Raw genomic sequence first — 115,343 nt, 5'->3', positions numbered from 1 at the left:
TGTAGCACGTGTGACCGAAGAAAAACAGTTAGAGCTGTTGTCAAACTATAAAGGCAAGCCTGATTTAACCATTACTTTCAAGCATCTGACCCATGCCTTTCTGGTGTTTTCTTTTCAGGAAAGTACGGCACAGGCCTTTGCCAACGACCGTATGATTGCTGATGGTGATGTCTCCAGCGCCATCCGTCTGGTTCGCTGCCTGAATAAAATGGAAGCCTTGATCCTACCAAAACTGATTGCTTCACTGGCAGTCAAACGCTACCCTGCTGAATTGACATTAAAACAAAAATTCACAGGTGCAAAAAATATCTATCTTAAAGTCGCAAAATCATATCTGAAACGGAGCGCATAACATGGCTAAGCCTTATTACGAGTTTTTCTGTCCTGTAAAAGTCATTGCTGGTAACGCTGCGTTAGAGCACATTCCTTTTGAACTTGCGACTTTAGGTGCAAAACGTCCAATGATCATTACCGACAAAGGCGTACGTGCCAATGGTTTACTCAGCCCAATCGAGGCTGCTTTTAGCACCACAGATGCGGTGATTGGTGCAATCTTTGATGATGTACCACCCGATTCAAGCTTAGAAGTGGTTCGCTTAGCAGCAGAACTGTATCGCAAGCAAAAATGTGATGCGATCATTGCGATTGGAGGTGGCTCAGTTATCGATACCTCTAAGGCAACCAACATCCTGGTCTCTGAAGGTGGCGATGACCTGCTGCAATATTCAGGTGCACACAACCTGCCTAAACCATTAAAACCTTTCTTCGTGATTCCAACCACCTCAGGTACCGGTTCAGAAGCGACCATGGTGGCAGTAGTTTCGGATACGCAACGCAATGTAAAACTGGCTTTTGCTTCTTATTATCTGATGCCACATGCAGCGATTCTCGATCCACGCATGACCCAGACCTTGCCACCACATTTAACCGCCATGACGGGTATGGATGCATTGACGCACTGTGTTGAAGCATATACCTGTCTGGCAGCCAATCCATTGAGTGATGCCTATGCCAGTGCCGGCATTAAAAAGATCAGTGAAAATCTGTTCAAAGTTTTGGATAACCCAAGCGATGCTCAAGGTCGTCTCGAGCTTGCTCAGGCATCTACCATGGCCGGGATCGCTTTCTCGAATTCAATGGTTGGTCTGGTTCATTCACTCGGTCATGCGCTGGGCGCAGTCGCTCACCTGCCCCACGGCCTATGCATGAACCTGTTCTTGCCATATGTGCTTGAATATAACAAAGAAATTAATGGCGACAAGATTGGTGAACTATTACTGCCACTTGCAGGCGCCGATATTTATGCGCAAACGCCAGCAAGTTTACGTGCCGACAAAGCCATTGCCACTGTGCTTGCAATGCGCGACCGCCTATTTAGCCTGACCAAGCTTCCACGTACCTTGCGCGAAACAGGTAAAATCACTGAAGCGCAACTGGATGAAGTGGCCGAAAAGGCGTTAAATGATGGTTCTATCATCTACAATCCTAAAGAAGCTAACCTGCAAGATATCCGTGCAATCTTGCAAAAAGCATGGTAATTCATTGAATTAATTAATTTTAAACAAAATAAGGCCTCATCATTGAGGCTTTATTTTATTTTGGTGAATCTATATTCATCTTTTTGTTTACCCTTTTGGCAAAAAAGTTGCTAAAAAAATTGTAAAAGTACTGCCAATTTATAGCGTTTTACGATAGATTGGCGCACTTCGTTTTTTCTGTAGGGGGGATCATTTCGTCTCAAATGATCCTTAAACCATAGCTGATCCTTGATCAACGATTATGAGGATAACGCCGTTGACAAATATCTCTGGGACTCCATCGGTAGCTAAGCTGCAAAAGACACTTGGTCTTTGGCATATTATTATTATTGGTTTAGCTTACATCCAACCCATGACGTTGTTTGACACTTTCGGACTGGTTTCCGAAGAAAGTCATCACCATGTTCCAACCTCTTATATTGTTGCCCTGATTGCAATCTTATTTACTTCAATCAGTTATGGTCACATGATCCGTCGATACCCTTCATCAGGATCGGCTTATACCTATGCACAAAAATCAATTCATCCCAATGTAGGTTTCATGGTGGGTTGGTCATCCTGGCTGGATTATTTACTCTCGCCGATGGTCAATATTATCTTGGCGGTGATTTATCTGGAAGCCTTGTTCCCAACAGTAAATCACTGGGTCTGGGTGGTTGTCCTCACAGCATTCATGACAGGGATCAACTTGCGTGGTGCCCGTTTTGTTGCCAACTTCAATAGCTGGATTGTACTGGTGCAGCTGATTGTGATTGGTACCTTTACCCATCTGGTTTATGACAAATTACAGATGGGGATTAATGCAGACGGCGCGATTACGGCTGAAACCCGCTATCAGTTGTGGAGTCTGGAACCGTTCTGGAATGAACTCACCTCAGTGGGTGCATTAATCACAGGTGCGACCCTGCTCTGCTTCTCATTTACAGGTTTTGACTCACTCAGCTCTTTGGCAGAAGAAACCAAAGATACAGAAAAGACCTTACCGAAAGCGATTTTCCTGACGGCATTATTTGCTGGTGTTATTTTCATTATTAGCACCTACTTTATGCAGATTTACTTCCCGAATGATCCTAAGTCGTATTTCACCAATATTGCTGAAACTCAACCCGAGATTCTGCTTTTGGTCGGCGGTTCATTATTCCAGTCTTACGTACTTGCTTTTGCCATTGTAACGGTTATGGCTTCCGGGATTTCTGCACATGCAGGCGTTTCTCGCCTGATGTACGTGATGGGTCGTGATGGCGTAATCAATAAGAAGATTTTCGGTCATATCAGTCCAAAAACCTTTACCCCGTCGTATAACATTATCATTGTCGGTTTAGTCGCATTGACTGCGGGCTTTATGGATCTGGATATTGTTATTTCGATGATTAGCTTTGGTGCACTGACAGCATTTACCTTTGTAAACCTGTCTGTGATTTCTCGATATGCCTTACGAGATGGCCGAACTAAAAACCTGAAAGACATAATCAGCTTTGTGATTATTCCTTTGCTCGGCTTTATCAGCATCTTTGCGATGTGGCTTGAAATTGAAGAATCGGCATTGAAGTTCGGTTTATGGTGGGCCATGTTTGGTATTTTATACTTGGGTTATAAAACCAAGGGCTTTAAATACAACGCACCACAACATAATGAATTTGATGATAAACATTAATTCTCATCACATTTAAATAAAAAAGGCGCTTAATGCGTCTTTTTTATTATCGCTATATTCCTATACATTTATTGACCATCAATTTAAGCCTGCCCAACTGGCTTTACTTATTCCATTCTCTACATTTAAAACCTATTTAATTATCTAATTAGGCATTTTGTTTATTTCCCTTTGATAGCTGGATTATGATTAAAAAAATTTAATAACAGTGAAAAATTAAAAGCAGATGTTTTTTTACACGCCACAAAAACAAAGGATGCAAAACAATGAAAAATATCATCAAAGGCAGTGGAATTGCAGTTCTTTCAGTCGCACTCAGCGCCTGTTGGTTTGACTCTGGTAGCGGCGGAGGCTCGAACTCGTCTGAACCAACACCTACTCCTACACCAACACCTCCCCCGACTCCAACGCCTACTCCGACACCAACGCCTACTCCAACACCGACACCTACGCCGACTCCAACACCTACGCCGACTCCAACACCTACTCCAACACCTACTCCAACGCCAACGCCTACGCCTACGCCTACGCCTACGCCTACGCCAGTATCGCAAACCTTTGCAGGAACTTGGGAATCTCCATACTGCTATCCTGCACCCAATAATTTCCGCTTACTGATCGAAAACCATGTAGACTCAAATAATTCATTTGATCTTATTGCTGATGGAGAACGCTATCAGGAAGCAAAATGCTCAGGAGAGATTTTCGGTGATTTTGAACATGATGGAGTTCAAAGGGGGCTAGTGTATTACAATATTGGCAACGCGCAACGCAGTAACAAAACCACTTATTATTTTGCTCGAGTAAAGCGTTATGGCGATGATGATAAGGATTCTGAGGCAGCCGTGTTGGCCTTTAAGGATGCCAATACCCTTTGTATGCTGGGTGGTAACGAAACTGATGGAGCCAAGATAGATCAGACTGTTCAAACAATGGATCCAACCTTTGCATGTTGGAAAAAATCTTCACTGAAACGTTTCCAAAGCCTGAAAGCCAATCCATTTGTCACCACCAGTAGCTATGCATTTAAAGATCTGGAACCGACACAAGTACGACTCAAAAATCAACTGGATGCTCAGGCCAATGCTGGATTTAGATTGGTAGATGTCCGTATTGATACCAATGTCACCTCTGACACGGCCTCATCTTTACTCAGCACAGACGAAATGAGAATGCGTAATCTGTATATCAAAGATAACGCAGCAAAAGCAGCCAAATGGCAGTATCAACTCACCACGGCCAATACGACAGGCACTTCAACTGAAAGATATAGACTGTTCAAAGCTGAATTCACGGCTCAAGCCAGTCAAGGCTTCCATTACCGCACACAATATAAGCTTGATAAGGATAAGGGCACATTTAATATTTACGAAAAACGTGTGGGCGATACCAGTGTCTATACAGTTAACGAAAAGGTGGTTAACCGAGATATTGTGACTGCTGCAACATGGGCAACACATGCTAATGAACTTGGTAAAACAGGTTGTCGTATAGAAATGGCCACCTCTTTTAATCTTCAGCAATATTCTTTCCTGTGTACCAATAGCAATCTACACAATGGGACTTATGACTACCGTTGGATTCCAATCACTAACACCACCAAGGCAGCGGAGATTCAAAAGATTCTGGATCAACAATTTGCAGCAGGTTATGTCTACCGTTTTACTTCTAGAGAGGGCGACGATCGGGTTGGCTTAGTTCTGGAAAAAGACAGCAGCAATGCCAATCCAGCTAAAGTGGTCTACAAGGTATTTGATGGCAGTATAGTAGATGACCGTGAACCAGGTGCAAGCGTTTATCTGTATGCACAGCGCCTGATTGGTCAGTCTTCGCTAGGCTGGAATTTATGGGGTACTGGAACTACCAGTAATTTAACTATTTATGCCAATCGTGCTAAGGAATAATTCATCCATTAGCAATAATCAGTAACACAGTAAAAGACCGCCTTACGTTGGCGGTCTTTTTTATTAACTTAAAATCTTAACCATGCAATTTTTCAACGATTGCTTTTACACGTTGAGCGTAAAACTTCGCAGTCTCTAAATCGCCTGTTGGAATCTCATCTACACTGGCATCTGACGGTGACTGAACCAGCAGACCAACTGAACCACCCAGATTATTAATATCTTCACGTTTGGCCGCTTTGGTATTGGCAGGTAATAAACCCAAGCTCACCCAAATACCACCATGTTGTGACGCTAAGGTTTGCAATTGAATCAAGGTCACTTGCTTGTCACCATTTAGACTCGCACTATTGGTAAAGCCCGCAAACACCTTATCCTGCCAGCCGCGGGTAAACCAGATTTTAGAAGAAGCATCGGCAAATTTCTTAAACTGCCACGGTGTTGCTGCCATATAGGTGGGCGCACCAAACACTATACCTTGCGCATTATTGAGGGTTTGCCAGTCTTGTTCAGTAATCTCGCCATTCTGATCAATTTCAATCAAAGCCGCATCAATTGCACCCGCAAAAGTTTCAGCAACTACTTTGGTATGACCATAGCCAGAGAAGTATACAACCGCAATTTGTGTCATGAGAGTATCCAAAATTTTTCAAAAGTTCGATTTAATGATATATTTTAGAAACTAGGTGTCAATTAGTTACCAATTGGTAACTACTGACATTCAATCGAGAAAATGAGGGTTATCGCTATGAATCAGGCATTAAAATACGATATTTATCAACAACATTGCCCTGCCCGTTTATTTTTCGAAAAAATTGCAGACAAATGGGTACTGATGATCATCAATGTGCTGGCACGAGACACCCAACATTTCAATCTATTGAAAAAAAGCATTCAGGGTATTTCACCCAAGGTCTTGTCACAAAAGCTAAAAATGCTGGAACGAGATGGCTTTATTCAGCGTCAGGTGCAGAATACCGCCCCGATTCGAGTGGATTATTCACTTACCCCACTCGGTCTGGAAGTGGCAGAAATGGCGTATCAACTCAAAGACTGGGCTGAGAGTAATATCGAAAACGTTATTTTTGCTCAACAGCGTTTTGATGCGATACAGCAACAAGAAATCCAATAAAAATGAGGGACAGGCGATGATTGCACAACCTTTAATTGCAGTGAGCGATGTCGAGAAAACCAGCCAGTGGTATCAGGCAATGCTTGGCCTGGAAAGCGGCCATGGCGGTAAAGAATATGAGCAGTTGTTATTTGAGAAAAGAATGGTGCTGCAACTGCACCAATGGCAAGCGCATGAACATCCACATATCGGAGATCCGAAACGAGTGATTGGTAACGGCGTGTTATTGTGGTTTGAAAGCAGTCGATTTGATGAGATTGTGCAAAAATTACAAACCCATCAAGTCGAAATTCTGGAAGGCCCTAAATACAATCCCAATGCGCATCATCGGGAGATCTGGTTTAGAGACCTCAATGGATATACGCTGGTTGTGGCAAGCCCATATGGCGATCTTTGATTAGAGTTGTTTAAAGCCTTGTTGTCGCCATGCTTCATAGACAATGACAGCGGTCGCATTGGAAAGATTCAAGCTTCTTGAGTTTTCCGCCATTGGCAAACGAATCCACTGCTCTTGTGGAAACATCATACGTACCTGCTCAGGCAGGCCACGGGTTTCAGGCCCCATCAACAAGGCCACAGGACGATTCAGGTCCACCGTATGCGGTGTTGCTGTACCTTTAGTTGTGAGTGGAAAAACGTGCTCAACCCCTTTGACTTTTAAGTCAGCGAGGCACAGCTCAATATTGTCCCAAATTTGCATTCTTGCCCACTCGTGGTAGTCCAATCCTGCACGTTTTAACTTTTTATCATCCAGCTCAAAACCCAAAGGTTTTACCAAATGTAGCTGCGCACCGGTATTGGCACATAGACGAATGATATTACCTGTATTCGCTGGAATCTCAGGCTCGTATAGGACGACATGAATCACTTAATTACTCACTTATAGATATATTGGCTAGCTTGGTACAGAACCTAATTTACTAAAAAAATATAGCCACTAGCTTCACTCAGGCATAGCCTTCGCCTTGCGTTCGGGCAGCGATAATCAATCGCTGCTTATCCTCACTCATGCCATTTTAACTGTTCACGTAAACTGACCACTTCACCAATAATGGTTAAAGTCGGTGCTACGATCTGATTGTCAGATACTTTGGTTGCGATATCCGCCAAAGTACCCACCACCACTTTTTGCTCCGGCGTGGTGCCTTTGGAAATCAAGGCCACTGGCATGCTTGGACGCTGACCATGTGCAATTAATTGCTCGCAAATACGTTCCAGACCGACCAGGCCCATATATAGCACCAAGGTCTGGTTTTCATAGACCAGTTCATTCCACGGCAGCTCAGGTGAGCCTTCTTTTAAATGTCCTGTCAGGAAACGTACACTTTGCGCATAATCACGATGGGTCAGTGGAATACCGGCATAAGCGGAACAGCCGGAAGCTGCGGTAATGCCCGGCACGACCTGAAAAGTGACATTGGCTTCGACCAGTTCCTGAATTTCTTCACCACCACGACCAAAGATAAACGGATCGCCACCTTTTAAGCGACAAACACGTTTACCTTGTTGCGCATATTCCACCAGTAAGGCATTGATGCCATCTTGTGGAACCGAATGGTTAGAACGCGCTTTACCGACATAAATCTTTTCAGCGTCACGGCGGCACAAGTCCAGAATCGGCGCAGAGACCAGACGGTCGTAAATCACCACATCTGCTTGTTGCATCAGGCGTAATGCCTTTAAGGTCAGCAGTTCTGGATCGCCTGGTCCTGCCCCAACCAGATAAACCTCACCTTTCGGTGCGGTCCATTCTGTTAAAGCCTGCTCAATCAGATCATTGGCTACAGCAATATTGTCATTGAAAACCTGTTCTTTCAACGGACTGGCATACAGGTTTTCCCAGAAGATACGACGCTCATCTGGATTGGCAATTTTGGCTTTGACTTGCTTGCGCCATTGCCCCGAAAACTCAGCCAGTTTGCCCATGCCATGCGGCACAATGGTTTCGATCTGCGTGCGTAACTGTCTGGATAAAACCGGGGATGCACCATTGGAAGCGACCGAAATCACCAAGGGTGAACGATCAATAATCGCAGGTACCATAAAACGGCAATGCGGAATATCATCGACACTATTCACCAGCAGATTACGCTGTTCACACTGTTCAAATACTGCTTTATTGACATCAGGCTGATCTGTCGCTGCAATCACCAAGCGATACGGCGTAGCCAGAACAGTTTCAGAAAAAGATGCCTGATGATACTGTCCGCTTGATTGTTCAACCAGCTGGCGTAATTCAGGCAGGATATCAGGTGCAATCACATCGACAATTGCACCTGCCTTGACCAGTAAATTTGCTTTGCGGTAGGCAATATGCCCACCACCCACAATCAGACAACGTTGCTGTTGCAACTTTAAAGAGATTGGGAAAATTTCCACGTCACGCCTCTATATTTTCAATCTGATTGAGCTCAAGCAAAAACTATGCACAAATTCGATGCAATGTTTAGTCGATGTAGCTAACACCGCCCATATATGGACGTAATACTTCTGGAATCTCGATTGAACCGTCTGCGCGTTGATAGTTTTCCATCACTGCAAGCAAGGTACGACCAACTGCCAGACCTGAACCGTTCAAGGTATGCACCAATTCAATCTTCTTCTGATCCACACGGTAGCGCGCTTTCATACGGCGTGCCTGGAAATCGCCCATATTTGAGCAGCTTGAAATTTCACGATAGGTATTCTGACTCGGCACCCAGACTTCTAGGTCATAAGTTTTAACCGCACCAAAGCCCATATCACCACCACAGAGCAGAATCTTGCGATATGGCAGACCAAGAGCCTGCAAAATGCCTTCTGCATGTGCAGTCAACTCTTCAAGCGCCTGCATAGAGTGCTCTGGTTTAACGATTTGCACCATTTCAACCTTGTCGAACTGGTGTTGACGAATCAAACCACGGGTATCACGACCATAAGAACCTGCTTCACTACGGAAGCATGGGGTATGGGCAGAATATTTCAGCGGTAAACGATCCGCATCAATAATTTCGTCACGCACGAAGTTGGTCACTGGCACTTCAGCGGTTGGGATCAGGTAATACTCTTTTTCACCTTGTAGCTTGAACAGGTCTTCTTCAAACTTAGGAAGTTGGCCTGTACCACGCAAGCTGTCTGCATTGACCAAATATGGTACATAAGCTTCGGTATAACCATTTTTAAGGGTATGGGTATCCAGCATGAACTGGGTTAACGCACGTTGTAAACGCGCCAAAGGCCCTTTCAAGACGCTGAAACGTGAACCTGTCAGTTTGGTCGCTGTTTCAAACTCCAGACCACCCATCATTTCACCCAAGTCAGTATGATCTTTGATTTCAAAATCAAACTGGCGTGGTGTGCCCCATTTCAGGATTTCAAGGTTATCGCTTTCATCTTTACCAAAGGGAACCGACTCATCTGGCAAGTTTGGAATGGCGAGAGATTTTTGCTCTAGCTCAGCTTGTAACTCAGCCAAAGCCACTTCAGCGGCTTTGATTTCATCCCCGATAGCTGCCATACGCGCCATGATTTCGGAAGCATCCCCACCCGATTTTTTAATTTGACCGACTTGTTTAGCACCAGCATTACGCTCTGCTTGTAAGTTTTCAGCTTTGGATTGCAAATCTTTACGGCGAGCTTCTAAATCAGCCCACTCTTGTACATTTAACTGAATACCACGTTTTGCCAAAGCAGCATTCACTGCTTCAATATTATTTCTGAGTAACTTTGGGTCGATCATAATCAATCATGAATAGAGGAAAAAACTGGCTATAGTGTAAGGCTTAAACCTAAAAAAATACAGCGCTTGTACAGCCTCTACACACGATATGTAGAGGCTGTACTCAAACTAGCCTGCATCTTTTGGCAAGCTCGGTAAGTATTCGGCTTTGACAAACTCCTTCGCCGCATAATATGGCAAGGTCAGTTCGCTCATTCCTTCTGCATAAGAAGCCAGCTCATACAATGGATAAACAAAGACAATGCCGTTCACACCATAGTAATAATTATCACTGACCTGTAACTGGTCTTTCTTGATGTTATGTTGTTCTAACCAGTTCTGATTTGCAGCATACAGTTCATCACGAAGTTTATTATTCATCTCCGGTTTAAGCAGTTCGCTCACGGTAATGTGCTTCTTGTTCTTCAAGTCGAAGTTGACAAACTCCTGATGTGACATGCCATGTGCCGCACCTGTTGAGTATGAATAGCTCTGAATGGCAAAGGTGGCAAGGTTATAATTCTGCCCCACAAAACGGACAGAGGTACTGCTCTCATTTTGCACCATTCCATCAGCGGGAGCTTTAACCTCTTGGTCAGCCAGATTTGCAAACGCATTCGGCTCAGCCTTTTTCATCCGGTTCATGAAATAGTCATCTATCCAGGTCTGGTTGGTGTGTACCGTTTGCAAGTCATAGGTGGTACAGCCATCTTCCAGACACACTTTTTGTTTTGGAATTTTAACGGCAGTAACGGTGGCATGAATAAGCGGAATATCGCTGGTTTTTTCTGTCGGGGGAGCCGCTTCTTTTTTCGGCTGACACCCGGCTAATGCGACAACCGTCAGGATAGGAAGAATGGGAAGAAATTTTGATAATTGTGAAGTATTCATCGTCCTACACGTCTCTGATGTTTTTCTTCACTATACAAAGCCTTGCCCGTAGATGAAATTAAGAAATGTATCTATAAACGGTTCAATAAAAAAAGCCGCATCATCTGCGGCTTTTTTATCTAATCAGGATTTACTGATCAATAATATCTGTGCCCTTTGGCGGTGTAAAATTAAACACCGATGCTGGAATCGACGGATTCACTTTAAGATTATTGAAACGTACATAGGTGGTTTGACCCAAAGAGTCCTGCAAGATCATTAAGTTCGGTGCTTTATTGGCACCAAAACTAATGGTGAGACTTTGGAATGCACCATCTTGCTGTTTCGGATACAAAGTGTAATACAGTTTGCTACGATCCGGCTGGGTCACGCGATAAGACTGCATGATCTGGTTGGTATTGCCCGATAATAATAATGCAGGGGTATTGGCAATTTGATCATCCAGACTTTGACGCACGGCTTGCTGTAAATCAGGATCATAGATCCATACCACCTTACCTGTGGTCACGATCGTTTGTTTGGCCGGACTGGTCGTTTCCCAATAAAATTTTCCTGGACGTTCAACTTTCATCGTTCCCTTAAAGGTCTGATTCATATGTTGAGCGGTCAAACTTTTTTTCTGTGCGGTTTTATTGCTGTTGCTACTTGCAACTTTTGTGGTTTGTTCAAAATCTGCGGTGAATCGTTGCAAGCCAGATAACTGCTGAACCAGACTGTTTGTTGCTTGCTGAGCCGATGCAGCGACAGGTGCAGCAAAGACCTGACTACTCACAACCGGAGCAAGTGTGATTGCACTTAATGTTGCAGCATAAGCCATTTTTTTTACGAAATTCATAAAAACAACCTTCTATCAGATTTCTACTGTTATGCCGACATCTTACTGTTTTTGATCATTAAAAAAATGAAGAAAAGCACAGGTTTTGTGTAGTTCGTGTCGCAAAGTTCTGCATTATGTATGAAGTTGCGACCTTTATGTAGAGATTGTAAGAGTAAAAAATCAACTTTTTGCTGATTCACTCATTCTCAAGTCAATGTCTGGTGAAAGAAAATTATTGATCCGTTTTTATCTAGACGAATCAGTAGCGTTTGCTAAGCTAAAGCCAAGCATATTGAACAGAATCCACCATGAAAAGCCTGGCCTTTATCCACCGTAATGACACGCGTTTTGCCATTGGTGACTTTTATCCGGCATTGTCGGTATTTTCTTATCAGGAACTAGGCAACACCACCTCACCCTTTTTATTACTGGATCATCTGGGGCCTGGACGACTGGCACCGAAAAGCCCAAAAAAAGGCGTGAATGAACATCCGCATCGCGGCTTTGAAACGGTGACCTTTGTGTTTGCAGGTGAATTACAACATCAGGATTCTGCCGGCCATGGCGGCATTATGACATCAGGCGATGTGCAATGGATGACCGCAGCTGCCGGTATTCAACATACTGAACATTTTAGCCCCGCCTTTCGTGAGCGCGGTGGGTATTTTGAAATGCTGCAACTGTGGGTCAATCTTCCCGCAAAAGACAAGATGGCAGCTCCGCGCTATCAAAGCTTGCAGAGTCATAGCATCCCTACAGTGCCACTGGAACATGAGGCAGGTTATGTGCGTATCGTGGCTGGTCAGTTCCGCAATATTCAGGGCATTGCCCACACTTATAGCCCAATGAATGTTTTAGATGTCCATCTAAATAAACAACAGCAACTTATCCTGCCTGCCCATCATGGCGACACGACTTTAATTTATTTACGCAAAGGCAGACTGCAGTTCGCTGCTGATGAAGAGCTTCTGGAAGAGCAAGCCTTGGCGGTAATGTCCAGTTTTGATACCGATGTTGCGATCACCGCCTTAGAAAACTGTGATCTGTTATTTTTATCGGCGCCTCCCTTGCAGGAACCAATCAATGGACATGGCTTTTTTGTGATGAACAGTTATGAGGAGATTTTACAGGCCTATGAAGACTTAAAAACCGGAAACTTTGGAAAAGCTTCGGACTAAACCACAATTTAAAACTTATCCGCATAAAAAAACCCGCTCAACGCGGGTTTTCTCGAACTATTAAAACTTAAGCTTCAACAGTTACATAGCGACGGCCAAACTGACCTTTCACTTCAAATTTTACTACGCCGTCAGCAGTAGCAAATAAAGTATGGTCACGGCCCATACCAACATTTGCACCAGCGTGGAACTCAGTACCACGTTGACGAACGATGATGTTACCAGCAGTTACAGTTTGACCACCGTAAACTTTAACACCCAACATCTTAGGATTCGAATCACGACCGTTCTTCGTCGATCCACCGGCTTTTTTAGTTGCCATGTCTATTTACTCCTCGTGTTAGCCTGCGATACCAGTAATTTTCAACTCGGTAAACCATTGACGGTGACCTTGTTGCTTACGGTAGTGTTTACGACGACGCATTTTGATGATGCGGATTTTGTCGTGACGACCATGGCCAACTACTTCTGCAGTTACTTTTGCGCCAGCTACAACTGGAGCACCGATTTGAATGTTGTCACCGTTAACAACCATTAATACGTCATCAAACGTAATAGTCGCGCCAGTTTCAGCTTTCAATAATTCTACTTTAAGGGTTTCACCCTCAACAACACGGTGCTGTTTACCACCGCTTTGGATTACTGCGTACATAATGTACTCCAACTTGCCCGTGTCGTCGTGCCGATAAAGGGACATATCGATCTTAAGACGAACGCCACTGGGGTTATACAAGGGGACAAATTTTAAGTGAAAATTGCTCAAACAACAAGTAATTTTGCATAAATGCCCGTATATCGATAACTTGCTTGGAATTTTTAGTAAAATCAATTAGATTGTGGGCGCACTTTTTTGATTGATTCGCGTCAAGATTTGCAATACATTTTCAAAAACAAATTGTGACAATAACAAACTGTATTTTGTACTGTGGTGAGTAAAGTAATAACGCTTGGTGGGAACAGCCCTTTTTCTGTCTAATTTAAGAGCAAAGAGTTCATGATCGCGTTTTAAATAGCGGATTACACCGTCTGCATAACAGTTTAGTCACAGATTAATTGCTACACTTGGCAACATTACCCACCTATACGAGGTTTTTCTTCATATGGTTATCGATTTTAAGCAAGACATTCTCTCCCCTGTTGCGACAGATTTTGCTGCGATGGATCGCCTCATCAATGAAGGAATTAGCTCAAAAGTCGGTTTGGTGATGAGTGTCAGCAAGCATGTGGTCGAAGCCGGTGGCAAACGCATGCGTCCGATTATGTGCCTACTTGCAGCCCGTGCCTGCGGTTTGGCCGATATGCAACAGGCCCAGCATCTGGCGGCCGTGATTGAAATGCTGCACACCGCTACACTGGTCCATGATGATGTGGTCGATGAATCGAGCTTGCGCCGTGGTCGTCCAACCGCAAATGCAACCTGGAACAACCAGACTGCAGTTCTGGTCGGTGATTTCCTGATCTCACGTGCGTTTGATCTGTTGGTTGACCTGAATAACATGACCTTATTGAAAGATTTTTCAACCGGAACTTGTGAAATCGCGGAAGGTGAAGTTCTGCAACTGCAATCACAGCATCAGCCGGATACCACCGAAGAAACCTATCTCAGCATTATTCACGGCAAAACATCACGTTTATTCGAACTTGCGACTGAAGGTGCGGCAATTTTAGCGGGGGCGGAAGAATATCGGGAACCGTTACGTCGCTTCGCCGGCCATTTTGGCAATGCCTTTCAGATCATCGATGATATTCTGGATTACACCTCCGATGCAGAAACATTAGGTAAAAATATCGGTGATGATTTAATGGAAGGTAAACCAACTTTACCGTTAATTTCAGCATTAGCTCATTCAACTGGTGATGATCATGCGATTATTCGTCGCAGTATTGCAACAGGTGGTGTTGAGCAACTGGACAAAGTGATTGAAATTGTTCATCACTCTGGTGGCCTGGAATATTGTCAAAAACGTGCTCAGCAGGAAACAGATGCGGCTTTGGAAGCATTAAAAGCGCTGCCTGATAATGAATATCGCCAAGCACTGATCAATTTGACGCTCATGGCTTTACATCGACTACAATAATTTTTCTGACTGCTTATGCATTTAACTTTATCTGATCTTTTTTTAAAAATGCAGGAACAGCTTGACCAACCTCAAGCTGTTCTTGATGAAAATCTCCTGATTGAACTGGTCAATCGTATCCGCCCTAAAAATCCAAACGATGCGGATGAAGTCAAACAACGTATTCACGCCCTGATCAGAATCTTATTACTCACCCCAACCTCTGCCATTCTGCTACAAAACTTTTTACTCAAACTGATCAGCCAATATAAACAGATTAGTTTATATGCCGATAGCGGCATTCTTTCGCTGGATGGTTTCTGGAATCAGTTAGGACAGCGTTTAGGGGCACATTTCCTGCCGCTGGTCGAGGATGGTCAACAACTGAAAACCCTGATTGGAAAAGTCTTTCATCAGGAAAATGATTATGAATGGCTGGATCTGATCGATAATCAGGACTGGACGACCTTATTTAACCTATTGGCTGAAAGTCAAAGCAATACCATCGAAAAACAGGTTTCCAAAAACGAACTGATCAAGGCAATTACGGTTTTATCTTACCGGATTAGCGGAATTGGCCTGTATCCTGAGTTTATTAATGCTCAGCCGGATATTATCGAATACGAATCGCCTTTTCTGGTTCAGAACCGCGATATCATTGAGTTCATTGAGAAATATAAAAAACAGATTGAAGATCAGGATGCGGTTGTAGTTTTACCCCCACCTGATGCCTCACAAGCCTTTGTGATGCTGGACCAGTGTCGTGATGTGGTACTTAAAATACGTCGTGCCACCAAACGGATCGGGGTCAGTATCAGTCTGACCTATCTGCTATCGTTACTGGAGCAGTCTCTGGACCGGATTGAACTGTTGCTGACACTCTTGGCCAGTAAAACTGAAGCGCGTTATACCGCACTGGGCGAATTGATCATCGATTTGACCAAAGCGCATTATGATAGTAAAAGTGTTCGTCATTTACTTAACTCGACCAGTGAACTGATCGCCCTTCAGGTGACTGAAAACGCCAGTAGAACGGGTGAGCATTATGTAAGTACCGACAAGGCTGGCTTCTTTGGTATGTACAAGGCAGCGGCTGGCGCAGGTGTGATTATTGCCATCATGGCAAGCCTCAAAATTTTAACTGCACGTTTAGTGCTTGCACCATTAATGCAAGCCTTTTTGTTCAGTATGAATTACTCGCTGGGCTTTTTACTGATTCACGTATTGCACTTTACAGTGGCGACCAAACAGCCAGCCATGACAGCGGCTGCACTTGCAACCACGGTACAGCAACAGAAAGGCAGTAAAACCGCTCAGATTGCTGAGCTGGCCGCTTTGATTATTAATATTATCCGGACCCAGTTTATTGCGATTCTGGGGAATATTTCGATTGCGATTCCGACGGCGGCGCTGATTACCTTTTTGTGGCAATACAATCTGGGAGAACCGCTGCTTAACCACGCCAAATCGGCAAAAATTCTGCATAGTCTCAACCCCTTCACTTCTTTAGCGGTGCCTCATGCCGCAATTGCCGGCGTCTGTCTGTTTTTATCCGGGCTGATTGCCGGCTATTTTGATAATCTGGCCGTCTATCGTAAGGTAGGGCCGCGTCTAAGACAGCATCCACGTCTCAAGCGCTGGATGGGACAAAAACGTCTGGATAAATTTGCAAGCTATATTGAGACCAATCTCGGTGCCTTGGCTGGTAATTTCCTGTTCGGGATTATGCTGGGAAGTATGGGTACGATTGGATTCATTCTGGGGTTACCTTTGGATATCCGTCATATTGCCTTTGCCTCGGCGAACTTTATCCAGGGTCTAATGACCATTGGTAATCCGGATATCGGTCTGATTATCGTGTCATTCCTCGGCGTCCTGCTCATTGGTCTCACCAACTTATTTGTCAGCTTTACCTTGACCATTATTGTGGCTTTGCGTGCTCGCCGGGTTCGTTTTGCACAATGGAAACCTTTGGCCAAATTAGTGATGACCCACTTCCTGACCCGACCAAGCGATTTTTTCTGGCCGCCAAAGCAACCGGTTGAAGTGGAAGAGCAGCCTAAAAACGCCTCATCATCTCATTAACTTTGTACAGAAAAGTCAGCAAACTACAAGTCTAACATTTGAACTATTTTTGGATATAATCAACCCGCCAGAAATAGTTTCAATAGATCGGTTGCCCCTTTCTATGCTGCGCTTGGTGCAACAAGTGATCGCTGATCTGAACTGGATTTTTTAGTTAAACTTAAAAAAACGGGCACAGCGGATGCGGTGAATTTATGACTTTATTTTTACAGATGTTCTGTCAGAAACTTGATGGATTGATGTATTCTCAACAGCTGAAAAAATGATTAAAGCGCATGAATGCCACATTAAACACTTAAAAGCCAAAATGAGATATGCATCAAATTTTGTTATGTTTTTTTACTGAACCTTAAAAAAACTTCAAAATGAAATTATCATAAAATTTCAAGACTTGACCTAAAGTGTACTCGCGAGTACACTTTCAAACACTCAACAACCCTGAACAACGGTTAAGCAAATAATGAGTAGCGCATGCCGTACCTATTGCTTTGTATTGGTTGCTTTTTTTTAGGACTCGGTGCGATTGGATTCATGAATGCCAACGCATCAACTTTAGACCTTTTTAGTGTTCAAGCTTTTTTTGAGCACCGTTCATTTACGCTTAACCATGTGACAGTTCTGCTCTCCCGTCTGGGTGGCATGCCTTTTTTATTATTTTTAACCTTTATTTTGTGTGTGTACCAAAGCTGGATTAAAAATTATAGGAATGTGACCTTTATCGCTTTAAGCGTGAGTGGCAGTATTGTGATTGGTTGGCTTCTGAAATGGAGCATTGATCGGCCAAGACCAATGGAGTTTTATCACTTGGTTCAAAGTTATGGCGCATCCTTCCCAAGTGCCCATAGCCTTTATGCTGCAACCCTGGCGAGTATCATCATGTTGTTATGCCAACAACATAAATATCGCACCAGTGTCATTTTAGTATCTACTTTATGGTTTATTTTCATGGGGATATCTAGAGTTTATGCGGGGGTTCACTACCCGACCGACGTTCTTGCCGGTTGGGGAATTGGGTTGATTTGGACTGCGTTGCTTTGGTTTGGGCTGTATCAAAGCACTTTCAGCAACAATTTGTTTTTAGATAAAAAATCTAAATTGAGGTGGAATAATGATGTCGGCTAAGCTTTGGGCTCCTGCCCTCACTGCTTGCGCATTAGCAACAAGCATTGCGCTTGTTGGTTGTAGCAAAGATCCTAAAGATGCACAGCAAGCTGCTGCTGCTCAAAAAATGCCACCTGCTGAAGTAGGTGTCATTGTTGCTCAACCACAAAGCGTTGAACAGAACGTCGAACTGTCAGGCCGAACCTCTGCGTATCAAGTTTCAGAAGTTCGTCCGCAAACAGGCGGCGTAATTTTAAAACGATTATTTGCTGAAGGTAGCTACGTTCAGGCGGGTCAAGCACTCTATCAAATTGATGCAAATACCAACCGTGCGACTGCAGACAATGCACGTGCGGCGTTATTACGTCAACAAGCGAACCTGAATGCTTTACGCGTAAAAGAAGGCCGTTATCGTCAACTTGTGGGAACCAATGCGGTTTCTAAACAAGAATATGACGATATCAATGCTCAGGTCAAACTGGCTGAAGCAGATGTTGCAGCGTCTCAAGCCGCATTGAAAAATGCTGAAATTACCTTGGGCTACTCAACTGTGCGTGCGCCAATTTCTGGTCAGTCTAGCCGTTCTTCGGTGACACCAGGTGCATTGGTGACTGCAAACCAGGCCGATCCATTGGTGACCATTCAACAACTTGATCCGATCTATGTGGATATCAACCAATCAAGTGCCGAGTTATTGCGTCTGCGTCAACAACTGAGCAAAGGCAGCTTGAATAACAGTAACAATACCCGTGTCAAAATCACGCTTGAAGATGGGTCGGAATACCCTGTCGAAGGCCAGCTGGCATTCTCTGATGCAAGTGTCAATCCAGATACAGGTACCGTGACTTTACGTGCGGTGTTCTCGAATCCAAACCATTTGTTATTACCAGGCATGTATGCAACTGCCAAGATTTCGCAAGGGATTTTGCCTAATGCTTACCTGATTCCACAAGCAGCGGTATCTCGTTTACCGACAGGACAAGCCATTGCAATGGTTGTCAATGCCAAAGGTGTGATTGAAACCCGTCCGGTCACCACTGCTGGTGTCAAAGGTCAGGACTGGATTATAACGAATGGCCTACAGGCTGGTGATAAAGTTGTTGTTGACGGTGTGGCTAAGGTCAAAGAAGGACAGGAAGTGTCTGTAAAACCTTATCAACCAAAAGCAGCTGAAGGTCAGAATGCAGCGCCAAAAGCAGCAGAACAACAAAAGCAAGCCAACTCACCAAAAGCTGAACAAAAAGCAACTTCAGAAGCTTAAGGGGTAGATTGCATGGCTCAATTTTTTATCCATCGCCCAATTTTCGCTTGGGTGATTGCACTGGTCATTATGTTGGCGGGGATTATCACGCTGACAAAAATGCCAGTTGCACAATATCCGACAATTGCCCCCCCCACGGTCACGATTTCTGCGACTTATCCTGGGGCTTCTGCTCAAACTGTTGAAAATACCGTTACCCAGATCATTGAACAACAAATGAATGGTCTGGATGGGTTACGTTACATTTCATCGAACAGTGCGGGTAATGGTCAAGCATCCATTAACTTGAACTTCGAACAAGGTATCGATCCGGATATCGCACAGGTTCAGGTTCAAAACAAATTGCAATCGGCAACAGCGCTGTTACCTGCTGACGTACAACGTCAGGGTGTAAAAGTCACCAAGTCTGGCGCCAGCTTCTTGCAGGTTATCGCGTTCTATTCGCCAGATAACAGTCTGTCTGCATCGGACATTAAAGACTATGTAAACTCAAACATTTCTGAACCGCTAAGTCGTGTTGCAGGTGTGGGTGAACTACAGGTGTTTGGTGGTTCGTATGCGATGCGTGTCTGGTTAGATCCGGCAAAACTGACCAGCTTTAACCTGACACCAAACGATGTGGCAACCGCAATTCGTGCACAAAACTCGCAAGTTGCAGTCGGTCAGCTCGGTGGTGCGCCATCAACAGCAGGCCAAGTCCTGAATGCGACGGTAAATGCACAAAGCATGTTGCAAACACCTGAGCAATTTAAAAACATCTTCCTGAAAAACTCGTCAGATGGTGCACAGGTACGTTTGGGTGATGTCGCTCGTGTAGAATTGGGTTCTGATAACTATCAGTTCGACTCGAAATTTAATGGTAACCCTGCGGGTGGTGTTGCAATCAAACTTGCAACCGGCGCCAACGCACTTGATACAGCAGCAGCGGTTGAAAAACGTTTATCCGAGTTACGTCATAACTATCCAAGCGGTTTAAAAGACAAGCTTGCTTATGACACCACTCCGTTTATTCGTCTATCAATTGAAAGTGTTGTCCACACGCTGATTGAAGCAGTGGTCTTGGTATTTATCGTGATGTTCCTGTTCTTGCAGAACTGGCGCGCAACGATTATTCCAACTCTGGCGGTACCTGTGGTTGTACTGGGTACATTTGCCGTAATTAATATCTTCGGTTTCTCGATTAACACCTTGACCATGTTCGCCATGGTACTGGCCATCGGTCTTCTGGTCGATGATGCCATCGTTGTGGTCGAGAACGTTGAACGGGTGATGCAAGAAGAACATCTGGAACCTGTGCCTGCGACCGAAAAGTCGATGAGTCAGATTTCTGGTGCGCTGGTGGGTATTACCAGTGTATTAACCGCGGTATTCGTACCGATGGCATTCTTTAGTGGAACCACCGGGGTAATTTACCGTCAGTTCTCCATCACCTTGGTTACGGCGATGATCCTTTCTTTGATCGTGGCATTAACCTTTACCCCTGCCCTGTGTGCGACCCTGTTAAAGCAACATGATCCAAACAAAGAACAAAGCAATAACATTTTTGCGCGCTTCTTCCGCTGGTTTAACCGTAGCTTCGAAAAAGTTGCAGTGAAATACCAAGGTGGTGTCAATCGCATGACTCACCACAAGTTATTCTCTGGTGTGCTTTATATTGCGGTGATCGCAGCTTTGGTCGGCATCTACAAAATGTTGCCATCTTCATTCTTGCCAGAAGAAGACCAGGGTGTGGTCATGACCTTAGTGCAGTTACCACCGAGCGCAAGCTTGGAGCGTACCGATAAAGTCATTGATACCATGACAGGCTATTTCCTGAACAAGGAAAAAGAAAACGTCGATTCGATCTTTACTGTGGCTGGTTTCTCATTCACAGGGGTCGGTCAAAACGCGGGTCTGGCCTTCATCAAGTTAAAAGACTGGAGCGAGCGTACAACGCCTGAATCACAGATCGGTGCCATTATTCAACGTGGTATGGCATTGAACATGATTGTGAAAGATGCATCGTACATCATGCCATTACAGTTACCTGCAATGCCTGAATTGGGTGTCGCGTCTGGTTTCGATATCCAGTTGAAAGATGTAAGCGGTCAAGGTCATGAGAAACTGATTGCGGCACGTAATGCGGTATTAGGCATGGCATCACAAGACAAACGTCTTGCCGGTGTGCGTCCGAATGGTCAGGAAGATACACCACAGTACCAGATCACCATTGATCAGGCGCAAGCAGGTGCAATGGGTGTTAGCCTTGCAGATATTAACAGCACCATGAGCATGGCTTGGGGTGGTTCATATATCAATGACTTCGTTGACCGTGGTCGTGTGAAGAAAGTTTATGTTCAGGGTGAAGCGAATACACGCATGATGCCTGAAGACCTAAACAAGTGGTATGTACGTAATAACAAGGGTGAAATGGTTCCATTCTCTGGCTTTGCCAAAGGTGAATGGACTTACGGTTCTCCTCGTCTAGAGCGTTATAACGGCGTATCATCGGTGAACATCCAGGGTACTCCTGCACCGGGCGTCAGCTCTGGTGATGCAATGATCGCCATGGAGGAAATCATTGGTAAGTTACCATCAATGGGCTTAACCGGTTTCGACTATGAGTGGAGCGGTTTATCTCTGGAAGAACGTGATTCTGGTAGCCAGACAGCACCATTACTGGTTCTTTCATTATTGATCGTGTTCCTGTGTCTTGCTGCATTATATGAAAGCTGGTCAGTCCCTGTGTCGGTATTACTGGTTGTACCATTAGGTATCGTCGGTGCATTTACACTGACCTGGTTAGGTATGATCATTAAAGGAGATCCAAACTTATCCTTTAACATCTACTTCCAGGTGGCGATTGTTGCGGTAATCGGTCTTTCAGCGAAGAACGCCATTCTGATTGTCGAATTCGCCAAAGAATTGCAAGAACAAGGTGAAGACCTGTTTGAAGCAACCTTACATGCAGCAAAAATGCGTTTACGCCCAATCGTCATGACTACACTGGCTTTCGGTTTCGGTGTACTGCCACTTGCCCTTGCAAGCGGTGCCGGTGCGGGTAGCCAACACTCGGTCGGTTATGGTGTACTGGGTGGTGTAATTTCTTCAACACTTTTAGGTATCTTCTTCATCCCTGTATTCTTCGTGTGGATTCGTAGTATCTTTAAGTACAAACCTAAAACTTTAAATACTCAGGAGCATTGATCGTGATGCAAACTGTATGGTCTATTTCCAGTCGTGGCATTGCAATCTCTGCACTCGCGCTGTCTTTGGCTGCCTGCCAAAGCATGCGCGGGCCAGAGCCTGTGGTAAGCTCAGATATTCCTGAAAGCTACGCGTCTTATGGCAATGCTTCTGGAACATCAATCGCGGAACAAGGTTACAAAGATTTCTTTGCTGACCAGCGCTTACTGCAAGTGATTGATATGGCGCTTGCCAATAACCGTGATTTACGTACCGCTACTTTGAATATTCAAAAAGCTCAGCAGCAATACCAGATCTCGGAAAACAACCAGTTGCCAACCATTGGCGCAAGTGGTAGTGCCGTTCGTCAGGTCACCCCTAGCCGTGATCCGGGCAACCCCTATTCAACCTATCAGGTGGGCTTGGGTCTGACCTCTTATGAGCTGGATTTCTGGGGTCGTGTACGCAGCCTGAAAGATGCAGCCCTAGATAGCTATCTCGCGACGCAAAGTTCACGTGATGCCACGCAAATCAGCTTAATTGGTCAGGTCACTCAGGCTTGGTTAAATTACTCGTTTGCAAGTGCACAACTTAAACTTGCAGATCAGACGCTAAAAGCGCAACAAGACTCGTTCAACCTGAACAAAAAACGTTTTGATGTCGGTATTGATAGTGAAATTCCTGTACGTCAGGCACAGATTTCAGTTGAAACAGCACGTAATGATGTGGCCAACTACAAAACCCAGATTGCTCAGGCACAAAACCTGTTGAACTTACTGGTGGGCCAGCAGGTTCCTCAGAATCTGTTGCCACAACAGCAAGTTGCGCGTATCACCCGACAAGGTGTATTAAGTGCCGGTTTACCAAGTGACTTATTGAACAACCGTCCGGATGTCAAAGCCTCTGAATACCAGTTAAGTGCTGCGGGTGCGAATATTGGTGCTGCCAAAGCACAACTGTTCCCAACCATTAGCCTGACCGGTTCTGCGGGTTATGCATCGACTGACTTGAGTGATTTATTCAAATCAGCCAATGGATTATGGTCAATTGGTCCAAGCCTGAATATCCCGATCTTTGACTGGGGTACACGTAAGGCCAACATCAAAATCTCTGAAACAGATCAGAAAATTGCATTGGCTAACTATGAGAAGTCTGTCCAGTCAGCTTTCCGTGAAGTGAATGATGCCTTGGCAACACGTGCCAACATTGGCGATCGTTTAACTGCGCAACGCCGTTTGGTTGATGCGACCAATACGACCTATAAACTTTCAAATGCCCGCTTCCGTGCTGGTATTGATAGTTACCTGACCGTGTTGGATGCTCAGCGTTCTGCTTACTCAGCGGAACAAGGCTTGTTGTTATTGCAACAGGCTGACCTGAACAATCAGGTTGAGCTCTATAAAACACTGGGTGGCGGCTTAAAAGCCTCAACCAGCGAGACGGTTACGCACCAGCCTTCAAGCTCACAACAGCACTACGCAAAATAATTTGATTTTGCAGACAAAAAAGCTCACTTCGGTGAGCTTTTTTATTGCAACAATTGCGAATATTTCTTATCTTCAAACACTGAAATATTGATGATTTAGAAGAAAACAATGTTACTGAGCAGTTTAGAATCTGTACCCGGCCATGAAATTTTACGTCAGCTTGATGTGGTTTATGGCAGCACCGTCCGCAGTAAGCATGTCGGACGTGACCTGATGGCGGGTTTAAAGAATATTGTCGGCGGTGAACTGACAGGCTATACCGAACTACTCGAAGAGTCACGCCAAGAAGCCACACAACGGATGATTGATAAGGCAAAAGCTTTAGGTGCCAATGCCATTGTGGGCATCCGTTTCTCGACCTCAAATATTGCCCAAGGTGCATCTGAGCTGTTTGTTTATGGTACAGCGGTGGTGGTGCAGCCTGTTGCACCTAAACTTCCTGATCCATTCGGCGCATAGGCAAGCATATGGAAGGATTAATTTTTCAGATTGTCCTGTTTCTGATCCTGTTTACTGTGGGTTGGGGCTTTGGTCGCCATATCGAGCAAAAACACTTACGTGAACTGGATCAGAAAGAACAACAGTTCGCCCATATCCGGATTGATACCAATCGCTTTGTACACACCACAGCATCAGGGCAAATGATCAGCAGTAATGTGGTGATCTCTCACGATTATTTTAAATATGTACTGGCCTCCATTCGCAACTTCTTTGGGGGGCGTCTGGTCAGCTATGAAAGTGTGGTGGAACGTGCGCGTCGTGAAGCTGTGGTTCGCCTGAAGCAAGAAGCGCATGCTATGGGCGCTAAACAGATTATGGGCGTTCGCCTCAGTACGACAGAACTGGGGATGCAAGGTGGCATGGTTGAAGTGTTTGCTTATGGAACGGCAATCATCGAATAAGCTGTTCTAGTCGCATATTCTCAAGCCGCACCAGACAGATCGAACACAATAAAAAAAATGCCTCATGACTCGAGGCATTTTTTATGACTAGGATTTTCAGGTTAATGAAATAAAACGATCGCCTTTTGTAAGGTAAAACAAATGCCTGCCAGCAAAGGCAGACCCACCACCAGCCAGGCCAGTACCACAGTAATTGTCTTGGAAGGTGCATGTACTACATCATGATTCAGGCTTAAATCTTGCGGTAATTTCTCATGAGCCAAGGCCTTCTCGGCAGCCAATTCAGCCTCGGTCATGTATTGATCTTCATCAACTGGCTTGACCATTAAATTGAGGACAAATCCAATGGCTAGCATAGCCGCCAGAATATACATGGTCGTATCATAAGATTGCGCTTGAGCCACGCCATGCGCCAGTTGATAATCTCGAATATTGGTAATCAGCAAGGTGCCCAATACACCAGCCACAGACCATGCAGTCAGCAAACGACCATGAATTGCCCCGACCATTTGGGTACCAAAAATATCCGCCAGATAAGCAGGTACTGTAGCGAAGCCCCCGCCATACATGGACAGAATGACGCAGAAAGCTAAAACGAATAAAGGCAGGTTTTCGGCATGAGCCAGTTGCGGGATCGAAACGTATAATAAGAAGCCTAAGGCCAGAAAAATAAAATAGGTATTTTTACGGCCAATAAAATCCGATGCAGATGCCCAGAAGAAGCGCCCACCAATATTAAATAATGACAGTAAACCGGTAAATCCTGCGGCAAAGGTCGCAATCTGCATTTTTTGTTCTGTATTTAATTCATTGATCCCGATCTCTAAACCTATCAGACGTCCACCAAACACTTCCTGCAACAACGGAGACGCCATCGCTAAAATACCAATACCTGCCGAAACATTTAAGCACAGTACGCCCCAAATCAGCCAAAACTGCTTGGTTTTCCATGCCTTATTTAAATGTACATGACGACTGGTGACCAGCGCATTCGCTTGGCTTGCTGCGGGTTGCCAGCCACTTGGTTTCCAGTTTGAAGGCGGAATCCGATAACCGAATGCACCTCCCATCATAAAAACAAAGTAAACGGCGGCTAAGACCAGAAAGGTTTGCCATACACCTACAGAAATATCGGTCGCGAAAAACTTCATCAACTGATCCGCGAGCGGCGCGCCAATCATGGCACCGCCACCAAAGCCCATGATGGCAAGACCTGTGGCGAGACCTCGACGGTCCGGGAACCACTTAATCAGGGTAGATACAGGCGAAATATAACCCAGTCCCAGCCCGATGCCTCCGATTCCCCCTCCTAGCCACAACAGCCACAATTGATGCGTATATACACCTAGCGCCGCCAGGATCAAACCACCAGCCCAGCAAAATGCCGCAACCACACCCGCCTTCCGTGGTCCTGCATGCTCAAGCCACCCCCCAAATAAAAAGGCAGATGAGCCCAGGAATACAAAAAACAAGGTGTACATGATGCTTAGGGTAGACACTGTCCAATCACAGGTCGTGGTGAACAGTTGTTCAAGCAAACCGATATCTTTACATTCAATCGGCACATCAATTCCCAGAGCTTTGGACAAGGGCAACCAAAATACGGAAAAGCCATAGGCCATACCAATACTGAGATGAATTGCCAGTGCGGCAGGTGGCAGTAGCCAACGGTTATAGCCCGCGTGGGCAATCGTACGTTCCTTGGCCAAAAGTGAAAGTCGTCGTTCCATCTACAATCTCCATGCCTTCACGGTTAAAGTGAGGCAAGCTTTTTTCATTTTTGTGCAACCCGAAGCAGCGCTCAGACCTGCTTGCTACGGTGTGGTTCTATTGGGGTAAAACACAATCGATCTAGCGATTGTGCATAAGCTCCATAATGTTGATCAAACCGCTTTAACCCATTAAAAATAAAGAAATAATTTAATAAATTTCAACCGTCCTGTGTCATATACAGGACCTGGGTGCTACTCTGCAAAAATCGCCTGCCAGTAGTGATAGGTTTTTTCTTCGCCATTGTCCAGCTTAAATTCATATGACAGCTGACGTGTTTCCGCGATTTCAAACTCAACAGGATGCTTGAATAAAGCACCTGCATAAGCAAAGCTATGATATTCGCCATTTTCACCACAAACATCCACCTCCGCTGGCATACGCTCAAGCAAAGCGGCATCAATATCCTGCCCGATAAAGGATTCATCAAGTTTGCTGGCATCGGTCACGATGATTTTGGTTTTGATTCCTGAATCCAGAAAATCCTGCATTACCTCAGCCGAGTTCAGGTTCCAGATCGGCTCCACCACTTCAATGCCTAAAGGGTGCAAACGCTCTTCACGATATTGCCGTACATCGCTCAGGTAAATATCGCCAAAGATAAAATGCTCCACCCCTTGCGCTTTAAAGTGATTGGCGGCTTCCAGCATAAGTTGTTCATATACGGGAAGGTTTTTGGGCAGAAATACCGGATAAAGCGGAATGCCAATACTCTCAGCCTGTTTTTCTAGCAGTCTATGTGGTATCGCATGCATCGAAGACAGTTCAGTCTCTTCATTGACCGTGGTCAATAGTGCGATAACCTGAAACTCTTTTTCTTGTAAGACTTTATACAAGGCCAAAGCAGAGTCTTTGCCCCCGCTCCAGTTAAAAACGGCTTTCTTGCGGCTATCTACTGTCATTTCATTCTACCTTTGGCATCTATCAGTCAGACCAGATTCTTCATTATTTCAGGCAACTACATGATACTTGTGACATATAAAAGCAATAGTAAAGTTAAGCCCGCAAAAACCCATATAACAGTAGGCACAATTGTTGGTTTCTTTTTAATCATAATCGGCAAGGCAATCAGAGTGGCTAACAAGCTGATCGGTGCTGTCAACATAAAAACGAAGATCGCAGCATAGCCGCTGCCACCTTCAAAGTCTGCCATATTAAAGGTGAATAGCCAGCTCAATCCGCCACCCACAACAATGCTGGCGGGTAATGCAAGCACCACATAGCCGACAATAGAGGCAATCGATACGCGATGACCAGAGACAGAGTCAGGCAAACGCGGGCTATCGGCCATGGCTACACACTTTTAAATACCTCATTGTGATACTTACTTCACTTTCATTTTGCGGATCATTTTATACAGCAAACCCGGCGATAAACGCGACACCAGTACGCCGAGATGCTCTTTTTTACCCCCCACCACAATGTACTCATCCCCTGCCATCAAGGATTCCACCATCCGTTCGGCAAATACATCGGCATCCAGACCATTTTCAATCGCTTCATCCTGATGGCCTTGCGGTTTACCTTCGCCATTTAATGCATTGAAAGACACATTGGTTTTGACAAAACCGGGGAAAACTACTGACACTTCAACACCGTCATTGGCAACTTCGGCACGTAAGCTATTGGCCCACATATGAATGGCGGCTTTGGCAGCCGAATAGGTCGCGCGATATTGCGTACCGAGTAGCCCTGCAACACTGGAGACAAATACCACACGGCCTGATTGCTGTTTCAGGAAAGTCGGCAATACGGTCTTTGTAAAGAACACTTGCGAGAAGTAATCGACTTCCATAATGGCACGTTCAGTATGCATGGTGGTGTCCTGAATCAAGGCACGCTGGCTCAGACCGGCATTATTGATCAGCCAGTCAATCCGTCCCTTTGCTGCCAGCACCTGTTCATGCGCATGACGTACCTGCGCTTCGTCGGTAATATCGGCAGCAATCGAGAGATGCTGTTCAGGCTTGAGTAACCCGACCCGTACCGCTTCCAGCTCATCATAACGGCGTGAGGTCAAAACCACCTGCGCGCCTTGCAATGCACATTCACGTGCCAGCGCTTTGCCTAAACCCGATGAAGCACCGGTAATCCAGACCACTTTATTTTCAAGACTTTTAAGTTTTGCCATTTTTTATATCCTGCCTATGCTGAATGCCGCATGAATTTGAGGAAGTAATCCACATAGGTTGCAGCCAGTTGCTGATCAATCTGGGTACTTAATTTTTCCAGACGTTTATAGCCCAGATGCGTGGTCATGTTAATCACGCCATTTAAGGTTTTATCCACCACAAAATTGAATTTTAAACATTTTTTTGGTTCACGAATCAGGTGATCAACCCCTGCATCAATGACTTCGGTGAGTAATTTAAGTGACTTTGAAATTTCGTTGTGATCGCCATTGGCCAGTTTCTGGCTAGACGCCTTGACCTGCTCGGCCAACGGCTGCTTGACCGGATAGGTCATATAAACCGTTTCATCTTCGATCTGTAAGGTTTTGGAAAGATATTCAACCAGCGGAATTAAACGGTCATTACCAAAAAATGAAATCGACCAAGGCATATATTTACGAATGGCGTCCAGAATCTGCTGAATCACTTTTTCAGATTCGCCTGTTTGCGAATATTGCTGATTTTCTTGTAATAAAACGATAAAAACCTGTTCCATGACTTCACAGGCCATCTCGGACAAGACACTGCCTAAAGCACTGGCCTGGCTTTCTTTGCTCCCTTGCAATAATTGTGTCCGAATATGTGCAAAACGTGCATAAGTATCCGCATGAATATTTAAAAAAACGGCGGTGTTCATTCTAATAACCCTAATTGTTAGATTGAAAAAAAAGAGCTTGTTGAACAAGCCCTTTTATCCAATCTATTTTTCTATCATTTTTGGCGTTGTATGCGCCGAATTTATCACACTCTATTCGCTATCGACATGCATAAATGCTAAAAAATGGTTCACACAATCAGTTGCAGCATTGCTATCGACCTGATCGCTCATTTTTTCCAAACGTTTATAACTGAGATGAGCCGTCATATTAATCACCCCGTTCAGGGTTTTATCCACCACGGTATTAAAGTGAAGACATTTTTTCGGTTCACGGATCAGGTTGGTTACGCCCAGATCCACAATCTGGATCAGGGTCTGGAACACATCGACCATATCACTGATCTCATTATTCTTGAGTCGGGTCACCAAGGCGCGTGCCTGTTGTACCAAATGTCGGTCAATCGGATAAGACACATAGACCTGCTCATCGTGATACTTGATCATATCGGAAAAATAGTTGGCAAAGGGACATAGCCGTTCATTGCCAAAAAATGAAATCGACCAAGGCATATATTTACGTACCGCGCCAATAATTTGCTGGATGATTTTTTCAGATTCAGCCGTATATTTTTGCGTTAACTGGGTCGGCTGGCGATTCTGGATCAATAACACGGAAAAGACCTGCTCAACAATATCACAGGCGATTTCCGACAAGACCTCTCCCAGCAGACGAGCCTGACTTTCAGACGCCCCCGCATTCAATTGCTGGCGAATTGTTTCAAACTGTCCATGCGTAACTTCATTAATCTTCAACAGAATTGAATAACTCATGAGCATCATCCCTTTTTAGTTTTCGCATTTTTATATTGTTGTTTTACGCATCAATATTTTTGAGTTATGTGATGCATTACACACAAATCTAATCTTATTTGCTTAAAAATCCAACGCCTTTCATCGGTTTTATGAGAAAAAATCAAAGTTTATAAGTGCCTTATCAGGATTCAGCCCGTCTTGCCTGCAATCAGGTCATCTGTGCTCAAGAAACTGGATGTGCTCTCATGTCACTGCAACAAACCGGAATGCAGACATTATTTGAGCGGCTCTATTGAATCGGCGATGGCATGCTGAAAGACCTACAGAAGCGAGGATTTTTTGCTACAATAGATGCAATTTTTTATTCAATTTTAATCTTCTGTACTATGACTGACGCTCAATCTGCTCAAAATATTGCAACCACTTACGATCCAACCGAGATCGAAAAGAAGTGGTATCAAATCTGGGAACAACAGGGTTACTTCAAACCTTCAGGTCAAGGTGAATCATTCTGTATCATGATTCCACCACCGAACGTCACCGGTAGCTTGCACATGGGGCATGGCTTTAACAATGCCATCATGGATGCCCTCACCCGTTATAACCGTATGATGGGTAAAAATACCTTATGGCAACCGGGGACTGACCACGCAGGTATTGCAACGCAGATGGTGGTCGAGCGTCAATTGGGTGCGCAAAACATTAGCCGTCATGACCTGGGCCGTGAAAAGTTCATCGAAAAAATCTGGGAATGGAAAGAACAGTCAGGCGGTACCATTACCCGTCAGATCCGTCGTCTCGGCTCATCTGTAGACTGGTCACGCGAACGTTTCACCATGGACGAAGGTCTATCCAATGCAGTGAAAGAAGTGTTCGTCAAACTGCATGAAGATGGCTTGATCTATCGTGGCAAGCGTCTGGTTAACTGGGACCCGAAACTACAAACTGCGCTGTCTGATCTCGAAGTTGAGTCAGATAAAGAAGAAGCAGGTTCATTGTGGCACTTCAAATATTTCTTTGAAGACAAATCACTGCGTACCCACGATGGTAAAGATCACATTGTAGTCGCAACCACACGTCCTGAAACCCTACTGGGTGATACCGCTGTTGCGGTGGCACTGGATGATGAACGCTATGCACATCTTGTGGGTCAGAACATTATCCTGCCAATTACCGGTCGTGCCGTTCCAATCGTTAAAGACGAATATGTCGATAAAGAATTTGGTACCGGCTGTGTAAAAATCACCCCTGCGCACGACTTCAATGACTATGAAGTAGGTAAGCGTTGTGAATTGCCAATCATCAATATCTTCAATAAAAATGCAGAAGTTCTGGCCGAGTTTGAATACATTGCCAAAGCGGGCGAGCAGATTTCTAAAACCATTGCTGCGCCAGCAGACTATATCGGTTTAGAACGTTTTGAAGCGCGTAAGAAACTGGTTGAACAGGCTGAAGCTGAAGGCTGGTTAGAACAGATTCAACCGTATACCTTGAAACCACCTCGCGGTGACCGTTCTGGCGTGATCATTGAGCCACTATTGACTGACCAATGGTATGTGAAAATTGCGCCATTGGCAGAGCCTGCAATCGAAGCGGTAAAAGATGGTCGTATCAAGTTTGTTCCAGAGCAATACAGCAACATGTATATGGCGTGGATGAACAACATTCAGGACTGGTGTATTTCACGTCAGTTGTGGTGGGGTCACCGTATTCCAGCCTGGTACGATGCTGAAGGCAATGTATATGTGGGTCGTGACGAAGCTGAAGTTCGTGCCAAAAATAACATCCCTGCGGATACTGCTCTGAACCAGGATGAAGATGTACTGGATACATGGTTCTCCTCTGCCCTGTGGACCTTCTCGACCTTAGGTTGGACCGGTGATGCAGAGAAAGATGCGGCCAATGATTTCCTTAAAACTTTCCACCCGACTGATGTATTGGTAACAGGTTTTGACATCATCTTCTTCTGGGTTGCACGTATGATCATGATGACCCTGCACTTCATGAAAAATGAAGACGGGACATCACAGATTCCATTCAAGACCGTTTACGTTCACGGCCTAGTGCGTGATGGCGAAGGCCAGAAGATGTCGAAGTCTAAGGGTAACGTGCTTGACCCACTCGACCTGATTGACGGTATCGATCTTGAAAGCCTTGTTGCAAAACGTACCACAGGTTTGATGAATCCGAAACAGGCAGCGAAGATTGAGAAATCGACACGCAAAGAATTCCCGGAAGGCATTCAGGCTTACGGTACAGATGCGGTTCGTTTCACTTTCTGTGCGCTTGCCAATACCGGTCGTGACATCAAGTTCGACATGAAGCGTGTTGAAGGTTACCGTAACTTCTGTAACAAGATCTGGAACGCGACCCGTTTCGTATTGATGAATGTGGAAGGTCAAACTGTTGGCCAAGAAGCACGTCCTAATCTTTGGGAACTGCCTGAACAATGGATCATGAGCCGTCTGCAAAAAGCAGAAGCTGCGGTACATCAGGCATTCGCGACCTATCGTTTAGACCTTGCTGCGCAAGCGATCTATGACTTTATCTGGAATGAATACTGTGACTGGTACGTTGAGTTAACCAAACCGGTTCTGAACGATGCCAATGTATCAGAAGAGCGTAAAGCCGAAGTTCGCCGTGTATTACTTGCAGTAATGGAAGCCTCTTTACGTTTGGCACATCCATTAATGCCGTATTTGACTGAAGAAATCTGGCAAACGCTTGCGCCGATGTTAGGCAAAGGCGGTGCTACGATTATGACTGCGCAATACCCTGTACCTGATCAAGCGAAGGTGAATGATCAAGCTGAAGCTGATATGCAGTGGTTACAAGGCCTGATTGGTGCGGTACGTAACATCCGTGGTGAAATGGGCTTGGGTAATGCGCGTTTATTGCCAGTATTGCTGCAAAACATTTCTGATGCTGAACGTGAGCAAATCACGCGTATCGAAGCGTTATTTAAGGCATTGGCGAAAGTTGAAAGCATTACTTTCTTGGCACAAGGCGAAGAGCCACCGCTTTCTTCTTCAAGTGTTGTAGGTCATGCATCGGTATTTGTACCAATGAAAGGCTTAATTGATCCTAAAGCTGAATTGGGTCGTTTGCAGAAGGACTTGGATAAGGTTCAAAAGCAGCATGATCAAATTGCCAATAAACTTTCGAATGAAGGTTTCGTAGCGAAAGCACCAGCAGCGGTTGTTGAGGGTGAAAAAGTGAAATTGGCTGAGTTTGCTGATCAGTTAGCGAAAATTAAGCAAAGTATGGAGCAGATTGCTGCGCTTTAAGCACTAGTTTGATTCAAAAATCCCCTCGAATGAGGGGATTTTTTTATTTCCATTTTTCTAAATAGTTTGTAAAGATGTTAAAATGACCCTTAATTTGTCTTTTGATGTTTTTTGAATCAAACTCACCAGCAACGCGGTAAGCATAACTCACATAATTTCTCTTACCTATATATGTGAATCTAGTATATAAAGTTCTCATATACATATTATGATTATTATGTAACTTAGCCCTTTGCAATCTATTATAATGAGCAGTTCTCATTCTAATAGCTTTTCTTAATTTATAGTGAAATTTTGAAAGCCCAGTTTCACGTAATAAAATTTCTTGCCCATCATATAACAAACCTAAATATTGTAGCTTATGAGGATAATTAAAACTAGGGATGCCATTTTTCTTAACCAATCCATTTTCAAAAACAATATACTGAGTTTTTTTATCATTAATCTTTAGTTTTAAAGCATCAATTTCTTGCAATATAAAACTTTTAATCTCATCAATATATTCATTATCAACAATAAAAATCATATCATCACAATACCTAAAATATTCCCCATTAATCTCTGTTATTTTACTTTTCATATTCTTATCAAAATTCATCATATAAATATTTGATAACATTCCACTCATTGGAGAACCTTGAGGAATCCCCTTAACTTTTAGATTTCTTTTAATTAACTTATTTTTTCTAACCACATTACGGAAAGTTTGAATATCACACAATCTATCCATACGCTTATGTAAAGTTCGAGAGTTTAGTGATAAATTTAATTTTTTATACAAATCTTCTTTATTTACATATGCAAAATTAGTTAAAGATTTAAAAATTTGATAATGATCTTTAGGTAATCTTGATTCACCAAGCACTTCTAACCATGTTTTTTTTAATAGTTCATGGTTCAGATTATCAAAAAAAACCTGAAATATCTAAACACAACACAGAACAATTTTTCTTTTTATTTATATAATCAAATACTTGTTTTGCAAAATGTATATTGCACATTGATATCTTTTTTAAAGAAGCATCTTTGTGATAAACTTTTCTAAATGCAATAATATTGTTTGATAAATCATTATTATTTAAGAAATCCTCATATTTTAAAGATAATAAATATGAGTAATAAGCATAAATATTACCATCAATATGACTAGGAAAATTAATAAGCCGCTCTTTTTCTTTAAAGTCCAACTTCGATATTTTAGTTTTTTTCTTATTAATCTTACCTTTCAAAGTTACCGTTCGAATTCTTTTTTTATTTTTTCTACAAATTTTTTCATCATTAAGCTTATAAGAAATCATTGGAAAAAAGAATGCACTGAAATTTTCTCTTTATCCACAACATACTCAAAAACTTTTTGATCACTTATTTTTTTATCAAAATGTAGGTAATTACGAAATTTATTTCTTTTTTCGAAGAATTTGGTATTTATATTTTGCATTTTGCCAACTTTGGGAGATTAGACGACTGTTATCTGTATCCTTCAAAAGGACATCCCCCAAAGTCTATTGAAGACATAAACTCAAGCCAGTCTATGCCCTCCTCCTTTTTCGGTACAGTCTAAACATTTCAAAGGAGTATGTGTAGAATGCTACTAATCAGTTTCACTCTCATGCTATATCAAAGCAGTGGGATCAACATCGACATAACAACAATCATCGAGATATTGATGAATAGTTTGAACTATTCATTAATATCGAGGTTTACATCTACAACCTTCTCAGCAATATATAACAATATTCTGACAAGCAAACCCCTAGTAAAACAACTACTAAAGGCAACACAATTCTAATTAATTCTTTATTATTTTCAATAGTATTATTTTTAAATATTAAAAATTAAAGCATTTCATGTTCAAATAATATTCTCAATCCTCTCTTTTTATCCATATATATATCAGCCTATACTTTTCTGCTTTGAACTGTTGTTGCTTGATACCTTCACCTCAGCCCTCTCACATAGGGAATAGGAGCTTTCATTCTTATCCATTTTCAGTTGTGAACACTTCCGCCACAAATCCTCCAACACCATATCCGTTCGGCTCAACACATCAAGATTCCAATACCGCACCACTTTTAAATCCAAAGCTTCTAAAAACTTGGTTCGTTCAGCGTCATATTCTTTTCCGTCGTCAGTACCGTGCTGACTCCCATCCAATTCAATGACCAAACCCAATTCATGACAGTAAAAATCCACAATATAAGGTGCAATCACATGCTGTCTGCGAAATTTCAGATTCATAAACCGTTTAGCACGAAGTAGTTGCCATATTATGTTCTCTGCATCAGTCGCATTACTGCGCATGGCTTTGGCGAATTCTAATAATTGTGGGTCTAGTTTCATTTTTTTCTCCTCTTTTTAATTTCCCTCACCCCAACCCTCTCCCTAAGGGAGAGGGAGCATCCTTTGTGAATTTGATAGTTATTCGATACGCAATGAGTTCCCTCTCCTTTCAGGAGAGGGCTAGGGTGAGGTTACAACACCCCATGCCCCAACAACATCTCCACTCCACTCAGCTTTTTCATATGCTTTAAACGTTCTTTTTCCCACTTCAACTGCTGCTTTAACTCAGCACAATCGGCATCTATGGCTTTATACACATCACTAATATGCACATGCTCAGCTTTGACTTTCTTCGCCAACTGAAAAGAATCCAGAATCTCATCAATTTGACTTTCAAGCTGCTGACTCTGTGCATCTAAAGCCAGTTTATAAAACTTCACTTGCTCCGCCGATAACTCTTTAACTCCAACACCTTTGTTCTGTTCAAGCTGTAATTGCAGTTTCAGTAAATAAAACAAATCCTGCTGTTCATAAGCCTGACTGGCCCGTTGGAATAACTCGGTTTTTTCTTCTTTTTTGGATTCGTCTTGCTCACGGTCAGGATGAATCATCGCAGCAATTTTTAAATACACCGTTTTCAGCGACTGCGCTGCCATCTGCTCAGCTTGTTCTCTTTTCTGCTGTTGTCTGAATTGCTTGGCCTGTTCTCTAGCCTGTTGCTGCTCGGCTACATACTGTTCAAAGTCATCTTGTTCTAACTCTGCCTTTTGCTCAAAACTTTGATGCTGTTCAAACTTGGCTGACTGTACTTTTTTAGTCTTTTTAGCCGATTGCTGGGCATGCTGCTGATAAAAGGTATCGATCTGCTTGACCAGTTTTAACTGTTCATCCTTCAACATCTTGGAACGCTTTAACAGTTGGGCAAGCTGGGCAATTTTTTCATCCAGTTGCTGCATATTAGTTTTGGAAAACTCATGCTGTTGCAACAAATTCCAAAGTTGATCCAACTGCTGAAACAGGATGTCATGCAATTCGCTATACACAGGCATCAGCTTTTGCCTTGTGTGCTGTTGAATCTCGGCTTGCGCATTCTGCCATGTGGCAAGGCTGATTTTTTGCTGTTCTATTTGATCAATCAGACGATTCAGCTTCTTCTGCTGTGAGGAAGGTTCAGCCCTTTTCTTTAAACTGACTTTAAGATCAAAAGACATCACGCATCTGCCTACAAATAAAAAAGTGTAGCAATAATCAGCCGACAAAGTCAGCCAACATTCTCAATATCCTGCTTGGATAAACCAATCGCTGAACTAAGCTTTACTCATCGCCAAATAAGGCATTGGCTGAAACGACTTTGGTAATTTTAACTTTATCCTGTTTCAGCAAGGGATAAATTTTTTGTCTCAGTGCATCATTGGTCATCGTGCCATTCAGATTCAGTAACACTGGTTCTTCACTCAGAGAACCTTTGCCCAAGTATTCTTGATTCAAATCATTGGTGGTTGCCTGATTGACCACCACAAAATATCCCGTAATGCCTTTGACCTGACCACAGGCCAAACTTTGCGGTGACCAATCCCCGTGGCGAATCACTTTTTGCAACCTATAGCCTTTGTTTTTTAATTGCTGCATTTGCGCTGCTGTTGCGATTGGAAAATCAATGCGCTTTTGTTGTCCTTTCCAGTTCACCAGCAAATGACTGGATTGACAAGATTCACGCATAACGCCGCCACTGCCTCTCAACGTGCCTTCGTCTGGATCATAACAGGATGAAATGACCTGAAAAATCGCTTCACCACAATGCAAAGGCTCAGATTGATAAGTCTTGAATGGCGTTGCTTGGGCTTGGTTTATTTGAGTTAAACAGACTGATAAAAAGCAAAAACTGACAAATTTATTGTTCATATGAAGTCGTATTAGAATTAAAGGCTGATTCATTGTAACAGATGAAAAAATTAAACAAATTGCGCTGTGCTAGCTCATTACTTTCATTTCATAAAAAACCGCCCAATTGAGCGGCTTTTTTAATCACATAAATGGATTACTGTGTGGTATAACCTCCATCCATCACTACCGCCTGCCCTGTAATGCCTGCGCCTTTGCTGCTGGCCAGGAAAATGGCATAGTCGGCAATTTCCTCCACGCTGAGTAAACGCTTCTGCGGCACCATGGCTAAAATCACATCTTCCAAAGCACTTTCCAGACTCACATTACGGGTTTTGGCTAAGTCCGCAATTTGCCCACGCACCAACGGTGTATCCACATAGCCTGGGCATAATGCATTCACGGTAATCCCGTCACGGGCACATTCCAGAGCTGCCACTTTGGTCAAACCGATCACCCCATGCTTGGCGCTGTTATACCCCGCCTTACCTGCAAAGCCAATCAGACCATTGATCGAAGACATATTGATAATCCGGCCATATTGTTGTGCTTTCATAATCGGAAATGCATGTTTAATCCCGATAAATGAACCTGTCAGCATCACTTGGACCAGTTTCTGGTAAATCTCGGTTGAGAAGTCTTCAATCGCTGCGACATGCTGAAAACCGGCATTATTGATCAGGATATCCAGACGCCCAAAGGTTTGTGTAGTCAAATCAATCGCGGCTTTATAAGCCTGTTCATCAGTTACATCACAAGGCGCAGACAAGGCTTCAAATCCTTGCTGTTTTAACTGTTCCACCGCTTGCTGACATTTCTCGGCATTCACATCAGAAATCACCACTTTGGCACCTTCCTGCGCAAATTTTTTCGCAATTTCCAGACCAATGCCACTGGCTGAACCGGTTATAAAGGCTACTTTGGCTTCAAGTTGTTGAGTCACTGCGTTACTCCTGTTTTTGTTTATCTGGATTGCTCGCCCTTATTATGGGCAAGCTCAAATTAAAATATGTCTCATACAATCCCGAACCATGTAAATGCAGCAATCACCACAAATACCGCCAAGGTTTTAATAATCGTCACTGCGAAAATATCTTTATAGGATTGCTTATGAGTTAAGCCTGTGACCGCAAGCAAGGTAATTACCGCGCCATTATGTGGGAGTGTGTCCATACCGCCTGAGGCCATCGCCACCACACGATGCATCACTTCCGGTGGAATGCCTGCTGCGACAATGGCAGCGTTATAGGTTTCTGCCATCGCACTTAAAGCAATACTCATCCCGCCCGAGGCTGAACCGGTAATCCCTGCCAACACGGTCGTGGTCACAGCTCCATTGACCAAAGGATTGGTGAATGTGGTACCGAGTGCATGACTAATCAAAGCGAAGCCTGGCAATGCCGCAATAATCGCACCAAAACCATATTCTGAAGCAGTATTCATCACCGCCAGCAATGAACCACTGATACTGGCATTCACTCCTTCTTTAAAGTTGGTCACTACACGTTGATAATCAAATAAAATTGCCGCAATGATCCCGACAATCAAGGCCAAACCGACTGCCCAAATCGCCCCTGTTTTTGCCACATCAACCGTGTAGTTAGCGAGACCAATTGCATTAAAATCAAAGCCATTCGGATACCATTCTTTGATGGCTGTGGACAGATAACGGTTCATGACCGCAACCAGAATCAACGGCACAAAGGCCATGCATTGACGCAGTACTGAACTATTGCTTTGGGTTGATGATTCAACATCGGCAGCCATTTGTGTGACTGGAGCCTCAGCAGCAAAACCAGCATAACCTTCCCCTGCACGAGCCGCAACTTTACGGCGTGACTCCAGATACAGTAGCCCCATGCTCAACACAAAGATCGCCCCGATCACACCCAAAAACGGTGCAGCATAGATATTGGTGCCAAAGAACGTCGTTGGAATTACGTTTTGAATTTGGGGTGTCCCCGGCAAGGCATCCATGGTGAATGTAAATGCACCTAAGGCAATCGTGCCGGGAATCAGTCGTTTTGGAATATTGGCTTGCTGGAACAGCTGATTGGCAAATGGATAAATCGCAAATACCGCCACGAACAGGCTGACACCGCTATAGGTCAGAATGGCACCGAGTAAGACCACGGTTAAAATGGCTTTCTTTGCACCAATCCAGTTAACAATGGTGCGGGCAATCGACTCGGCAATACCCGACATTTCTACCACTTTGCCAAAGATTGCACCCAGCAAGAACACCAGAAAATAGTCTTTAATGAAATTGACCATCTTTGGCATGAAAACGCCCGAATAAAACGGCAACACATTGGCGGGGTTGATCAGAAAGACTGCCAGCAAGGCGCATAACGGCGCCATGAGAATGACGGAAAAACCGCGATAGGCCGTGTACATCAGCAAGCCTAAAGACAGCAGAATGACAAATAAGTCCCACATATTCTTTTACTCCATTCCAAAGAATATATGTCAGGGTCAACCAGATTATTTTTTTTATACTGTGTGGTGGTTATCCTAACCATAAATAAAATCAAGAAACTGCCGATGGCAATACAGCATCTCAAAACAAAGATACATGCTCAAACGTATTTTAAAATAGCATTAAAACCATAAAAAACAAGACGATTAAAACAAAATACATCATTTTAATTTTTATTAAAAATCAATATATTACAAAAACTAACAGCAAAAAATTTAATTGATTAATAAAACAAATTAACTATTGAATAATACTCATCAATCCATTTAAAGTATATTTAGCTTATTCTTTTTAAAATCCATTTTTCGATATTGAGATAAAGTGAGTGAATAATCACTTGTCCTTGAGTTAAAAACAAACAGCTTGCCTTGCGCCAGCGAATTAACAAAAATACCAGTCACAATGCGCTGTTTTTTTTATAAATTACACCATATAAATCAAAAACTTTCCGAACAGGCGACTGAACATGACACTTAAGCAACTCAAGGCATTTCTTGCGCTGACGCGTACCCTGAATTATGCAAATGCCTCTGCTGAACTGCATCTCAGTCAGTCTGCGTTAAGTTTGAGTATCAAATCACTGGAAGAAGAACTCGGCGGCAAGCTATTTAAGCGCAATACCCGTCGGGTCGAGCTGACACAGGAAGGAAAGTCATTGATCCCCTATGCCAAGAAATTACTGGCCAACTGGGAGGATATGGAAAAGGATGTTAAACAACGTTTTAAACTCAACCGCGGCACCCTGAACATTGCCTCAATGCCCTTTGTCACCCATGCGATTTTGCCGCAAGTGATTCATAGCTTCTTAGCCAAGCACCCCAATATCAGTTTTTCCATTCATGATATTCCCAATGAGAAAGTACTGGAAAATGTTCAGGATGGTATTTTTGAAATTGGAATTTGCTTTGAACCGCCACGCAATGATCAACTGGAATTTAAGCCCTTATTTGAGGAAGATTTTCTGGCGCTGTTGCCCAAGACGCATCCACTGGCAAGTGCAGATTCGATCAGTTGGAAACAGCTGTGCGCCAATCCCTTTGTGACCTTGCAGCATCCCTCCATTGTTCGGCACCTGATTGAAGAAAACTGTCTTAAAAATCATCTGACTTTAGATCTAAAAGTTGAATGTCATCAAATCAGTTCCCTCTCCAGCTTTGTGGCATTGGATATGGGCGTCAGTGCCATTCCCCGCCATTTTCAGAATTTTATCGACAAGGAACATAACGTTTTGATTGAGATTGAAGACGGTAAACTGCCGCAAGCGATTGGCATTGTCTATAAAAAAGACTTTGAGCTTTCCAATATTTCAGCCGAGTTTATCGAGATCCTGCTACAACATGATTTTGGCTAAGACCCTTCAGTCGCTACACCAAGACCAACCGCCCGTCATAGCATCCTTTTGGGGGAAATCGATGAATTTTCTGGTATTAATGAGTTTCCCTCATTAATCCTTTAGAAATTTAAACTTCTGTAAATAATCCCTGAGTGCTAAAACTAATAGAAACCAAGGAATTTACAGGTGAAAAAATGAATAAAGTCTATTCAACCGCAGCACTGGCACTACAAGATGTGGTGCAAGATCAGCAGACCTTTGCAGTGGGCGGTTTTGGCCTATGCGGTATTCCTGAGGCATTGATCCAAGCGCTAAAAGATACAGGTGTAACCGGCCTGACCTGTATTTCCAATAATGCAGGTATTGATGATTTTGGCTTGGGTGTGTTGCTCAAAACCCGACAAATTAAAAAAATGATCTCGTCTTATGTGGGCGAAAATAAAGAATTTGAACGCCAATATCTAAACGGCGAACTTGAGGTTGAACTCACACCTCAAGGTACACTCGCCGAAAAACTACGCGCTGGTGGTGCAGGCATTCCTGCTTTTTATACTGCAACAGGTGCAGGTACCTTGGTGGCTGAAGGTAAGGAACAACGCGAATTTAATGGTCGCACCTATATCCTTGAACCGTCACTGACCGCAGATGTGGCACTGGTCAAAGCCTATAAAGCGGATAAAGCTGGCAATCTGGTATTCCGTAAAACCGCACAAAACTTCAACCCTGAATGTGCCATGGCTGGAAAAATTACCATTGCCGAAGTTGAACAGATCGTTGAGATTGGCGAACTTGATCCAGATGAAATCCATTTAGCGGGCATTTACGTCAATCGTGTGGTACTGAATGCCACACCTGAAAAACGGATCGAACAAAAAACCCTAAAAGCACAGGACGCATAATCATGGCATGGACACGTGAACAAATGGCACAACGTGCCGCAAAAGAATTACAAGATGGTTTCTACGTCAATCTCGGTATTGGCCTGCCAACACTGGTTGCCAACTACATTCCAGAGGATATGGATGTATGGCTGCAATCGGAAAATGGTCTACTCGGCATTGGCGAATTTCCTACCGAACAACAACTCGACCCTGATTTAATCAATGCAGGTAAACAAACTGTCACTGCGCGTGCAGGTGCGGCCTTTTTCTCAAGCAGTGAATCCTTCGCCATGATCCGTGGTGGTCACGTCAATATCGCCATTCTGGGTGCCATGGAAGTTTCTGAACAAGGTGACCTCGCCAACTGGATGATTCCGGGCAAAAAAGTCAAAGGGATGGGCGGTGCCATGGATCTGGTTGCCGGCGTACAACGCGTGGTGGTGTTGATGGAACACAATGCCAAAGATGGTACCGCTAAAATCGTCAAACAATGCAGCTTACCGCTCACAGGACAAAAAGTGGTGCATCGCATCATTACCGATCTGGGCGTACTGGATGTGGTTGCTGAAGGCATCCAACTGGTCGAGTTAGCCCCTGATGTGACTGAACAACAAATCCGGGAGGCAACGGGTGTCGAGCTGTTGATTGAAGCCCAAGCTTAACTGATTACTTCCTTTTATTTCCCTTATTGAAGTGATGCTTTCCGAGCATCACTTTTAGCCGTTTTTAGGCAACAAAAAATTCATTTAGGACAAATGAACTTTATAACAATCAAAGATGGATGCTTAAGATGAATAAACAACCTGCGCTGTTGGAGCGTTTCGCATTACGGATCAGTAACTGGTCGGAAAAATGGTTTCCAGACTCTTATATCTTTGCCTTACTCGGTGTCATCATTGTTTCATTCGCTGCAATCTGTATAGGTGCCCCGGTACAGGATGTTGCCAGTTCGTTCGGTAACGGTTTCTGGAGCTTAATTCCCTTTACCCTGCAAATGACCATGCTGATTATCGTCGGTTACGTGGTTTCCGTGTCTGCGCCTGTGAAAAAACTGATTCAGATGATGGCGCGTATTCCGCATTCGGGACGTAGTGCCATTGTCTTGGTTGCCACCACAAGTCTGCTCATTTCACTGGTCAATTGGGCGGTCAGTACCATTTTAACTGCCTTACTGGTGATTGCACTGGCCAAGCGTAAAGAGCTACAGATGGACTATCGTGCTGCTGCAGCAGCTGCCATTATTGGCATGGGCGCGACCTGGGCGCTGGGCATCAGTTCGTCTGCAGCACAATTACAGGCCAATAAAGCCAGTCTGCCTGAGTCGATCTATAACTTAACCGGTGTGATTCCATTTACTGAAACCATTTTCCTGTGGCAGTCTTTGCTCATGACTTTGATTCTGGTGATTGTTTCGATTGCGATTGCCTATTGGTCTGCGCCTAAGGGCGACAATGTCAAAACCATGCAAGATTTTGAGCTGGATTTTGAAGAAGAGGAAAAGACTGAAGTTAAATCGACCCGACCAGGCGACTGGCTGGAAAACTCCCCCCTGTTGACCATTGTTGTGGTGGCATTAGGCTTGATCTGGATGTTTATCGAGTTTTCCAAAACCAATCCCATCATTGCCATTTCCAGTCTCAACACCTATAACTTTGTGTTTTTAATGTTAGGTCTGGCCTTACACCGTACCCCGCGTAATTTTCTCAATGCCGTCAGTCAGGCGGTGCCTGCGGTCTCAGGAATTCTGATCCAGTTCCCGCTCTACGGCAGTATTGCCTTTATTATGACGCAAGCCTTAAACAGCGAAGACCTTTCCCTATCCCACTATATTGCCGAATTCTTTGTCTCGATTGCCTCCAAAGAAACCTTTGCCATTGTGATGGGCATCTACTCTGCGGTACTGGGTTTCTTTGTACCCTCTGGCGGCGGGAAATGGATTATTGAAGCGCCCTATGTGATGCAGGCCGCCAATGATCTGCAAGTGCATCTCGGCTGGTCGGTACAGATTTATAATGCAGCAGAAGCATTGCCCAACCTGATCAACCCCTTCTTTATGCTGCCCATGCTCGGGATTTTAAAACTCAAAGCCAAAGACGTGATTGGTTTTACCGTCACCCAACTGGTTGTTCATCTACCTTTGGTGCTGTTTTTACTCTGGATTTTAGGCAGAACCTTAAGCTATACCCCACCTGTGCTGTAAATACGCAGGCTCCCCATCGTCAGGCATGATCGTCTATCCGATCAAGATAAAGCGTGACGATGGTATGCTCGCTTGCGTTTGTTCATCAACTAAAACAATAAATGAAATTTGCAGGGTGATATTGCATTCAAACCACCGCATAAACTGTGCTATTTTTAAGCAAATTGCACCACTATTCACCAAAATTACAAATTAATTTCTAAATTGGTGCACTTTTTGCATTATTTATTTCATTAAATTGGGCTGTTCCCCTACAGCCTGAGTTTTTAGATTTACTAAATCCTTTTTGGTGCAAAAAATGAATCAAAGCTATGCGCCAGAATCGAATTTAGCACTTTTTTTGAGCACCACTATGCAAAACGTAGATCTATTTTTCTTACTGCTCGGTGCAGTACTGGTATTGGCAATGCATGCTGGCTTTGCATTTCTGGAACTCGGCACAGTACGGCATAAAAATCAGGTGAATGCCTTAAGTAAAATCCTGACCGACTTCGCCATTTCAGCGATTGCCTACTTCTTTGTCGGCTACTGGATTGCCTATGGCCAGAACTTTTTCCATGCAGGGAGCACCTTAGCCTCAGACCATGGTTATAACCTGATGCGCTGTTTCTTCCTGCTAACCTTTGCCGCAGCCATTCCGGCGATTATTTCAGGCGGGATTGCCGAACGTGCCAAGATGCGCTCGCAAGCGATTGCGACCCTGCTTTTGGTGGCGCTGATCTATCCCTTCTTTGAAGGCATGATCTGGAATGGCAACTATGGCTTGCAAAAGTGGCTAGAAAACACATTTGGTGCAAGTTTCCACGACTTTGCCGGTTCAGTTGTGGTGCATGCCATGGGTGGCTGGATCGCGTTGGCTGCCGTGATTTTATTGGGTGCACGACATGGTCGCTATAAAAATGATGGACGTGTCAGCGCTCACCCGCCGTCTTCAATTCCATTCCTTGCCTTAGGTTCATGGATCCTGATCGTCGGCTGGTTTGGCTTTAACGTGATGAGCGCTCAACGGGTTGAAGCCATTTCAGGTCTGGTCGCGATTAATTCATTGATGGCAATGGTCGGTGGCACCCTGGCAGCAAATTTTATGGGTAAAAATGACCCGGGCTTCTTACACAATGGTCCGCTGGCGGGACTGGTCGCGATTTGTGCAGGCTCAGACATTGTGCACCCTATTGGTGCATTACTAATTGGTGGCATCGCCGGTGCACTGTTTGTTTACCTGTTTACCTATACCCAAAACAAGCTGAAAGTCGATGATGTACTGGGGGTCTGGCCTTTACACGGCGTATGTGGTGCCTTTGGTGGGATTGCCGCAGGAATTTTTGGACAACAAGCACTGGGCGGGCTTGGCGGTGTTTCCTTTATTTCACAAATCATTGGTACCAGTCTGGGTATTATTGTTGCACTGGCTGGCGGCTTCCTGGTTTATGGTCTGTTAAAAGCCACGCTTGGACTGCGTCTTTCCCAGGAAGACGAGTATCGTGGTGCGGACCTGTCCATCCATAAAATTTCAGCGAACTCCGAAGAATCGATGTTCTAATTTTTATCCTATTTAAACGCGGCTGATCAGGCCGCTTTTTTTATCTCTTCTTAAAAATACGGTCTCTTTACTTCGTTGCGCATAGACGTACAGAACAGCAATGCCTGAATAAAGCCATTTATCCATACGGCATGAATGGCATAAATTATGCTTTATATATCCTGCATTTTTATCAGAATTCATTCATTTAAAAACTGCTTAATTCATCAACAGTTACCATTAACAAAACGGTAAACAATATCGCTTGAGCAATCGTATGCAAGTTGATTAAGATGAAAAATAATGTATTTTTTATGTTTAGAAAGAAAACATTATTTTTCATAACAATCAACGGTTAAACCGCAACAATTACGAATGCATCAGAATGATACAAAAGGAGTTTTGTAGATGACATCTAAACGCACCATGACCTCGCTGCTTTGTGCAAGCGCCCTGATGTTGGGACTCAGTGCCTGTAGCGACAATAAGGCCCCTGCTGCCAGTGACAAAGCGGCGGATGGTAGTGCTTCTTCTTCGGGCACACTCAATAAAATTAAAAGCTCTGGTACGATTGTACTCGGCTATCGTGACTCATCGATTCCCTTTTCCTACATTGCTTCCAATCCGAATCAGCCAGTCGGTTATGCCCATGACCTGCAACTCAAGGTAGTTGAAGCGGTCAAGCAAAAGCTGAATATGCCAGACCTGAAAATCCGCTATAACCTGGTGACCAGCCAGAACCGTATTCCACTGGTCTCCAATGGGACGGTTGATCTGGAGTGTGGTTCAACCACCAACAATAAAGAGCGTCAGCAACAGGTTGATTTCTCGGTCGGTTTCTTTGAAGTGGGTTCAAGACTGCTCACGGCCAAGAACTCCGGTATCAAGGACTTTTCAGATTTAAAAGGCAAGAAACTGGTCACCACAGCAGGAACGACCTCTGAACGTTATATCCGCCAGCACCAGCAAGAACTGGGCATTGGCGAAATCATTTCTGCCAAAGACCATGCCGAATCATTCCTGATGCTGCAAAATGGTCGTGCTGTGGCATTTATGATGGATGATATTTTACTTGCGGGTGAAAAATCCAAAGCCAAAGACCCGAATCAATGGGAAATCGTCGGCTCTGCGCCAATTCATGAAATCTATGGCTGTATGCTGCGTAAAGGTGATACAGGCTTTAAACAAGTCGTTGATGATGCCATTAAAGCCACTTATGCTTCTGGTGAAATCAATAACATGTATAAAAAATGGTTCCAGCAACCAATTCCACCAAAAAATATTAACCTGGACTTTGCGATGTCTGATCAGCTCAAAGCCTTGATTGCCAATCCACATGACCGGGATAAGTAATTCCCCGCGATAACAAGACTATTATTGCAGAACCGGGAAACAGAGGATGTTCTCCCGTTTCTTCTCAGGAGTTATTATGAATTATAGCTGGAACTGGGGAGTATTGTGGCAATCGACAGGTATTGGAGACACCACCTACCTGAACTGGATTATCACCGGCCTGGGATGGCTGATCGTGATTGCTGTTGTCGCATGGAGTATCGCCATGCTGCTAGGCAGTATCCTCGGAATTATGCGCACACTTCCAAATAAAACCGCTAGGGCCATCGGTACGGCCTATGTCACCGTGTTCAGGAATATCCCTTTACTGGTTCAGTTGTTTATTTGGTTTTATGTGGTTCCCAACTTTCTGCCTGCACCGATTAAAAACTGGTGGATGAATGATCTTGGTGCCAATACCACTGCCCTGATATCGGCCAGTATCGGACTTGGACTGTTTACTGCAGCACGTGTCTGTGAACAGGTCCGCACTGGTATTGAAGCACTGCCCAAAGGGCAAATTAATGCCGGTTATGCCATGGGATTTTCGACTCTGCAACTGTACCGCTATGTCATTCTGCCACAATCTTTTCGTACCATTTTACCGCCGTTGAGTTCCGAGCTGACCAACTGCGTGAAAAATACCTCGGTTGCGTCTTTGGTGGGTGTGGCAGAAATTATTTCGCAGATGAAAACCATCAGTGAATACACCCAGAACACCATCGAAATCTACACCTATGTCACCGTGATTTTTATTGTCATCAATATCTGTCTTATCTTTGCCATGAACCTGCTGGAAAAGCGTTTACGCATTCCTGGTTTAATATCAGGAGGTAAGTAGCATGGAATGGTTCACTTCTTTTCTCAGTGATTTACAGCAGTCCGGACCGGCTCTCTGGCATGGTTTCAGCATTACCTTAAAAGTCGTGGTCATCGCCACCATTGGCGGTATTGCCATTGGTACGCTGCTGGCATTAATGCGTCTGTCATCCATCAGGATTCTGAATGTGGTTGCACAGGCTTATGTCAACCTGTTCCGTTCCATCCCCCTGCTGCTGGTGCTGATGTGGTTTTATTTTGCCGTTCCCTTTATCTATACCGCAGCAACAGGCCAGTATCTGACCATTGATACCGCACTGGTTTCAAGTATCGTGGCATTTATGCTGTTTGAAGCCGCTTACTTTTCTGAAATTGTCCGTGCCGGTATCCAGTCGATTCCGAAAGGACAGGCTGCGGCGGCATCCGCGCTGGGCATGAGTTATGGGCAGTCGATGCGCCTGATTATCCTGCCACAGGCCTTTAGAAAAATGATGCCGTTATTACTTCAGCAAACCATTATCCTGTTTCAGGATTCCACCATGGTCTATGCCATTGGTCTGCTCGACTTTTTCAGAACAACCTATGTTCGTGGAGATTTAATGTCCTTGCTTACCCAATATATTCTATTTGCAGGACTTGTGTACTTTACCATCAGCGCGATTGCCACATTCGCAGTTAAACGTTTACAAAGGAGGTTACGGGTATGAGCGACAATAAAGTAATGATAGACCTCCAAAATGTCAGTAAATGGTACGACCAGTTTCAGGTACTGACCGATTGCAGCACCCAGATCCGTCAAGGTGAAGTGGTAGTGGTCTGCGGTCCTTCAGGTTCAGGCAAGTCCACCTTGATTAAAACCGTCAATGGGCTGGAACCCTTTCAACAGGGTAAAATCTTTGTCGATGGCGTCCCCGTGCACGAACCCAAAACCGATATGACCAAACTGCGTAGCCGGGTCGGTATGGTGTTTCAGCATTTTGAACTGTTTCCACATCTGAGCATTACTGAAAACCTGACCATAGCCCAGATCAAGGTCTTGGGACGTTCGGAAGCAGAAGCCAATAAAAAAGGACTGGCTTATCTGGACCGTGTTGGACTCAGTGCCCATGCCAATAAATATCCGGCCCAGCTTTCAGGCGGGCAACAGCAACGGGTGGCGATTGCACGTGCGCTGAGTATGGATCCGATTGCCATGCTGTTTGATGAACCGACTTCGGCACTTGATCCGGAAATGATCAACGAAGTACTGGATGTCATGGTCGGGCTGGCCAAAGAAGGCATGACCATGATGTGTGTGACCCATGAAATGGGCTTTGCCCGTCAGGTGGCTAACCGGATTATCTTTATGGATCAGGGTAAAATTGTTGAAGACTGCTCCAAAGATGAATTCTTTGGTACGCCACGTGGCGAACGCGCGCAGCAGTTCCTCGATAAAATTTTGCACTAACCTAAACGATATGTAACAAATAAAGCAGCCTAAACGGCTGCTTTTTATCGAATAAAGCTCGAGCGTTATTTGATAAAATGCTCAAACTTGCCCTCCCGATTTCTACAATCTTTAAGCTTTTCCAAGCAAGCGTTCAGCCAACATTTTTTTATATAAATTTAAGAGCAGATTAAGCTTTTAGGAATTAAATAGTGAGATGTTTATCTCACATTAACAGTATGTTCCATGATTTTAAGAACGCCTTTTTTCTTATGGACGAGCTTTTTAGTTTTTATCAGTTTTTTTATTTTACTGTTGGTGTTTCCTGTAGGCGGAGCAATTGACTTACATCTGATTGCGCCTTGGGTCAGCTTACATGGTGATTTTCCTTATAAGCATGACTGGTTTCTGGAACAACTTAACCATAGTTACGTTAAACAGCTTTTAACTGCCATCTACGTGATCTTCTTTTTGCTGTGGTGTGCTTCATTTAAAGTTGAAAAACTGAAAGCTCAACGCTGGCAATATGGCTATATGTTTTGGGTCAGTATGTTGTGTACCTGCATCGTAGGCTTGCTGAAAGCGCACTCTGCCCAGGCCTGCCCGTGGTATATGACCCATGAAACCGTAACAGGTTTTGTCTGGGATTTTTCTGCAACTGCTGGACATTGCTTTCCCGGCGGTCATGCCAGTACAGGCTTTGCCTTGATCACCGGTTATTTTGTCTATCGCCTCGATCACAAACGCAGAGCCTGGTTCTATCTATTTGCTGGAATGCTGATTGGATTCGCCATGGGCTGGGCACAGATGATGCGTGGTGCCCACTTCCTCAGTCATAACCTGTGGACAGCGTGGGTCTGTGTTGTAATTAATTTAGTATGTTATACATTTACTTATAAGTATCATCAACGCGCAGCAAAACGCGATGCAGTACCTTTATTGGCATCTGATGTGGTAAAGTGACAAGCAGTGTCCATTGAGCGGGCACTGAATTTTGCTCACATTAGGATTTTTTTGCTGTCGTATGTCCGATTTTCAAATATTTTTAGAATCTACGCTTGCTTCCCAACAAGACTCTATTCAATCTTATGAATTAGGCTTACGCAAAGTATGGTTAAAAAAGGCTTCTGAACGCCATGGACTATGGCTTTATACGCCGCTGAAATGGCTGGCCAAGATCTTTAATCTAGGTGCAATTACCCCGGTCCCGAATCAGGGTGGAGCGAAGGCCATTCAATGCGAATTCAAACGCATTCAACAACTCAAAGCGCTAGGGATCTCGACGCCAAATGTGTTGGCAGTTTCAAAAAAAGGTATTTTATTGGAAGATGTTGGCTCGCAACGTCAAAGTCCTGTCAGTCAGCTCGACCAGAAGCTGGGCAGCCTCAAAGATCATCCTGAAGCGAGATATGCCTTATTTGATCAGGCCATTCAAGCCATCAGTCATATTCATCAGCAGCAAGGTTATTTAAGCGAAGCTTTCGCGCGCAATATTCTGGTTGATCAACAAAACCAGTTTACCTTTATTGACTTTGAAACCGATCCGAAAGATGTACTCAGTCTGCATGACTGCTTTGTACGTGACTGGTTATTATTTATTTTTTCCACCGCCTATCATTTTGAGTTTGAACAGCTTGAACAGGCCAGCCAGCAACTTTACCAAGCTCTACTGGCCGAACCACAAGTCTATAAAGATATTTGCAAAGTCGGCAAACGTTTAAACTGGGTACTACGCTTTAATGTCAGTAAAGTCGGCAATGACGGCAAGCGTATCCAGAAATGTGTGCTGTTCCTACGTTATTTACGCGATCAAGCCGAAACCGCACCCCAGATCAGTTGAGTCATTTCCTCAACGATTTAGTGACTTGCCTTGTCTTCATGATGGGCAAGTTTTTTCGGTAATTTAACCAATACCGATAATCCACCCAGTTCAATACTTCTCGATAAACTCAACACACCACCCAAACGCTGGGTCGCTTTATCCACAATTGATAAGCCCAGTCCGCTGCCCACCTCTAAATGGTGATGCACCCGGTAGAAACGCTTCAACACCTTGTCATATTGTTCAGGATCGATCCCTGCACCACTGTCTTCAATCTGGATATAGGCAAAATCATCGGTATCGCTATAGACCGAAATATTGATAATCCCCTGCACTGGTGTGTACTTAATTGCATTGTCAATCAGGTTAAAAATAATCGAATGCACCGTCGATTCAAGGCTTTGCATTTCAATTAAATCATTACGCTCAAAGCCGAGATCAATTTCTTTCTGCATGGCCAGATTGACCAGTTGCTCCACACAATTTAACGCCACATCATTAAGACGGAAATTGGTATTCGGTTCAATCAGGCTGAGTGCGACATCCTGTTTAGCCAAGGCCAGAAGCTGAGTCACCAGATGCTGGATACGGGCGAGTCCCTTACTCAAATTCTGCAAAGATTCATGTTCAGGAAACTGGCTAATCAAGATACGGGTCTGCAGATTCAAGGCCGTCACCGGCGTCCTCAGCTCATGTGCAGCATCGGCAATAAACTGCTTCTGTTCGGTCTGTGCATGCTGAATCCGTTCAAACAACCGGTTCATTTCTTCAATGGTCGGTAATAATTCCTGCGGATAATCTTTGATATCAATCGGTGATAAGCCATCGGAATCACGCTGGGTCAGTTCTTCCTTAAATTCATCCAGTGGTTTAAGACTGAGACTGATGATAAAGGCCAATACAATAATCGCTACAGGCAGCAACAGGATATAAGGAATAAACATGCTGCCCGCCAGTTCCCAGGCGAACGCTTTTCGCACCTGCTCCTGCTGACTGATCTGAATCTGATAATCTTTTAAGGGAATCACATAAACACGCCACTTCCCTTGCGGCGTGTTCTGGGTGTAAAACCCAGCCTGTTTTACTGGCGGAACCAAGAGATGGGTCTGGTGCCATAAATGGCTCTGGTCTTTATAGGCCCAGATATCAATCAGTAAATCTTCTTCATGATAGGTCCGGTGCAATTCAACGCGGCTGGCAACTGTGGTCAAAGGCTGGGAGGTCGAGCGCTCAGCCATATATTGCATTTGCGTATCTAAAATTTCATCCACTTCATGTAATGAAATTTTATAAGCGGCCAAAATCAGAAAACAACCCAACACCACGCTAAAAATCGAGGTTCCCCAGATCAGTCTTTTCTTCAGCGAATAATGTCGGGTGTTGCGCATCGGATTATGACTGTCCCAAACGATAACCTAAACCACGAATGGTTCGAATAAAGTCTTTGCCCAGTTTGGCCCGCAAGTGATGTACATACACTTCAATGGTATTACTGGTGACTTCACTGTCGAAATCATACAACTTATCTTCGAGGTTGGCTTTAGAGAAAATTTTATTCGGATGCGTCACCATCGGAATCAGGATCGCCCATTCCCGGTTAGACAATTCGATCTGCTGACCTTTAAAAGTAGCCAGATGCTGATCGACATCCAGCGTCAGTTCGCCACTTTTGAGCAACTGTGACTGGCTTTTCAGTTGTGCCGTTTCAACATTGCCACGGCGTAACAAGGCATTGATCCGTGCCAACAGCTCATCAAACTCATACGGTTTAATCAGATAGTCATCTGCGCCCTGATTCAAACCATCCACACGGTTTTGCAACTGGTCTCTGGCGGAAATGATCAGGACCGGCAAGGCACTGCGTTGACGAATCTGTTTCAGGATCTGCATGCCGTCCATGAGTGGCAACCCCAAATCCAGAAGCACCAGATCAAAAGATTGCTTGGTGAGCAAAGCCAGTCCATCGACTCCGTTATTGACCCATTCCACGTCAAACTGATGATATCGCAGTAAGGTCAATGTTGACTCTGCAATCATAAAATCATCTTCTATCATCAAGATCTTGGTCATGATTTCATTTCACCTTATGGATTAGCACATGTTTCTAACATGTCATCTTTAGCATTTATTACTTTGGTTTTTACATCAAGCAAACTTAACAAGGTCGGGAACAGATTATCTTGGCTCAGCTTGTTTTTACTTTGTTGGGCCAGACATGTCATCTGTTTTTTGGCCTGTTGTTGCCATGCGCTTGAGAACCACATCAACATCGGTACATGGGTCTGCTGAGTCGGAGCAATGGCATAAGGCGCGCCATGCAGATACATGCCACTCTCACCAGTCGATTCACCATGATCAGATAGATACCACAAACCCGTTTGATATTGGGTCGTATTTTTCAAGGTTTCGATCAATGAATCCAGCACATAATCAGTATAAAGCAAGGTATTATCATAACTGTTAATCAGTGCTTCCTGCGTACAGCCTTGAATGGCATTGGTATCACATGTTGGCTTGAATACCCGGAATGCTGGCGGAATACGTTCATAATAGGCAGGTCCATGACTACCCATTTGATGCAATACGATTAAACGTGGTTGGGTATCGTCTTTCGGGATCGTCGCTAAATAGGCTTTTAGGCTATCAATCAGGATATCATCCAGACATTCGCCTTCCTTACACCATTTCTGCTGGATCGGCTCAGGAATTTTAAACTGTTCTACCCGGTCACATGTGCCCTTACAGCCTGAATTATTGTCAATCCAGGTCACCTGATACCCTGCACGTTTGGCAATATCCAATAGACCTTCACGATGGCTTGCTAACTGTTCATCATAATCTTCTCGCGGCATACCTGAAAACATACACGGTACCGACACTGCAGTTGCCGTACCACATGAACTGACTTGCGAGAAATTGATAATATTTTGCTTGGCTAATTTCGGATTGGTCTCTTTGGCATAACCATTTAAAGAGAAATTTTCTGCACGGGCAGTTTCACCGACCACCAATACCATCAGTTTAGACAGACCCTTTGCAGCCTGAGTTCGCTGTGCATCTTCACCATAATGTACCAACGGTAAATTCTGTTTAGGCGCTTTCTTTTTATAATACGACACCGAAGAGGCAATCATATTTTGAGGCGAGATCATGCCTTTAATATCGCGGTTCTCACGAAATATAGCTGCAAAATCGACATAGAAAACAAATAACAATCCACCAACCAAAGACAAGGAAACCACCGAGGCAATCAACTTTTTAAACAGCTGCCGGGGAATGGATTCAGATTTGATTTTGGTCATCAAAATCACCAGAATCGGCAGCAGTACCATCCCGGCCATCCAGATCAACAAGCGCCAAGACCAGGTGTCTCGTGCTTCGGAAAAGTTGGTTTGCATCAAGTTTTGAATCTGATCGGAGGTAATCCAGACCCCTAAGGTATTGACTGCATAGGCAGCAAAACCGCCAATAAAGACCAGAGCAATCGCCAGCAGTTTTGCGGTCCATTTCCAGCTCAATAGCTGAAAAATAAAAGCATATAAAGCCGTGACCACGCCCACAGAAGCAACGACAAAAAGTCCAGCCTTGATACCTGTATAGGGTGTTAAAGCCAACATCTTTTTATAAAAAGCGAAGTTCAGGAACACACCTAACCAGATGGCAAGTAGTACATTAAAGGTGAGTAATGAAATTGGCTTGGTTCTGAGTCTTTGCAGCAACATAGGCATCATGATCTAAAAATAAATTTCTTAGTGTTTTAAAGATAAGAATAAAAACTTAAAAATGACTTAAACTGCATCAGAAGCAAACTAAAAGTATTCGGTGCAGTCATAATTTTAATAAAAGTTTAAATAACATCCTGTTTTCTAAAAACAGTTTAATGCTATTTCACCGAATTTACGATGATTTTATGAATTAATAAAAAACGCCCTTTAAGCGAACTTAAAGGGCGTACTTGCAAAAAGCAAAGTTTAGAATTTAAATTCCAGACCTAGACCCGCAACGGGTTGCTTATCTTTTTTGCTGGCTTGCTCAAGGGTTAAATAACCTGCATAACCATAGGTTTTGACCTGTTTGTTAAAGGCATAGTCTGCCCCAGCAATCACCTGCTTCGCTTTAAAGTCGGCAGTGTCATTTTTAAAACTGGTGTCATTCTGGCTATATTGACCTTTGACTGTCCAGTTTTTGGCTTGTGGGATGTTATATTCCGCGCCCACTAACCAGCCTTGGGCATCATCAATGTTTTCTGAACCCGCTGCATTTCCTTCAGCTTTTTCTACTTCAGAGCTTTGATAGAGGGCTTTTAATGCCAGGCCTTCAAGTGGCGTCACTTTACCAATGGCACGAACCGTATTGGCTGCAGCGAAGAGGCTCCCCCCTGTAATTGCAGGTTCAGCCGCATTCAAGAAGCCACGCCCTAAGAAGTTACTTGGAATGGCTTTATCGTAACCAATACCTGCCACCAACAATGGATTATCATAGGTCACCGATGCTGACCATGCATCACCCAAACCACGGCCTGCAACTTTTGCACCACCGCTAGTCGCCTTGATCCCAGAAGACTCACCTGTTGCAAGTAAAGCATTCACCTTAAATGCACCATCCAGTAATTGAACAGCTGGAGATTCATACACCAGTACATTATCAATACGGTTTTCACCTGTGAAAATACCACCGATATCGGCTTTGTTCGCTACATAGTTATTAAAGGTATCAACCACACTGGATAACTGTTTTACAGGCGTATCATGCTTACCAATTTTTAAGGTACCCAACTGGGCATCTTTTAAACCTACAAAACGGTTACGCTGTGTCCAGTCACTGCTATCACCATCAGCACTAAAACCCCATTCAATTGCATACACGGCACTTAAACGGTCCGTCAGCTTTTCCTCTCCCTTAAGACCGAGGAATGAGCTGTTTGAGCTGATTTCCCAAACATCTTTATTTGATTTTGTTGCATTTTTTTCTGGTAAATAATCAACACTGGCATCAATCTCCCCGTAAAAGGTTGGTACTGCAAATGTTGTGGTTGCAAGTAAACTGAGCACTGCTGCTGTTACAATTTTGATTTTCATTGTTTACATCCTGGTTTAATTTGTAACAAATCCTACACATTAACTTTATATGACAAAATAATTAAAATCTTATTTATTTATTCTAATTTCGACTAAAGTTTAATTTTTATACATCATGGGCCAGTGAAGTTAATTTCATTTTATCTCTTTATATATTAACTAATTAATTGCTGTATCAAATAATTAATAATGCAAATTGGCAGGACATTGTGAAAACAATCTCAATTCAGAAAATCCTTCATTTCAGACTAAAAACAGGAAATATCAAGATAAAGCAAACTTAAACAGGCTCATGTTTTGTTTCATTTCTATTATGTTTAGCAATATATTTGTAATAAAAATCTAAACTGAGCTTACTTTATTTTTCCAATAAAAAATCGGCCATAAGCAAGCAATCGCAACCACACAGATAAAACTCAAATAACCAGAGTAGCCCCATACATCTCCAGCAAATCCACTGATTAAATACAGCAAACCACTGACAGTCGCCATGATCGAGACCTGAAAAGTAAAGTCCGTTCCAGCACATTGCTTACGACTATATTGCATGACCAGTGTCAGCATCACCACCAACAGCATGGCAGAACATGCATCTTCAAAGGCATTGACGGTATATAACCAGACAGGTGCAATCTGAACATGGCTTTCATAGCCGTGAGCAATCATTGCATAAGCCAGCAAGCTGATAATTTTTAGAATAGAGAAAATCATCAAACAGGCTATTCTGGAATAATGCTTGAGCAGCAGTCCGGCCATCCCCGCCCCAACCAGCGCAGCGACCGCACCGAACATGGTGATATAAACCCCGATCTGGGTGAAGTTCAATCCCATATCCACCATCAGTGGCTTTAATAAAGGCCCTGAAAGCCCGTCAGCTACTTTGAAACTAATCAGGACCAGTAACCAGGCTTTTAATTCTGCTGACGATTGAAAATAGTTTAAATAGGCCTTAATTGCCTGCAACAAGGGCACAGAAGATGTCTGCGTTCTTGTCGTTGAGTTTGCATGCATAGGTTCACGGTATAACAATACGGGTAAAGTATTAAGAAATACCAATAAAGCCAACGCCAAAAAGGTGGCTTGCCAGTGTAACCAGTCCAGACACCAGAGCACTGCCCCGCCCCCCACGATAAACCCAAGGCGTGATCCAATCACCTGAAAGGTATTACCCCAGTGCTGTTGATCTGTTTTGAGTAAGTTGACTGCCAGACCATCGGTTGCAATATCCTGCGTGGCACCGGTTAAATTCATCAAAAACAGCAAGACGAAGAAAACCAGCAGATAGCCGGGTTGATCCAGCGCCTGAATCGGGAAAAAGGACAAGATCATCAGAATCAGTACACTGGATAATTGTGTGGGAATAATCCAGCTACGATAATGTCCTAATCGGGATGATAAGGTCAGACGATCAACATATGCCGCCCAAAACACTTTGATCGACCACGGCAGCATCAATAAGCCAAAGCCACCAATATGGGCCAGAGATACACCTTGCGCCCTCAGAATCACGGGCAAGGCATGGGTCATAAAGCCTACAGGCAAACCCTGCGCCCAATACAAAGAAAACAATAAAATGTAAACCTGACGAAGATTCGGCATTTTCAGTTTCCAGCGCTGGAGTAATAAGGGAGCATCAGTATCCAATCCTTTCATTCTTCTGGCAATAAAATCTTATTTTTTGCCAATGCAGTCGCTGTCATCAGCGTTTAACATGAATAAAGTTGTCATTATTTATATTCATGTATGCCACAACATTTTCCAGATTTACCGCCCCTGGTTCCACAACGTGGTACAGCTTATAGCCGTGCATTGTGTAAAAAGCTCTTTCTTGCCCAAGGCTGGACGGTTGTAGGAGAAATTCCCAACCTGCCTAAAGCTGTCGCGATCATTTCTCCGCATACCTCCAATATCGATGGCTGGTATGGCTTTCTGGCAATTGGCGGATTGGGCTTAAAAGTGACCGTATTGGGTAAAGACACCTTATTCAAGCCCCCTTTCCAGCCACTATTAAATTGGGCCGGGCTGATTCCGGTTCGTCGCGATAGCGCCCATGGTCTGACTGAACAAGTGGTCGCCACCATTCAACAGCACGATAAAATCTGGGTCGGTATGGCGCCCGAAGGCACCCGTAAAAAAGCCGAAAAAATGAAAAGTGGTTTTTATCACATTGCCCATGCAGCCGGCATTCCGATTGTGATGTTTGCCTTTGATTATGACCATAAAACCATTTACTGTTTAGGGGCATTTACCCCGACTGGGCATTACCAGCAAGACCTTGAACAGATCATGCAACGTTATGTCGGTCATTTCTCGCCGAAAAATCCGGATTGGCTGGCTGAACCCTTACAAAAACTTGTGAAAAAAAACTAGAAAATGAAGGGCAAATCTGCTCTGATGTGCCCATCTTCCTGTACATTTTATCTGCATTTGTTATGAACATTGCTCGTCTGTCCTGCTTGGCTGTTTTTGGTCTTACTTTATTTGGCTGTGATCAGATCACAAAGAAAACTCCCCCCACCACTGCAATTCAGGCACGTGAGCCTGTGGTTGCGCTGGCATTAGGCGGTGGCGGTGCCAAAGGCTTTGCCCATATTGGTGTGATTAAAGTCTTAGAATCGCATGGCATCAAACCGAAAATCGTGACAGGCACCAGTGCCGGTAGCTTTGTCGGCAGTATTTATGCCAGCGGTCAAACGCCCTATCAAATGCAGAACCTTGCCCTGAAACTGCAAGAGTCGGATTTACGTGATCTGACCATTAATAGCCAAGGCATTATTCTCGGTCAGAAACTCCAGAATTATGTGAATAATCAAGTCGGCAATAAGCCAATTGAGCAATTCCCGATTCGTTTTGCTGCAGTCGCCACCCGTTTAGACAGTGGCAAAAAAGCCGAGTTTATTAAAGGCAATGCCGGTCAGGCGGTACGTGCCTCTTGCAGTATTCCCAATGTGTTTGTCCCTGCGGTCATCGGCAAGACCAAATATGTGGATGGTGGCTTGGTCAGTCCAATTCCGGTGAAAACCGCGAAGGATATGGGTGCCGATATCGTGATTGCGGTGGACATTTCTGCACGACCTGTCGGTGGTAAGCCGCTCAGCATGTGGGGCTTGTTAGACCAGACCATTAATATCATGGGTCAACAAAGCATTAATGAAGAACTGAATCAGGCTACCATCGTGATTCAACCTAAAGTGGGCCATCTAGGCGTGCTGGATCTTAAATCGAGTAATCAAGCCATTTTAGAAGGTGAAAAAGCAGCTCAGGCCAAGATCACGGCGATTCAAAGTGCAATTACCGCATTTAAGAAATCTCCCGCTGCCTTAAAACCGGTACCACGACCAAAATTCTAAAACTCCTCCTTAAAGGCTGTTGAGACCACTAAAACTTGTATTAGCCACAGGTTTTTTAGTCCTCCACAGCCACAATGCCTAAAAAAACAATCTTTTCATATTCATAAAGATAATCATCTGCTACAGTGCTAAGGTGAATGTTTTTTCACCTCTACTCCGTTTAGTTATGCGAGCAAATCTATGGAATTTGTAGTTGAACCTTGGCACTGGTTTGTATTAGGGATTTTACTGATTCTTTCAGAACTGATTTTGCCTGCTTTTGCTGCATTGTGGTTTGGCATAGCAGCAGTCATGGTGTGTATTTTACTGTGGCTTTTCCCGATGATGGGTTTTACCACTCAAGTGATTACTTGGGGTATTTTATCTATTTTATGTACGATTCTCTGGTTCAAATTTATCAAACCGCTGTCGATTGATAAAACCAAAGCGGGTCTCCCTCGCGAAGCAACCATTGGTCAAGTCGGTATGGTGATCCAGACCGGACTTGAGCATGGACAAATTATTGTACGCTTTCCGATCCCTGTTTTAGGTTCTGATGAATGGCATTGCCGTTGTACAACTCCGGTACAGGTCGGTGATCGCGTTCGCGTGGTTGATATTTTGGGTAATGATTTAGTCGTTCAACCTCATACGTCATAAACACAAAGAGGGTTTCTAATGTCTGTCGGTACGATTGTTGTTTTAGCTTTTTTAGCTTTTATCGGTGTAACTATTTTTAAAGGGGTGCGTATTGTTCCCCAAGGTTATAAATGGATTGTGCAACGTTTAGGTAAATACCATACCACGTTGAGTCCAGGTCTAAATTTCGTGATTCCTTATGTGGATGAAGTGGCATATAAAATTACCACCAAAGATATTGTTTTGGATATTCCTTCACAAGAAGTGATTACCCGCGACAATGCGGTGTTGGTGATGAATGCCGTAGCATATATCAATCTGACCACACCAGAAAAAGCGGTGTACGGGATTGAGAACTATACTTGGGCAATTCAAAATCTGGTGCAGACGTCACTGCGTTCAATCGTAGGTGAAATGGATCTGGATGATGCGCTTTCTTCGCGTGATCATATCAAGGCAAAACTTAAGGCTGCCATTTCTGATGATATTTCAGATTGGGGCATTACCCTGAAAACCGTGGAAATCCAGGATATTCAACCTTCACACACCATGCAGGCGGCGATGGAAGCGCAAGCAGCCGCTGAACGCCAGCGTCGTGCCACTGTGACCAAAGCGGATGGTGAAAAACAGGCTGCAATTCTGGAAGCGGATGGTCGTCTGGAAGCGTCTCGTCGTGATGCAGAAGCTCAGGTTGTTCTCGCTGAGTCTTCACAGCGTGCCATTGAAATGGTGACCAGTGCGGTAGGTGATAAAGAAATCCCTGTGGCGTATCTACTCGGTGAACAATACGTGAAAGCAATGCAGGATTTATCTAAATCTGGCAATGCCAAAACCGTGGTTCTGCCTGCCGATGTACTCAATGCCATTCGTGGCATCATGGGCAAACATTAAGCCATCTATCCAATAAAAAAAGCAGCGTAAACGCTGCTTTTTTTATTTAAACACTCCCGATCAGTTTTCGGGTTCTAAGTGGCAGCTTCGCTATGACTAAATCATAGGAATCCTGAATGAGATCCTGTACCAGATCAGGCGTGATCTCTGGGCTACAGGCAATCGAAATCCAGTGTTTCTTATTCATGTGATAACCCGCTGAAATCGCAGAATAGAGTTCCTGATATTCCAGACTTTTCTCTGGCTTACATTTCACCGTGACAAGCAATGTTCCGGCATTAAAACCGATATACATAAACATTTTGTCAAAGACTTTGAATACCTCAAATTCGGGACCAAAAGGTTGCGACTGGATTGCAAAAGGCAGGTTTTGCGCATAGTACAAAGCGCATTGTTCGAGTTGGTTTTGATTCATGACATTTCCCCCTACTCTATCTTGATCATTATTTGGTTTTATTTCAGGACGGTGTATGTTCATACATGATAGCTTAAATCAAATTTTCAACAGCAGCCTTCTCAGCTCAAGGCTAATGAGATCCGGTCAAATATGATTGAAGGATAAAGCGAAGAATCGGGTTCCTGTTTGCTCCTGAAAACCGAGTTTTTGATATAAGTTTTGTGCTTGTATATTCTCGGCACCGGTTTCTAATGCAATAAATCTGGCCTGTGTATCTTGCGCAAATTGGATGGCTTGCTGCATTAAGGATAATGCAATACCTTGTCGACGATAGTTCTGATCCACATAGAGATCATTTAAAATCCAAGCCTTACCCAGCGATACTGAAGAAAAAGTCGGATAGAGCTGTACAAAACCAATGATCTTGTTGTTGTCATTTTTCCGGATAAAAAATACTGAATCCTGATGATTTAATCTGTTTTCAATAAATTGTCTTGCACCCGCTAAATCACTGGCCTGTTGATAAAAAACCCGATAGGCATTAAATATTTCAGCGAGCGTGTTCACATCTTGAATTGATGGCGAATCGGCTGTATTTATTTGCATTTTTGTTATTTCCAAAACATAAAAGACCATAAAGTTGGTCTTTTATAACATCAATCAATAGCGAAAAACTGACTGCTTTTTAACTTTTACGCGCTAGCAAAAACTTCGAAATGTCGACCAGTTCTTTGGCATCATCCCCAAAATACGCTAAAGCGTCAAAGGCCTGATCATGCAAACTTTGCGCATAGGCTTGTGCCTGTTCCAGCCCCATTAAAGCAGGATAGGTCGACTTCTGCGTTTGCTCATCTTTACCTGCAGTTTTGCCCAAGGTTTCTGTGCTAGCGGTAATATCCAGAATGTCATCTTGTACCTGAAACGCCAGACCTATACTTTGCCCAAATTGACGTAATTTAGGAATCGCCTGATCCGTGCCCGCAAAGATGGTTACAGCACCCATCATAATCGCTGCCTGAATCAAGGCACCGGTTTTATTGCGGTGAATATTTTCCAATTCGGCCTGATTAACTTGCTTACCAGCCCCTTCTGCCTGCAAATCCAGGGCCTGACCACAGACCATTTTTGAACTCGCGGTCGCCAAGATCTGTACCTGCTTCAACACAATCGCGGCTTCAGTTCCCTGGCCTTGTTCATCAAACAGACGACTGCCCAGAATTTCAAAGGCCATCGACTGTAAAATATCACCTGCCAACAGTGCCGTATCTTCACCAAAGGCGACATGACAAGTCGGCTGTCCACGACGCAATAAATCATTGTCCATACATGGCAAATCATCATGTGCTAATGAATAACAATGGATCAGTTCAACCGCCACTGCTGCACGGCGGGCCGCTGCAAAATTATGATTCGGTTGCAAAGACGCTGCGGCATAACAGAGTGCTGGACGAACCCGCTTTCCACCAAGCATGACGGCATGATGAACAGCTGCTTTTAAAGGTTCTGGAATCGAAAATGCAGCCAATGCTGTCAATAAATCCTGTTGAATACGTTGTTGAGCTTGTTTTAAAACATCCGCATTAACTTGAGAAATAGATGACACAATTGCCTCGGGAAATCTTAATGGAAGGAAAATGACAAGACTTGCCAGAATGGCGACATCATAACACTATTTATCTGAAGAAATTGCATTTGTAGTTTTAATCGATTCCAAATAATAAAGCCTTCAAATGAAGGCTTTATCGCATCGTTCTCAGTAATGCCTAGAACGCATCCCCAGGTACACGCACCCAGCCTTCCATCAATACACGCGCACTACGGCTCATAATGGCTTTTTTCACAGCCCATTTTCCATCAATCAGTTCGGCTTGAGCGCCCACACGTAAGGTGCCGGAAGGATGACCAAAACGAACGGCTTCACGTTCACCGCCCCCAGCTGCCAAATTCACCAGCGTACCCGGAATGGCAGCAGCTGTACCAATTGCCACCGCGGCAGTTCCCATCATGGCATGATGTAACTTGCCCATCGACAAGGCACGAACCAGTAAATCGACATCAGTCGCTTCAACTGCTTTCCCACTCGATGATGTATAACTCTTTGGTTTTGATACAAATGCAATTTTAGGGGTATGCTGGCGTGCAGCTGCTTCTGAAATGTCTTTGATCAGCCCCATGTGCACCGCGCCATAGGCACGGATTTTTTCAAATCGCGCTAAAGCAGCCGCATCACCGTTAATATGATCTTGTAATTCCGTCCCTTGATAACCGATATCTTCGGCATTCAGAAAAATGGTTGGAATACCTGCATTAATAAATGTTGCATCAAAGGTACCCACCTCAGGAACAGTCAATTGATCCACAACATTTCCTGTCGGGAACATATCGCCACCTTCTTCACCATCATCCGCAGGATCCAGGAATTCAATCTGAACTTCTGCTGCCGGAAACGTTACCCCGTCCAGTTCAAAATCACCGGTTTCCTGTACTTCGCCATTGGTCACAGGCACATGTGCGATAATGGTTTTCTGGATATTCTTCTGCCAGATGCGTACTGTACAGATACCATTTTCAGGAATACGGTCGGCATCGACCAGACCATTAGAAATCGCAAACGAGCCCACAGCAGCGGTGAGGTTGCCACAGTTGCCACTCCAGTCTACAAATGGCTGATCAATGGAGACTTGTCCAAATAGATAATCCACATCATGGTCTGGCTCTGAACTTTTTGCCAGAATCACGGTTTTACTGGTACTGGAAGTTGCGCCACCCATCCCGTCAATCTGCTTGCCATAAGGGTCAGGACTGCCAATCACGCGTAAAAGAAGTTGATCACGTGCCTTGCCTGCTACCTGTGCCGCTGCGGGTAAATCATCCAGTTTGAAAAATACCCCTTTACTTGTGCCACCGCGCATATAGGTTGCAGCGACTTTGATTTGCGGTACTGAGCTCATGTCCATTCTTCCTTTTATCATATTCTTGGTGCAGCGGTATTTTGCATCTCAAATTACTGCACAGCCGTTATAAATACCATACGACCAATGGCGCCTGATTATATTTTCATGGATAAAATCTGTGCATTATATTGAGTATTTTTCATGACTTGTACAATGGCAAAAATGTGGAACCATCCGTCGGGAAAAACAAGAATCGGATTTTACTGTATAAATATGAAGCAAATTTCACATTAATATTAATCTAAATATATAATTTTAAATAATTTTTAAAAACAACTTTGCAGTCATGGCAATGCTGTACTTTTACTAGGCGAAAATCAATCAATCTATTAGAATAATCCAGTTAATTCCTCGTCGAGCTCAGTCCTTTGAACAACGATTCTTCTCAACTTCAGCGTGGACTAAAAAACCGCCATATTCAACTCATCGCGATGGGTGGAGCAATTGGTACGGGCTTATTTTTAGGTTCTGCGCAAATTATCCAGTCTGCTGGACCATCTATTATTTTGGGGTATGCAATTGGCGGCTTGATTGTTTTTCTAATCATGCGTCATTTAGGTGAAATGATTGTTGAAGAACCTGTTGCAGGTTCATTTAGTCATTTTGCTTATAAGTATTGGGGTAAATTTCCAGGTTTTATTACGGGCTGGAACTATTGGGTGCTCTACATCCTTGTGGCAATGACTGAGCTCACCGCCGTAGGTAAATATATTAATTACTGGTGGCCGCAAATTCCCGCTTGGCAGTCGGTCTTGTTTTTCTTTGTGGTGATTACCGCAGTCAACCTGACCAATGTTAAATTCTATGGTGAATCAGAGTTCTGGTTAGCGATCATCAAGGTAACAGCGGTCGTGGCCATGATTCTGTTTGGTCTGTTCTTACTGTTCACTGCCGATGCAAACTCGACGGCCTCATTTAGCAACCTGTGGTCACAGGGCGGCTTTTTCCCGCATGGCTTCGATGGTCTGTTCTACATGTTGGCATTCTTGATGTTTGCCTTTGGCGGAATTGAACTGATTGGGATGGCCGCAGCAGAAGCCAAAGATCCAAAGACCACGATTCCTAAAGCAATTAACCAGGTGGTGATTCGTATTCTGGTGTTCTATGTCGGTTCACTGGCGATCCTGTTGTCGCTTGTACCTTGGAACCAGCTCGATCTTGGCGGTTTGGATAAAAGTCCGTTCGTAATGATTTTCAGTCAGATGGGAATCGGTTGGGCCGCGCATTTACTGAACTTTATTATCCTGACAGCGGCATTGTCGGTGTATAACAGCGGGATGTATGCCAATAGCCGTATGGTCTTTGGTTTAGCCCAACAAGGCAATGCACCGAAAATCTTTACCAAAACCAATAAGCAAGGTGTCCCTGTTCCAGCAGTACTGCTCTCTGCGTTCCTGATCTTTGGCTGTGTGTTACTTAACTACTTTGTACCTGAAGATGCCTTAGGTCATTTGATGTATGTTGTTGTTGGTGCGCTGGTTTTAAACTGGGCCATGATCAGCTTGACCCATTTGAAATATCGTCGTCATATCAAAGCAGCACAAATCAAAACCTCATATCCTGCGTTATGGTCTCCATTCAGTAATTATCTGGTGTTGGCATTTATTGGTGTTGTGCTGTATATCATGTGGCAGCAAGGCTTTAAAGAATCAGTGCTGATGATTCCAATCTGGATTGTATTGATGTTTATTTTTTATAAATTTTTAAATCGTAATACTGAAAACTAACAGTTGATCGGTTTCCTCAAAAAGTGATTGCGTTTGCAGTCACTTTTTTGTTTATAATCATCAAATTATGCGCTTATAGCTTAACTGGATAGAGCAGTTGCCTCCTAAGCGACCGACGTGGGTTCGAGTCCCGCTGAGCGCATAGCCCTTTTAATTAATCTTGCCTTCCACAAGCTGCTGGTTAACTAAGATTTTCGGCAGGGTTTGCAATCGTTCTGCTTTGACTATTTTCTCTGCACACAATTTTGTCTGTTTATTTTATTAAGATAACTCAGCCATAAAAAAACGGAGCAGATGCTCCGTTTTTTTAGGTATATCTCAAAACTAATCAACCACACGGATTGGGGGGATTCGTCTGATTCTTAACGTCATTTCTTTTAAGACATAATTGGTGGCAACAACCAACATAAATCCGATAATAAAAGAACCGACAATATCGAAAGGAAAATGCACACCTACAAAAACTCGGGATGCACCCACCACCAGACTCAGCACTAAACCGACGATACCAATCTTTTTAAAACCCGCCAGCAAATAAGAAAAGGCAATAATCACAATCGTTAAAGTATGTTGGCTCGGAAAAGAAGATGAGGCACCATGCCCAATTAATTTATCGCCCAAATGCAGCTGGAATGGTCGAGGATGATGATAAAAGAATTCGATCACATCACTTATCACCAGTGAAAACAGCACAATCAACAAGGTTTTTGCGAACAGAAGACCATAGGTTTTCCACTGAAGCACCAATAACAACACCAGAAAACTAATAAAAACCGTATTTAAATCTTCAGCTAAAAAAATTACGATCTTGTCTAAAACAGGAGAATCCTTGGCAAACGTATTGATACTGTTAAACAAAGCAATATTTGTATCTTTAAAAATCATTTTACGTTGTTATCCATACTATCCATGACAGATTTATAGCCCTACCATACAGGACTAAAATGTAAAAATTATGAATTTTTATGGGTTATTCTGCACTGATTTGCAAACGCGGCTACACAACCGCTTCATTCGGAACAACAATCCAGCTTACTGAATAAATAGAGTCAATCACCTCTATTTATTCAGCTTAATTTTTTGATTTTGTTAGAATTTAAATTCTAAACCACTACCAACTACAGGTTGCTTATCTTTAGCATTGGCCTGCTCAAAAGTTGAATATCCACCATAACCATAGACTTTCACTTGTTTATTAAAGGCATAATCCGTACCGACAAGCAGTTGCTTGGCCTCGAAGTCAGCTGCGCCATTTTTAAAGCTGGTAGAGTTCTGGCTATATTGCGCCTTGACTGCCCATTTTGACTGATTAGGAAACTTGTACTCAGCACCGATTAACCAGCCCTGTGCATCATCGATATCAACTGCGGCCTCATCATTTCCTTTTTTATCAGTAACTTTAGAGGTTTGATATAAGGTTTTTAATGCCAGTCCTTCAATTGGCGTCAAACGTCCAATCACACGTACCGTATCAGCTGCGGCAAATACTTCATCAACTTTAGTTTCAGTGTCTTTGCTATTTAACAGGCCATGTCCCAAGAAATCACTTGGAATTGCCTTGTCATAACCAACACCAACCAAGAACATCGGATGGTTATAGCTCAACGAGGCAGACCAGGCATCGCCCAAACCACGACCAGCGACATTGACACCACCATGCCCGTCATCCTCAATCCCTTTGCTCTCACCTGTTGCCAACAATACACTCGCTTCCAGATTACCTTCATATAGTGCAATCTCAGGAGAGTCATACACCACGACATTATTGACCCGGTTCTCCCCGGTCATAATTCCCGTGATATCGGCTTTATTACTGATATAGTTATTAAAACTATCAACTGGGCTGGATAAATCTTTTAATGGGGTATTATGTTTACCTACTTTAAGTGTACCTAAACGGTTATCTTTCAAACCGATAAAACGATTACGTTGCGACCAGTCGGTTTTATCACCATCGGCATAAAAAGCCCATTCAGCTAAATACACAGCACTTAAATGTTCGGTTAATTTTTCTTCACCTTTAATCCCGACAAATGAACTATTACTGTTCACTTTCCATACATCGCGGTTGGATGAATGGGCATTCATTTCGGGTAAATAATCCAGACTGGCATCAATTTCGCCATATAATTTTGGCGCTGCAAATGCAGAACTTGCTGCAATACTCATCATTGTGACGAATAAAATTCTCATCTTCATTGTTATCTTCCTAACCATCTCAAAAAAAATTAAAACAAATCTGTTTCGCTCTATTCCAAGCAAAAAATAAATAAACAGGGATTCAAATCAAATGATGTGCTTTTATATTTTCGATATAAAAGCACATGAATAATCAGAATTACAGATTATAAAATGGAAAAACACCAAATATCAAAGCACTACCCATGAGTACGCAACAGGTAATAAATGCCCACTTCAAGGTAAATTTTTGATGATCGGCCAATTCAACAGAGGCTAAACCACATAATAAATAGGTCGAAGGTACCAGTGGAGATAATAAATGAATTGGCTGTCCAATAATCGAGGCACGTGCTACTTCAACAGGGCTAATTCCATAATGTGATGCTGCTTCAGCTAAAATCGGTAACACACCAAAATAGAAAGCATCATTCGACATGAAGAAGGTTAGAGGCATGCTCAAAACCCCAGTGATCGGTGCCAGATAAGGTCCTAAGCTTGGCGGAATCACAGCAACGAAGCCTTTCGACATCGCTTCAACCATGCCCGTGCCCGATAAAATACCGGTGAATACACCTGCAGCAAAGATCACACCGACCACGGCCAATACGCTATCCGCATGCATCGCAATCCGTTTTTTCTGCATATTGACGCATGGGTAGTTCACCACCAATGCAATACAGAAGCCCAGCATAAACAGGATCGACATCGGTAAAATCCCTTTTACCAAAGACGCCATGAGTACCAGAGTAAGAATACCGTTAAACCAGCGTAAGTGCGGACGTTGTGCTTCCGGATCTTTGGAAATGGAGATATTGTCCGCATGGCTAATATCCACCAGTTCAATCACGCCCAGACGTTTACGCTCATATTTGCCATAGAGATAGGCCAGGAAGAATAACCAGGCTGCTGCAATCACCATAGACGGAATCATCGGGATAAAAACATCACTGGCATCGACCTGAAGCGCACTGGCTGCACGTGCAGTTGGCCCGCCCCACGGCGTAAGGTTCATCACACCACTACACAGCAACATCAAGCAGGTCATGATCAGCGGATTCATCCCCACCCGTTTATATAATGGCATCATGGCTGCCACACAGATCATATAGGTGGTTGAACCGTCACCATCCAAGGATACCAGCAGGGTTAAAAAGACCGTTCCTAAAGTGATTTTTAGTGGATCACCTTTGACTTTCTTCAAAATCCATCTGACGGACGGATCGAAAAGACCCGAGTCGATCATTAAAGCAAAATATAAAATGGCGAAAAGTAGCATTACGCCTGTTGGAGCAAGCTTCTTAATACCATCCAGCATGGTATTTCCAAGCTCAGCCAACTGAATATGACTCAGGCTTTCAAAATAGAAACCTAAGCCCCAGGCAATAATAGCGAAGATAAAAGGAATTAAGATTAATGCAACCAATGCACTGAGACGTTTTGACATGATCAAATACATGAAACACATGATCATGCTGATACCTAAAAAAGTCAGCATTTAAAGCAATCCTTAGCCTGATAAGTTTTTTTTATGGGTAAACACCTTACCCGAATTAAGGACCGATTCTATGCGATTTAACTTTAAGCAATTCATTTAATTTTATTATATGTATACCCCATCCATTCACATGAAAAATGTTTTAAAAATTAAATCGGGTTCATTATTATCAAATTTATGATTTTTAAAATATTATTATATACCGAACAATCAAAATAAGCTTTTTAAATGACCTATATTGATTAAAATAATGACACATTATGGTGCAATTTTTGATTAAAATTTAACACATTTTATTGAATGATAATTAAAATAAATATCATTTAATTATCCGGCAACACACTTGGCTAAAATACAAGCGGCTATCTGCTTATTTAAAAGGGCTGGAAAATTATAACAATATACTTTCTAATTTATATCAGAAAATAAAAGAGTAAATTCATATTTTGAGAATAAAACCTATTTTTCTTATTCAATTATCTTGTTTTTATTCGCTCTATATTCATTTGGTGAAATACCCACCCAGTTCCGGTATGCTTTCCTGAAATTCGAGGTATCTGAAAATCCCAATCGTTCCGCAATTTCATCCACACTTAAACTGGTGGCTAAATATTCATCTGCCAGTCTTCTTCTGGTGCTATCTAAAATCTCCTGATAGCTCATCTCGAGATCTGCCAGACGACGGTATAAGGTCCTTTTAGATAAATGCAGTTGATCCGCGATTGCTTGCGCGGTCGGAAAGCCCCCGACCGAATCTAATAGTAACAGGCGAATGGTACGTACCAATTCCGGCTCTTGTTGCTCGTCCGCTGTACCCAGCATACGCGCACAAAAGGATTGGCACATGGCCGCCGTAATCGGATTGGCATTGGGACAGGGTTGATCTAGCCACTCAAGTGCAAAATGCCACTGCATCACATCAGCATCAAACTCCACCGGACAACGGAAGGCTTTTTGATATTCTTCGGCATAGGCCGGCGCAGGATAAGGCAGCAACAGTTTTTGCGCTTGAAACGGTGCTTCCAATACACATTCAATCAGGGTTTGAATGGAGCTGAACCAGAACTCGCACACCAACGGTAACAGCTTACCCAACGCAATAATTTCATGACCTTCGAAAATGGCCGTGTTATTTTGAATATAAAAGGTTTTTTTGAGAACGGGGCCTGCAAGCTTGATATGGCGCATCCCTAACTCAGCAGCCTGTTGCAGATTGCGCGATGCATATAAGGCATAGCCATATACCCCAAAATCAGATAAGCGTTGCTTTTGTCCGGCACGTATTCCGATCAGAGGGTCTTTAGACAGGCGCTGGATATTCTGAAAAAGTTTTAACTTCTGATATTGAGAGACATTGGCCGTGGCGCTGGTTAAGGCTTCAACTGCAATCCCCGTTCCTTCCAGCACAACGGGTATTGGATATCCTTGCTGCTGCATTTCATTGAGCAAACTGGTTAAGCCAAGTAAGGGAATTCCCGAGCCGGTATCTGGATCATCATAGCGCCCTTCAATTACATTGTATCCAGCAGCTGATTTACGCATTTTCTCACCTCTTTCCTTGAGTGATGATGCATAATGGCACGAAATTACTTTTTGTTGTCTCAATTTAACATCGACCACAAAGCACATCAATCATAAAGTCTATTCTACTAATAAGCATGAAAGGAGCAACAAATGACACTTTCAACTTCCCACGCTTTGGCTGATTCGGCAACTGAACATATGTATTCGGTTTTTAAACAACAACGTCATGCTTTTGATGCCAAGCCTTATCCGGAGCTGGATGATCGTCGCAGCAAGCTCGTTCAAATAAAAAAACAAATCATCCGTTATCAAGATGTAATTGCCACTGCAATCAATAGTGACTTTAGTTCACGCTCAGTTGATGAGTCAAAATTACTCGACTTGCTCGGTTCAGTACTCGAGGCAGAACATGCGATTCGCCACTTAAAACGCTGGATGCGCCCCAGCAAACGCCATACTGAATTGCTGTTTTTATCCAATCATCTGCGTGTGCAATATCAGCCCAAAGGTGTGGTTGGCGTGATTGTGCCCTGGAACTTCCCTGTTTATCTGGCTTTAGGTCCTCTGATTGCGGCAATTGCTGCGGGCAATCGGGTCATGATTAAACTGCCTGAAGTGACACCAGCAACCAATGCCGTGGTTAAACGTATGCTGGCCGAAGTGTTTAGGGAAGATGAAGTGGCGGTGTTTGGTGAAGAAATTTTAGATCCAGCCCAATTTACCTCTCTGCCTTTTAACCATATCGTATTTACAGGTTCACCTGCGATTGGCCGTGTGGTAATGCGTGCAGCGGCAGACAACCTGACCCCGGTAACCCTTGAACTAGGGGGTAAATCCCCGGCCCTGATTAGCCGTAACTATCCTTTAGCCGATGCAGCAAAGCGGGTATTACATGGTAAAGCGACCAATTGTGGTCAGATCTGTGTTGCCCCTGACTATGCATTAGTGCCAAAAGAAAAGGTGGATGACTTCGTTGCTGAATGCCAATCCAGCTTTACCAACATGTATGGTGCAAATATCAGCACTAACTCTAATTACACCTCGATTGTAAATGACCGTCATCTCAAACGTTTATTAGAGATACTGGATGATGCACAAGCCAAAGGTGCACAGGTGATTGCCTGCGGTGAATATGATCGTGATAAAGATGCACGCCGTATGCCGGTACATATCGTATTGAATTGCACAGCAGACATGCGGATTTTAAAAGAAGAATTGTTTGGTCCTGTGTTACCTGTTGTCGCCTACGATACTTTAGATGAGGCCCTTCAATATATTCGTTCAGGCGAAAGACCGCTGGCCTTATATTGTTTTAGCCATGATGCCGGTGAACGAGATTATATTCTCAAGCAGACTCACTCAGGTGGGGTCACCATCAATGACTGGGGCTGGCATGTGGTCAATCATGATGCACCTTTTGGTGGCATTGGCAACTCAGGCATGGGGACTTATCACGGTGAAGAAGGTTTCCGAGAACTTTCACATGCTAAAACCGTATTTGCCCGTCATCGTTTCTTCCCGACCCAACTGTTCTACCCACCTTATGGGACTTGGGTACAAAAACTGGCATTACGTTTCTTCTTGAAACAGGGTGATCCGAATATCAAATAACCCCTGTACCGACAGTAGGTTTAAAAAAGCATCTTGTCATGAGATGCTTTTTTTATTTTAGTCTTATCTGGCTTATGCATCTTTGCTGTTTAGCCCTAGATAAATTGAAGTGTGGCAGTCTCCGTACAATACGGCTTTCGCAATAAAATTATTTGAATTCTGAAAATTGGCTTAAAAAACACCAAAAACTTAAATCATGAAGAAATAAATCTCATTTTTTACAAAAAATCTTTGACCAAATAAAAAACTTTTTTTTCAAAACTGCAAAAATAAATGATTATTATTTGAAAATAATATTTTATATTTATCATCATATTACCAATAAAAACACATATGTATATAAATTTTTTAAGATTTATTTTTGTCCACTTTCAGCGATCTGCTCATACTGTCGAGTTCATTTAGAACATTTACTCTTATTTTAATTATGGTATTTTTGTTACATGAAGTTATAGCCAATCACAATAGATAACTTTTTGTTGTCAGATCATAGCTTCTTAACACTTAAGAATCTTGAAGTTCAAGGAAAGATTAAAAATGAAATTAAAACATCTTAGCACTGCCATGATCTTAGCAACGCTACCTGCAACTGGAGTTTTTGCAGCAGCGTTAGACCGTTCAGGTCAATCTATGTCTGCTTTTTTACAGCCGGGTAATTATTTTGAAGCGGGGATTTCGGTTCTAGATCCAACAGTAAAAGGTCAAGAAGCAGGCACATCAGCAACGACACGCAAAATTGGTGATATGGGTGATGATTATTACTTCCCTAGCGCAGCCTTAAAACTTCAACTGACTGATAATGTTTCATTTGGTCTACTTTACGATCAACCATTTGGCGCTGATGCAAAATATACTGGTGAAAATGTTTTTGTATCGAAACCTGGTTCTGATACCGTACTTGCTCAAGATCGTTTAGATGCTCTTGCTGATGCAGGTAGAGCTAAAATTGCTGCATTCATGCAATCAGATCAAGCAAAAGCAGCTATTGGAAAATTAATGTCTCAAGGTTTGAGTCAACAAGTAGCGACTCAAGCTGTGTTAGCAGAAGCAAGTAAACCACTTTTAGCAATGCAACAAGGTCTTCTAGAGGCTAATAAATCTTTAGGTATAGGTAATACTGGCGTTGAAGTTGACACACAAAATATTTCACTCGTTTTTGGCTATCAACCAATTAAAAATTTGAACCTTTATGCTGGTGGTGTTTATCAGACTGTAAAAGGCAAAGTAAATCTACGTGGTACAGCATATAGTATCTACAATGGTTATGATGCAGATATCAAAGAAACTGGTGGTGCTGGTTGGCTAGTCGGTGCAGCATATCAGATTCCTGAAATTGCATTAAAAGCATCGGTAACTTACCGCTCTGAAATCGACCATAAAGTTAATATTAATGAAAAACTTTCTGTAACGTCAGCATTAACAAATAATCCAGCTGTTTTAGCAAACTTATTAGGAGTTTCTGAGGCTGAAGCATTAGCTCAGGCTCAAGCCCTTGAAGAAGGTAGTGCAGGTAAGAAAACTAAAATTACCACACCTCAATCTGTTAACTTGGATTTCCAGACTGGGATCATGGCGAATACAGTCGCATTTGCAAACGTTCGTTGGGTGAACTGGAAAGACTTTGCAATCCAGCCTTACAAGTTTGGTTTATTATCTAAACAAATTGGCGGCTTAGTCGGTCGTCCAGATGGTTTCAACCTTGTTGAATATGCTGATGACCAATGGTCAGTAAACGCTGGTGTTGGACGTAAACTTAGCGAACAATGGGCAGGTAACGTTTCTGTAGGTTGGGATTCTGGTGCTGGTAACCCTGTGACCACACTTGGTCCAACAGAAGGTTACTGGAACGTAGGTCTAGGCTTACAATATAGCCCGACTCCTGCAACATTTATCGCGGGTGGCGTGAAATATTTCTGGTTAGGCGATGCGAAAGCGCAAACTGGCGCTCAAGCAGGTGGTAATGAATATGTCGCTAAGTTTGAAGATAACAATGCGATCGCTTACGGTTTAAAAATTGGTTATAAATTCTAATCCAATCATTTAAAGCAAAAGGTCATCTCAGGATGGCCTTTTTTATTCCCTTTTAATAAATAAAATCAAAATAATAGTTAAATATCATTGCTTATTTAGCGCACAGAATTCGCCAATAAAAAATGTGAATGCTCAAGTATTTTTGGTGACCTTAGCAGTTCATTTATTGACATTTGTAAAATATTTAAGCCCATAAAAATTATGATACTTTTCGCGCCATTCTGTTACAAAGTGATTTGAGAGAACATATTAATGAAGCTGAATGCTATTCAAACGGCTCTTCTACTTAGCTTGGTTCCAACAACGACAACATTTGCCGCAGCACTGGATCGCTCGGGCCAATCAATTGCAGCATTCCTGCAACCCAACAATTATTTTGAAGCGGGTATTACCATTCTTGATCCGAATGTATCAGGTAAAGATATTTCCCAAAACAATACAGGCAATATGGCGAACCATTACTACTCGCCTAACGCTTCCTTAAAAATTCAAGCCACAGATAAATTTTCAATTGGTTTGATTTATGACCAACCTTATGGTGCCGATGCAGAATATACAGGTCATAGTAACTTTATCGAAAGCCGTCCGGTCCCGTTTAAAGGTGGCACATCCGTTACTGTGGATACTGAAAACTTAAACCTGTTATTTGGTTACCAGCCGAACCAGAACTGGAACCTGTATGCAGGTGCGGTTTATCAAACCCTTGACAGCACCGTGTTATTACGCGGTGAAAGCTATAGTGCCTATAACGGTTATGATTTTAAAACAGGTCGTGATGAAGCAGTGGGCTGGTTAGCGGGCGTTGCTTATCAAATGCCTGAAATTGCGCTTAAAGCCTCTCTAACTTATCGCGCCAAGATCAAGCATGAAATGAATGCTTATGAAAAACATGGCGCTGCAGGTATGACACCATCTCCAGACATCAATGCAGGTTTCACTCAGATTAATAATTCTGAAGGTCAGACAGAAATCACCACACCTCAATCCATCAATCTTGATTTTCAAACCGGAATCATGGAGAACACGATTGCATTTGCAAACTTACGTTGGGTGAACTGGAAAGACTTTGCAATCCGCCCATACAAATTTGGTAAAGGTTCAGTTCTATCGGATATTGTAAAGAATACAGGCAAAAAAGACGGTTTCGATCTGGTGGCCTATACCGAAGATCAATACTCGATTACCGCAGGCGTTGGTCGTAAAATCAATGACCAATGGGCTGGCAACCTCTCTGTAGGTTGGGACTCTGGTGCAGGTAACCCTGTCACCACATTAGGCCCAACAGAAGGCTACTGGAATGTCGGTGTCGGTGTGCAATATAGTCCTACACCTTCTACCTTTATTGCGGGTGGTGTGAAATACTTCTGGCTCGGTGATGCAAAAGCGCAATCAGGTTCTCAATTTAATACACCGGGGTATGTGGCTGAATTTGAGAATAATGATGCAATCGCATATGGCTTAAAAATTGGCTATAAGTTCTAATACTTGACGCATAATAAAAGGCGCTTTAAGCGCCTTTTATTATTTTGGAATTTTTAAAAATCAGTAATCAAATGGATTCATTATTCTGGAATATCACGTTGTGATACAGAACGAATCGCCTGCTTTAATGCCTCATAACCATGCAATGGCGGAAACTGCGGAAATTCTGCAATCACATTATCTGGCGCATCAAACAGGAAACCATGATCTGCTTCACCCAGCATGGTAGTATCATTATACGAATCCCCTGCCGCAATCACACGGAAGTTCAAGCCATGCAAGGCTTTTACCGCTTGACGCTTCTGATCTGGCTGGCGTAATTTATACGCCGTAATCATGCCGTTTTCATCGGTTTCAAGCTTATGACAGAAAATGGTTGGCCATCCCAACTGTTTCATCAATGGATGAGCAAACTCATAGAAGGTATCAGATAAAATAATCAGCTGGAAATGCGTACGCGCCCATTCCACAAACTCTTTTGCCCCTTCAAAAGGCCCCATCTCTGCAATCACGGCCTGGATATCATTTAAGCCCAAACCATGCTGTTTTAGGATGTTGAGACGTTGCGTCATCAGCACATCGTAATCAGGAATATCACGTGTAGTCGCCTCAAGTTCTTTGATCCCTGTTTTTTTGGCAAAGTTAATCCAGATTTCCGGAACTAACACCCCTTCAAGATCTAGGCATACGATTTCCATGCTTATTCAACTATCCTATGTGTTAAAAATTGCGCTAGTTTAGCATGGAGATGTGCTCAACAATTGCCCTTTTTTCATGGTCTAACCATAGATTTTTTGAATAAGAATTTCCTTGGCGAACATATCCGACTCGGCATAATTGCATTACTATATGAGGCAGTATGTCGTGTAAACGACGAAGACCGATGAGCATAAAAGGCAACGTGTTATGACTTTAAATTTGGATCAAATCAATACAGAATTTGGCAATGATGCTGAAAAACTAATTGAGTGGGCATTAAGCTTAAATGAAAAAGCCATTGTGACAACGAATTTCCGTCCATTTGAAGCTGTCATTCTGCACATGTTGACGCGTGTCAAACCTGATATTCAGGTCGTTTGGATGGATAATGGCTACAACACCGAAACCACTTATCGATATGTAGATGAAATTAGCAAGTTACTGAATTTGAACCTTCTTACTTACCTGCCAAAACGTTCACGCGCACATCGTGAAGCACTGGAAGGTCCTGTACCGGCACTCGATGATCCAAAGCACGAAGCCTTTACCGCTGAAGTAAAGTTAGAGCCTTTTGAACGTGCAATCCGTGAAACTGCGCCTAAAGTCTGGTTTACCGCTTTACGTGCCACCGATACCGCAGTTCGTGCAGAAATGGACCCGGTCAGTATTAATCCGGATGGTCTGATCAAGGTTGCGCCATTATTAAAATGGACCTCAAAAGACCTATGGGAATATATGCAAAAACATAATTTACCGGACAATGAAGATTACTTTGATCCGACCAAAGGTGAAGAACATCGTGAATGCGGTTTGCACCTAAATCACTGATTTTCGCTCCGTATTAAAATAAAACCACTGATTCGTCAGTGGTTTTATTTTTCCTGACTCGTCTGTACAAAGTCATATTTTAACCAGAACAAACAGTATATACTGCGCAGAACGGTTCAATAAGACGAATAAGAACTCATAGAGTATCTTATAAAAAATGCGATGAGAGGCTAGATCTGCTATGCGCCCACTACACCCCATTGATTTTATTTTTCTCTCATTAGAGAAACGGCAACAGCCTATGCATGTAGGGGGATTGTTTCTATTCGAGCTTCCTGAAAATGCATCATCGACCTTTGTACATGATTTAGTTGAGGAAATTCGTCAGTCCAAGAGTATTCCTGTGCCTCCATTTAACAATCAGCTGAATGGTTTATTCTGGGGTGAGGATAGCGAGTTCGATCTAGATCATCATTTCCGTCATATCGCTTTACCTAATCCAGGACGTATCCGTGAACTGCTAGTGTATATCTCTCAGCAGCATAGTTCATTGATTGACCGTGCCAAGCCACTGTGGACCTGCGACATTATCGAAGGTATTGAAGGCAACCGTTTTGCCATGTATTTCAAGATTCACCATGCTATGGTCGACGGCGTGGCAGGCATGCGCCTGATTGAAAAATCGCTTTCTCATGATCCAAATGAAAAGCATGTGGTACCGTTATGGTGTGTAGAAGGCAAAAGAACTAAACGTTTAAAAGCGCCTAAGCCACCGACGGTGAGCAAAATTAAAGGCGTGATGGAAGGCATTAAATCCCAGCTTGAAGTGGCTCCAAAGGTCATGCAGGAACTGTCACAAACTATCTTTAAAGAGATGGGTAGAAATCCGGACTATGTCTCGACCTTTCAGGCACCGCCTTCGATCCTGAATCAACGCGTCAGTTCTTCACGTCGCTTTGCAGCACAATCATTTGAACTGGAACGTTTCCGCCGTATTGCCAAGTCATTGGGCGTAACCCTGAATGATGTAATTTTGGCAGTCTGCTCTGGCGCATTACGTGAATATCTGCTCAGTCACAATAGCTTGCCGAAAAAGCCGCTGATTGCGATGGTGCCTGCGTCTTTACGGACCGACGATTCGGATGTCAGCAACCGTATTACCATGATTCTGGCCAATCTGGCCACCCATATCGAAGATCCGATTGAACGTCTCGACATCATTCGCCGTAGCGTACAGAACTCGAAGCAACGCTTTAGCCGTATGACTGCCAATGAAATTTTAAACTATAGCGCAGTCGTCTATGGACCTGCAGGTTTAAACATTGCCTCAGGTATGTTGCCGAAGCGTCAGGCCTTTAACCTTGTAATTTCCAATGTTCCCGGCCCGCGTGAGCCTTTGTACTGGAATGGTGCCAAACTGGATGCACTCTACCCTGCATCGATTGTGATGGATGGCCAGGCACTGAATATCACCATGACCAGTTATCTGGATAAACTGGAAGTCGGCTTGATTGCATGTCGTAATGCATTACCGAAAATGCAGAATTTACTGACACATTTAGAAGAAGAGATTCAACGTTTTGAACAGGCAATTCAAGATTTGCCGCAAGCGCAAAAAGTCGAAAATTAGAATAACAGAATAAATTAAGGGGCTTTCGTTAGCCCCTTACTTTTTAATTGTACGGCAACGCTGTAAGAGCTGATGGCAGGCTGAGCGAATCATCGCTGTGGTAATCTGAACTTCTTTACCTTGACTGTCGACCATGTAGCAAGTGTTTACAGGGGTGCTATCTAAAACGTGTTTAAAACCGTGACTCACTAATCTTTCAGTTACATTCATCATTATATACCTCATATTATTTGCTAAGGGACCCAAAAGTACCTATGGCTCATTCTATGGTTCTAGTATTTAAAATTCATGATAGAAAGTAAAATTTCAGTTGTAACAAGGCTTAAGCGAAATCTTGTTACAACTTTAGGTTAAAATGATATCGTATTGCTCTTGCGTATACAGATTTTCCACCTGGAATTTGATCACACGATTAATAAAATGTTCTAAATCCGCGACAGCTGGGGCTTCTGCTGTTAAGAGCCGATCAATCACTGCTGGATGCGCAACGACAGTAAAGCCACCCTTGGAATCAAATGCACGGGCATAACGCAGAATCTCTCGAAATATCTCGTAACATACTGTCTCTGCTGTTTTCACATATCCCCGCCCCTGACAGGTTGGGCACGATTCACAGAGTAAATGTTCCAAAGATTCACGGGTCCGTTTACGCGTCATCTCTACCAGACCTAGCTCGGAAACCTGGGTAATTTTGGTTTTGGCGTGGTCGCGCTCGAGCATACGTTCGAACTGGCGCATCACCTCTTCCCGATGCTCGGCTTCCTGCATGTCAATAAAATCAATGATGATAATGCCGCCCAGATTGCGCAGACGAAGTTGTCTTGCAATCACTTGTGTGGCTTCCATATTGGTTTTAAATACCGTGTCTTCCAAGCTACGCCCGCCGACATAAGAACCGGTATTCACATCAATGGTGGTCATGGCCTCGGTCTGGTCAATCATCAGATAACCGCCTGACTTGAGCGCGACACGGGTTTGCAAGGCTTTTTGAATATCTTCTTCGACGTTATATAAATCGAATAACGGTTTCTCACCCGGATAATGAATCAGACGGTTTTGAATGGTCGGCACAAACTCATCCACAAACTCACTGAGTTTGCCGTGAATCTCGCGTGAATCGACATAAATCTTTGCGGTTTCATCACTGGCCAGATCACGTACGATGCGTTGCGGTAAAGGTAACTCTTCAAAAATCAGTTCAGCCGTCGCCGCTTCTTTTTGTTTACGCTGGATAAATTCCCATAACTTGCTGAGATAGCACATGTCCTGTGCAATCGCAGCTTCATCGACGCCTTCAGCGGCAGTACGCACAATCACACTGCCCGGCAAATGATGCTCGGCCTGAATGCCTTCAATAATGCCACGTAGCCGATCCCGTTCATCTTCAGATTCGATTCGCTGAGATACACCAATGTGATTGCCATACGGCATCAACACCAGATAGCGCGAAGGAATGGAAAGATCGGTGCTCAGGCGCGCGCCTTTGGTTCCCAGCATGTCCTTCATGACCTGAACCGTCAGCATTTGCCCGGGATGTAATAGCTCGAAGACATTGGGGGTGGGTTGCGAACGCGACCACACCATATCGTTAATATGCAAAAAAGCGGTTCGAGACAAACCAATATCGACAAAGGCCGCTTGCATCCCTGGCAGGACACGCACCACCTTACCTTTGTAGATATTACCCACTAACCCACGTTTAACCGTACGCTCAACAAATAGTTCATTGACCGTACCATTTTCAATCAATGCCACACGACATTCCATCGGCGTGACGTTAATCAGCAACTCTTCTGCCATAACAAACTCAAAACTTTATAAAAATTCTTATATCCGAAAGTGTTATCCCCAGTATTCCAATACTTAGGCTTTAACCCTTTCTAATAACTGTGCTGTCTCATAAAGAGGCAAACCCACTACATTACTGTAGCTGCCCCGAATTTGAGGAATATATTGTGCAGCAATTCCCTGTATCGCATAGGCGCCCGCTTTTCCTACTGGCTCGCCAGTCGCCCAATATTTTTCCATCTCTACCAGACTCAGTGGCTGTAACTCGACCTGAGTGCATACCGCGGTACTCAGCACCTGTGCAGACGTTGCCACACAGAGGCCAGAGTAAACCTCATGCCATTGTCCAGACAGTATGGCCCAGATTTCAAAGGCATGCTGTTTTGATTCCGGTTTTCCAATAATCTTGCCCGCAAAACTTACACTGGTATCTGCCGCAATCACAATGACATCAGGAAACTGCTCTAACACCACTTGCGCCTTGGCTCGGGCCAAACGTTCAACATAGTGTTCAACCGCTTCCCCCTCCTGCACAGCCTCGTCGATATCCGGACTGTAAATTTCAAAGTCCAGACCCAGTTGTGTCAATAGCTCCTGCCGACGCGGCGAGCTGGATGCGAGAATTATATGCGCCATTTATGCAAACAATAATAAACCAGTGGCCATGCTAACACACCTGTCACCACAGGTTGCCAGTGACGCGCAATCGAGAAATGTGTTCCGGCAATGGTCTGGCTAATCCACAGAAAGGTAATATGCGCAACAATTGCCAGTACCGCAATCACCCAGGAGTTTCCGAAGGTCAGAATGCGGCGTTCACGAATCAAATAGCGTGTCGTAAAGGCAATCAGCACAAAACTCAGTGCATTTAAGCCAAACGGTGCATCGAGCAACAGGTCAACAAAAAGCCCCATCCCGAAGGCAAACCAGACCCCGCACCAGACCGGCTGGTAAAGAATCCAGAACAGCATGATCATCAACATCATCGATGGACGCCATCCGGATGCCTCATAAGGGATCGGATAGATCATCAATACGGAACCTATCACAATCGACAGGATAATCATCAACAGTGGATCTTTGCGTTTCTCATAGTTCAGTTTAGCGATCGGCATACGGTTGCTCCTGCGCTAAAGATTCCGAGAATAAAACAACCACATGATGACCACTAGCCAGTTGGGCAGCAGGTGCCACGTCGATTTCAGCAAATTCACCCGAGGTATGTCGACTGACTTTGGATACCGTACCCACTAAGTAACCTGCCGGAAAATGTTCACCGAGTCCAGAGCTATAGACCTTGTCCCCAACCTGAATATTGGCACTGGTCGGCACATATTCCATTTTAAGTTGTCCCAGATCACCCGTACCCGTGACAATGGCACGCATTCCTGTACGTTCTAGACGTACCGATAATGAATGTTCTTTATCAGATAGCAGCATAATCCGTGAACTATGTGGATAGACATTAATAATCTGTCCCATAATCCCCTTATCATCCAGCACAGTTTGTCCTGTTCTTAAATGATCCATGGAACCACGGTTAATGATAATAATATGCCGCAATGGGTCAGCATCGGTGCCGATCACTTCGGCAATCTGCATACGACCATCGATAATCAATGGTGTATCCAACAGCCCTCTTAAACGATTATTTTCCGCAGAGAGTTCTGAAAGCTTTTGTAGACGGACTTGTGCCTGAAGGAGTTCAGCCTGCATGGCCGTATTTTCACGGCGCAATTGGGCTTCGGATTTGGTTTGTTGGTTAAGCCATTCTCGCGACAGTACAGGATAGCTTGCCAGCGCATAAATCGGATTATACGCGGCATACAAGACATCCCTTGCGGGTTGGATGACATAGGGCATGCGCCAATCAAAGAAAAGCACCACCAGACATGTAATGACCGCAATGACAAATGAGCGAAAAGATGGCGGTTGTCTTGAAAAAAGATTCGGTTGCACCGCCTCGTCCTTATGATTTAACCAACGAAAAGCATGTCATGGTTTGGATTGTCAAAGAACTCTAAAACTTTACCGCCACCACGAGTAACGCAAGTTAAAGGATCATCAGCAACAATCACAGGCAGACCTGTTTCTTGTGCAAGTAATTTATCCAGGTTACGTAGCAATGCACCACCACCGGTCAACACGATACCGCGTTCCGCAATATCCGAAGACAATTCAGGAGGCGTTTGTTCAAGTGCAGATTTCACCGCACTGACAATGCTTTGCAATGGATCAGCAATGGCTTGGGTGATTTCATCAGAAGTCACGGTAATCGCGCGAGGAACACCCTCTGCCAGATTACGGCCGCGAACTTCGATTTCAAGGGTTTTGCCGTCTGTAACAGCCATACCCACTTCTTTCTTGATCACTTCAGCTGTGGTTTCCCCGATCACACAACCGTGCGCTTTACGAACGTAGTTGATGATCTGTTCATCAAATACATCACCACCGATACGTAATGAATCTGCGTATACACAACCTTGCAATGAAATGATGGCGATTTCAGTGGTACCACCACCGACATCAACGACCATTGAACCACAGGCTTGCTCAACCGGCATACCTGCGCCAATTGCAGCCGCCATTGGCTCCTCGATTAGGCGGACATCACGTGCGCCTGCATTGAATACAGCCTCACGAATGGCACGACGCTCAACCAGAGTCGATTTACATGGTACACAGACCACAACACGTGGCGCTGGCGGGAATAAACGCTTTTCATGCACTTTGCCAATAAACTGATTCAACATGGTCTCAGTTACTTCAAAGTCAGCAATGACACCGTCTTTCATCGGACGAATCGCTGAAATATTCGCTGGTGTACGGCCTAACATTTGTTTAGCATCAAGTCCTACAGCGGCAACAATTTTTTGTGAACCACTGTGACGAATTGCCACAACAGTTGGTTCATTTAATATAATGCCACGGCCTGGTGCATAAATAAGTGTATTTGCAGTACCTAAATCAATGGCTAAATCCGGCGAAAACAAGCCAATTAGTCGTTTTAGAATCACGGGGGCGTTCTCAATTAAACTTTGTGTGAATACAAGGTGGCAACTTTAACTAAATGTGATGATTTGAACAAGTCAATCGCTTATTATAACGCACGATATTTTGAAATTTTTTAATACTGAATTAGGTAAAGTTATGTCTACATCATCAGATGCTCAGCAGACAACAGACTTAAACGCGCAAACGGTCTCACAAATCGCACACCTTGCACGTTTATCTCTCAATGACACGCAATCTGCTGAATATGCTCAAAGTTTAAATAAAATTCTTGGCATGATGGAAAGCTTGAAAGGCATTAATACCGATGATGTTGAGCCTTTAAAGAGCCCATTTGATAACCCGCAACCTTTACGCGCTGACGTTGTGACTGAAAGCAACCATCGTGATGAATATCAAGCGGTCGCCCCTGCTACTGAAGCAGGTTTGTACCTCGTACCTCGCGTAATTGAATAAGTTTTATTCGATTAGTCAATATTTTATATTTAGAATGTAAAGAAATTTTTCATATGACAGATTTACATCGCTTATCAATCCGTGAACTCTCTGAAGGCCTGAAACAAGCCCAATTTTCATCACGTGAATTGACTGAACACTATTTAAAGCGTATTGCAAAAATTGACCCGAAAGTAAAAAGCTATGTGACCGTCACCGCAGAACAGGCATTGGCCGAAGCTGATGCGGCTGATGCAGCACTGAAGTCAGGCAATGCACATGCGCTAGCGGGTATTCCCCTTGCCCATAAAGATATTTTTTGTACCCAAGGCATTAAAACCACGGCCGGTTCAAAAATGCTGGATAACTTCATTTCACCTTATGACGCAACCGTGGTTGCAAAAGCCAAAGCTGCGGGTCTCGTGACTTTAGGTAAGGTGAACATGGACGAATTTGCCATGGGTTCAACCTCTGAAAATTCTTACATCGGTGCAACCTCTAACCCTTGGGCACTGGATCATGTACCGGGAGGTTCATCCGGTGGCTCAGCAGCGGCTGTGGCAGCTGATCTTGCACCGATTGCGACAGGCACCGATACAGGTGGCTCAATTCGTCAACCAGCTTCATTCTGCGGCTTAACCGGCTTGAAACCGACCTATGGTCGTGTATCTCGCTTCGGTATGATTGCCTATGCATCATCACTGGATCAAGGCGGTCCAATGGCACGTTCTGCAGAAGACTGTGCTTATTTGATGAATGTGATTGCAGGTCATGATGCCAAAGACTCGACTTCGATCAACAAAGAAGTGGATGATTACGTTGCTAATTTGAACGGCACAGCGGTGAAAGGTTTACGTATTGGTATTCCAAAGCAATACTTCAATGTGGCAGGGTTAGACGCTGATGTAAAAGCACGCGTTGAAGAGTCATTGAAAAAGCTTGAAGAGATGGGTGCAATCTTGGTTGAGATTGACCTCAACATGACTGAAGCCTATGTACCAACTTACTACCTGATCGCGCCTGCGGAAGCCTCTTCAAACCTGTCACGTTTTGACGGTGTACGCTATGGCTACCGTTGTGAAAATCCTGTGGACTTGATGGACTTGTACAAACGTTCACGTTCAGAAGGTTTTGGTGCTGAAGTCCAACGTCGTATCTTGATCGGCACTTATGCCCTTTCTGCGGGTTACTACGATGCCTACTATGTCAAAGCACAAAAAGTACGTCGTTTGATCCAGCAAGACTTCCTCAAAGCATTTGAAAATGTTGATGTAATTGCTGCGCCATCTGCACCAACCACAGCTTACAAAATCGGTGCGAATCTCAGCCCGACTGAAATGTATTTAGGCGATATCTATACCCTTGCTGTGAACTTGGCGGGTCTACCAGCCATCAACGCACCAGTTGGTTTTGATAAAGACAGCTTGCCTGTAGGCTTACAGTTGATTGGTAACTACTGGTCAGAATCACAATTGCTGTCGATTGTGCATCAATATCAACAAAACACAGACTGGCATAGCAAACGTGCGGCAATTGCTGAGGAGAATGCATAATGGCTGAAGCTCAAAAGTTAAAGTTAATTGACGGTTGGGAAGTCGTTATCGGGATCGAGATCCATACTCAGCTTGCAACCAAATCTAAAATCTTCTCCGGTTCATCGACTGAATTTGGTCAAGACCCAAATACACAAGCCAGCCTTGTTGATTTAGCCATGCCGGGTGTATTACCTGTGTTGAATGCCGAAGTAGTTGATCTTGCGATCCGCTTTGGTTTGGGGATTGATGCGTATATCGACCAAGCCTCTGTATTTGCGCGTAAGAACTACTTCTACCCAGATTCGCCAAAAGGCTACCAGATCAGCCAGATGGACAATCCGATTGTGGGCTTGGGTCATATCGATATCCAGCTTGAAGATGGCACTGTGAAGCGTATTGGCGTGACTCGTGCCCATCTTGAAGAAGATGCCGGTAAATCGATTCATGACCAGTTCGAAGGTATGTCTGGTATCGACTTAAACCGTGCGGGTACACCATTGCTTGAAATCGTATCTGAGCCGGATATGCGTTCAGTTGAAGAAGCGGTTGCCTATATCAAGTCAATTCACACGCTCGTGCGTTGGTTGGGTATTTCTGATGGTAACATGGCAGAAGGTTCATTCCGTGCCGACTGTAACGTGTCGTTGCGTCGCCCGGGTCAACCATTTGGTACGCGTTGCGAGTTGAAAAACCTCAACTCATTCCGTTTCATTGAGCAAGCGATTAATGTTGAAATTGAACGCCAAATGGAAATTCTGGAATACGGCGGCGAGATTGATCAGGAAACCCGTTTGTTCGATCCGAACAAGATGGAAACCCGTTCAATGCGTTCGAAAGAAGAAGCGAACGACTATCGCTACTTCCCGGATCCAGACTTGTTGCCAGTGATCATTGCTGACGAGCAAATCGAAGCGGCACGCGCTGCCCTTCCAGAATTGCCTAAAGCACGCCGTGCACGCTTTATTGCTGACTTCGGTGTGACTGAGTACGATGCGCACGTATTGACGCTATCACGCGAAATGGCTGACTTCTACGAAGCAGTTGTAGTCGCTGCAGGCGGTGCGAAGCAAGGTAAAGTATCAGCAAACTGGGTAATGGGTGAATTCTCAGGCGCTTTAAACAAAGCTGGCCTAGAATTGGCGGACTCTCCTGTTTCTGCTGAGCAATTGGGCGGCATGATTGCACGTATTGTCGACAATACCATTAACGGCAAAATCGCGAAGCAAGTGTTTGGCTTTATGTGGGAAGCAGAAGGAAAATCTGCGGATGACATTATTGCTGAGAAAGGCTTAAAGCAAGAAACCGATACCGGTGCGATTGAAGCGATTATCAAAGAAGTGCTTGCAGCCAATGAAAAAATGGTTGAAGAGTACAAGTCTGGTAAGGAAAAAGCCTTTAACGGTTTGGTTGGTCAAGTCATGAAAGCTGCAAAAGGTAAAGCCAACCCAGCTCAAGTAAATGAATTAATGAAAAAATTGATTGGTTAAACTGATTTAATTTCAAAAGAAAACCCGCTTTAGAGCGGGTTTTCTTTCAGGCAACTTGAACTGGCGTAGATGGCTCTAAAAGAGTGACAGTATATGGATGTAAAAACTCATATATCGGCTTTACATAATCATTCCATTTAGTAGTCTTTGATAATAGACGAATGATACGACTTAATCCTGCATCCCTACTTTCACCTAATTGTGTAATCAAATCATTGATAAAACCATGATTTTCTGAGGGCAAAGGTAACTGTCTAAGTAGATCTAATATTTCCTGCTCCTCTTCATCTACCTGATAACTATCAAATGTATCATCTAATAATGTTTGATAAATAAACTTTTCAGGCGAAGTAAGGGGAGGTAAATTATATTGGAATATAGATTGTAAACTCGCTTGTTGAAGCTGAACCATCAATGGATCATCTCCTACTAGTTTTTTTCTAATTTCACTTTTTTTGTCTTCCTCGGACACATATACATCACCATCTAAAACAAAATAATGAGATATTAAATTATGATTATTTAGAAACATACCAGCTGCAATAGTAAAGCAATTTGATGCAGCACCAAAACGATCTACTTGAATATGTTTCTTTAACTTTAGCTTAGAAGCAACTTGATTAATAATAGTTTTAGAGAGATCATCCTCTACAAATATATTTATTGATCTAATTGGTCCTCCAATTAAGCGAGTGACAGCATCTGGTTTAGTTTCATTCAAACAATAGGTTTTTTCATTTGAACTATAAATATGCCTTATATTAATATCAGTGCGTTCAACAACACTTTCTCTATGGGTTGTAAAAATAACTTGTATTTTTTTTGAATTTGCTCTTTCAACAATGACTTCAATCAACTTCTGCAAAGCTAAATCATGTAGCAACAAATCTAGTTCATCAATTAGTATTAGTGAATATTTGCTAGCTTCATATACAGTTCTCAAAATATGGAAAACTTTTTGCTCACCTGCACTCATGCTTAGAGCAGAATATTTTAACCCCCCAACCTCAACACCAATAAACTCTTTTGATGAAGATTTGTGTGTATTATAACGAGTATAAGTTTTATTAAGAACATACGAAGCTTTAGATAAGACATTTTCAATTTCTGATGTATTAACATTAATAGTCGAATAATTAACACGTGACTGTTTTTTTTCAGACTCAATCATTGGTACACATTTATCAATACCTATATAATAAATCTCTCTTTTATGTCTATTTACATAACGAGGACTCCAACGATCAGCATTCTTTTGATAATTTCTATTGACAATATGTTCATTTTGCTTATCTTTAAAAGAATAATTTATAGTTAAACTAGAGTTATTCCAAAGAGCATCGGTATTTGGCAAGAAAAAATCACTGAATTTATACTCCTCCCCTTTGTCATTATTCAATGATGAATAGGCACATGCCAAAGCGTGTAAAATTGTAGACTTCCCATTGCCATTAGGACCTAAAATTGCAGTGACATTGTGACCTAAAAAATTAATATCCAATTTTTTTAAATTTTTAAGATTTTCAACTTGCATGCTTAAAATTTTATGTTCACTAATATTGCTCATAATGGTACTAATTTTTAATATATCAATACTTATATATTAACTAGTAATAGTGAAATTTCAACCATAAAAATTCATTAATCAAAAATAGATTGTACTTAGATAGAAAGCCCTTTTTTTATGTGACTTTCCCTCTAATCTATAAGAGAGTAAAACTACCTGACAATACCCAACTTATTCCAGATATCAGGTGTTAAAAAAGTCGTCACTAATTTATTTAAATCGATATAACGCAAGGTACCTTGCAACTGCTGTCTGACCGCTGGGTCTTTGACAATATCCTGTCCCGCACTCTGACCTAACTGCTGAAAAGCCTGACCGACTGCCTGAATTCCTTCGGCTTTAATCACGGCTTTGGTCTGCGTCGAACACTGCTCTACAATCACACGCTGTAACACCTGCGCCAGCTTCTGATCCAGCTGGGTTTTCTGCTCAGGCGTGACATTGCTAAATGCCTTTAAATCAGGATGCGCAGCTAAAGCACTAAACGTCCATTGCAACACCGTGGTCTTATCCGCTGCCGTCGTGGCTTTTACTAAACAGTCACTCAGTTGATCGACTGTTGGCCCTGCCGTTACCATTTGGGTTGTACCCAACACAGCCGCAGCCATCAAGACCGAACGACTCAGATGAGAAAATTTACGGCGGGTAGAAGAATAAACGCGAGACATAAGCACAGTTCCAGATTGCAATCTTTCACTTTGTACCATGTACAAGGCAAATCATCTGTTATGACGCTGTAAATTGCGTAAGCCCACACCTTTGAAGCTTTGGCAAAGTGTAAAATAATCCTCTACAACAATCCTATATTCCTGCATGCGCATTTATTCCATACCGGCATAATCCCATGATGCGGGTATATTTGGCTGCCGCGGGGCTTTATTTAAATTAATATTCAGGTTACGACTGCCCTTAAATGATTTCTCGCCCGAATCTGATGCAGGTGACACATCCAGACTGTAGCGATAACGGAATTGCCAAAGCATCGGTTTGATCGGACGAATATCCAGACTCAGGCCATCTTCATCATGACAGTTACCCTTAGAACGTTCATAATCCTGTTCCGAGAAACAGGCCCGAATCATGCGATAAAAATGAAAAGGATAATTTTCAATAAAGCGATGCGTCTGACCAGAATCCTTTAACTCATAAAAGCTGGCCCGTTCAATTCCTGCCCCGCCACCTGAATACATTTCAGAAAAAGTATCAATCACGGCAACGGCATAACGATTCTGATCCATGGGAAATAGCTTAGGGAAAATATACTGTCCTGATCGTGCCATTTCTTCCGCCGATGCCAATGGAATATGCCACTGTTTCAATAGTTTAAAACCTGTGGTTGAAATACCAAACCGAGCAATATTGCCCTCAGATAATAGCCATAGACCTTGATCAGGTGTTTTCAAGCTTAGCAATTTTGGTTTGTTCTGACATAGGTCTGTGACCTGTTCACAAAGTTGCGTCTGTTCGGTTGAACTCAGTTGTCCCTTTTTAAATTCCAGAATCTGTAAAGGGGCAGCAAAAATAGTTGCACTAAAACAGGTGGATGTGCCCAGCAGAATCATTGCAGACCAAACATTTTTATCCTTTAGCATGATATTTCCTTAGGCTATTTTTTATGTTCAATACATTATTTAACGATGGCTTCGATCTGATCAAGATCCCACACCCCACCTGCGGCTAGTCCTTTACACATTCCTGTCCAGCGATCTTGAGTATGCACAAACTTCTGTCCATCCCATACCCATTCATCACTTGTCCAACAATCTCCGATACCACGACCTTTTTGTGAGCTACTCAAAATACCGTTATAAAACTCGGAAGCCTGTTCAGTCACAAAGTTTGCCTTGTTGACAAGTGAATCATCCAGCACCCATGCGCCATAACCTTCGTTATAGGCACCGCGCCAACACAAGGTCATCGCCAATACTTTTTTATTGGTCAGTTTATACAGCTCGATCGCTTGGGGCTTTGTTTCACCATCCTCATACATCCCTTCACAAAAGCCCTCCTGTTTTGGTGTCGGCTGAGCTGCGATCAAATTACGATATAACGCTGCATAGCGTTTGTTATTTGGCTGCAAGGTTAGATAAGGTTTACTGGAGGTTTTGATCTGTTTGACCGTAAATCGGGGTTGAGCTGCCAATACCTTTGACTCATCCGCTTGGCCCTTTTTAATCAAAGCGCCGACCGTACCAATACGCTTCTGGAAATCATCCATTTTTAGCAAGACTGCAGTCATGCCTGCATCTGAAATGTTCCATTGCAGCTGCGCATTTTTAAACACGATCTCGGTCTGTTGTCGGGACTGCTGTAATAAAGCATTCACTTGATTTGCCGAGAGTTTACCCATCAGTGGAAATTCAGTCCCCTCAAACGAGACTACGCCCAAATCTTTGCCATTGATATAAAAATGAATATTTTTAAGCTTGGTGGTCGGAAAAGACGCCTCTTCATAACGTGCCAGTGCGAATTCTACCTGTACAGGCTGCCGTGCTCCCGCCTGACGGGTCAATAATAATGAAGCAGGCTCATTGCGCTCCGCTTCATTTTGATAACCCGCAGCCCGACAAGTACCCATATTGCTACAGTAGATTTCCCAATCCTGATGCGAGAAAGAAATGCCCTTAATGTCTTGGGCAAAAGCACTCGAACTCAACGCAATAAAACCACAGACTGTAAAGATCTTGTTCATAGGGATTATGTCTCAATGCAATTTATTTATTATTCGTTGAAATATTCTAATGCGAATGCATAGAACAGGTTGTAGGTTCTTGTATTGCAGAATATATTCATTTGAACTCAAATCTAAAATACTTAATTAAAAAATGAAAACCTTTATCGCTCTTTCTACTGTTTTACTGATTTTATCAGTGACTTCGGCTCATGCAGAAGTTCGTAGCTTTAAACCCATTTTTCCCCAATTTTCAAATACAGTCCAACAGCGCAAAGCTGACAATCAAATCTATGCCTTGGGTGAAGTATCCTTTGCCAACGATGTCCGCGTTCCCTTTTATGGCGTTACCGTACTCAATCCAGTCGATGATGGCTTATTAAAAGACTTTAAACGCTGTACAGCCAAAAGCTGCCATTTTGACTTTAAGCTGAATGCATCTCAGGCCAAGCAGCTTAAACTTGTTGCACTCCCAGAAATTGGTGCCGTGCTGATCCCGAAAGATTGGCACGATGTGGAGGCAAGTGCAGGTGCAAATGGTACCGGTTCAGCTTTGCTGATGAGCCCAAATCAAAAACAGGCGATTGAATTATACGACTCATCCGTTTGTGTGGGCTGCGGTATGCCCTATGCCACGCTTTATTTTCCTAATCTGTTAAAAGAAAGTATTGAAAATGAATATGGCGGCTATAAAGATCCGCAGAAATTAATCAATGTAGTGCATCCTTCGAAACAAGTGGCTTTCTTTAGTTATCAAATTCCAAATTTGAATAATAAAACTCATGGTGTGGCTAAATATATTGATGAAGGTGACTTTAACTTCAGGGTCATTAAAGTGACGCTGGATCAATCACAACAGCCCTTGGTTGGGCCGATTTTAAATTTTTATCACTTTAACCATTGAACCGTTTCAAACCGCCTGACTGGCTTTGAGTAAACTCAAGAAATGCTCGACCCGAACACTATTGCCTTGGGTACGACAAATTGCATAAATCGGGGCGATACAAGGTTTTTTAGCTTCTAAAGCTTTATAGATGATCTGCTTGTTCCAGAAGTCCTGAATTGACGCAGGGACAATAGACAGTCCAATACCAGCGGCAATCAGATTAAGGCTCGAGGTTAAGCGAGGGGCCTCTTGAACAATATTGGGACTAAAACCGGCCTGATAACAGTTTGCCAGAATATTATCGAACAGGTCCTGTCCCGCGATACGGCGATACAACACAAACTCATACGGCTCCAAGTCGACTAAGCGGATTGCTCCCGCTTGCCCAGCCAAAGGATGATTACTCGGCAACGCGACAATTAAAGGCTCATCCAGTACGTGAATACTTTGGACTTCGGTATGAATCGGTGCCGGTTTGCGTAGAAACACGATATCCAGTTTTTCATTGATGACTGCATCCGTTAAAGCTGTGCTGCTATCCTCTTCCAGATGAATCGCTACCGCAGGAAACTGTTCCCTAAACTGACGCAATACCGCTGGCAAAAAAGGATGTAAGCCTGCTGAGTTGGTAAAGCCAATATTGATCTGACCTTCCAGTCCCTGGGCAATGTTTTTTACCCGTTTCGGAATCGACTGGGCATGCGCCAGAATGGTAATCGCTTCCTGATACAAAGCCTTACCGGCTTCCGTGACCTCGACACCACGAGGCAGACGTTTCAGCAAAGCCGTATCTAGTTCTTGTTCCAGACTTTTGATCAATCGGGTCAATGGCGGCTGTTGCATATGCAGTCTGACCGCTGCTTTGGAAATATTGCTTTCTTCCACCACAGCCACGAATGCATTGAGCTTATGAATATCGATCATACATACCTTAAAAGTATAGATAATGGCAAAAATAGCATTTGTGAATATACCATAAATCTTTCATGCTATAGCTCACAAGGTTGAACAGAAAGGTAATCCAATGAAAGCCCAAGTCCTATCAATAGAGCGTGAACCATTAACGACTGCTCCTGATTGTAAGGCACTTTTTACGGGGTTTATGAAATTGGGATTGATGGGTTTCGGTGGCGTGCTGCCACTGGCACATCGCATTATCGTTGAAGAACATAAATGGATTGATGCTGGCAAATTTACCGACTTACTTGGCGTGTGCCAGTTATTACCGGGCGGTAACATCATCAATATGGCGGTTGCCATTGGAATGGAATTCCAAGGCGTGAAAGGTGCGATCAGTTCAGTCCTCGGTTTGATCTCCGCCCCCACAGCAATTGTGCTGATGATCTATCAGGTCTATGAGCATTTTCAATATCTGCCTGCCGTCAAACACATGATCCAGGGTTTGGCCGCCGCAGCAGCAGGCTTGCTGTTTGCCACAGGCTTTAAGATGCTCAAACCCATCTTGAAAAGTTATCTGACCCTTTTTACCATCGGCCTGACCTTCGTGTTCATGATCTGGATCAAGCTGCCGTTGGCACTGACTTTAGCGATTCTACTGGCCATTAACATGCTGGTATTGGGAGTGAAAAAATCATGATCTTAGTCACCCTTGCCGTGGTTTTTACTCAGCTTTCATTGTTGGCTTTTGGCGGTGGTAACGCCATCCTGCCTGAAATGCAGCATCAGGTGGTAACCGTGCATCAATGGATGAGTGCAGAGCAGTTTAGCTCGCTATTTGCCATGGCGCAGGCAGCACCCGGACCGAATATGATGATTGTGCCTTTGGTCGGCTGGCATGTGGCAGGCCCAGCAGGTTTACTGGTCACTTCATTGGCGAAGTTTGGTCCATCTTCCATCATTACCATTTATGCGCTGAAATTTTGGGAACGCTTTAAAGCCAATCCGTTACGGGCACGTTTTGAAAAAGCCTTGAAACCGATTACTGTTGGCTTGGTCCTGGTCAGTGCCTGGATGATTGCCGATGCTTCCGCACAAAACCTGCTCTTGGTCATTATCGTAGTTGTTACTGCAGTGCTCGGGATGTTTAAAAAGATCCATCCACTTTGGGTGATGGCCGCAGGCGCAGGACTAGGAATCGCCTTCCTTTAAATAGAGCCAATAAAAAAAACCTGCATGATGCAGGTTTTTTATTGAATTCTGGATTACCAGATGCTGACCCGCTTTTCAGGGGCCAAATACATTTTGTCCCCGGCTTTAATCTTGAAGGCGTCATAAAAAGGTGCCTGATTGACTAAAGCACCATTAGCCCGGACTTTATCGGGCGCATGTGGATCTGTTTTTAAATATACAATCGCTTGTGCTTCACGGGTTTTGGCACGCCAGACTTGCGCCCAGCCCATATAGAAACGCTGCTCCCCCGTACGCCCTTCAATCACAGGCGCAGGCTTGCCTGCCAAGGACAATTGATACGCTTTGTAGGCAATCGATAATCCTGAGTTATCGGCAATATTTTCACCCAGCGTCAGCTCACCATTGACGTGATACCCTGCAATCGGTTCATAGGCATTGTACTGTGCAATCAAAGCCTGTGTTTTGGCTTTAAACTTTTGATGATCTTGCTTGGTCCACCAGTTACGCATATTGCCCAATTCATCGAACTGGCTGCCCTGATCATCAAAACCATGACTGATCTCATGCCCAATCACACTTCCAATCCCGCCATAATTAACCGCATCATCGGCTTCAATATTAAAGAAAGGTGGTTGTAAGATGGCAGCCGGGAATACAATTTCATTGGAGGATGGATTGTAATACGCATTGACCGTTTGCGGTGACATAAACCATTCATCACGATCCACAGGTTTACCGAGCTTATCCAGTTCTTCCTGATGCTCAAACTCGCTGGCACGAATCACGTTGCCAATGAGGTCACCGTCTTTAATGTCCAATGCTGAATAATCACGCCATTTCTTCGGGTAACCGACTTTAATGGATAGGCTAGCCAGTTTCTTTTTGGCTTGTACTTTGGTTGCAGGACTCATCCAGTCCAGCTGGCTAATACTTTGATCATAAGCCCGGATCAGATTCTGAACCAAGGTATCCATGCGCTGTTTTTTATCCGCAGAAAAATGTTTTTCTACATAGATTTTACCCAGACCGTCACCAAGCACACCGTTTACCGTTTGTACGCCACGTTTCCAGCGCACTTCCTGTTCAGCCACATCACGCAAACTTTTACCATAAAAAGCGAAACTTTCATCAACAAGAGCTTTATTCAGATAAGGAGCGAAACTGCTGATCAGGTTCCATTTAAAATAGGCCTTCCACACCTCTAAAGGAGTTTTATTCAGCACTGGATCAAGCGCCTTAAAATAACTGAGCTGATGTACCTGAATGGTCTGGATTTTATCCTTTACCCCAACCGTCTTCAGGTAACTATTCCAATCAAAGTTACGACTTAACTGATTCAAATCTTTAAGCGGGTAAATATTGTAACGCTTGGATAAATCACGATTTTGAACATTACTCCACTGAATCTTGGCCAGTTCCGTTTCCAGCTGGAGGATTTGTTTGGCATGCTGGGCGGCTTGCTGATCGCCAGAAAGCTGCAGCATCTTTTCAATATGCTTGAGATATTTTGCACGCGTTTCCACAAACTTCTGATCATCTTTCAAATAATAGTCACGATCTGGCAGGCCCAATCGACGCTGTGCCAAACCTGCAATCATCACATCAGAGCGTTTCATGTCCTGATCAATACTGATATCAAATGGCGTTCTGACGCCGATACGCGAGAAATGCCCCATTAATCGAGCGAAGTCCTGTTTATTTTGAATTGCATCAACCTGTGCCAGTTCCGGCTGTAAAGGTTGAAGGCCTTGTGCTTCGATAGCTTTTTCATCCATAAAGCTGGCGTACAGACTGGCAATCTTTTGCTCTACGCTGCCTGCTGCCCATTTTTGGGCACTCAGTTGTTCAACAATGGCATGCAACTGGTTGGTCGATAATTCATGTAACTCGTTAAATGCGCCCCAACGTGACTTATCTGCGGGAATTTCAGTATCTTTTAACCATTTTCCATTTACATGATCGTAAAAGTCATGCTGGGCAGACACGGTTTGATCAATAAATTGCTGGTCAATGCCTGATTTTTTTTGAGTTGGGGAGGATTTAATTGCTGGGTCTGCCCATACATTTGCAGTAAAAGCAGTCAGTGCAAGCGCTAATGCACTTTTGAGCCATACAGGTTTCATGATTTATCCTATTTATTTAGGTTCTAAGTTATATAAGAGCAAAATGAGAGATCATTAATTTTATCAACAGACTATAGTGAAACACTTTTGCTGAATAAAGTCATTTTCCCAGCAATATATATTCACTTTTCACATAAAAACTAATACACAAAAAAATCATTACCAATAAAAAAGCCTTAGTGTTGAACTAAGGCTTTGCTGTACAAATGACTGAACTAATCCAAGATTTTTTCAAAAGCTTTAAGACGTTTATGAATCGAAAGTAACTCTACAATTGTTTTCCAAGAAGTAATCAGATATTGAAAGGATTCTCGTACTTTATCGAAAATATTACCTATCTGGTTAATTAGACCCAAAGTCATCTTACCTGAAGCGATTGCTGGGAATAGAACCATCAAACTATAGAGAATATCGAGCTGTTTGTACCAAATTGCGACTAGATTGAAATAAGCATAATGAAAATATAGGCGGAAATAGTTTTTCCGTACACCTGAAAATAATTCTTTTAATGTCAGTGGATCAGCACGATCAGCATGATCCTCACCATATACCAACTCTTTACGATAAGCTGCTTCGACTTTCTGGTTATTGAATTGTAGTCCAGGTAATTTAACACCTACAACCATCAATAACACAGTACCAAAAATCGCCCATACTATCGCAGCCCAAACTAAAGAGTGGCTAATTTCCCCTACAACAGGAAGCTCTGGGACATGTTTTGAAAACTCAAATAATAAAGGTAAAAATGCAATTAAGACCATAACAGCTTTAATCAACTCTACCCCTAAATCTTCAAGTATCGTGGCAAAACGCATCGTGTCTTCCTGCACACGTTGAGCAGCACCTTCAATATGACGTAATTGTTCCCAATGAGCGGTATAATACTCATTCATGGCAGTCCGCCAACGAAATACATAATGGCTAGTAAAGAAAGAGTTCACAACCACTAAAGTCACAGCAACCATTGCTATATATAGGAATGTTAATGTTCCCATATAAAGTTCTTTAATGTCTCCGCCACCATTCGCAAGCATTTTTTGAATCAGATCCCAAAATGGACCATACCAAGCATTGATTGCAACACTCACCTGCACGCCGAACCAGATATTAAACAGGATAAAAGCTGAGCCCCAGATCGACCACTTCTGCCATTTATGATCTGAAAAAATACGCCAAAAACACGCAAACAAAGCTGTAGCGATGAAGAACCAGCAATAAAACCAGATAAATGAAGGCGCCCAAAAGCGACTGACATCAATCGGTAATTCTGCATTAGCATAGCCTTTAGGAAAACCCAGATATTCGCCCCAGCTATGACCACCGCTGTACCAGAGCAGCATATTAAGTGCGAGCCAGACAACAACAGAAATAAAGAATAGACGCGGGTTCGGAAAGAAAGACTTAAACATCTGTTTAACAATCCTTGTTATGAAACAATTTATTTGGTGAGGTCATCCTATGACCTAAAACTTAAAACTCTCTGATAGAAAAGTTTTATGATTTGTAGTTATTTACTATTTTTCTACGCTTTTTAATAGCTTTTTGTAGAATATTTATAAGCTGTTTTTATAAAAAATGAATTTTAGCAAATAGACTCAAACACTTAAGTCCATCTATAAATCTGAACAATATTCAATCATCGTAGCAAAGCTGAATTTTGCTTGACCGCCATATTCTGCTGATCCGCTCTAGAGGGCTTGCTTTTATTTTGGATAGCCCATTGTATATCGGCCAGTTTATCATTTGCTGCATCAATGCCTGCCTGCATGGTCTGCTCTCGGCCTTTTACATCAAAAATATGTGCTTTCTCACGTAGGTCAGGTTGAATCACAATATCTGCTTCTTTCAGTTCCTCTTCAGCCAGACGACCTTGCATGATATTGATATTCTGGTTAAACAGGCCCCAGACATTGGTAGTTTCGGTATGGATTGGCTGAGCCAGAATATCCACTGCAATCACCACATCTGCGCCGAGCTCACGTGCCACCTGCACAGGTACCGGACTGACCAGCCCCCCATCGACATATTCCACATCATGAATCATGGTTGGTACAAACATACTTGGAATCGAAGCGGAAGCACGAACCGCCTGTCCGGTATTGCCATAGTTAAATACGGTTTTTGACCCGTCCTTTAACTCGGTCGCCACCACATACAGCGGGATTTTCAACTTTTGTAAGGGCGTATTATGGACTTGCTGGTTGATATAGTCTTCCACCTTCTTGCCATCAAAAAAGCCTTTTAGACTCAGATTGACATCACGGACATCAGTGGCTTTTAGCTTTAAGGCAATATCACGCAGTTCAGCAGCACTTTTACCGCTGGCATAGATTGAACCGACAATACTGCCCGCACTGGTTCCAACAATAAAGTCAGGGCGAATGCCTTGTTGTTCTAGCACTTCGATCACACCGATATGAGCATAACCCCGTGCCCCGCCACTGCCCAGCACCAACGCCACCACAGGTCGCTTTTGTTGCTGTTTGATATAACTAAAAGGTTGCGAAACAGTATGTGCCTGAGCATCTTCCACAGCAGGGCTTACATGCGCTGTAGTTTGGCAACCTGCCAAGAGCATGATTGAAAGACCAAGGGCCCAGAATTTAAGCTGTTTCATACGCAGTGTTGCCATATTGTCTGTTTTTCTGTGTCGGATTTTAGCGTCAGCACATCTGAAAAGATGTATCAATTTCTTTGCATATGTCATGAAATCTGCATAAAAAAAGTCCCTCGCAAGGGACTTTTTTTATACATTCAAGGCGTTATTCAAATCACTTACCAGATATCAGAATCAACTTTTTTCTTCAGTTCCGGATAGTTATCAATCTTGAACTCAGGCTCTTTAATGCCTTTCTTCAACTGTGCGGTATAGTCTTTCAGTAAGGTACGCGCCATTGGGGTTAACAATAAGATTGCCACCAGGTTAATGGTTGCCATGATTCCCATGAACAAGTCAGCCATCGACCAAACCAGTGGAACACTGCCAATTGCACCAAAGTACACCATCACCAACACAAAAACCCGGAAGATGAACATGACTTTTGGATTGTTATTGATGAACTGTACATTACTTTCCGCATAGGCATAGTTACCTAACACGGCAGAATAACAGAACAGGAACAAAAGAATCGCAAGGAAGTCACCACCCCAGCTACCCACTTGTGTCTCTAACGCACGCTGGGTTAATTCAACCCCGACGAAACCGGCATCGTGATAAACACCAGAAATCAGGATAATCATCGCGGTACTGGTACACACAATAAAGGTATCGACGAATACACCCAGCATCTGAACCAAACCTTGGTTCACCGGATGCTTCACATCAGAAGCTGCGGCAGCATTCGGCGCCGAACCCATACCTGCTTCGTTTGAGAACAGGCCACGCTTGATCCCTTGCATCATCGCCATGGAAATCATGGCACCAAAGAAACCGCCCGCTGCAGCATTAAACTGGAATGCTTCGGTAAAGATCAATTTGAAAATGCCAGGCAAAAGTTCGTAGTTGCTTAAGGCGATATATAAAGCAACAGCCAAGTATAGACCTGCTTTTAATGGCACAAACATCTCGGCAAATTTAGCGATACGTTTAATACCACCAAAAATTGCCAATGCAACTAACACAACCAGGACCAGACCAACCCATGAGATTTCCAGATCAACACCGCCCAGGTGCGCAATCATATTGGCCTTATCCCAGCCCCACGCATGTGAAGAAGCATTGGCAATCGCATTGATCTGAACCGAGTTAAATACGAAACCATAAGTGAAGATCAATGCTAGCGCGAAGATCACACCAAAGGTTTTGCTACGTAAGCCCTGAGTAATATAGTAAGCTGGTCCACCCCGAAACTGCTTACTATTACTGTCTCTTACTTTAAATAACTGAGCAAGCGAAGACTCAATAAAAGCCGAGCTCATCCCCAGTAATGCAGTAAACCACATCCAGAACACGGCACCAGGGCCACCAATCGCAATCGCAATCGCAACACCTGCAATATTACCCACACCCACACGACTGGCTAAGCCAGTTACGAATGCCTGGAAGGGTGTTAATCCGTGTGAATCTTTCTCTTCGCCTTTGCTACGGCTGCCCTTCATCACTTTGATACTGTGAAAGAACATTCTGATCTGCACAGCTTTGGTCGCAATGGTATAGAAGATACCCACTGCCAGAAGGAAAATAACCAGAAAGTCCCATAAAGGATCATTGAAAAAACTTACCCAAGCCATCAGGGTGTCATTTAATTTTTCATTCATCACTTATTCGCTTTTAAAGATTTTATGTACATACGTACATATACGATAACAATGGATGAATCAAAAAAGCCCCTTTAGGGGCTTTTGATCCGACTTAGGCAAAGAATTTCAAAATTAATTGAATTACTGTTGCGTTAATTAAATCAACAAAGAACGCACCACAAAGCGGAACGATCAGGAACGCTTTATGAGAAGGTCCATACATATTGGTGATGGCCTGCATGTTGGCAACCGCAGTTGGTGTTGCCCCCATACCAAAACCACAGTGACCTGCAGCCAATACAGCCGCATCGTAGTTTTTACCCATCACACGGAAAGTAATGAATGCTGCATACAATGCCATGGTAATGGTTTGCGCACCTAAAATGACAACGAGCGGTCCAGCAAGATCAGCCAGCTGCCATAATTTGAGCGACAGCAATGCCATTGCCAGATAAAGTGACAATGATGCATTACCAAACACGTCAATAGCACGATCAAAGATATCTACCTTTAACACGCTTTCGAGGATGTTACGTAAAATCACACCGCCGCCAAGTGCCCAGACAAAGGTTGGTAGCTCGAACCATGTGCCCTTACTGAAACCGGTCATGAACTCTGCAAATGCAAGACAAGCAGCAAACATACCCAAAGTGGTAATGGCATTATCAGCAGTGATTAAACGGACTTGATGTGGATTTTCAAATGGTGCCAGCTCGTCAGGATGCTGATCTAGATGCGTATCACGGTTTTTGATCTCAGCTGGTGTTTGCGCTTGAGCAAGGCTATAACGGTTAATTAACAATTTCGCCAATGGACCACCGATAATACCCCCGATGATCAGACCAAAAGTTGCACTCGCCATACCTAAAGCTAAAGCACCTTGAATCCCGTGCTGGGTTTCAAGAATTTCGCCCCATGCCCCTGCTGTACCATGACCACCGGTCAGGGTGATTGAACCTGCAATCAGGCCCACCAGCGGATCAATACCGAGCAAGGTTGCCAGACTCATACCGACCGCGTTCTGTACCACAATGAAAGATGCAACACAGACCAGGAAGATCACCAAACCGATACCGCCTTCTCTAAGCTTCAGGAAATTGGCACTTAAACCAATCGAAGCAAAGAAGATCAACATAAAACTGGTTTGTAACTCGCTACTAAAGACAATGCTATAACCCCAAAGCGAATGCACCAGTAGTGAAACTACGGCCGCAACCAGACCACCAGCAACCGGCTCGGGAATGTTATAGCGTCTTAAGAAATCAATTTTATTAACGAGCAAACGCCCTAATAACAACACGATAACGGCTGAAATCAGGGTATAAAAACCATTAAAAGTAAATTCCATATCTTCTTCCGTTTATCTTGGTAGTTCATCTGACGGCGGGTAGCCCCTTTCAAACTGCCAAAATAGTAACTCTAAAAATGAGTGAAAACTCAATCAACTTTATAAAAAGCATACAGTTCAATGTGAGAACCTTTGCAAGTTATGGTGATTCAGTTTTCACGGATGATTTGCATCAGCGGGTTGAAATGGCTTAGAAATTATAGCGAGCCATTGCTCCTACACGATTATCTTTACCTTTTTGCCCGTCAAAGGTTTTACGCTCACCGTAGATATATTCCAGACCGAACGTAATCGGTGTTACTGGTGAATACATGATATTCCACCAGCCCTGTTGCAGGGTTTTGTTCTGGGCGGTGTCTTTTGCAACCACGGCCTGTTTTGCAAAGTCATTGCTGTCATCTGCAAACATGGCGCCATAGGCCAAAGTACTACGTAATTTCGGGTTAATCTGATAGGTTGTACCGACTGTCACTGCATCAAATTCATTCAGATTCAAATCAAAATTATTTGGATTTACATTGAAGGCATTGTTGGTATACAACAGGAATTTGCTATCGCCTTTGACATGCGAATAGTCAATCATGGCCTGTAATGAATCGGTGAATTTATATTTTGTACCCACAGCAACACCCCAACCCAGTTCAGCTTCGCCTGAATTGGTGCGGTTATTGTTGTTGTCGTAGGTCGCTTTACTGCGTGCTTCTGTCAACAAGGCACGTGCAGAGGTGGTTCCTTTGCCTTCTGCAAAATCATATTTTACTTTTGAGGTTAAGGATGGCGCACGGTTATCGTCATTGCCTTTTTCTAAAGCAACCGCATAGCTGGTTTCTGGTGTGAACTTGCCGCTATAACGAACCATAGGCGTACGGTAGGTACCAATTCCCAGTGGCGAGTTAAAGTCCAGCATTTCCGGTTGCAAATCTGTGGCCAGGAAGGTCGATGTGGTTTGACCAAATAGCCAGTCGTTATAAGTCATATAAGCATGACGGATACGAATGGTGTCATTGCTGCTACCACCACGGAAGTCCACTTCTAACTTACCGCCAACGTCAGCGCCTTCAACCGGTGCTTTAAAATCAAGACCAAGACGGGTCACGGTTGCAGTGCTATAGAAACGGTCACTGTTCTTTTCAGCGCCTTCCAGATCAACCTTATTGATGCGGTTAAAAATACCGTCACCACCTTTTGCCTGATAAGACGCGTCACCACGCAAGAAACCGTACAGTTTTACTTCCGCACCAGAAGCAGTGCTAAAACTTAATGGAGATTTTTTCGGGGCAGCGGTTGTGACTACTGCTGCTGTATTTTGATTATTGGTTGCAGCCACTGCAGTCGCAGGGGCGACAGCAACTTGAGCAGCATCATTTTGTTGTTTTGCCTGGGGAACATATTGCTGTAATAAAGCTCTTAATTCCTTGACTTCATCGCGAAGTTGCTGAATCTGTTCTTGCTCGCTGGCAGCGTGTGTACTGTTCATCATTAAGGCAGCAACTGTGATTGCTAATCCTTGCATTACGAACGGCTTACGGATGAGAGATAAACTCATGAGAAGCTCCTTGTATATAGTGTATATTTCAACATTTCCCACAGAGATTGAATTGGATAAATTCAAGCTGTCTTTAAAATAGAAAATTCCCCCTTAGCCATTCAGCAAGGAAAGTCTAATCATTTTTAAAAAGGGCGTATTATGCATAAATTTCGGATATTGTGTGTACTTTTTATTTAAAGAGTTTTATTGATTCCATTGAGTAGGCATAAATATTATTTCGATTTCATTATGTTACTTATAGAATTATTTTTCACACAAACCTAACAAAAGATAGAAAACTCACAACAATTAGTGTTAATCCTCTAATTTTTTTGCGTATTTTTTATGCAACCCTATATTTATACCTGAAAAACCCGCAACAAAAAACATTTATTGATTTATATTCTCCTGTCATTAAAAGATCAAAAGGTTAAGGAGTTTTCATGAACACGGAACAAGTCCGCCTGGTGGACGAGGCCATCACCTCTCGTCATTCGGTACGTGCGTTTTTAGATACCCCTGTTGACACCCAAACCATTAAAGATATCCTGACTGTCGCCAGCCGTGCCCCTTCTGGGACCAACGTCCAGCCTTGGAAAGTCTATGTGGTCACTGGACAAAAACGTGCCGAAATGATTGACCGTGTCTGCGCTGCACAAATCGAACTTCTACAAAAACCAGAACTGGCCGCACAATATCAGGAGACCTTTGCCTACTATCCTGAAACCTGGATTTCACCATTTATCGATCGTCGTCGTGCCAATGGCTGGGGTCTCTATGGCTTGCTGGGCATTCAGAAAGGGGAAAAAGAGAAAATGGCAGCGCAACAATTGCGTAACTTCCAGTTATTTGATGCGCCGGTCGCCCTGTATTTTACCGTGAATAAAATCATGGGTATTGGTTCAAAAATGGATATTTCCATGATGTTGCAGAATGTCATGGTCGCCGCCAAAGCCCGTGGTCTGGATACCTGCCCGCAAGCAGCCTGGAATCATTTCCACCCGATCGTTCTGGATATTCTGGGCGCGCCAGAAGATGAAGAACTGGTGTGTACCATTGCCTTGGGTTATGCCGACCCTGACCATATCGTCAACACCTTCATTACCCCGCGTGAACCGGTTGAAAACTTTACCGTATTTCTAGATTAAACCATCCGAGATGCAGCAGTATTTCTTTAACCAGAGATACTGCTTTGTTGTTTACCGACTTTTAAGATGGCAAAGAAACCGACACTGGTAAATAACAACATCATGATGCCCATATTCAGCGATGCTTTCCAGAACAGGAAATTCAGGATAATCCCGGCCAGCAGACCACAGGCAAATTGCATACTGCCCATAATTGCACTGGCTGTACCTGCACGCGCGCCCTGTTGAGACATGGCCAAAGCCATGGCATTCGGCCCGGTTAAACCAATCCCGGAGACCACTAAAAACAAGCCCGGCATCAGTAAGGCTAGAGGTGCATCTGCCATCAGCCCTGCGCCTAGTACAATCAAGGCTCCAAAACACTGAATCGCGCCTCCCAGTTTTAAACGCTGGTAAATGCCCATACGAGTATTCAGGTGTTTATTAATCGAGGACATCAGCATGATGCCTGCTGCATTTAAGGCAAAGGCATAAGAGAAATGTTGCTGAGATAAGCCATACTGTCCCATAAAAACCGCAGAAGCCGAGCTGATATAACAGAATAAGGCCGCACCGGTTAAGCAGCCTGCAAACATCGGCACACGGAAACTCTCATCTTTTAAGATCGCTGCATATAGCGTGGTCACCTGATAGACCGATAATTTTAAACGGCGCTCAACCGGCAAAGATTCTTTAAAGAAGAAATGTACACAGAGCCAGCACATTACCCCGATCAGCGCTAAGGTAATGAAAATCGCTTGCCACGGAAAAAAGTTGAGAATCCATGCTCCAAAGATGGGTGCCAGAATGGGCGCCAGTCCCATCACAATCATCATGCTGGAAAATGCCTGTGCAGAACCCTGCATATCCAGACGGTCACGGATTGCAGCACGCGCCATTACAACCCCGACACAGCCGCCCAAAGCCTGGAAAATACGGGCTGCGATCAAGGCCCATTCATTGCTTGCAAAGACACACGCCAGACTGGCGATGGCATATAGTGCCAAGCCAAAATAAAGCGGCTTTTTACGCCCAATCCGGTCACTGACCGGACCATAAATCAGTTGACCCATCGCCAGACCCAAGAAATAGGCAGGCAAGGTATTGGCAACCATTTGTGTACTTACCCCAAATTCATCGGCCATTTGCGGCAATGCGGGTAAATACATATCAATCGATAACGGCCCTAACGCAGTTAACAAAGCAAGCAACATAATCCATGCTGTTGAATATTGACGTTGATTGGTTTGCTCGACCTGCATACTGCCCCACTTTAACAAATTTTGGAATATTCTAAGCTTAGCATCCCCATCAGTTTTGTGCATAATATTAACGTCTGCGAACACGTTAACCCTGTGAACAGCCACGATGAAAATTCAATTGTAGAATACAAGAAGGACAACCCTTGAATCCTTGGTTCGGACGTTTAAAACAAACAACCTATAACACCACGTTGATGTATAACGTGCGTATGCTGATTGCCTTTACCGGGACAGCTTTCGTTCCTTATTTACTCGATTATCAACTCGCCACCATTCCCTTAACCCTCGGTGTGGTTGCTGCCGCAATTAGTGATATTGATGACCGCTTTTCTGTGCGCATCATGAATCTGATTTATACCTATATCGGATTTTTTATCACCGCTGCATCGGTTCAACTGTTATTCCCTTATCCGGTTGCCTTTGCAATCGGCCTGATTGCTTCCTGTATCGGCTGGATCTTGCTTGGCTCGCTGGGACGACGTTATGCCACCATTGCGTATGGCTGTCTGGTGACTTCCGTCTATACCATGCTAGGCGTACATTTATTTGAGCAATGGTATGTTCAACCCGCGCTTCTGGTTGCGGGTGCGGCCTGGTATGGCCTACTCTCTACCATCAGTTTCCTGCTGTTCCCGGTACGAAAAGTCCGGGATCAGCTTTCGGCATCTTATTCGGCGCTGGGAAGTTTCCTGTTTGCCAAGTCCAACCTGTTTGATGTTGACATGACCCCGTCCAGCTATCAACAAAGCATGATTGATATTGCCATGGAAAATGGCAAGCTGGTGGCGATCTTTAATGATCTGCGCATGTCCTTGTTAACCCGACTCAAAGGTGACCGCGGTCAAAAAGATACCCGACGCAGCCTGCAATATTATTTTGTGGCGCAAGATATTCATGAACGTGCCGATTCAGCGCATATTGATTATCAGAAACTGGCCAAAGTGTTCCAGCATAGCGACATCCTGTTCCGCTTCCAGCGCATCCTGTCGATTCAGGGTAAAGCCTGTCAGGATCTGTCTCAATCGATTTTAAGTCGTACCCGTTATGTGCATAACAAACGCTTTAAGCATAGTTTTGAAAATTTACGCACCTCTCTGGAAAAGTTGCGGCAAGATGGACATTATGATCAGGTGCGGATTAATGCCCTGTTTGCGCTGTATCAGAATCTGAAATCGATTGATGCGCAATTACAGAATCTGGAAACCGAACGCAATCTGCAAAAGATCAATGCCCAGCATGCAGAAAGCCAGCTGAAAGATGATGATCTCAAAGGCTGGAATGACATTATTGTCCGTGTAAAACAGCATCTTTCTCCTGAATCGGTATTGTTCCGTCATGCTGTACGTTTATCCATTGTGCTATTTATTGGCTATGTGTTTATCCAGATGACCGATATCGCATACGGTTACTGGATCATGTTAACGGCGCTGTTCGTCTGCCAGCCGAATTTTAACGCCACCAAACGCCGCCTCTATTTACGGATTATCGGTACATTGGTTGGTATTATTGTCGGTCTTGCGATTATCTACTTTATTCCTTCCATTGAAGGACAACTGGTCATGCTGGTGCTGAGCGGGGTGCTATTTTTAGAACTGCGCAGTAAGCAATATGCACAAGCCACGGCCTTTATTACCATTCTGGCGCTCATCAATTTCAATCTGGATGGCTCTGCCTTTGCAGCAGGTTTTCCCCGCTTTATTGATACCGTGCTCGGTTGTGCGCTGGCCTGGTTTGGTGTGAGTTTTATCTGGCCGGACTGGAAGTTCCGTAGACTGCCCCGCTCGATCCGCCGTTCTCTACAAGCCCAATGTCAATACCTGAGTGAAGTGGTCGAGCAATATCATCATGGTCGTAATAATGCCCTGAATTATCGGGTGGTACGTCGGGCGGCCCATAATACCGATGCAGAAGTGGCATCACTGATTTCGACCATTGCCACCGAACCGAATATTGATGTTAACCAGAAAAGTCTGGCCTTCGAATTTCTCTGTCTCAGCCATACCTTTTTAAGTTATATCGCTGCCTTGGGTGCGCACCGTGAAAAAATTCAGGATCAGGAAGTGCTGTCCTTACTGGATCAGGCACTGGATGATATTCAGGGTGCGTTACTCAGAGACGAGGTGCCTGATTTATCCGCACAGAATATGATGCAAGCCATCCGTGACCGTTTAAGCCGCAATGAGGAAAATGAACAGAATTCATTGATTATCTTGCAACAACTATCACTGATGCTGGGCGTACTCACCCGTTTGAGTATGCTGAAACAAAGCCTGAGTCATGAACCCCATGAAGACGGCACCGAGTATGCATCGCTCTAATCATTCGCCATTGGCATAATATCTTTGCATGCCAATAGGTGTTAAACTTAACCCAGTTCTAGACTCATTTTTTACACTATGACCGCCAAAACGCTATACGCTTATACGCTACAACCTGTTCCTTACGAAGTTTCTGAAGCTGAACAACGTCAAGCTCAACTTATGATTTGGCGTAGTACCAACAAATTCAGCCGCAAAGCATGGATGATTATGATTGCACTTGTGGTGCTTTCCTTGGTTGCAGCAGGACTTATTAAATATTACTCAACCTACTCAACCGTACTGTGCTGGGTGGTGATTGTAGGGGTGGTGCTGTTTTATCTGATCAAGAAATTTGGTCTGGAATGGTACGTGAAACGCAAGATGACCGAATTCCCTGTTCAGGAAATTAAAGGCTTACGTTTAGGTGTACAACCACACGGGATCGTGATGCGCCAAAAAATGGGCCTACAAGAAGGTACTGCTACCATTGGCTGGAAAGATATCTATGAATGGTATAGCTCTCCTGACTTTATCCTGGTGAACTTCAAGGTAAAAACACCTAAAGGTGAACAACAACAAGGGGCTTATATCTTGCCAAAGCGTATGGATTCAAAGAACTTTTCTTTTAATACCGTTCGCAAGCACTTAAATGAAACTGTAGGCGCGCCTAAATCGATTTAAGACACGGATGAACAAGAACCTCTCGCCATGAGAGGTTTTTTATTGCCCATAAAATAAATGAGAATCAAAATCAATATTACCTGCAAAATCCACATTGTATTCTTATTCTTGAGTTATAATTTTTTACATGAATTCCACTCTATTTACATTTTTTGACCATGTTTAAAAAAGTTTTCTTCCAGATACACTGGTTTTTAGGGATCACCGCGGGGCTTATTCTCTCTTTGATGGGAGTTACAGGGGCGATTTACTCATATGAACCACAAATCCTTAAATGGATCAATCAGGACAGCTATGTTGTTGAAGTGGCTCAATCACCCAAATTAACTCCGGCCCAGCTCTACCAACATTTCAATCAACAACAACCAGAAATTGAAATTAACAGTATTACCATCGCTGCTGATCCCGCTGCGTCCTCCACCGTCAATATCAAAAAAGAAGGTGCGCGCCGTGGCTATAACATGATGGTCAATCCCTACACAGCGGAAGTTTTACCTGATATTAAAGGTCGCGATACGTTGCAATTTATTCAACGTTTACACCGTAATTTAACGGCAGGGGAATTTGGGGGGCAGATTACTGGCGCCTCTACCCTGATGCTGATTTTCTTTGTATTGAGTGGTCTGTATTTACGCTTTCCCAAGAAGCATAGCTTTAAACAATGGTTCTTCATTAAACCCAAGTTAAAAGGCCGTAATTTTATCTGGGATTTACATGCCGTTGTCGGCACATGGGTGGTGATCTTCTATCTGCTGTTTGCTTGCACAGGCCTATACTGGTCCTATGACTGGTGGCGTGCGGGGATGTTCAAAGTCATGGGGGTTGAACAACCGCAACGTAACCAACAGCACAATGAATCTGGAAATAGAAAACATAAACAACAAGCTTTATCGACCGAGCAGGTCAATCGCATCCTGACCCAGAGCTGGACGGGCGTCAATGCTCAAATAGGACGCGAATATTCAAGCCTGACCTTAACTGTTCCAAAGCGTGACGATGCCAAAGTTGAAGTGTCTTTTGTCGATGCGATTCCGCAACATGAGCGTGCACGTAACCAAGCCATCTATAATTACCAAGATCAACAGTTTGAAAAACTTGAACTGTATGAAGATAAAAAGCTCAATGAAAAAATCATGAGCAGTATGCTGCCTGTACACCGTGGCAGTTTCTTTGGTTCGACCTATCAATTTATTGCCATGCTGGCGTCACTCAGCATGCCGCTGTTTTTTGTGACCGGCTGGATGTTGTATTTAAAACGCCGTAAACAGAAGAAGCTGACTCAGGCCGCACGTCAATCCCTCAGCACTCAACAGATTGATCCGAATGCACAACCCTGGCTGATCACTTATGCGTCTCAAACCGGTGTAGCAGAGCAACTGGCATGGCGTACAGCGACGAGCCTGCAAGAAGCACAACAACCAACGACCGTAAAACCGATCCAGCAACTGACTGAACAGGACCTGCTACAGGCAGCACAGGTTTTATTTGTGATCAGTACCTATGGGACTGGTGAAGCACCCGATCTCGCCTCAGGTTTTAGCAAAAAACTGATGCAGCAAAAGCCTGATCTCAGCCAGATGCAATATGCCGTGCTTGCGCTGGGCTCCAAAGAATATCCAGAAAGTTATTGCAGCTTCGGTTATGCGGTCGATGCATGGTTAAAACAATGTCAGGCACAGCCATTCTTTGATCTCATTGAAGTAGATAATGCCAATGCGCATGATATTCAGCGCTGGAACCAAGCCCTTTCAGTAGTGACCCAGTATGAATTACATGCCATGAATATAGAGAAAGTCTTTGATCAATGGACGTTAAGTGCGCGTACGCTGCTCAACCCAAATAGTGTAGGTCAAGCGGCTTATAATATTGAACTGACCTCTGCTTCGGATATGACTTGGCATGCCGGTGATATTGCTGAAATTCAGCCAGCAAATAGCCCAATAGCGATCCAAAACTTTTTAGCCAAATACCAGATTGCAGCACAGACTGTTGTGCAATCGCTCAACCAGACGATTGAACAGGTACTGTGGGATAAAAACCTGCGTATTGAAACTCAACCTTTCAATAGCATCGAAGAGTTACTGGCGCAGCTTCCAACCTTGCCAACGCGTGAGTATTCAATTGCCAGTATCCCGTCCCAACAGTTGTTAAGACTGGTAGTGCGTCAACAATATGATGATAACCATCAACTCGGTTTGGGTTCTGGCTGGTTAACCGAGTATGCGCCGCTCAAACAACCGATTGCTCTACGTATCCGTACCAATGAATCGTTCCATTTGATTGATGATAACCGTCCAATTATCTGTATTGGTAATGGTACCGGTATTGCGGGTTTAATGAGCCTGTTACAGCAGCGTAACCGCCAAAATTACACCGCCAACTGGCTGATCTTTGGTGAACGTCAACGCGAACATGATTTCTTCTATCAGGAAACTATTGAAGCGTGGAAAAATATGGGCACATTGCAACGACTTGATCTGGCCTTCTCTCGTGATCAGCAACAGCGTATCTATGTACAAGATATTCTGCGCAATAATGCCGACGAGTTAGTAAAATGGGTCGAGCAAGGTGCGGTGATTTATGTCTGTGGTAGCATCGAAGGCATGGCCTCAGGTGTAGACCAAGCTTTAACAGATATTCTCGGTGAACAAAAACTGGATGAATTACGTCAAGCAGGCCGTTATCGTCGAGATGTGTATTAAGCCTTCTCATTAAAAAAAACGAGTGCCAGTCACTCATTTTTTTATAAGACAATCGCAGTGTTGCCTTTCTTTTAATTTTGCATACACTTAGCACGGTTCAAATCGACACAATTAAGATTATGCAAATAAGTTTATGGATTCGTCTTGCTTTAGCCCTTATCGGTTCAGTTCTGTTCTTAGATGGCGCAATTCTGATTGCCTTTAAAAAGATTCATATTGGTACTGTACTCCCGCTACTGCTCGGACTGTTTTTCTGTCTTTATGCCTATTTTTATTATCATGTTGAACGTTTCTTTTTCTACCACTTCCGTCTGCATAGCCTCTGGCGTTTTGGCTGGCTGTGTTTCTGGGCATGGTTGGTCAGCTTAGGCTATTTCTTTGATTACCTTGCGGATAATCGTACGGAAACACAACCTGTTGCACCGGTAAAAGCCATTATTGTTTTGGGCAGTGGCGTAGAAAATGGACAACCTTCTGCGACGCTGGCAAAACGATTGGATCGTGCGGCTCCTGTAGCTTTAGCGCAGCCTGATGCAAAACTGGTGCTGACAGGTGGGATAGATTATGGTGAAACCGAAAGCGAAGCTGTGGTGATGTCTGGTTATTTACAGCAGCACTACCATATTCCTAAGTCACAAATCATTCTGGAAGATAAAAGCACCAGCACTGAACTAAACCTTAAAAATAGTCAAACTTTATTACAAGCCCAACACATCAATATCCAGCAACCGATTGCAATTGTCACCAGTGATTTCCACACCTTAAGAGCTGCTGCCATTGCTAGAAAACAAGGCTATCGTAATATTACCCTGCTCGGAGCGACTACACCATTGGCAACACGCTATAACGCCTGGTTAAGAGAATATTTTGCTTATGCCAGTGGCTGGCTGCTGAATGAATATTGATTGAGCCCTTTACTATTCCAATGAGGATGAAGCTGGCTGATGTAAACGAATATCACGCGGTAACGGCAGTTTTAACTCAGCAAATACATCGGGTCGTTGTAAGTAAATCTGGTATAAAAAGTTCTTAATATCTAATAATAAAGCATCGGGGCTAACCAGCAGGTTATTCCCTTCAGGGGTTAAATCCAAAGATAAGATGGTATTATTTTCTTTTAAAAATGGAATCATCTTCTCAATAAAAGCCAACAAGGGTACTTCCTGAATTTCGTATTGTGCCCAATTGTCTTTAATCAGTAATTTCGCCAAGCTTTTATTTTGCCATACCGATAATGCATGCTGACCTGATGGTGTTGAACATAAAGCCCAGCCGTCATGATAGAGCGCTATCACGTGACGTTGCATAATAATGTTTTGAATAAACTGACGGTAAGTGTCTTTAAGTGAAGAATTGGCAGATGTAGCTTGAGATTTCGACGCAGCCTTGCGTTGATAAGGATTTCTCATAAAGTACTTCGTATTAGAATCATTATTGATGCTAATCATAAAATAACTTTGTATTGATTACAATGATATGAGATTGGGGAAGATATATGGTGGGCGCTGACGGGATCGAACCGCCGACATTCTGCTTGTAAGGCAGACGCTCTACCAACTGAGCTAAGCGCCCTGAGGAATAAAAATTGATTGAATATCAATTTTTATGACGCAAGACAAACGGAGTGCGTAGTGTCTTACATTATCACCCTCTTGAACAGGGAATCAAGAGAATGGCGCAGCGGACGGGGCTCGAACCCGCGACCCTCGGCGTGACAGGCCGATATTCTAACCAACTGAACTACCGCTGCACTGTATTACTTCCATAGAGAAGTAAATGTCACAAATTATGGTGGGCGCTGACGGGATCGAACCGCCGACATTCTGCTTGTAAGGCAGACGCTCTACCAACTGAGCTAAGCGCCCTGAGCGAGGTAACAAATCTAAAGCATCGCTTTAAAACTTGTTTAAATATAAAAGAAATAAATTCTAATCTATTTAACTCTAGCTATTCTTGCAATCTTAAAGTGGCGCAGCGGACGGGGCTCGAACCCGCGACCCTCGGCGTGACAGGCCGATATTCTAACCAACTGAACTACCGCTGCACTGTATTACTTCCATAGAGAAGTAAATGTCACAAATTATGGTGGGCGCTGACGGGATCGAACCGCCGACATTCTGCTTGTAAGGCAGACGCTCTACCAACTGAGCTAAGCGCCCTTAACGTCTTCATCGTTTGTGAGGTGCATTATAGAGAATCTTTACAGCCTGTCAAACGCTTTTGCCATTCTTTTCTGAAAAAACCGTACGAATGATTAAAAAATAAGTGATTCCATGCAAAAACTGATATTTTCGTATTTTATTTAAGCACTTATTTGCATTTTCACATATCGTTTTCCAAGGCTTGTTCGGATATATACACCAGCGCCTGTTCGGAAACGAGTTCAAATAGCTCGATAATTTCATCATTTTTCATTCGAATACAACCATGCGACATCGGAACACCCATTGGCTCTGTATCCGGCGTACCATGAATATAGATATAACGCTTAAAGGTATCGTGCCCTTCCCCATGATTGAAGCCTTCTTCAAGACCATCCAGCCATAAAATCCGCGACAAGATCCAGTCTCGTTGAGGAAATTGCTGGGCTAATTGTAGGTCATACACCTCACCCGTCGGTTGGCGTGCAATAAATACAGCATTCT

The 115,343-nt window shown here is 43.5% G+C and carries 102 protein-coding genes, 6 tRNA genes and 1 pseudogene (1 of these 109 running past the window's edge); 49 read left to right on the top strand and 60 right to left on the bottom strand.

Features of this window, described 5'->3' with window-relative positions:
- From J699_RS02225 to J699_RS02240, 4 genes are all read left to right on the top strand, one after another.
- Positions 1–352 carry the 3' portion of a hypothetical protein gene (locus J699_RS02225; RefSeq protein WP_032869833.1) on the top strand. Its footprint begins 182 nt before the window's first position, so only the last 352 of its 534 coding nucleotides appear in the window; the start codon falls outside the window, past its left edge; the stop codon is at positions 350–352.
- A gap of 1 nt (position 353) precedes the next feature.
- Positions 354–1,538, top strand: a complete 1,185-nt coding sequence (locus J699_RS02230; RefSeq protein WP_005227076.1) for an iron-containing alcohol dehydrogenase — start codon at positions 354–356, stop codon at positions 1,536–1,538.
- A gap of 256 nt (positions 1,539–1,794) precedes the next feature.
- Positions 1,795–3,192 (top strand): APC family permease, encoded by a 1,398-nt coding sequence (locus J699_RS02235; protein WP_032869836.1) that lies wholly within the window; start codon positions 1,795–1,797, stop codon positions 3,190–3,192.
- Between the two features lie 266 nt (positions 3,193–3,458).
- On the top strand, positions 3,459–5,096 hold the full coding sequence (locus tag J699_RS02240) for a PT dipeptide repeat lipoprotein (RefSeq protein WP_032882970.1): 1,638 nt from the start codon (positions 3,459–3,461) through the stop codon (positions 5,094–5,096).
- A 76-nt stretch (positions 5,097–5,172) separates the two neighbouring features.
- On the opposite strand, the gene J699_RS02245 is transcribed toward J699_RS02240, so the two are convergent.
- Positions 5,173–5,727: a flavodoxin family protein gene (locus tag J699_RS02245; RefSeq protein ID WP_032869842.1), complete on the bottom strand. Its 555-nt coding sequence runs from the start codon at positions 5,725–5,727 to the stop codon at positions 5,173–5,175.
- A 117-nt stretch (positions 5,728–5,844) separates the two neighbouring features.
- On the opposite strand from J699_RS02245, the gene J699_RS02250 reads away from it, so the two are divergent.
- Together J699_RS02250 and J699_RS02255 are read left to right on the top strand one after the other, a co-directional pair.
- The gene (locus J699_RS02250) at positions 5,845–6,228 is read left to right on the top strand and encodes a winged helix-turn-helix transcriptional regulator (RefSeq protein WP_032869845.1); all 384 of its coding nucleotides are present in this window, start codon (positions 5,845–5,847) and stop codon (positions 6,226–6,228) included.
- Positions 6,229–6,244: 16 nt separating this feature from the next.
- On the top strand, positions 6,245–6,625 hold the full coding sequence (locus tag J699_RS02255; protein WP_032869847.1) for a VOC family protein: 381 nt from the start codon (positions 6,245–6,247) through the stop codon (positions 6,623–6,625).
- On the opposite strand, the gene J699_RS02260 is transcribed toward J699_RS02255, so the two are convergent.
- From J699_RS02260 to lolA, 5 genes are all read right to left on the bottom strand, one after another.
- Entirely contained in the window at positions 6,626–7,096 is a 471-nt protein-coding gene (locus J699_RS02260) for a tRNA (cytidine(34)-2'-O)-methyltransferase (RefSeq protein ID WP_032869849.1), read from the bottom strand.
- A 134-nt stretch (positions 7,097–7,230) separates the two neighbouring features.
- Positions 7,231–8,607 (bottom strand): siroheme synthase CysG, encoded by a 1,377-nt coding sequence (gene cysG, locus J699_RS02265; RefSeq protein WP_032869851.1) that lies wholly within the window; start codon positions 8,605–8,607, stop codon positions 7,231–7,233.
- Between the two features lie 67 nt (positions 8,608–8,674).
- Entirely contained in the window at positions 8,675–9,946 is a 1,272-nt protein-coding gene (gene serS / locus J699_RS02270; protein ID WP_032869852.1) for a serine--tRNA ligase, read from the bottom strand.
- A gap of 108 nt (positions 9,947–10,054) precedes the next feature.
- Positions 10,055–10,816, bottom strand: coding sequence for an RsiV family protein (locus J699_RS02275; RefSeq protein ID WP_032869855.1), 762 nt, complete (start codon positions 10,814–10,816; stop codon positions 10,055–10,057).
- A gap of 130 nt (positions 10,817–10,946) precedes the next feature.
- Positions 10,947–11,651, bottom strand: a complete 705-nt coding sequence (gene lolA / locus J699_RS02280; RefSeq protein ID WP_005227063.1) for an outer membrane lipoprotein chaperone LolA — start codon at positions 11,649–11,651, stop codon at positions 10,947–10,949.
- 290 nt (positions 11,652–11,941) lie between these two features.
- Between lolA and J699_RS02285 the strand changes: the two genes are divergently transcribed.
- Positions 11,942–12,811: a pirin family protein gene (locus tag J699_RS02285; protein ID WP_032869858.1), complete on the top strand. Its 870-nt coding sequence runs from the start codon at positions 11,942–11,944 to the stop codon at positions 12,809–12,811.
- A gap of 67 nt (positions 12,812–12,878) precedes the next feature.
- Here the strand turns inward: J699_RS02285 and rpmA are convergent, their stop codons facing one another.
- Positions 12,879–13,133 carry a 50S ribosomal protein L27 gene (gene rpmA, locus J699_RS02290; RefSeq protein WP_004640422.1) on the bottom strand — a complete coding sequence of 85 codons (255 nt, stop codon included), beginning with the start codon at positions 13,131–13,133 and terminating at the stop codon, positions 12,879–12,881.
- Positions 13,134–13,151: 18 nt separating this feature from the next.
- Positions 13,152–13,463, bottom strand: coding sequence for a 50S ribosomal protein L21 (gene rplU, locus J699_RS02295; RefSeq protein WP_004652230.1), 312 nt, complete (start codon positions 13,461–13,463; stop codon positions 13,152–13,154).
- A gap of 448 nt (positions 13,464–13,911) precedes the next feature.
- Here rplU and sdsA point away from each other — a divergent pair, with 448 nt between their 5' ends.
- The 8 genes from sdsA (at position 13,912) to J699_RS02335 (ending at position 24,869) form a co-directional block, all read left to right on the top strand.
- On the top strand, positions 13,912–14,889 hold the full coding sequence (gene sdsA / locus J699_RS02300; RefSeq protein WP_005227061.1) for an All-trans-nonaprenyl-diphosphate synthase: 978 nt from the start codon (positions 13,912–13,914) through the stop codon (positions 14,887–14,889).
- A 15-nt stretch (positions 14,890–14,904) separates the two neighbouring features.
- Positions 14,905–16,953 (top strand): site-specific recombinase, encoded by a 2,049-nt coding sequence (locus J699_RS02305; protein WP_005288567.1) that lies wholly within the window; start codon positions 14,905–14,907, stop codon positions 16,951–16,953.
- A 471-nt stretch (positions 16,954–17,424) separates the two neighbouring features.
- A complete protein-coding gene (locus tag J699_RS02310) occupies positions 17,425–18,075 on the top strand; it encodes a phosphatase PAP2 family protein (RefSeq protein ID WP_032869860.1) in 651 nt (216 codons plus the stop codon).
- Complete coding sequence (locus J699_RS02315) at positions 18,062–19,315, top strand: efflux RND transporter periplasmic adaptor subunit (protein ID WP_005227058.1); 1,254 nt, start codon at positions 18,062–18,064, stop codon at positions 19,313–19,315. Before J699_RS02310 ends, J699_RS02315 begins: the two co-directional genes overlap by 14 nt.
- Positions 19,316–19,327: 12 nt before the next feature.
- Positions 19,328–22,501: an efflux RND transporter permease subunit gene (locus tag J699_RS02320; RefSeq protein ID WP_005227057.1), complete on the top strand. Its 3,174-nt coding sequence runs from the start codon at positions 19,328–19,330 to the stop codon at positions 22,499–22,501.
- Between the two features lie 5 nt (positions 22,502–22,506).
- On the top strand, positions 22,507–23,967 hold the full coding sequence (adeK, locus tag J699_RS02325) for a multidrug efflux RND transporter AdeIJK outer membrane channel subunit AdeK (protein ID WP_005227056.1): 1,461 nt from the start codon (positions 22,507–22,509) through the stop codon (positions 23,965–23,967).
- A gap of 108 nt (positions 23,968–24,075) precedes the next feature.
- Positions 24,076–24,426 (top strand): YbjQ family protein, encoded by a 351-nt coding sequence (locus J699_RS02330; RefSeq protein ID WP_005227055.1) that lies wholly within the window; start codon positions 24,076–24,078, stop codon positions 24,424–24,426.
- An 8-nt stretch (positions 24,427–24,434) separates the two neighbouring features.
- A complete protein-coding gene (locus J699_RS02335; RefSeq protein WP_032869862.1) occupies positions 24,435–24,869 on the top strand; it encodes a YbjQ family protein in 435 nt (144 codons plus the stop codon).
- Between the two features lie 101 nt (positions 24,870–24,970).
- On the opposite strand, the gene J699_RS02340 is transcribed toward J699_RS02335, so the two are convergent.
- The 6 genes from J699_RS02340 to J699_RS02365 all read right to left on the bottom strand — a co-directional run bounded on the left by J699_RS02340 (position 24,971) and on the right by J699_RS02365 (position 30,239).
- Positions 24,971–26,599, bottom strand: coding sequence for an OFA family MFS transporter (locus J699_RS02340; RefSeq protein WP_032869865.1), 1,629 nt, complete (start codon positions 26,597–26,599; stop codon positions 24,971–24,973).
- Between the two features lie 234 nt (positions 26,600–26,833).
- Positions 26,834–27,541 (bottom strand): diphthine--ammonia ligase, encoded by a 708-nt coding sequence (locus tag J699_RS02345; protein ID WP_032869867.1) that lies wholly within the window; start codon positions 27,539–27,541, stop codon positions 26,834–26,836.
- 56 nt (positions 27,542–27,597) lie between these two features.
- Positions 27,598–27,930, bottom strand: coding sequence for a hypothetical protein (locus J699_RS02350; protein WP_032869869.1), 333 nt, complete (start codon positions 27,928–27,930; stop codon positions 27,598–27,600).
- A 33-nt stretch (positions 27,931–27,963) separates the two neighbouring features.
- A complete protein-coding gene (locus J699_RS02355) occupies positions 27,964–28,770 on the bottom strand; it encodes an SDR family NAD(P)-dependent oxidoreductase (RefSeq protein WP_032869872.1) in 807 nt (268 codons plus the stop codon).
- A gap of 14 nt (positions 28,771–28,784) precedes the next feature.
- Positions 28,785–29,447, bottom strand: a complete 663-nt coding sequence (locus tag J699_RS02360; protein ID WP_005227049.1) for a hypothetical protein — start codon at positions 29,445–29,447, stop codon at positions 28,785–28,787.
- A 111-nt stretch (positions 29,448–29,558) separates the two neighbouring features.
- A complete protein-coding gene (locus tag J699_RS02365; protein ID WP_032869874.1) occupies positions 29,559–30,239 on the bottom strand; it encodes a hypothetical protein in 681 nt (226 codons plus the stop codon).
- Positions 30,240–30,607: 368 nt separating this feature from the next.
- On the opposite strand from J699_RS02365, the gene J699_RS02370 reads away from it, so the two are divergent.
- Entirely contained in the window at positions 30,608–33,508 is a 2,901-nt protein-coding gene (locus J699_RS02370; protein WP_032869876.1) for a valine--tRNA ligase, read from the top strand.
- A gap of 43 nt (positions 33,509–33,551) precedes the next feature.
- Here the strand turns inward: J699_RS02370 and J699_RS19860 are convergent, their stop codons facing one another.
- From J699_RS19860 to J699_RS02395, 7 genes and pseudogenes are all read right to left on the bottom strand, one after another.
- Positions 33,552–34,373 (bottom strand): RNA-directed DNA polymerase, encoded by an 822-nt coding sequence (locus tag J699_RS19860; RefSeq protein WP_228131943.1) that lies wholly within the window; start codon positions 34,371–34,373, stop codon positions 33,552–33,554.
- 40 nt (positions 34,374–34,413) lie between these two features.
- A complete protein-coding gene (locus J699_RS19855) occupies positions 34,414–34,806 on the bottom strand; it encodes a hypothetical protein (protein WP_228131944.1) in 393 nt (130 codons plus the stop codon).
- Between the two features lie 688 nt (positions 34,807–35,494).
- A pseudogene (locus J699_RS02375) lies at positions 35,495–35,848 on the bottom strand (endonuclease domain-containing protein); the annotation flags it as partial.
- Positions 35,849–35,979: 131 nt separating this feature from the next.
- Positions 35,980–36,999, bottom strand: a complete 1,020-nt coding sequence (locus J699_RS02380; protein WP_032869878.1) for a molecular chaperone DnaJ — start codon at positions 36,997–36,999, stop codon at positions 35,980–35,982.
- A 103-nt stretch (positions 37,000–37,102) separates the two neighbouring features.
- Positions 37,103–37,690 carry a hypothetical protein gene (locus tag J699_RS02385; protein ID WP_032869880.1) on the bottom strand — a complete coding sequence of 196 codons (588 nt, stop codon included), beginning with the start codon at positions 37,688–37,690 and terminating at the stop codon, positions 37,103–37,105.
- A 136-nt stretch (positions 37,691–37,826) separates the two neighbouring features.
- On the bottom strand, positions 37,827–38,612 hold the full coding sequence (locus J699_RS02390; protein ID WP_032869882.1) for a 3-hydroxybutyrate dehydrogenase: 786 nt from the start codon (positions 38,610–38,612) through the stop codon (positions 37,827–37,829).
- A gap of 71 nt (positions 38,613–38,683) precedes the next feature.
- Positions 38,684–40,108: a GntP family permease gene (locus J699_RS02395; protein WP_032882969.1), complete on the bottom strand. Its 1,425-nt coding sequence runs from the start codon at positions 40,106–40,108 to the stop codon at positions 38,684–38,686.
- Positions 40,109–40,614: 506 nt separating this feature from the next.
- On the opposite strand from J699_RS02395, the gene J699_RS02400 reads away from it, so the two are divergent.
- The 11 genes from J699_RS02400 to J699_RS02450 all read left to right on the top strand — a co-directional run bounded on the left by J699_RS02400 (position 40,615) and on the right by J699_RS02450 (position 51,498).
- Complete coding sequence (locus J699_RS02400) at positions 40,615–41,499, top strand: LysR family transcriptional regulator (protein WP_004803082.1); 885 nt, start codon at positions 40,615–40,617, stop codon at positions 41,497–41,499.
- Positions 41,500–41,675: 176 nt separating this feature from the next.
- Positions 41,676–42,380, top strand: coding sequence for a CoA transferase subunit A (locus J699_RS02405; RefSeq protein ID WP_005227039.1), 705 nt, complete (start codon positions 41,676–41,678; stop codon positions 42,378–42,380).
- Between the two features lie 2 nt (positions 42,381–42,382).
- Positions 42,383–43,024 carry a CoA transferase subunit B gene (locus tag J699_RS02410; protein ID WP_032869884.1) on the top strand — a complete coding sequence of 214 codons (642 nt, stop codon included), beginning with the start codon at positions 42,383–42,385 and terminating at the stop codon, positions 43,022–43,024.
- A 128-nt stretch (positions 43,025–43,152) separates the two neighbouring features.
- Positions 43,153–44,562 carry a short-chain fatty acid transporter gene (locus J699_RS02415; RefSeq protein WP_032869885.1) on the top strand — a complete coding sequence of 470 codons (1,410 nt, stop codon included), beginning with the start codon at positions 43,153–43,155 and terminating at the stop codon, positions 44,560–44,562.
- Between the two features lie 352 nt (positions 44,563–44,914).
- Entirely contained in the window at positions 44,915–46,102 is a 1,188-nt protein-coding gene (locus tag J699_RS02420) for an ammonium transporter (RefSeq protein WP_032870189.1), read from the top strand.
- Between the two features lie 387 nt (positions 46,103–46,489).
- Entirely contained in the window at positions 46,490–47,434 is a 945-nt protein-coding gene (locus J699_RS02425; protein WP_032869886.1) for a transporter substrate-binding domain-containing protein, read from the top strand.
- Between the two features lie 76 nt (positions 47,435–47,510).
- Positions 47,511–48,254 carry an amino acid ABC transporter permease gene (locus tag J699_RS02430; RefSeq protein WP_005227034.1) on the top strand — a complete coding sequence of 248 codons (744 nt, stop codon included), beginning with the start codon at positions 47,511–47,513 and terminating at the stop codon, positions 48,252–48,254.
- Position 48,255: 1 nt separating this feature from the next.
- Positions 48,256–48,939: an ABC transporter permease subunit gene (locus J699_RS02435; protein WP_005227033.1), complete on the top strand. Its 684-nt coding sequence runs from the start codon at positions 48,256–48,258 to the stop codon at positions 48,937–48,939.
- Between the two features lie 14 nt (positions 48,940–48,953).
- Positions 48,954–49,679, top strand: a complete 726-nt coding sequence (locus J699_RS02440; protein WP_171062180.1) for an amino acid ABC transporter ATP-binding protein — start codon at positions 48,954–48,956, stop codon at positions 49,677–49,679.
- A 225-nt stretch (positions 49,680–49,904) separates the two neighbouring features.
- Positions 49,905–50,621, top strand: coding sequence for a phosphatase PAP2 family protein (locus J699_RS02445; RefSeq protein WP_032869887.1), 717 nt, complete (start codon positions 49,905–49,907; stop codon positions 50,619–50,621).
- A gap of 61 nt (positions 50,622–50,682) precedes the next feature.
- The gene (locus J699_RS02450) at positions 50,683–51,498 is read left to right on the top strand and encodes a lipopolysaccharide kinase InaA family protein (RefSeq protein WP_005227030.1); all 816 of its coding nucleotides are present in this window, start codon (positions 50,683–50,685) and stop codon (positions 51,496–51,498) included.
- Positions 51,499–51,515: 17 nt separating this feature from the next.
- On the opposite strand, the gene J699_RS02455 is transcribed toward J699_RS02450, so the two are convergent.
- From J699_RS02455 to J699_RS02475, 5 genes are all read right to left on the bottom strand, one after another.
- Entirely contained in the window at positions 51,516–52,868 is a 1,353-nt protein-coding gene (locus J699_RS02455; protein ID WP_032869889.1) for an ATP-binding protein, read from the bottom strand.
- 4 nt (positions 52,869–52,872) lie between these two features.
- Positions 52,873–53,550, bottom strand: coding sequence for a DNA-binding response regulator PmrA (locus J699_RS02460; RefSeq protein WP_005227028.1), 678 nt, complete (start codon positions 53,548–53,550; stop codon positions 52,873–52,875).
- Positions 53,551–53,564: 14 nt separating this feature from the next.
- The gene (locus J699_RS02465; RefSeq protein WP_032869890.1) at positions 53,565–55,202 is read right to left on the bottom strand and encodes a phosphoethanolamine transferase; all 1,638 of its coding nucleotides are present in this window, start codon (positions 55,200–55,202) and stop codon (positions 53,565–53,567) included.
- Positions 55,203–55,451: 249 nt separating this feature from the next.
- Complete coding sequence (locus tag J699_RS02470; RefSeq protein ID WP_032869891.1) at positions 55,452–56,558, bottom strand: porin; 1,107 nt, start codon at positions 56,556–56,558, stop codon at positions 55,452–55,454.
- Positions 56,559–56,900: 342 nt separating this feature from the next.
- The gene (locus J699_RS02475; protein ID WP_032870191.1) at positions 56,901–58,157 is read right to left on the bottom strand and encodes an MFS transporter; all 1,257 of its coding nucleotides are present in this window, start codon (positions 58,155–58,157) and stop codon (positions 56,901–56,903) included.
- Between the two features lie 144 nt (positions 58,158–58,301).
- On the opposite strand from J699_RS02475, the gene J699_RS02480 reads away from it, so the two are divergent.
- The 4 genes from J699_RS02480 to J699_RS02495 all read left to right on the top strand — a co-directional run bounded on the left by J699_RS02480 (position 58,302) and on the right by J699_RS02495 (position 61,417).
- Positions 58,302–58,928, top strand: a complete 627-nt coding sequence (locus J699_RS02480; RefSeq protein WP_005227024.1) for a lysophospholipid acyltransferase family protein — start codon at positions 58,302–58,304, stop codon at positions 58,926–58,928.
- Between the two features lie 62 nt (positions 58,929–58,990).
- Positions 58,991–59,908 (top strand): patatin-like phospholipase family protein, encoded by a 918-nt coding sequence (locus J699_RS02485; protein WP_032869893.1) that lies wholly within the window; start codon positions 58,991–58,993, stop codon positions 59,906–59,908.
- Between the two features lie 180 nt (positions 59,909–60,088).
- The gene (locus J699_RS02490) at positions 60,089–60,547 is read left to right on the top strand and encodes an NfeD family protein (protein WP_005288669.1); all 459 of its coding nucleotides are present in this window, start codon (positions 60,089–60,091) and stop codon (positions 60,545–60,547) included.
- 18 nt (positions 60,548–60,565) lie between these two features.
- Positions 60,566–61,417 carry an SPFH domain-containing protein gene (locus tag J699_RS02495; protein ID WP_005227021.1) on the top strand — a complete coding sequence of 284 codons (852 nt, stop codon included), beginning with the start codon at positions 60,566–60,568 and terminating at the stop codon, positions 61,415–61,417.
- 46 nt (positions 61,418–61,463) lie between these two features.
- Here J699_RS02495 and J699_RS02500 read toward each other — a convergent pair whose 3' ends face one another.
- From J699_RS02500 to prpF, 4 genes are all read right to left on the bottom strand, one after another.
- The gene (locus J699_RS02500) at positions 61,464–61,832 is read right to left on the bottom strand and encodes an MmcQ/YjbR family DNA-binding protein (RefSeq protein WP_032869894.1); all 369 of its coding nucleotides are present in this window, start codon (positions 61,830–61,832) and stop codon (positions 61,464–61,466) included.
- A gap of 126 nt (positions 61,833–61,958) precedes the next feature.
- On the bottom strand, positions 61,959–62,420 hold the full coding sequence (locus J699_RS02505; protein WP_032869895.1) for a GNAT family N-acetyltransferase: 462 nt from the start codon (positions 62,418–62,420) through the stop codon (positions 61,959–61,961).
- A gap of 79 nt (positions 62,421–62,499) precedes the next feature.
- On the bottom strand, positions 62,500–63,417 hold the full coding sequence (locus J699_RS02510) for a polyprenyl synthetase family protein (protein ID WP_032869897.1): 918 nt from the start codon (positions 63,415–63,417) through the stop codon (positions 62,500–62,502).
- A gap of 160 nt (positions 63,418–63,577) precedes the next feature.
- Positions 63,578–64,765: a 2-methylaconitate cis-trans isomerase PrpF gene (prpF, locus tag J699_RS02515; RefSeq protein WP_032869899.1), complete on the bottom strand. Its 1,188-nt coding sequence runs from the start codon at positions 64,763–64,765 to the stop codon at positions 63,578–63,580.
- A gap of 371 nt (positions 64,766–65,136) precedes the next feature.
- On the opposite strand from prpF, the gene J699_RS02520 reads away from it, so the two are divergent.
- Complete coding sequence (locus J699_RS02520) at positions 65,137–66,495, top strand: amino acid permease (RefSeq protein ID WP_032869900.1); 1,359 nt, start codon at positions 65,137–65,139, stop codon at positions 66,493–66,495.
- 69 nt (positions 66,496–66,564) lie between these two features.
- A tRNA-Arg gene (locus J699_RS02525) sits at positions 66,565–66,637 on the top strand.
- A 182-nt stretch (positions 66,638–66,819) separates the two neighbouring features.
- Here J699_RS02525 and J699_RS02530 read toward each other — a convergent pair.
- The 4 genes from J699_RS02530 to J699_RS02545 all read right to left on the bottom strand — a co-directional run bounded on the left by J699_RS02530 (position 66,820) and on the right by J699_RS02545 (position 71,713).
- Positions 66,820–67,380, bottom strand: coding sequence for a phosphatase PAP2 family protein (locus tag J699_RS02530; protein WP_032869902.1), 561 nt, complete (start codon positions 67,378–67,380; stop codon positions 66,820–66,822).
- Positions 67,381–67,584: 204 nt separating this feature from the next.
- Positions 67,585–68,694, bottom strand: a complete 1,110-nt coding sequence (locus J699_RS02535; protein WP_032869904.1) for a porin — start codon at positions 68,692–68,694, stop codon at positions 67,585–67,587.
- Positions 68,695–68,833: 139 nt separating this feature from the next.
- Positions 68,834–70,171, bottom strand: coding sequence for a CitMHS family transporter (locus J699_RS02540; RefSeq protein WP_005227013.1), 1,338 nt, complete (start codon positions 70,169–70,171; stop codon positions 68,834–68,836).
- Between the two features lie 468 nt (positions 70,172–70,639).
- Positions 70,640–71,713: an AraC family transcriptional regulator gene (locus tag J699_RS02545; protein WP_032869906.1), complete on the bottom strand. Its 1,074-nt coding sequence runs from the start codon at positions 71,711–71,713 to the stop codon at positions 70,640–70,642.
- Positions 71,714–71,845: 132 nt separating this feature from the next.
- Between J699_RS02545 and J699_RS02550 the strand changes: the two genes are divergently transcribed.
- From J699_RS02550 to J699_RS02560, 3 genes are all read left to right on the top strand, one after another.
- On the top strand, positions 71,846–73,306 hold the full coding sequence (locus tag J699_RS02550; protein ID WP_032869907.1) for a coniferyl aldehyde dehydrogenase: 1,461 nt from the start codon (positions 71,846–71,848) through the stop codon (positions 73,304–73,306).
- Between the two features lie 537 nt (positions 73,307–73,843).
- On the top strand, positions 73,844–75,337 hold the full coding sequence (locus J699_RS02555; protein WP_032869908.1) for an outer membrane protein transport protein: 1,494 nt from the start codon (positions 73,844–73,846) through the stop codon (positions 75,335–75,337).
- A 252-nt stretch (positions 75,338–75,589) separates the two neighbouring features.
- Positions 75,590–76,819: an OmpP1/FadL family transporter gene (locus J699_RS02560; protein WP_032869909.1), complete on the top strand. Its 1,230-nt coding sequence runs from the start codon at positions 75,590–75,592 to the stop codon at positions 76,817–76,819.
- Positions 76,820–76,899: 80 nt separating this feature from the next.
- Here J699_RS02560 and thrH read toward each other — a convergent pair whose 3' ends face one another.
- The gene (thrH, locus tag J699_RS02565; protein WP_032869911.1) at positions 76,900–77,517 is read right to left on the bottom strand and encodes a bifunctional phosphoserine phosphatase/homoserine phosphotransferase ThrH; all 618 of its coding nucleotides are present in this window, start codon (positions 77,515–77,517) and stop codon (positions 76,900–76,902) included.
- A 208-nt stretch (positions 77,518–77,725) separates the two neighbouring features.
- On the opposite strand from thrH, the gene J699_RS02570 reads away from it, so the two are divergent.
- Both J699_RS02570 and J699_RS02575 read left to right on the top strand, forming a co-directional pair.
- Positions 77,726–78,346 carry a phosphoadenosine phosphosulfate reductase family protein gene (locus tag J699_RS02570; protein WP_005227006.1) on the top strand — a complete coding sequence of 207 codons (621 nt, stop codon included), beginning with the start codon at positions 77,726–77,728 and terminating at the stop codon, positions 78,344–78,346.
- A gap of 181 nt (positions 78,347–78,527) precedes the next feature.
- Entirely contained in the window at positions 78,528–79,916 is a 1,389-nt protein-coding gene (locus J699_RS02575) for a WS/DGAT/MGAT family O-acyltransferase (RefSeq protein ID WP_032869915.1), read from the top strand.
- A gap of 36 nt (positions 79,917–79,952) precedes the next feature.
- Here the strand turns inward: J699_RS02575 and J699_RS19375 are convergent, their stop codons facing one another.
- From J699_RS19375 to J699_RS02600, 6 genes are all read right to left on the bottom strand, one after another.
- On the bottom strand, positions 79,953–80,126 hold the full coding sequence (locus J699_RS19375; RefSeq protein ID WP_104021909.1) for a PA1571 family protein: 174 nt from the start codon (positions 80,124–80,126) through the stop codon (positions 79,953–79,955).
- Positions 80,127–80,261: 135 nt separating this feature from the next.
- Positions 80,262–81,716 (bottom strand): ribonuclease G, encoded by a 1,455-nt coding sequence (gene rng / locus J699_RS02580; RefSeq protein WP_005227003.1) that lies wholly within the window; start codon positions 81,714–81,716, stop codon positions 80,262–80,264.
- Between the two features lie 63 nt (positions 81,717–81,779).
- Positions 81,780–82,340, bottom strand: coding sequence for a Maf-like protein (locus J699_RS02585; RefSeq protein WP_032869919.1), 561 nt, complete (start codon positions 82,338–82,340; stop codon positions 81,780–81,782).
- Positions 82,328–82,819: a rod shape-determining protein MreD gene (gene mreD / locus J699_RS02590; protein WP_005227001.1), complete on the bottom strand. Its 492-nt coding sequence runs from the start codon at positions 82,817–82,819 to the stop codon at positions 82,328–82,330. The genes J699_RS02585 and mreD overlap by 13 nt, the downstream gene beginning before the upstream one ends.
- The gene (mreC, locus tag J699_RS02595; protein ID WP_005227000.1) at positions 82,806–83,663 is read right to left on the bottom strand and encodes a rod shape-determining protein MreC; all 858 of its coding nucleotides are present in this window, start codon (positions 83,661–83,663) and stop codon (positions 82,806–82,808) included. The genes mreD and mreC overlap by 14 nt, the downstream gene beginning before the upstream one ends.
- Positions 83,664–83,680: 17 nt before the next feature.
- The gene (locus J699_RS02600) at positions 83,681–84,721 is read right to left on the bottom strand and encodes a rod shape-determining protein (protein ID WP_005226999.1); all 1,041 of its coding nucleotides are present in this window, start codon (positions 84,719–84,721) and stop codon (positions 83,681–83,683) included.
- Between the two features lie 133 nt (positions 84,722–84,854).
- Here J699_RS02600 and gatC point away from each other — a divergent pair, with 133 nt between their 5' ends.
- From gatC to gatB, 3 genes are read left to right on the top strand one after another with little or no spacing between them, the layout of a single operon-like run.
- Entirely contained in the window at positions 84,855–85,172 is a 318-nt protein-coding gene (gene gatC, locus J699_RS02605; protein WP_004652310.1) for an Asp-tRNA(Asn)/Glu-tRNA(Gln) amidotransferase subunit GatC, read from the top strand.
- Positions 85,173–85,225: 53 nt separating this feature from the next.
- Complete coding sequence (gene gatA, locus J699_RS02610) at positions 85,226–86,704, top strand: Asp-tRNA(Asn)/Glu-tRNA(Gln) amidotransferase subunit GatA (protein ID WP_032869922.1); 1,479 nt, start codon at positions 85,226–85,228, stop codon at positions 86,702–86,704.
- Positions 86,704–88,173 (top strand): Asp-tRNA(Asn)/Glu-tRNA(Gln) amidotransferase subunit GatB, encoded by a 1,470-nt coding sequence (gene gatB, locus J699_RS02615; protein WP_032869924.1) that lies wholly within the window; start codon positions 86,704–86,706, stop codon positions 88,171–88,173. The genes gatA and gatB overlap by 1 nt, the downstream gene beginning before the upstream one ends.
- A gap of 46 nt (positions 88,174–88,219) precedes the next feature.
- Here the strand turns inward: gatB and J699_RS02620 are convergent, their stop codons facing one another.
- From J699_RS02620 to J699_RS02635, 4 genes are all read right to left on the bottom strand, one after another.
- Positions 88,220–89,740 carry an ATP-binding protein gene (locus tag J699_RS02620; protein ID WP_032869926.1) on the bottom strand — a complete coding sequence of 507 codons (1,521 nt, stop codon included), beginning with the start codon at positions 89,738–89,740 and terminating at the stop codon, positions 88,220–88,222.
- Positions 89,741–89,892: 152 nt separating this feature from the next.
- Positions 89,893–90,408 (bottom strand): hypothetical protein, encoded by a 516-nt coding sequence (locus tag J699_RS02625; protein WP_032882968.1) that lies wholly within the window; start codon positions 90,406–90,408, stop codon positions 89,893–89,895.
- A 153-nt stretch (positions 90,409–90,561) separates the two neighbouring features.
- On the bottom strand, positions 90,562–91,332 hold the full coding sequence (locus J699_RS02630; protein ID WP_032869931.1) for a hypothetical protein: 771 nt from the start codon (positions 91,330–91,332) through the stop codon (positions 90,562–90,564).
- Between the two features lie 35 nt (positions 91,333–91,367).
- The gene (locus J699_RS02635; protein WP_032869933.1) at positions 91,368–92,432 is read right to left on the bottom strand and encodes a DUF1176 domain-containing protein; all 1,065 of its coding nucleotides are present in this window, start codon (positions 92,430–92,432) and stop codon (positions 91,368–91,370) included.
- A 133-nt stretch (positions 92,433–92,565) separates the two neighbouring features.
- On the opposite strand from J699_RS02635, the gene J699_RS02640 reads away from it, so the two are divergent.
- Positions 92,566–93,315, top strand: a complete 750-nt coding sequence (locus tag J699_RS02640; RefSeq protein ID WP_032869936.1) for a DUF4850 domain-containing protein — start codon at positions 92,566–92,568, stop codon at positions 93,313–93,315.
- Between the two features lie 6 nt (positions 93,316–93,321).
- Here J699_RS02640 and J699_RS02645 read toward each other — a convergent pair whose 3' ends face one another.
- Positions 93,322–94,221 (bottom strand): LysR family transcriptional regulator, encoded by a 900-nt coding sequence (locus tag J699_RS02645; protein ID WP_032869939.1) that lies wholly within the window; start codon positions 94,219–94,221, stop codon positions 93,322–93,324.
- Positions 94,222–94,321: 100 nt separating this feature from the next.
- Between J699_RS02645 and J699_RS02650 the strand changes: the two genes are divergently transcribed.
- Together J699_RS02650 and J699_RS02655 are read left to right on the top strand one after the other, a co-directional pair.
- The gene (locus J699_RS02650) at positions 94,322–94,894 is read left to right on the top strand and encodes a chromate transporter (protein ID WP_005288748.1); all 573 of its coding nucleotides are present in this window, start codon (positions 94,322–94,324) and stop codon (positions 94,892–94,894) included.
- Complete coding sequence (locus J699_RS02655; RefSeq protein WP_005226986.1) at positions 94,891–95,406, top strand: chromate transporter; 516 nt, start codon at positions 94,891–94,893, stop codon at positions 95,404–95,406. The genes J699_RS02650 and J699_RS02655 overlap by 4 nt, the downstream gene beginning before the upstream one ends.
- 53 nt (positions 95,407–95,459) lie before the next feature.
- Here J699_RS02655 and J699_RS02660 read toward each other — a convergent pair whose 3' ends face one another.
- The 6 genes from J699_RS02660 to J699_RS02685 all read right to left on the bottom strand — a co-directional run bounded on the left by J699_RS02660 (position 95,460) and on the right by J699_RS02685 (position 104,644).
- The gene (locus J699_RS02660) at positions 95,460–97,511 is read right to left on the bottom strand and encodes a M13 family metallopeptidase (RefSeq protein ID WP_032869941.1); all 2,052 of its coding nucleotides are present in this window, start codon (positions 97,509–97,511) and stop codon (positions 95,460–95,462) included.
- Positions 97,512–97,726: 215 nt separating this feature from the next.
- On the bottom strand, positions 97,727–98,920 hold the full coding sequence (sbmA, locus tag J699_RS02665) for a peptide antibiotic transporter SbmA (RefSeq protein WP_032869944.1): 1,194 nt from the start codon (positions 98,918–98,920) through the stop codon (positions 97,727–97,729).
- Between the two features lie 227 nt (positions 98,921–99,147).
- Entirely contained in the window at positions 99,148–100,128 is a 981-nt protein-coding gene (locus J699_RS02670) for a patatin-like phospholipase family protein (protein ID WP_032870193.1), read from the bottom strand.
- Positions 100,129–100,286: 158 nt separating this feature from the next.
- Positions 100,287–101,768, bottom strand: coding sequence for an alanine/glycine:cation symporter family protein (locus J699_RS02675; protein ID WP_005226982.1), 1,482 nt, complete (start codon positions 101,766–101,768; stop codon positions 100,287–100,289).
- Positions 101,769–101,862: 94 nt separating this feature from the next.
- On the bottom strand, positions 101,863–103,098 hold the full coding sequence (gltS, locus tag J699_RS02680) for a sodium/glutamate symporter (protein WP_005226981.1): 1,236 nt from the start codon (positions 103,096–103,098) through the stop codon (positions 101,863–101,865).
- Between the two features lie 190 nt (positions 103,099–103,288).
- Positions 103,289–104,644 carry a DcaP family trimeric outer membrane transporter gene (locus tag J699_RS02685; protein WP_005226980.1) on the bottom strand — a complete coding sequence of 452 codons (1,356 nt, stop codon included), beginning with the start codon at positions 104,642–104,644 and terminating at the stop codon, positions 103,289–103,291.
- A 425-nt stretch (positions 104,645–105,069) separates the two neighbouring features.
- Between J699_RS02685 and J699_RS02690 the strand changes: the two genes are divergently transcribed.
- Complete coding sequence (locus J699_RS02690; protein WP_005288766.1) at positions 105,070–105,774, top strand: nitroreductase; 705 nt, start codon at positions 105,070–105,072, stop codon at positions 105,772–105,774.
- 26 nt (positions 105,775–105,800) lie between these two features.
- Here J699_RS02690 and J699_RS02695 read toward each other — a convergent pair whose 3' ends face one another.
- Positions 105,801–107,015 carry a multidrug effflux MFS transporter gene (locus tag J699_RS02695; protein WP_032869947.1) on the bottom strand — a complete coding sequence of 405 codons (1,215 nt, stop codon included), beginning with the start codon at positions 107,013–107,015 and terminating at the stop codon, positions 105,801–105,803.
- A gap of 143 nt (positions 107,016–107,158) precedes the next feature.
- Here J699_RS02695 and yccS point away from each other — a divergent pair, with 143 nt between their 5' ends.
- The 4 genes from yccS (at position 107,159) to J699_RS02715 (ending at position 113,603) form a co-directional block, all read left to right on the top strand.
- The gene (gene yccS, locus J699_RS02700) at positions 107,159–109,333 is read left to right on the top strand and encodes a YccS family putative transporter (RefSeq protein WP_032869950.1); all 2,175 of its coding nucleotides are present in this window, start codon (positions 107,159–107,161) and stop codon (positions 109,331–109,333) included.
- A gap of 78 nt (positions 109,334–109,411) precedes the next feature.
- Positions 109,412–109,996, top strand: coding sequence for a YcxB family protein (locus J699_RS02705; RefSeq protein WP_005226976.1), 585 nt, complete (start codon positions 109,412–109,414; stop codon positions 109,994–109,996).
- A 158-nt stretch (positions 109,997–110,154) separates the two neighbouring features.
- Positions 110,155–112,698, top strand: a complete 2,544-nt coding sequence (locus tag J699_RS02710; protein ID WP_032882967.1) for a PepSY domain-containing protein — start codon at positions 110,155–110,157, stop codon at positions 112,696–112,698.
- A gap of 119 nt (positions 112,699–112,817) precedes the next feature.
- Positions 112,818–113,603 carry a YdcF family protein gene (locus tag J699_RS02715; protein ID WP_032869956.1) on the top strand — a complete coding sequence of 262 codons (786 nt, stop codon included), beginning with the start codon at positions 112,818–112,820 and terminating at the stop codon, positions 113,601–113,603.
- 12 nt (positions 113,604–113,615) lie between these two features.
- Here the strand turns inward: J699_RS02715 and J699_RS02720 are convergent, their stop codons facing one another.
- The 7 genes from J699_RS02720 to J699_RS02750 form a co-directional block, all read right to left on the bottom strand.
- Positions 113,616–114,107 carry a DUF2750 domain-containing protein gene (locus tag J699_RS02720; RefSeq protein WP_005288779.1) on the bottom strand — a complete coding sequence of 164 codons (492 nt, stop codon included), beginning with the start codon at positions 114,105–114,107 and terminating at the stop codon, positions 113,616–113,618.
- Between the two features lie 87 nt (positions 114,108–114,194).
- Positions 114,195–114,270, bottom strand: a tRNA-Val gene (locus J699_RS02725).
- A 101-nt stretch (positions 114,271–114,371) separates the two neighbouring features.
- A tRNA-Asp gene (locus J699_RS02730) sits at positions 114,372–114,448 on the bottom strand.
- A gap of 39 nt (positions 114,449–114,487) precedes the next feature.
- Positions 114,488–114,563: transfer RNA gene (locus J699_RS02735), tRNA-Val, on the bottom strand.
- Positions 114,564–114,665: 102 nt separating this feature from the next.
- Positions 114,666–114,742, bottom strand: a tRNA-Asp gene (locus J699_RS02740).
- A gap of 39 nt (positions 114,743–114,781) precedes the next feature.
- Positions 114,782–114,857, bottom strand: a tRNA-Val gene (locus J699_RS02745).
- Between the two features lie 163 nt (positions 114,858–115,020).
- On the bottom strand, positions 115,021–115,343 hold a 323-nt coding region (locus J699_RS02750), incomplete at its 5' end, for a L,D-transpeptidase (RefSeq protein ID WP_032882966.1).

The sequence above is a fragment of the Acinetobacter sp. 1000160 genome (assembly GCF_000588715.1).
Taxonomy (GTDB): Bacteria; Pseudomonadota; Gammaproteobacteria; order Pseudomonadales; family Moraxellaceae; genus Acinetobacter; species Acinetobacter courvalinii.
The sequence above is the reverse complement of the archived record's forward strand: the minus strand, read 5'-3'. Positions and strand labels throughout refer to the sequence as shown.

Coding starts and splice junctions, on each gene's coding strand:
- J699_RS02230 (WP_005227076.1), top strand. CDS start 354: ATGGCTAAGCCTTATTACGAGTTTTTCTGTCCTGTAAAAGTCATTGCT.
- J699_RS02240 (WP_032882970.1), top strand. CDS start 3,459: ATGAAAAATATCATCAAAGGCAGTGGAATTGCAGTTCTTTCAGTCGCA.
- J699_RS02245 (WP_032869842.1), bottom strand. CDS start 5,727: ATGACACAAATTGCGGTTGTATACTTCTCTGGCTATGGTCATACCAAA.
- J699_RS02250 (WP_032869845.1), top strand. CDS start 5,845: ATGAATCAGGCATTAAAATACGATATTTATCAACAACATTGCCCTGCC.
- J699_RS02255 (WP_032869847.1), top strand. CDS start 6,245: ATGATTGCACAACCTTTAATTGCAGTGAGCGATGTCGAGAAAACCAGC.
- serS (WP_032869852.1), bottom strand. CDS start 9,946: ATGATCGACCCAAAGTTACTCAGAAATAATATTGAAGCAGTGAATGCT.
- J699_RS02275 (WP_032869855.1), bottom strand. CDS start 10,816: ATGAATACTTCACAATTATCAAAATTTCTTCCCATTCTTCCTATCCTG.
- lolA (WP_005227063.1), bottom strand. CDS start 11,651: ATGAATTTCGTAAAAAAAATGGCTTATGCTGCAACATTAAGTGCAATC.
- J699_RS02285 (WP_032869858.1), top strand. CDS start 11,942: ATGAAAAGCCTGGCCTTTATCCACCGTAATGACACGCGTTTTGCCATT.
- rpmA (WP_004640422.1), bottom strand. CDS start 13,133: ATGGCAACTAAAAAAGCCGGTGGATCGACGAAGAACGGTCGTGATTCG.
- rplU (WP_004652230.1), bottom strand. CDS start 13,463: ATGTACGCAGTAATCCAAAGCGGTGGTAAACAGCACCGTGTTGTTGAG.
- sdsA (WP_005227061.1), top strand. CDS start 13,912: ATGGTTATCGATTTTAAGCAAGACATTCTCTCCCCTGTTGCGACAGAT.
- J699_RS02305 (WP_005288567.1), top strand. CDS start 14,905: ATGCATTTAACTTTATCTGATCTTTTTTTAAAAATGCAGGAACAGCTT.
- J699_RS02310 (WP_032869860.1), top strand. CDS start 17,425: ATGCCGTACCTATTGCTTTGTATTGGTTGCTTTTTTTTAGGACTCGGT.
- J699_RS02315 (WP_005227058.1), top strand. CDS start 18,062: ATGATGTCGGCTAAGCTTTGGGCTCCTGCCCTCACTGCTTGCGCATTA.
- J699_RS02320 (WP_005227057.1), top strand. CDS start 19,328: ATGGCTCAATTTTTTATCCATCGCCCAATTTTCGCTTGGGTGATTGCA.
- adeK (WP_005227056.1), top strand. CDS start 22,507: ATGCAAACTGTATGGTCTATTTCCAGTCGTGGCATTGCAATCTCTGCA.
- J699_RS02330 (WP_005227055.1), top strand. CDS start 24,076: ATGTTACTGAGCAGTTTAGAATCTGTACCCGGCCATGAAATTTTACGT.
- J699_RS02335 (WP_032869862.1), top strand. CDS start 24,435: ATGGAAGGATTAATTTTTCAGATTGTCCTGTTTCTGATCCTGTTTACT.
- J699_RS02340 (WP_032869865.1), bottom strand. CDS start 26,599: ATGGAACGACGACTTTCACTTTTGGCCAAGGAACGTACGATTGCCCAC.
- J699_RS02345 (WP_032869867.1), bottom strand. CDS start 27,541: ATGACAGTAGATAGCCGCAAGAAAGCCGTTTTTAACTGGAGCGGGGGC.
- J699_RS02350 (WP_032869869.1), bottom strand. CDS start 27,930: ATGGCCGATAGCCCGCGTTTGCCTGACTCTGTCTCTGGTCATCGCGTA.
- J699_RS02355 (WP_032869872.1), bottom strand. CDS start 28,770: ATGGCAAAACTTAAAAGTCTTGAAAATAAAGTGGTCTGGATTACCGGT.
- J699_RS02360 (WP_005227049.1), bottom strand. CDS start 29,447: ATGAACACCGCCGTTTTTTTAAATATTCATGCGGATACTTATGCACGT.
- J699_RS02365 (WP_032869874.1), bottom strand. CDS start 30,239: ATGAGTTATTCAATTCTGTTGAAGATTAATGAAGTTACGCATGGACAG.
- J699_RS02370 (WP_032869876.1), top strand. CDS start 30,608: ATGACTGACGCTCAATCTGCTCAAAATATTGCAACCACTTACGATCCA.
- J699_RS19855 (WP_228131944.1), bottom strand. CDS start 34,806: ATGATTTCTTATAAGCTTAATGATGAAAAAATTTGTAGAAAAAATAAA.
- J699_RS02380 (WP_032869878.1), bottom strand. CDS start 36,999: ATGTCTTTTGATCTTAAAGTCAGTTTAAAGAAAAGGGCTGAACCTTCC.
- J699_RS02385 (WP_032869880.1), bottom strand. CDS start 37,690: ATGAACAATAAATTTGTCAGTTTTTGCTTTTTATCAGTCTGTTTAACT.
- J699_RS02395 (WP_032882969.1), bottom strand. CDS start 40,108: ATGTGGGACTTATTTGTCATTCTGCTGTCTTTAGGCTTGCTGATGTAC.
- J699_RS02400 (WP_004803082.1), top strand. CDS start 40,615: ATGACACTTAAGCAACTCAAGGCATTTCTTGCGCTGACGCGTACCCTG.
- J699_RS02405 (WP_005227039.1), top strand. CDS start 41,676: ATGAATAAAGTCTATTCAACCGCAGCACTGGCACTACAAGATGTGGTG.
- J699_RS02410 (WP_032869884.1), top strand. CDS start 42,383: ATGGCATGGACACGTGAACAAATGGCACAACGTGCCGCAAAAGAATTA.
- J699_RS02415 (WP_032869885.1), top strand. CDS start 43,153: ATGAATAAACAACCTGCGCTGTTGGAGCGTTTCGCATTACGGATCAGT.
- J699_RS02420 (WP_032870189.1), top strand. CDS start 44,915: ATGCAAAACGTAGATCTATTTTTCTTACTGCTCGGTGCAGTACTGGTA.
- J699_RS02425 (WP_032869886.1), top strand. CDS start 46,490: ATGACATCTAAACGCACCATGACCTCGCTGCTTTGTGCAAGCGCCCTG.
- J699_RS02430 (WP_005227034.1), top strand. CDS start 47,511: ATGAATTATAGCTGGAACTGGGGAGTATTGTGGCAATCGACAGGTATT.
- J699_RS02435 (WP_005227033.1), top strand. CDS start 48,256: ATGGAATGGTTCACTTCTTTTCTCAGTGATTTACAGCAGTCCGGACCG.
- J699_RS02440 (WP_171062180.1), top strand. CDS start 48,954: ATGATAGACCTCCAAAATGTCAGTAAATGGTACGACCAGTTTCAGGTA.
- J699_RS02445 (WP_032869887.1), top strand. CDS start 49,905: ATGATTTTAAGAACGCCTTTTTTCTTATGGACGAGCTTTTTAGTTTTT.
- J699_RS02450 (WP_005227030.1), top strand. CDS start 50,683: ATGTCCGATTTTCAAATATTTTTAGAATCTACGCTTGCTTCCCAACAA.
- J699_RS02455 (WP_032869889.1), bottom strand. CDS start 52,868: ATGCGCAACACCCGACATTATTCGCTGAAGAAAAGACTGATCTGGGGA.
- J699_RS02460 (WP_005227028.1), bottom strand. CDS start 53,550: ATGACCAAGATCTTGATGATAGAAGATGATTTTATGATTGCAGAGTCA.
- J699_RS02465 (WP_032869890.1), bottom strand. CDS start 55,202: ATGTTGCTGCAAAGACTCAGAACCAAGCCAATTTCATTACTCACCTTT.
- J699_RS02470 (WP_032869891.1), bottom strand. CDS start 56,558: ATGAAAATCAAAATTGTAACAGCAGCAGTGCTCAGTTTACTTGCAACC.
- J699_RS02475 (WP_032870191.1), bottom strand. CDS start 58,157: ATGCCGAATCTTCGTCAGGTTTACATTTTATTGTTTTCTTTGTATTGG.
- J699_RS02480 (WP_005227024.1), top strand. CDS start 58,302: ATGCCACAACATTTTCCAGATTTACCGCCCCTGGTTCCACAACGTGGT.
- J699_RS02485 (WP_032869893.1), top strand. CDS start 58,991: ATGAACATTGCTCGTCTGTCCTGCTTGGCTGTTTTTGGTCTTACTTTA.
- J699_RS02490 (WP_005288669.1), top strand. CDS start 60,089: ATGGAATTTGTAGTTGAACCTTGGCACTGGTTTGTATTAGGGATTTTA.
- J699_RS02495 (WP_005227021.1), top strand. CDS start 60,566: ATGTCTGTCGGTACGATTGTTGTTTTAGCTTTTTTAGCTTTTATCGGT.
- J699_RS02500 (WP_032869894.1), bottom strand. CDS start 61,832: ATGAATCAAAACCAACTCGAACAATGCGCTTTGTACTATGCGCAAAAC.
- J699_RS02505 (WP_032869895.1), bottom strand. CDS start 62,420: ATGCAAATAAATACAGCCGATTCGCCATCAATTCAAGATGTGAACACG.
- prpF (WP_032869899.1), bottom strand. CDS start 64,765: ATGAGCTCAGTACCGCAAATCAAAGTCGCTGCAACCTATATGCGCGGT.
- J699_RS02530 (WP_032869902.1), bottom strand. CDS start 67,380: ATGATTTTTAAAGATACAAATATTGCTTTGTTTAACAGTATCAATACG.
- J699_RS02535 (WP_032869904.1), bottom strand. CDS start 68,694: ATGAAGATGAGAATTTTATTCGTCACAATGATGAGTATTGCAGCAAGT.
- J699_RS02540 (WP_005227013.1), bottom strand. CDS start 70,171: ATGCTGACTTTTTTAGGTATCAGCATGATCATGTGTTTCATGTATTTG.
- J699_RS02545 (WP_032869906.1), bottom strand. CDS start 71,713: ATGCGTAAATCAGCTGCTGGATACAATGTAATTGAAGGGCGCTATGAT.
- J699_RS02550 (WP_032869907.1), top strand. CDS start 71,846: ATGACACTTTCAACTTCCCACGCTTTGGCTGATTCGGCAACTGAACAT.
- J699_RS02555 (WP_032869908.1), top strand. CDS start 73,844: ATGAAATTAAAACATCTTAGCACTGCCATGATCTTAGCAACGCTACCT.
- J699_RS02560 (WP_032869909.1), top strand. CDS start 75,590: ATGAAGCTGAATGCTATTCAAACGGCTCTTCTACTTAGCTTGGTTCCA.
- thrH (WP_032869911.1), bottom strand. CDS start 77,517: ATGGAAATCGTATGCCTAGATCTTGAAGGGGTGTTAGTTCCGGAAATC.
- J699_RS02570 (WP_005227006.1), top strand. CDS start 77,726: ATGACTTTAAATTTGGATCAAATCAATACAGAATTTGGCAATGATGCT.
- J699_RS02575 (WP_032869915.1), top strand. CDS start 78,528: ATGCGCCCACTACACCCCATTGATTTTATTTTTCTCTCATTAGAGAAA.
- J699_RS19375 (WP_104021909.1), bottom strand. CDS start 80,126: ATGAATGTAACTGAAAGATTAGTGAGTCACGGTTTTAAACACGTTTTA.
- rng (WP_005227003.1), bottom strand. CDS start 81,716: ATGGCAGAAGAGTTGCTGATTAACGTCACGCCGATGGAATGTCGTGTG.
- J699_RS02585 (WP_032869919.1), bottom strand. CDS start 82,340: ATGGCGCATATAATTCTCGCATCCAGCTCGCCGCGTCGGCAGGAGCTA.
- mreD (WP_005227001.1), bottom strand. CDS start 82,819: ATGCCGATCGCTAAACTGAACTATGAGAAACGCAAAGATCCACTGTTG.
- gatC (WP_004652310.1), top strand. CDS start 84,855: ATGTCTACATCATCAGATGCTCAGCAGACAACAGACTTAAACGCGCAA.
- gatA (WP_032869922.1), top strand. CDS start 85,226: ATGACAGATTTACATCGCTTATCAATCCGTGAACTCTCTGAAGGCCTG.
- gatB (WP_032869924.1), top strand. CDS start 86,704: ATGGCTGAAGCTCAAAAGTTAAAGTTAATTGACGGTTGGGAAGTCGTT.
- J699_RS02620 (WP_032869926.1), bottom strand. CDS start 89,740: ATGAGCAATATTAGTGAACATAAAATTTTAAGCATGCAAGTTGAAAAT.
- J699_RS02625 (WP_032882968.1), bottom strand. CDS start 90,408: ATGTCTCGCGTTTATTCTTCTACCCGCCGTAAATTTTCTCATCTGAGT.
- J699_RS02630 (WP_032869931.1), bottom strand. CDS start 91,332: ATGCTAAAGGATAAAAATGTTTGGTCTGCAATGATTCTGCTGGGCACA.
- J699_RS02635 (WP_032869933.1), bottom strand. CDS start 92,432: ATGAACAAGATCTTTACAGTCTGTGGTTTTATTGCGTTGAGTTCGAGT.
- J699_RS02640 (WP_032869936.1), top strand. CDS start 92,566: ATGAAAACCTTTATCGCTCTTTCTACTGTTTTACTGATTTTATCAGTG.
- J699_RS02645 (WP_032869939.1), bottom strand. CDS start 94,221: ATGATCGATATTCATAAGCTCAATGCATTCGTGGCTGTGGTGGAAGAA.
- J699_RS02650 (WP_005288748.1), top strand. CDS start 94,322: ATGAAAGCCCAAGTCCTATCAATAGAGCGTGAACCATTAACGACTGCT.
- J699_RS02655 (WP_005226986.1), top strand. CDS start 94,891: ATGATCTTAGTCACCCTTGCCGTGGTTTTTACTCAGCTTTCATTGTTG.
- J699_RS02660 (WP_032869941.1), bottom strand. CDS start 97,511: ATGAAACCTGTATGGCTCAAAAGTGCATTAGCGCTTGCACTGACTGCT.
- sbmA (WP_032869944.1), bottom strand. CDS start 98,920: ATGTTTAAGTCTTTCTTTCCGAACCCGCGTCTATTCTTTATTTCTGTT.
- J699_RS02670 (WP_032870193.1), bottom strand. CDS start 100,128: ATGAAACAGCTTAAATTCTGGGCCCTTGGTCTTTCAATCATGCTCTTG.
- J699_RS02675 (WP_005226982.1), bottom strand. CDS start 101,768: ATGAATGAAAAATTAAATGACACCCTGATGGCTTGGGTAAGTTTTTTC.
- gltS (WP_005226981.1), bottom strand. CDS start 103,098: ATGGAATTTACTTTTAATGGTTTTTATACCCTGATTTCAGCCGTTATC.
- J699_RS02685 (WP_005226980.1), bottom strand. CDS start 104,644: ATGAGTTTATCTCTCATCCGTAAGCCGTTCGTAATGCAAGGATTAGCA.
- J699_RS02690 (WP_005288766.1), top strand. CDS start 105,070: ATGAACACGGAACAAGTCCGCCTGGTGGACGAGGCCATCACCTCTCGT.
- J699_RS02695 (WP_032869947.1), bottom strand. CDS start 107,015: ATGCAGGTCGAGCAAACCAATCAACGTCAATATTCAACAGCATGGATT.
- J699_RS02705 (WP_005226976.1), top strand. CDS start 109,412: ATGACCGCCAAAACGCTATACGCTTATACGCTACAACCTGTTCCTTAC.
- J699_RS02710 (WP_032882967.1), top strand. CDS start 110,155: ATGTTTAAAAAAGTTTTCTTCCAGATACACTGGTTTTTAGGGATCACC.
- J699_RS02715 (WP_032869956.1), top strand. CDS start 112,818: ATGCAAATAAGTTTATGGATTCGTCTTGCTTTAGCCCTTATCGGTTCA.
- J699_RS02720 (WP_005288779.1), bottom strand. CDS start 114,107: ATGAGAAATCCTTATCAACGCAAGGCTGCGTCGAAATCTCAAGCTACA.